This window comes from Synechococcus sp. O70.2 (assembly GCF_047462135.1).
Lineage (GTDB): Bacteria > Cyanobacteriota > Cyanobacteriia > Thermostichales > Thermostichaceae > Thermostichus.
On the sequence record NZ_JANSIS010000007.1, the window covers coordinates 1 to 112254 of the forward strand.

A 112254-nucleotide genomic window follows, 5' to 3' on the forward strand; every position below is an offset into this window, starting at 1 on the left:
TGGGCGGACGTGCTCAACCGTGCCAACCTGGGGATGGAAGTGATGCACGAGCGGAATGCGCACAACTTCCCGCTGGACTTGGCGGCGGTGGAGGTAGCACCGGCTGTGCGGGGCTAGTGCTTCCCCAGGTTTCCTGACTCTACTTCCCCTGGCCCCAGCGCCAGGGGTTTTTTTGGTTGCCGCAATTCTCCTGGCGGCTAGAAAGACCGCGACGTTTTCCCCTTTGGCCTTTTAAAGTTAAAGTTGGGCCGTTGTATCTGCAGGTAACAGATGGCAATTATTTCTTCTCGAGAACGAAGCCCAGAGTCGCCTCTTGACGCAAGCGAAGCAGGAAGGGGGCTGCTGCAGCCCCAGGCTCAGGCTGGCGAAGCCCAGGAAGACTCCTTGCGCCCGCGCACCCTAGCTGAGTACATCGGCCAGACGGAGCTCAAGGAAGTGCTCTCGATTGCCATTGCAGCCGCCCGCGCCCGCGGGGAGCCTCTGGATCACCTCTTGTTCTACGGGCCCCCTGGCCTGGGCAAAACCACCGTGGCGGCAGTGCTGGCAGCGGAGATGGGATCCCGCTTCTACATGACCACGGCTCCAGCGCTGGAGAGCCCCCGCGACATTGCTGGCTACTTGGTGCGTCTCAAGCGGGGCGACGTGCTGTTTATCGACGAGATCCACCGCCTGCCTAAGGTTACGGAGGAATTGCTCTATCCGGCAATGGAAGATTTTCGCCTCGATATCACCATTGGCAAAGGCCGCTCTGCCCGCATTACCTCCATACCCCTGGAGCGCTTTACTCTCATCGGAGCCACTACCCGCATTGGCGCTCTAACCTCGCCGCTGCGGGATCGCTTTGGTCAGGTGCAGCGGCTGCGCTTCTACGAGCCTCACGAGCTGGCGGAAATTGTGTTGCGCAGCGCCCGCCTCTTGAACACCTCCATTGATCGGGAGGGAGCCGAGGAGATCGCTCGCCGCTCTCGAGGCACGCCTCGCATAGCCAACCGCCTTCTCAAGCGAGTGCGCGATTATGCCCAGGTGCGGGGCAATGGCCACATCAGCCGCGAGGTTGCCATTGCTGCTTTGGAGTTGTTCCAGGTGGATCCCATGGGTTTGGACTGGACGGATCGCAAGTTGCTAACCCTACTGGTGGAGCAGTTTGGGGGAGGGCCGGTGGGCCTGGAGACAATGGCGGCCATAACCGGCGAGGATCCCCAGACCATCGAGGAGGTGTACGAGCCCTATCTCCTGCAGATTGGCTATCTGCAGCGCACACCCCGCGGGCGGGTAGTTACCCCTGCAGCACTGCGACACTTGGGCTACGCCGCCTAGCCCTCTCCCAAGAGCAAAAAGGAGCTAGCTGCGATCGTTTTTCCCCACCGGCCTAAAACTAGGTACCACCAACTCTTTGTTTTGCTTGGTGAGGCGGCCATACAGCTCTTGGGTGTTGGGAAAGTTGGCTGCCGGCAGGGTGGGGAAGCGGCGGTAGGGCACCGTGTCCTCGCCAAAGAGATCCCGGTACTCCTGGGTGTTGAGCAGGGCGCGCACGAAGGCCTTTAACCCCTGGGTAGCCAAGATCTGGTTGTATTTGCGGATCTCCTGCTGGTTTAGGGGTGCGCGGCCTAGGAAGTGCTTGGTGCCCAGCTCGATGACCTTGGTGTTGGGGTAGGGGGCATAGAACTCAGCGCGGTACAGTTCGGAGCACCCCAGCGCCTCGATAAACTCCTTGACGGTGATCTCGCCATTGCGCAGCTTAGACTCGGCAGAGCTAAGCTCGGCGCTGATGTTGTAGATGTCCATGTCGCGCTCGAAGATCTGCCGGTAAGCAGCGCGGATGAGGTTGTTGACCTCGGCTTTGTTGGCCAAGCTGGTGAGCTTGAAGACAGGGATCTCCTGACGAATCCTAGGCACCCCTTGCTGGACGCGCCGCTGGATTTCCAGCTCGCCGGAGGGCTTGTCCTGAGGCTGGCCCAGCTTGACGAAGAGGGGGATATCGTCGTCGGTGCGGATGGGCCGGGTAACCACGGCCATGTCGCTGGATCCAGGGCGCATCCGCCGCTGCGCTAGGCCAGCAGGGGTGAGGTAGCGCTCGTAGGGCACGATATCTTCCCCAAAGACCTGCTGGTACTCCTCACTGTCGAGGATGGCGTCTACCACGGCGTAGAAGCCCTGCTTGGAGGCAATGTCGAACAGGCGGTTCATCTCCTGCCGCCCGTAGGTGGGCCGGCCCAGCAGCTTGCGGTGGATGAACTCGATGGCTTTGCAGACGTAGAGGCTAGACCAGTATTTGTTGCGGAAGAGATCCGACTTGGCCAACTGGCGGACAAACTCTCTGACGCTGATTTCTCCGGATTCCAGCTTGATTTCCCAGCGGGTTAGCCGTTGGCCGGCGTAGGGCACATAGCCATACACCTGCTGGTAGCAGGCGCGGATGACCGCTTGCGTCGAGACTTCGCTGCCAACAATCCCAGCCCGTACCCCTAGCCGCCGGCTGCGATCCCCAGGGGTCTGGGTAAGCTTGAAGACTTTGGGGCCAAGGCTGCCGGGATCCCCGACCGCCTTGGGGTTGGTGCGAGCGTTGGTAAGAGCAAAGCCGCGCCGGATGAGGATGCGCTTGACATCCTTGTTGAAGGGGGCCGGGCTGGCGTTGAGGGAGCGGCTCTCTTTGGGGAAGATGGCGCCAAACTGGATCTCCAGGGGGTCGTTGCCGACACCATAGGGGTGCTGATCCGGCAGGGGACGGTTGTAGCGGGCGAAGAGGGTGATAAATTGTGGCACCTTGCGGCGAGGAGCCGCGTAGTTGTAAAGGTCGAACTTGGGCCCCCAGTTGGCGCTGGTCTGGGCTTCCACCCCCAGCTTGCGCAGGTAGGGCACCGTCTCCTCGCCAAAGTAGTCGCTGTACTCGCGGCTGTCGACCAGGGCGTCCACCAAACCTGCCAAGCCCTTGCTGGAGACGATGGCAAAGTAGGTCTGCACCTCCTCGCGGGTCTCTGGGGCCCGCCCCAGGAAGTGGCGGAAGGCCAGCTCCACCACACGGCTGTTGATGTAGGGCTCGTAGAACTGTTTGCGGTAGAGGTCTGATTTGCCTAGGCGGCGGATGAACTCCCTCATGGAGATCTCGCCGTTTTTTACCTTGGACTCCAGGTCGGCCAGCTTGAGTCCATAGGCGCGGCGGATATCCCGCTCAAACACCTGCCGGTAGGCAGCCTTGATCACTTCCTCCTTCTCGGCGTTGGAGAGCCCCGGCTTCATGGCAAAGACGGGCACTTTTTCTGCCGCCAAGCTGTAGACCTGAGGCAGTTGGAGTCCCTGCAGAGGCAGGCCGTCGGCGGTGCTAGCATTGCGCTGCCGCAGCTTGTCGGAGGGGGCAGGGGCAATGAACTCGCTCAACAAGACGTCAAAATACTGGTTGATGATGGCCACCGCCTCAGCATCTCTGCGGAAGTAGCTGGCCGAGGCCCGCTTCATCTCCTGGAGGGCAACGATGGTGGCTTCGGCGGAGCAGGCATTTTCGATAATCTCCCGCAGGCCACGGGTGTTAACCACAAGGATATTGGGATCCCCGGCCACAAGGGCGTAGGTGACGTAGCGCAAGAACCAGCTTAGATCCCGCAGCGACTTGCGCATGTTGGCAGCCCCGTAGCGGGCGATACTGATGGGGCGGAAGTTGGGCGGGATCTCGACGCCACTGGCGCTGAAGAGGTCGCGGATGGCCTCGATAAAGCCCCCCGTGGATTCCACGTAGAAGGCCGTGCCCAGCTTGAAGGCCTCTTTCTCATCCTGCGTGGCTTCTGGCCGCTCCAGATAGGCCATGGGGGAGCCGCCGGTGAAGATGCGGTTGGCGGCCCGACTGACAATGATTTCAGAATTGGCCGCAAGAACCTCGGCAATCTCCAGCCGTTTTAGGCCAGTGGAGAAAAAGTCCTCGAGGCGATCCAGCTCAGTGCGCGACAGGTAGCGATCCTGCTGTTCCGCCTGGGAGATGGTCGATAGGGGCAGAGTTTGGTAAAGACGCGGACTGGAGAGGACGGCGCCGCCGGATGCGTTGATACCCATCGATTCTTAAACTCCGCTTATCGATTACCGAAAAGTTTCCAACCAAAACCACGAGCCCTGCTCCACCCCCCTCTTGCCGTCGAGGAAGTAGGGACGCCGGACCCCTGAGGGAGAAGCCAAGCCTAGAATACTAGGGGGATGCGCCCGGAGTGGGGAGGTTGTTGCAGTTTGTAACACTCCTGCTCAGCTCCCTTCTCAGCAAAAGCCATGGCCTCTACCCCTCTTGCCCAAGACCCTCTCCAGAGCCATTGGGAGCAGGGAGCATATGAATCGGTTGCCCAAGAGCTGTTGCAGCAGTTGGAGCAGGGATCCCAGCATCCCCTGCTGTGCTGGTGGCTGGGAGCCGCCTACCTGCTCCTGGGGCGAGAGCTGGAAGCCCAGCTTACCTGGCAGGAAGGGGTGGCGCTGCTAATGGGAAAAGGCCTGAGCGAGCCAGAAGCTAGCCGCTGCTGGGCAAAAGGGCTGCAGGAGCTGGCGGAGGGGCTGTGGGAAAGAGGCCACTGGCCGCAGGCGGCAGCCTTGTATCGGCAACTGGTGGAGGGCTCCCTTCCCGCCGACCTAGAACCTGTGCAGGCGCTGGCCGCCCATCGCCTTGGCCGAGTCCAGGAGCGCCGTCGGCTGTGGCTAGAAGCAGCAGAGTGGTTTGAGCAGGCTTGCCGCCGGGATCCAACAGCCACGGAAAGCTTTTGGCGCTGGGGCCTGGCCCTGCTCAAGTTGGGCCGGCTGCGGGAGGCGCTCTCCCCTCTCCAGGAGGCAGCGAGGCTAAGGCCAGACTGGGGGGATCCCTGGGTGCAAATGGGCCTAGCTTGGCTGGATCTGGGGGAGCTGGAGCAGGCGGTGGTCTGCTTTCAGGAGGCAGCGGCGCGGGGCACCCAGACAGCGGAGCTCTACAGCTACTGGGCGGAGGCCCAGGTGCGGCGGGACGACCCCCAGGCAGCTTGGGAGAAGTTCCAGCAGGCGCTGGCTGCCGAGCGGCAGTGGCTGCAGGCTTGGTGTGAAGGCAGCGGCAGAGACAGCTCCCTGCGGCTGGAGCTGGAGCAAGCCCTCCAGGGATCCCCGGGCAAGTTTTGGCAAGAGCGGTATCGCCTCTGGCGGCAGCGCTGGATCCCCGCAGAGGCAGCTCCCCCTTCCCCGGCCTGCCAGAGCCCATCGCCTAGGGCCGGCGACTCCCTGCCCGTGCCCAGCCAGGGCTACCTCACCACCCGGCAGTGGCACCAGGCCACGGGCGAGGGCAGCTACCAGGTGTTGGATCCAGAAGGGGTTCTCTACCTGCAAGCCCCGCCGACGGCTGACCCTGCCCTTGGGCAAAAGCTGCGCTCACAGCGGATCCCCTTGGCCGAGACCTTTGTGGCCCAGATCCCGCAGGGATCCGTGCACGTGGGCCACTATCCCCGCCACCTCTACGCCAGCTTTGCCAGCGCCGTGCTTACGCGTAGGAGGGAGTTGCTGGCCGATGTCTCCCCCGGCTTGCCACCGCCGGAGTTTCTCGACTGGGACTGGAAGTCGGAGCACCTGGAACACCACCCCATTTGGGACTTGCCTCACCTGCCGCCGCCAATTCCGCTGGAGGGCTCTGCTGCCCTCTTGCCCCTGGGGGCAGTCAACTACTTCCATTGGATGGTGGACATCCTGCCCGCCCTCGAGCTCCTACGCCGCGCCGGCTTCCTCGAAAAAGACCTTCCCATCTTGCTCCACGGCTACCAGGGCAAGCCCTTCCAAGTGCAGAGCTTAGCTGCCCTGGGGATCCCCGCAGAACGCCTTCTAAGCTTCGAGCAGGTGGGGGGCTCCCATCTGCAAGCGCAGAACCTCATTGTGCCCTCGCTGGCTGGGCCGGTGGGGTGTCTAACCCCCAGGGGCTGGAAGGTGCTGCAGCAACTGGTTCCTCTGGGGCAGGCGGCGGATCCCTTGTTGCCGAGGCGGGTTTACATTAGCCGTCGTGCTGCACGCTGGCGACGGGTCATCAACGAGGCGGAGGTGCTGGAGGCCTTGCGCCCCTGGGGCTTTGTGCCTGTGCAACTGGAAGTCCTTTCCCTAGCCGAACAGATAGCCTTGATGCAAAAAGCAGAGGCAGTCATGGGGATCCACGGGGCGGGCCTGACCAACCTTGCCTTTTGTCAGCCTGGCACGGTTGCCATCGAGATCTTCCCTAGCAATGCCGTGCTCCCCTACTTCTGGAGCCTTGCCCAGGTGGTGGGGCTAAACTACTTTCCCCTAGTGGCCCCAACCTGCGACCCCGCCCTGGTGGCCCTGCTGGCTAGTCCAGAGCTGGATCGGGAGGATGCCTGGGTGCCGGTTCCGGCTCTACTTGCCTTGCTAGAGCAAACAGGGCTGCAGTAATGGGATCGGAGGGACTCGAACCCTCACGTTCTTGAGGAACAACGGATTTTAAGTCCGTAGCGTCTACCATTCCGCCACGATCCCTGGAGTAGCCGTACTACTCTACCAAAGGGTTTGCTGTGGGGGACTAGGAGGCTTCTATAGGGAGAGTATGGCATGCCAGCTTCTGGCAGACAGCCTGGCGCAGGAAATGAGCTAAGGCCGCCACGCAGTCTTGATCCTCAAAAAGCAAGTCGCGCCGCTCTTGGATTTGCTGAGCGATTTGCTGCCGAAATTGGGGATCCGTTCCCAGTTGTACGGCCAGCTCTTCGTAGCGCTGGAGGTCTGGGGCAATTAAAAGCTCAAGGCCCATTCTTTTGAGGATGGCGTAGGTGTGGCGGCCCCGCAGGAACCGGCCAGGGCAGGTGACCACCGGCAAGCCGGCAGCAATGGCTTCCAGGGTGGTGATCCCGCCCGACCAGCCGTAGGAGTCCAGCATGACGTCAGCGCAGCGATTGAGATCCAGGTAGTCTTGGTGGTCCAAGGCGGGCAGGATTCGACAGTGGTCTTCCACCGCAAGACCATAGCTGGAAAAGATGGAGGCAAGCCGCTGCCAGAAGCGCTGACCAATGGCGGCATTGGGCAAGGCCAAGAAGACAAATTGGGCCCTGGGCACTTGCCGAGCAATAGCTGGAAAAAGGTAGTCGTATTGCGGCAGGTACTTGCCCAAATACTGGCAGGTGAGATAGACAACGGCCTCTTGAGGCAGACCAAAGTCCTCGCGGTAACGTCTCTGGGGAGGCAAAACGGGCTTTTCAAAACAGGTACCCAGGCGGGGCAGTCGAACCAAGGTTTCGCTGTAGTGGGCCTGCCCATCTTCAGGCTCCATGAGGTCGCTGGAGAGAAAGTAGTCAATGGTCGACAGTCCCGAAGTAACGGGATGAGCCCAGGTGGAGCATTGGACGGGGGCTAGCCGCAGGGACGCCAGCTGCAACATAAGAGGAGAAAGGCCAATTTCCAGGTACACCAAAACATCCAGCTGATCCTGCAAAATTTGGCGGGCAGCCTCTTCAAAGCCGGTGGGAATGTGGCGGAAGACATCGGCATACTGACGGTATTGCTCCGTCAGGAAATCAACTCTGGGATCCAAGTGGTAGGCAAAGACCTGGAAAGGCTGCTTGGAGCTGGCCTTTAAGTACTTCACCCACCCCAAAGAAAGGCGGCTGTAGGAGCAAGCGCGCATGGAGGCCGAGACAAACCCAACGCGAATGGGATCCCCTGGCCGGGCTTGCCGGGGAAGATACTCCCAATCGGGGTAGCAGGCTTTCACAATGCGCTGCACCAACTGAGCGTATTTCTTCTGCAGCTCCAAGTCGTCGTAGCCCTGGTACTGCAGAAGGTGAGGCGTTCCCCAGCTTGAGCCTAAAAATGCAAGCCGCCGCTGCTCTGGGGTGTCTAGGGGCGTCTCCTGAATGAGGCGATCCAGGTGCTCTACAAAGCGCAAGCGAAAGCGGTGCAGCTCCTGTTCATCCTGATAGATAGCCGGCAGATAGAGGTGGTAAAGCCAGCGGGCTTGCACCAAGTTAGGATCCAAAGTCCATGCCTTTTCCAGGTGATCCAGAGCCGCGCTGTGTTCCCCTTGCTCGCGATGGGCTATCCCCAGATAAAAATGCACCTCAGCCCAAGGGATCCCTGCTAGTGGATCTGGATTTTCTAACAACGATCCCAGCAAGGAGATTGCCTCTTCGTGGCGGCCTAGGTTAACAAGAATCTTGCCCGCTTGAAAGGCAGAAAGGTAAGCCTTGGGGTTGAGGCTCAGGCTCTGCCGATAGCAAGATAGAGCCTTCTCCAGTTGCCCCAAAGACTCATAGACAACGCCCAGGTTGTGATGATAAAGGGCTACGCGGGGATTGAGCTCAATGGCCTCGGCAATCAAAGCAGCCGCCCATTCCCCCTCCCCCTTGGCCTGGGCCACCGTCCCCAGCAGGTGCAGGGCATCGGGTTGATCGGGAAACTCCGCCAGAATTTGGGAGTAAATGGCTTCCGCTGTTCGCAAGTCGCCAGCCTGCTGGGCCTGGATCCCGGCCAGCAGCTTATCCTTGGGGGCGAGATCCGACATTGAAACAAGGGAAGCTGGAGAGTTTTCCTCACTATAGGCCCTCCAGCTCCGATTAGAACCCCCCTCGCCGCCTTCCTCTCCCTAGGTCTCATGTTGCCAAAAGCACATAAAAACGGTATCAACGCTTCTGCGAGCGCCTCGCCAAAACCCGCAAAAGCCGATTTTTTCGTTGACCCGCTCGATGCCTTGCGCCACAAGGCTTTCAGGCCTCTCACCCCCCCTCTGCAAGGCCTTTTTTTGCCCTCTTCGACCGACCCCCTCGCAAATAGGTCTTGCATTCCTTGCCCCGCTTGGGTTTAATAGGGGTAGAGTTCCCCCTTCGGGGGGATCCCTAGAAATTGGAAACTACGCCGCCGACTTGAAGGTTGGCGTCTTCGTATTCCAGTTCCCCCTTCGGGGGGATCCCTAGAAATTGGAAACTGCCATAGCCAGGTAAACCCAGACGTACCAAAGTTGTTCCCCCTTCGGGGGGATCCCTAGAAATTGGAAACTCCGCACCTGTGAAGTCCAGCTCGCTAATGACTTCTGCAAGTTCCCCCTTTGTGGGGATCCCTAGAAATTGGAAACTCGACTTCTGCCCCCTCCAACTCGGGTGGGCAGTTGACGATGGGGAGTTCCCCCTTTGTGGGGATCCCTAGAAATTGGAAACATCGAGATGGCGTTGCCGGCGCCGCTCCGCGGTCAGCCAAGTGTTCCCCCTTTGTGGGGATCCCTAGAAATTGGAAACTATGAGAGGTCAGACGGGGGATAGTTATCAAATATTGCAGCCAGCAGTTCCCCCTTTGTGGGGATCCCTAGAAATTGGAAATAGGGTTTCACCAACCTACCGATGCTTGCGGCTACTTGAGTTCCCCCTTTGTGGGGATCCCTAGAAATTGGAAACCGTAGTAGATCGCGGATCTGGGTGAGAATGGTCAAGTTCCCCCTTTGTGGGGATCCCTAGAAATTGGAAACACGACTACCCTTCGGAGTTACAGTGGCATTTCCTCATCTAGTTCCCCCTTTGTGGGGATCCCTAGAAATTGGAAACAGGTTATCGACTATTCGTCGTATTCATCTACCAGAATGACAAACTGTTCCCCCTTTGTGGGGATCCCTAGAAATTGGAAACGTTGCCGTTATGGGTACTCCACGGTCCCAACATTTTAATGTGTTCCCCCTTTGTGGGGATCCCTAGAAATTGGAAACTTGATTCAGTTGGTGTAGCTGATCGGGAGACAACTTCAGTGTTCCCCCTTTGTGGGGATCCCTAGAAATTGGAAACTTGGTAACCAACCCGTGGACTATACCAAGCTTAGCCGCTAACGAGTTCCCCCTTTGTGGGGATCCCTAGAAATTGGAAACCCGCAGAGCCTCCAACCGCAGCCATTCGCGTGCAGCTTGTAGGTTCCCCCTTTGTGGGGATCCCTAGAAATTGGAAACGTATTTGACCAACTCTTCAAGCGTTGCATGGATGAAGTTTCCCCTTTGTGGGGATCCCTAGAAATTGGAAACATCACCTCGGGCTGGTACTGCCCCGCTCGGTACATTACCGATAGGTTCCCCCTTTGTGGGGATCCCTAGAAATTGGAAACGACCTCCGAAACAACACATCACTGGGCAAAGCCCAGCATGAAAGTTCCCCCTTCGTGGGGATCCCTAGAAATTGGAAACAACCGCCAGGTGCTCCCAAACTTCACGCGCCTGTGCAGCAGCCACAATCGGGCAGTGCTGTACGCGCTAGAAGACTTCGGGCTCAAGTATGACGCCGTCCAGGCCCACAACCCTATCGAAAGCAGCATCAAAGCTTAGGCGGAGGATTGGGCCTCCCAGCGGTCAAAGATCTGCAGCAGCAACTGCACCCCATCGGTCAAGGCAGCCGGACCGGGCTGCAGAATCACCTCTGACGGCAGCTCGTAGACGTGTCCGCTCCAGACCGCCGGGATAGTCTCCCACCCAGGGCGGCTGTGAAGCCGCTCAGGCTTGAACCTCTTGCCACACCAGGACACCAGGATGATGTCTGGAGCGCGCCGCACGACCTCTGCCGGTTCAGCTATAATCCGGCGCCGTGCATCGGGATAGGCACTGAATTCGGAAAAGATGTCTTCAGCTCCACACAAACGAATGAGTTCGCTGATCCAGCCGATGCCTGTAATCAAGGGGTTATCCCACTCCTCGAAGTAGACCCGTGGACGGCGGCGCCGTTGCTGTCCACGCTGCATAGCTCGGTGCAATCCCTCCCGCAAGGAGCGCACATATGCCCGTGCCTGAGCAGCTCGCCCTACCAGTGCCCCAAGGCGCAGGATCATGGAGAGGATCCCCTTAACCGTGCGCTGGTTGAAGCAGACAACCTCCACCCCCTGGCGAATGAGCTCAGCGCAAATGTTTGCCTGCAGATCCGACCATGCAAGCACAACATCGGGCTGCAGCGCCAAAATCCGTTCGATGTTGGCATCCAAGAGGGTGGACACCTTCGGCTTCTTCCGCGCCTCCGGCGGACGCACCGTAAATCCAGAAATGCCGACGACGAGATCCCCAGCCCCCAAGGCGTAGAGCGTCTCTGCCGTCTCCTCCGTCAAGCACACGATGCGCTCTGGCAATCGCGGTCGCGGAACATGTCTGCCAATCATCGGGATTTCTTCGAGCGAGTCTACGAACTGGTTTGCCAAATGGGCGCTCTAGGCTGCCCGCTTCGATGCCTCACCCCGACGCTCATGCAAGAGCTCTTGCAGTGGGAAGGGGTTCAATGCAAGACGACTGCGGGGGGTTCCTAGAAATTGGAGACAGCTTTAGGAGAAGTCCGCCGCTACCCGGTGGGCGCAGGCAAACCCAGAGAAAGCGACAGCGTTGAGTCCCTGGCCGGGGAAGGTGCTATCCCCCACGCAGTAGAGGTTGGGGATGGCCGTGCGGTTGAAGGGCATACCCAAGAGGCCGCAGGGAGTGCCGCGAGGGATAGGGCCGTAGGTACCATTAACGCGGCCTAAGAAGCGGCGGTGGGTGCGGGGCGTGCCCACTTCCTGAAGTTCAATGTGGGATCCCAGCTCTGGCCAGAGGGCCTCCAGGCGGCGGATAAGGCGCTGGGCTGCCGCTTGTTTTTGCTGCCGGTACTGCTCTGGGCTCAAGCCCTGCCAAGTCTGCATCCAACTGGGGGTAAAGGCGTGGACAATGTGGCGGCCTGGTGGGGCCAGCTCCGGATCCAAAAGGGTGGGGATGGAGACGAAGATCGTGCCCTGCTCCGCCTCCATGGCTTGCCAGTCTTCGAGAAGAATGTGGTGGCAGTAGCGCTCACCGGCCAGGGCCTCGGCCCGCACCCCCAAGTGCAGGCTCAAGAAACTGGGGGACTGTTGATAACGGCTTTGCCAGCGCCGCTCCGCTGCCGGAAAGGGTCCTGGCCAGAGGCGGCCAAAGGTATCCCAGCGGGTGGCATTGGAGATGATCTTGCGCGCAAAGAGCTTTTCCCCCGTGGAGAGCTCGACGCCCACGGCCCGGCCCCGTTCTGCCAAAATCCGCCGCACCGACGCTCGGTAGCGGATTTGCCCCCCGCAGGTCTCTAGCCCCTGGGCCAGCTTTTGAGCAATCTGCCCCACCCCTCCCTTGGGGTAGTTGACGCCACCGTAGTGGCGGTCGCAGAACACCATGCCAGCGTTGATCATGGGCGTGCGCTCCGCCGGCACCACCGACCAGCAGTAGCACTCCATATCCACAAAGCGCAGCAGCGCCGGATGGCGGAGGTAGCGCCGCGCCACCTGGCCCACATTCACCGGCAAGTAGCGGGCCAAAGTCAGGCAGGCGCGCGGGTGGCCGACAAAAGAGCGCCAGAGATAGCTCCACTCCTCCAAAGAGAGGAGCTCCAGGGCGTTAAGGCTGTTGAAGATAGGCCAGAAGCTGTCGTAGAAACGGCGGATGCTGCCCGCTTCCTGAGGGAAATAGCTAGCTAGCTCCTGCAAAAACTCCTCGTAGTTCCGGTGTACGCGCGGGCTGAGCCCCTGGGGCAGGTGGTAGGCAATCTGCACGGGGTCGGGGATGGACTCCAGAGTTTGGCCCACAGCAGCCAGGGCACGGGTGAGCAGGTTGGTGGTGCCTTGAGTGCCCAGGCCAAAGATCATGGAAGCCCCGACATCAAAGCGATAGATCCCGTTGCCGTTGGGATCTGGGCGCTCGAAGTAGCCAGCGCTGCCACCGGGGATGAGGTATTTTTCCAAAACCAACACCCGGTAGCCCTTGGCCGCCAACTGGGTAGCTGCCACCAGGCCACCAATCCCAGCGCCAATGACAATGACATCCCAAACAGAAGGGGGGGAAGCGGGAGGTGCCGCAGCTTGAGGTCGAGAAAACAGCGTCTGGGTCAAGGGATCCCTCTAGCGCAACGCCAGTATCCTCAACCTACCAAAGCTTCAGGCAGCATCCGCCATCCAATCCCAGCCGTTTGCAGCGACTTAGATCAGATCTTCCAGGCCGCGGCTGCCGACGTAGCGGCTGTAGGCGTAGACTAGCCCCAGGCTCAGGCCAGTAACCAGAAAGCTAAGGGCCGCTCCAAAGGGGTAGTCCAGGCTCGCGCCAAACTGCATCTGAATGACATTGCCAATCAAGAGCGTCTTGCTGCCCCCCAGCAAGTCGGGCACCACGAACATGCCCAGGGCCGGGATCCCAACCAAAATCAGCCCCGCTGCCAGCCCCGGCAGCGTCTGGGGAAAGAGCACCCATAGGAAAACCTGCCAGCCGTTGGCGTAGAGATCCCGTGCTGCCTCGGCCAGGCGCCAGTCGATGCGCTCCACGGCTGTGTAGAGAGGCAAGACCATGTAGGGCAAGAACGTGTAGATCATGCCCAGATACACCGCCAGCCAACTGGGGTAGAGAGCCGTCTGGGGCGGAATCCAGCCCAGCCAGGCCGCTAGCCGCGCTGGCCACCCCTCCGGGGCCAACACCACCATCCAGGCGTAGGTGCGGATCACCAAGTTGGTCCAGAAGGGCACCACCACCAGCGTCAGCAACAGATCCCGCTGTCGGGGCGGGTGGGCGGCGATAAAAAAGGCCAGGGGATAGGCCAGGAGCACACAGAAGAAGGTGGTAACTGCCGCCACCAGCAGGCTGCGGCCCAGGATCTGCCAGTAGATGGGCGTCCACCCTAGGGGACCGTAGCCAAGAGCGCGCAGGTAGTTGGCCAGCGTCAAGGGCAGGCCCACCTGGCCAAACTCGCCGCGGCTGAGAAAGCTACAGGCCAAGAGCAGCAGCCCCGGCAGCACCAAAAACGTGACCACCCACAGCACCCCCGGCCCGGCAAAGATCAGGCTGTGCAGCAGCTCCTGCCAGGGCGTGAGCAATTCCCCGGCGCGCACTTGGGCAGGCTTCTCCAAGCGCTTCAGCATGGGGGACCCTCCCGCCGGGGATCCGGCCGCAGGCGCACCAAGTTTTTAGGAGGAAGATGGGCCACTAGGGCCTCCCCGATGGCAAAATCCTGGTCTTCGATGTCGGCGTTGAGGGTGAGGGCCTTGAGCTGCTGGCCGCTAGCTGTGCGCAGGAGGTACTGGTTTTCTGCCCCCGTGTAGATGAGGTTTTCCACCCGCACGGGCACTTGGTTGGGCAGCAGATCCCAGCCGCTCCGAGAAAGCCGAATCTTTTCCGGCCGAATGGCCAACTGCACTGGCTCCAGGGTGGGTTGGATCCCAGGCACCTTGAGCTTGCCCAGGGGCGTCTCGACGCAGTCGGTGCCGCAGGCGATCCCTTCGATGAGGTTGCTGGCCCCCAAAAAGTCCGCCACAAAGGCCGTTGCCGGGCGCTCATACACCTCGTCAATGGGGCCCACTTGCTCAATGCGCCCAGCCCGCATCACCGCCACTCGGTCGCTGGTCACCAAGGCTTCCTCTTGGTCGTGGGTCACGAAAATGAACGTCATGCCCAAGCGGCGCTGCAACTCGCACAACTGCACCTGCAGCTGCTTGCGCAATTTGGCATCCAAAGCCGAGAGCGGCTCGTCTAATAGCAGCACCTCTGGCTCGTTGACCAGGGCGCGGGCTAGGGCCACCCGCTGCTGCTGCCCGCCGGAGAGCTCCTGGGGCTTGCGCTTAGCCAGATCCCCAATCTCTACCAACTCCAAAGCGGCGGCCACCCGCTTGCGCAGCGCTTCCCCTCGCACTCCCCGCATGCGCAGGCCAAAGGCGACGTTCTCTTCCACGGTCATAAAGGGAAAGAGGGCATAGCTCTGGAACACGGTGTTGACGTTGCGCTTGTGGGCAGGCAGATGGCCCACCGGCTGCCCCCGGATCACCACCTCTCCGCCATCGGCAACCTCCAGGCCAGCGATGATGCGCAGCAGGGTGGTCTTGCCGCAGCCGGAAGGGCCCAAAAGGCCAAAAAACTCCCCCCGCCGAATCTGCAAGTCGATGCCATCGAGGGCCACAACATCGCCAAAGCGCTTGCGGATTCCCCTGAGTTCGACACTCCATGGACCAGCCTGGGAGAGGTCAGCAACGACACCGGCCATTGCGGTTAACAGCCCTGCTCGATTCTTAACCCAGTATGCAAGTTGGCGGCGCCAGGGGGATGGGGAGGCCGGCACCCTACCGCCATTCTGCCTCTGGTGTTTCTTCCCCTGAGGGCTCCTGGGCTGCCCAGACCCAATCCGTGAGATTTTGGTCGGGGATCCCTTGCCCCATCAGCCCGTGGCAGCGGGCGCAAAACAGGCAAGCAGCACAGCGCTCGCCATAGGGTAGGGGAGGGAAGTCCTGGGCCTCCAGTTGCCGCAGGCGGTTCAGGGTAGCTTTGAGGTGGGCCAGATCCCGCTGGTAGGCAGCAGCGCTGTAGCGCCACTGAAAAGGCCGCTGAGGGTGTTGCACATACCAAAGGGTCAGTTGCACCTGCTCCGGCTCAAAAGGGCCTTCCAGGGGCAGTTGGTGGGCCAACCCACACACGAGCAGCGGGTAGAGGCGCACCTGCCAGTCCTGGGCCAACTGTTCGTCGGGCGGGCGCTGCCGCTCCGTCTTCCAATCGACAATGTGCAGGGATCCCGGGGCAATCACCAGCCGATCTAAGCGGGCAGTGAGGTTAAACCCCTCAATCCGCTGCCAGAGGGGCAATTCCGTCAACACCCGCCCCTGCGGTTGGGCATGGGGACTGGCCAAGAACACCTGCCACCACTGGCGTACTGTTTCGTCTAGGGCCGACAGGCGCGGCTCCACCTGCTGCCCGCGGCTAGACCACTCCACCAGGCGGTGAAACTGCCGTCCCCGCTGCTGCTCCACTTCGTGCTCAAAGGCATCGGCGGCAGGCCAAATCAGTCGCTCCAGGTACACGTAGCAGAACAAGCGGGGGCAGTAGTCGAATAGCGACAGGGCCGAGGCCGAGAGGTTGACCTCGTCAAGACTCCACCTCAGCGGGGAAGGAGCAGCGAACATGGCTCAAGGAGAAGCATTATGGCCATTCTATTGGACTGCTAGGGGGTCGGCTGCCAGGAAAAGAGTGGCCTCTGGATCCCCAAGGGGGGCTAGACAAAGCGATAAAATTAAACTCAGGCTCACGCTAGAGGTCTTGGTTTTTTGCCGCTAGTGGCCGAGCGTCTGCAAACTGTCTTACTTAAGCGAGGAAAACGCCGTGGAGCTAGCTGAGATCGAGGAGTTAATGAGCAAAGCGGTGCAGGCCACCCAGCGTTCCTTTAGCACGGTGCGCACGGGGCGAGCCAACGCCAGCCTACTGGATCGGGTTCAGGTGGAGTACTACGGCGTTCCCACTCCCCTGAAGGCGCTAGCCAGCATTACCACTCCAGATGCCAGCACTCTCCTGATCCAGCCTTTTGATCCCTCGACCCTGGCAGCAATTGAGCGGGCCATCCTCGCCTCCGACCTGGGCCTGACGCCCAGCAACGACGGCAAGGTCATCCGCCTCACCCTCCCCCCCCTGACGGAAGAGCGGCGCAAAGAGCTAACCAAACAGGTGGCCAAGCTGGCAGAGGAGGGGCGGGTTTCCATTCGCAACATCCGCCGCGACGCCATTGACGCCGTGCGCAAGCAGGAGAAAAACGGCGAGATCTCCGAAGACGAGTCCAAGAGTCGGCAAGAAGAGATCCAAAAGTTGACCGACCGCTACATCAAAAAGATTGATGAGCTGCTGGCGGAAAAAGAAAAGGAGCTGACCACAATCTAAACGCCCCTTTCCATTACTTTTTTGGGCCTAGGCCAGCAAGGCGCTGCTGCCAGCATGGATCTCATCCTGTGTCACCAGTCGGCGGACTTCGACACCTTGGGAGCGGCGGTAGGCGCAGCACGGCTGTATCCAGGCGCCCGCATTGCCCTAGCTGGTGGATCCCTGCCGGGAGTGCAGGAGTTCTTGGCCCTCTACCGGGACGAGTTCCCCCTCATTGAGCTGCGCTCGGTGGATCCCCGACAGGTTCAGCGCTGGATCTTGGTGGATTGTTACGATCCGGATCGCCTCGGTAAGGCTGCGGCCTGGCTGAGCGTTCCTGGGGCGAAGATTGAGATTTTCGACCACCACCTGCCTGCCACCTCGCTGGAGGAGGTATGGCCGCAGCAGCAGGTCAGCGCTCACATTGAAGCCGTGGGCTCCACCTGTACCCTCCTCGTGGAGCGGCTGCAGGCGGCCGGGATCCGCCTCAGTCCATTTGAGCGGCTGGCCCTGGCCTTGGGCATTCACATGGACACGGGATCTCTGACGTTCCCGGAGACCACTGCCCGCGACGGTGCTGCCCTCACCTGGCTGTTGCAGCAGGGGGTGAACCTGGTGCTGTTGCGGCGCTTTTTGGGGGACGGCCTCACCCCGCCGATGCAGGAGCTGCTTGGCCAGGGGCTTGCCCAGATCCAGGTAGAGACGGTGGGGGAGTACCGCTTGGGAACATGGCTGCTGGATCTGCCGGAGTTTGTGCCTGGCCTGGCCGGCCTGGTGATGCGGCTGATGGAGCTGACGGGGGTGGACGTGCTGCTCTTGGTGGCGCGGCAGGGGGAGCGGCTCAGCCTCATTGGGCGGGCGCGGCAGGAGTTTGCCCAACTGGGCCAGGTGATGGCCCGCTACGGCGGCGGCGGCCACGACTGCGCGGCGGCAGCCACGCTGAAAGCTTCCCCGGGCCGGCCCTTGCCCGATCCAGCCCAGGTGCTGGCCGACCTCAGGCAGGCGGTTAAGGAGCGGATCCCGCCGCCGGTGACCGCTAAGGATCTGATGTCCTCGCCGGTGCGCACCATCCGACCGGAGGTGACCATCCAAGAGGCCCAGCGGGTGCTGCTGCGCTATGGCCACTCCGGCCTGGTGGTGGTGGATGCCCAGGGCTGCCTGGTGGGGGTGATCTCGCGGCGGGACATTGACATTGCCCTGCACCACGGCTTTGGCCATGCCCCCGTTAAGGGCTACATGACCACGGAGGTCAAGACCCTCTCCCCCGATACTCCGCTGGCGGAGATCCAGCGGCTGATGGTGCAGTGGGACATTGGCCGTCTGCCCGTGCTCCAGGATGGCCAGTTGGTGGGCATCGTTACCCGCACCGACGTGTTGCGGCACCTGCACGAGCTGCCGGCTCTCTCGCCCCGGTTGGCCGCTCCTGAGCTTTCCTGCCCCCTGGATCTCTCCTTTCCGGCCCTGTCGCCGCAGCACCGCCGCTTGCTGGAGGTGGCGGCCCGCCTTGCCGACGAAAAGGGTCTGCGGCTGTATCTGGTGGGGGGAGCGGTGCGGGATCTGCTGCTGCACCAGTGGGGTCGGCAGCCTCCCTCTTGCCTGGAACGGCTGGACCTGGACTTGGTGGTGGATGGGCCTTACCCCTCAACCTCCCCCGGGACGGATCCGCCAGGCTGGGGGTTGATCCTGGGGAAAGCCCTCAAGCAGCACTTCCCGGAGGCACGCTTGGAGATCCACGGCAAGTTCCAAACCGCCGCCCTGATCTGGCCAGGGGGCTTCTGTGTGGATATTGCCAGCGCCCGCACGGAGTTTTACCCCTACCCCGCTTCGCCCCCTGAGGTGGCCATGGGATCCATCCACCAGGATCTCTACCGACGAGACTTTTCCATCAATGCTTTGGCCCTGCGCCTCAACGGCCCCCAGCGGGGTCAGTTGCTGGATTTTTTCGGGGGGCAAGCCGATTTGCAAAAGGGGATCATCCGCGCCTTGCACCCCAACAGCTTCATCGAGGATCCCACCCGCATCTACCGGGCAGTGCGCTTTGCCGTGCACCTGGGCTTTAGGCTAGACCCGGCGACGGAAGAGTGGATCCGCGCCGCGGTAGCTAGCGGCCTTCACGACGCTGTCGGCGGGGAGCGCCTCAAGCAGGAGCTGGCCTACATCCTCCGCTCCCGCGACTGGCCCTTGGCCTTTGAGCGGCTCTCGACGTGGGGAGCCCTACGCTGCATTCATCCCAATTTAACCTGGGAGCCCTCCCTGTACCGGCGGCTACAGCGGGTGGGCCGCTGGGCGTCTCACTTCCGCCGCCGCTACCCTGAGCTGGGATCCCAGGAGATCTGGCAACTGCGCCTGGAAGCCCTGCTTCTGGCGCTGCCCCAGGCGCCCCAGGTGGCCAGCCAGCTCCACCTCACCCAGGCAGGCATCGAACGCCTCCGCCATTTCCCCTCCTACCAAGCCCTGCTGGCGCAACTGGAGAGCGGATCCCTCTCCCCGGCTCAGGTGGTGCAGCTACTGCAGAAGCTGCGCATCCCGGCGCTAATCCTGTTGGCTGGGCTTGCCAACAAGCCAGCGCGGCGGCTGATCTGGCGCTACCTGCAGGAGTGGCACTGGGTAAAGCCGCCTCTCAACGGCCACGATCTGCGTCGCCTGGGCTATAGGCCAGGCCCTCTGTTTCAGGAGATTCTGGATGGCCTGCGCTACCTTACCCTCAATGGCAAGCTCTCCACCCGCGCTGAGGCAGAAGCCTGGCTACGGGAACACTACCCTCTCAATCCCAAAGCCTCCAGAGAAGGGCCAGCCCCACCCCTAGACCGCTCCACACTCCCAAAACCTGTCGCAGCAACTGCAAACTTTCCCGCACCACCTGGGGGCTCAAGGGGCGAGCCGGGATCCCCAACTTCGGCTTAACCTTGGGGACGCCGCGGTAGAAGTTGGTGCCTCCCAACTGAATCTGCAGCCGCCAGGCAAAGGCCGCCTCGCTCCAGCCCGAATTGGGGCTGGGGTCTGCCTGACCGTCGCGGCGACAGCGCTGCCAAAACTCCCAGGGATCCCCGCCGAGCAGCGCCAGCGTCAGTACCGTCAGCCGGCAGGGTAGCCAGGTCAGGACGTCCTCGCAGCGGGCTGGCACTGTGCCCAGGTAGGTAAAGGGGGCATGGCGATAGCCCACCATGGAGTCCAGCGTGCTGCTGGCCTTGTAGGCCAAAGCTAGCGGCGCTCCCCCCAGAAAGGCGTAGAACAAAGGGGCCGTTGCCCCGTCAGGGGTATTCTCTGCCACGGTCTCGATCACCGCCCGCAAAATCTCTGGCTCCGTCAGGTGCTCCGTATCCCGGCCTACGTAGCGGCTAAGGCGTTGGCGGGCTTGGGGCAGATCCCCCTTTTCCAGAGAATCCAACACTTCCAAGGCGGCAAAGCGCAGGCTGCGCCCCCCTAGGCAACTGGCCATCAGTATGCTCTGCATCAGGATCCCTGCCCAGGGGTGAAGAGCCTGGGCGATGGCAATCAGACTCCAGCCCGCCGCGTAGGAGCCCGCCACCAACGCCAAGGTGAGCATTGCCCCGCCCCAGCGCTGGGCTGAGGGAGTTAGGCAGTGCTGGAGGATATAGCCTTGGCCCCAGGCAATCACCGCCCCCATGACCCGCACTGGGTGAGGCCACCCCCAGGGATCTGCCAGCAGGTAGTCCAGGGCCAAAGCCATCGCCAGCACCAGCGGGGCCGTTGGCTGAGCGGGGAAAAACAGCCAAGCTTCAGACCACAAACTTTCCCTCCTGGCTTTGGGCTGCCTGCCAACTGCGGGCGTCAAAATACAAATCTTCCAGAGTCGTTTCCTCCAACACCTGCCGCACTCGCTGGGCAATCCGTGCCCAGAGGGCCGCCGTTACCCAGTCCGCTCCCGCGCCGGCGCTTTCTTGAGGAGCTCTTGCCCCCTCCGAGCTGTTGGTGCGGAGATCCAAGGACTCCCCCACCGCCGCCAAAATGGCGCTAATGGGGATTCGCCGCGGCGGCCGTGCCAGCCGATAGCCCCCCTGCGCCCCTCGCTGGGAGCAGACCAAGCCAGCTTGGCGTAGCTCTATCAGCAGCTTTTCCAAGTAGGGGGCCGGGATCTGCTGTCGCTCGGCAATCGCCCGCACCGACGCCCTCTGGCCCTTGCTAAGCATCGCCAGATCCAGCAAAGCCTTGATGCTGTAGGTGGCTCGCGTCGTCAGGCGCACCGGCAGTCTCTTCTCCCTTTTCCCCTCGATCCTGTCACAGGCAGCTAGCCTGGAGATCTCAGGATCCCCTTAGCCTTAAGGCTTGGCCATGGAGCGCCCTGGCGCCGTCCTTTACTTAGTGGCCACTCCCATTGGCAACCGCGAAGATATCACCCTGCGGGCCCTGCGAGTTTTGCAGGAGGTGGACTGGGTGGCGGCGGAAGACACCCGCCACTCCGGCCAGCTGCTTAGCCACTTTCAAATCTCCGCTCGCCTCATGAGCTACCACGAGCACAATGCAAGCCGGCGGATCCCGCAAATCCTCAAGTACCTGGCAGCAGGGCAGTCAGTGGCCCTCATCAGCGATGCCGGCACACCTGCTCTTTCCGATCCAGGCCAGGAGCTGGTGCGCGCCTGTATCCAAGCTGGGATACCGGTGATCCCGGTACCTGGCCCTGTGGCGGCGGTGGCTGCGTTGACAGCTTCGGGCTTGCCCACCGACCGATTTGTCTTCGAGGGCTTTTTGCCCCTCAAGCCCCGTCAGCGCCAAGCACGCCTGCAGCAACTGGCCCAGGAAGAGCGCACCATCGTCCTCTACGAAGCCCCCCACCGCCTGCAGCGGACTTTGCAGGATCTCCTCGTGCACTGCGGCCCTCAGCGGCAGATCGTGCTGGCCCGCGAGCTCACCAAATGGCACGAGTCCTTTTGGCGGGGATCCCTGGCCGCTGCTCTGGAGCACTGCCTAGCCCAGCCGCCGCGGGGAGAATTTACCCTGGTTTTGGAGGGACGGCCTTGCTCAGAAAAAGCCGAGGAGCTCTCCCCTTCCGAAGCAGAAGTGCGCCAGGAGCTGGCTCGCCTGCTGGCTAAGGGCCTGTCCCGCTCCGCTGCCAGCCGGCAACTGGCCCAGCGTCTGCAGGGATCCCCCCTCTGGACGCGGCGCCGCCTTTACCAGCTCTCCTTGCAGTTGGAGCCCCTTCCCAGCGGGGATCCTGACGACGAGGCGGAATCCCTGGGGTAGGGGACTACCTGGACTTGAGCTTCTCGGCCTTCTCGATGGCCTCCTCGATGGTGCCCACCAGGTAGAAGGCCTGCTCCGGCAGATGGTCCAGCTCTCCCGAGAGGATGCGCTGGAAGCCCTTGATGGTATCCTCCAACTTCACGTACTTGCCAGGCGAGCCGGTGAACACTTCCGCCACGAAGAAGGGCTGCGACAGGAAGCGCTCGATGCGGCGGGCACGGGCCACCACCAGCTTGTCTTCTTCAGAGAGCTCGTCCAGGCCCAAAATGGCGATGATGTCTTGCAGCTCCTTGTAGCGCTGCAGCGTCTGCTTCACGGCCCGGGCGGTGTTGTAGTGCTCTTCCCCCACAATGTCTGCCTGCAGGATGGTGGACGAAGACTCCAGGGGATCCACTGCTGGGTAGATGCCCTTGGCCGCCAAGCTGCGCGACAGCACCACGGTCGAATCCAGGTGGGCAAACGTCGTCGCCGGTGCCGGATCGGTCAGGTCGTCGGCAGGTACATACACTGCCTGCACGGAAGTGATGGATCCCTGCTTGGTGGAAGTAATCCGCTCCTGCAGGTTGCCCATTTCCGTGGCCAAGGTGGGCTGGTAGCCCACCGCCGAGGGCATGCGGCCTAGGAGCGCCGACACTTCCGAGCCGGCCTGCACAAAGCGGAAGATGTTGTCGATAAACAACAGGACGTCTTGCTTGTTGACGTCGCGGAAGTACTCGGCCATCGTCAGGGCGGTGAGGCCTACCCGCATGCGGGCACCTGGCGGCTCGTTCATCTGGCCGTAGACCAGCGCCACCTTACTCAGCACCCCAGACTCCTTCATTTCGTTGTAGAGGTCGTTCCCCTCGCGGGTGCGCTCTCCCACCCCAGCAAACACCGACAGGCCGGAGTGCTCCTCGGCAATGTTGTGGATGAGCTCCTGGATCAGCACCGTCTTGCCTACGCCGGCACCCCCAAACAGACCCACCTTGCCGCCCTTTTTGAAGGGAGCCAGCAGGTCGATTACCTTAATGCCAGTTTCAAAGGGCTCCGGCTTGACCGTCAGCTCCACCAGGGGCGGGGCACTGCGGTGGATGGGGGCGAACTCCTTAGCTTGTACCGGCCCCTTCTGATCCACCGGCTCTCCCAGCACGTTGAAGATGCGGCCCAGGGTGGCCTCGCCCACTGGCACGGTAATTGGGGCGCCTGTATCCACCACCGGCATACCCCGCACCAGCCCATCGGTGGAGGACATGGCCACGGCCCGCACGCGGTTATCCCCCAAAAGCTGCTGGACTTCGCAGGTAACTTTGACCTTCAAGCCACTTTCGGTTGTGGCCTCCACCTTGAGGGCATTGTAGATTTGAGGGAGTTTGCCGCTGGGAAACTCGACATCGACAACTGGTCCAATGACTTGGGTAATGTAGCCAACGTTAGCTGCAGTGGCAGTAACCATGGTTGAGGTTTAGCTCCTTGTTTGCTCAGGTGTCAAAACGTCAGCGGATCCCGGTAGGGAAAGCCAGGGGCGGCTTTGTTGTAGGACTTGGTTTCACTGCTAGGATCAGCCTACCACTCTATAACCAAAGTTTGGCCCCGCGGCTCTTGCCCACCCGCTGGCAAACTGGCTCAGTACTCAAAGGTCATGGATAGAAAGCGCGAGGGAGAAAAGCCGAAAGGGCTGGGCTTTGGGGAAGAAACGGGATTTCGAAAAGCCTCTGCTGCCTGCTGAAAATGCTGCAGCGCTTGTTCAATTTCCTGAAGCCGTGCCTGAATTTGCTCTTGCCGTTCCTGGAGAAACTCCAGTTCCTGATTAAGCCGCTGCTTTTCCGCTGAGAGCTGCTGCATCTCGGCATAGAGGGCAGATTCAGCTTTGCGGCGAGGGATCGAGCGCAACTTGGGCCGAGGTCGGGAGCGGGGCAGGCGGGGCAAGCTCATCTAAGAGGTCTCGAGGGCATGTGCTTATCCTAGCGCGGTTTTGAAAAGAAGGAGAAGCTGTGTTCTTGGCAGCAACTGTCTCCCCCAGTAGGATCCGACTTGTCTAGTGGAGGAAGGGCAATGGTTGAGAGTGCAACAGAACTGCTGCAGCGCTACGGCAAGGGCGAGCGCGATTTCAGCAACAGCCAACTGCCAGGAGCTGACTTGGCTGGCGCGGATCTAGCCGGGATTGATCTGGGGGGAGCCCTCCTCCAGCAGGCCAAGCTAGCTGGTGCTAACCTGGAGCGGGCCTACCTCAGCGGCGCCGATCTCAGCCAAGCTGACCTCCAGGGATCCAACCTGCGCCTAGCCAACCTGGAGAAAGCCAAGTTGCCGGGAGCCCAACTTCAAAAAGCCAACTTGCGCGGCGCTAACCTCAGCCAAGCCGACCTCAGTGGCGCCGACCTCAGCCAGGCCGATCTAGCGGGGGCCAACCTCAGCGATGCCAACCTCAAAGGGGCCAAGCTCAGCGGCTGCAAACTCAAACTGGCCAACCTGCGCGGAGCCTGCTACGACGCCGCCACCCAACTGGAAGTAGCTACTGAGGAACTGGGCATGGTTTTTGCCTAGTCCTCCTGCGGCTCCAACTCCAAAATCTCCTCGATCTCAGCGTCCGTGTAGCCCACTGCCCGCAACTTCTCCGCCACTACCTCAATTTCCTGGGCTGCCAAATTGTGCTGGCGCACCCGCTCCCAAAGATTGGCCGCAGTCTGGAGCAACAAGCGACGGCTTTCTACCTCGAACAGTTCAAAAGCCGTTGCCAGCTCGATAGCCTGCAACACCTCCTCAGCGCTGTCAATGGGCTGATCCAGGGACTGTTCCTCCAGCTCCACCAGCAGCTGGCGCAGCCGCTCTAGGCCATCCCCAAGGGCAGACATCCTCTTGGCTCCCTCTCCCCTCCCCTGCTGCCTAAGTACCCACCCTAGCAGGCTTGTCTCTCCCAACGAAAGGGATGCGACCCATCCTGTTCCAGCTAGGGCTATCCTGAGTAGAGTAACCCTAGACCAGCAAGCGCTAGGATTATTGCACAGCTAGCAAAGGGATCCCGGCGCTCGACAGCCCAGCAAGGAGATGCACGAGTATGGCCCCAGCAAACGTTTCCCTCCCAGCCAATGCCAGCGACACGACCCTAGACTACAGCAGCCCCGCGTATCGGCAGGCCTACTCTCGCATCAACGGCATTGTCATTGAAGGTGAACAGGAAGCCCACGACAATTACCTCCGCTTGGCCGAAATGTTGCCGGCAGCAGCAGAGGAGCTGCGCAAGCTGGCCAAGATGGAACTGCGCCACATGAAGGGCTTCCAAGCCTGCGGCAAGAACCTGAAGGTAGAACCGGACAGGGAGTTTGCCCGTGCCTTCTTTGCCCCCTTGCGGGACAATTTCCAAAAAGCGGCAGTAGCTGCAGACCTGGTGACTTGCTTGGTCATTCAGTCGCTAATCATCGAGTGCTTTGCCATTGCCGCCTACAACATCTACATCCCGGTTGCCGATGAGTTTGCCCGCAAGATTACCGAAGGGGTAGTTCAGGACGAGTATCTCCACCTCAACTTTGGGGAGCGCTGGCTGGGCGAGCACTTTGCCGAGGTCAAAACCCAAATTGAAACGGCCAACGCCCAAAACCTGCCCCTGGTCTGGAAGATGCTGCAGCAGGTGAATGAAGACATAGAAGCTATCTACATGGATCGCGAGGCCATTGTGGAAGACTTCCTCATTGCCTATGGCGAAGCGCTGGCCAACATTGGCTTTAACACGCGCGAGGTGATGCGCTTGTCAGCCCAGGGGCTGCGGGCTGCCTAACCTCCTCCCGCTTGTTGGGGATTCCTGGCTGAGCTGCAGCACTTCCTATCCTCCTTGAGGGGATCCGGAGAGGATCCGCAAGCTACGTGAGTGAGCCTCTATGTTTGGCCTGATTGGGCACTTGACCAGCCTGGCCCATGCAAAGCAAGTGGCAGACAAGCTGGGGTATGCCGAATATGCAGAAAGTGACCTGGACTTTTGGTGCATGGCTCCACCTCAGGTGGTGGACGAGATTGTAGTTACCAGCATCACTGGCCAGAAAATTTATGGTCAGTACGTCGAATCCTGTTTCCTGCCGGAAATGCTGGCCAGCGGTCGGGTCAAAACCGCCTGTCGCAAGGTTTTAAACGCGATGGCTTTAGCCCAGCGGCGAGGCCTTGATATCACTGCCCTGGGCGGGTTTAGTAGCATTATCTTTGAGAATTTTCGCCTCGAAACCCTCAAGCGGGTGCGCAACGTCGACCTGGAGATCCGACGCTTCACCACTGGCAACACCCACACCGCTTACATCATTTGTCAACAATTACAGGCGGCAGCCCAGCGCTACGCTATGGACTTGGCCGCTGCCACCGTTGCCGTGGTGGGAGCTACCGGCGATATTGGCAGTGCCGTTTGCCAGTGGCTGGTGAACCGCACTTCAGTGGCCAAGCTGTTGCTTATAGCCCGCGAGCGGCGACGCCTAGAAGAGCTGCAGGCCAAGCTTAAAAAAGGAGAGATCTGTTCCCTGGAAGAGGCCTTGCCCCGTGCCGATTTCATCGTCTGGGTGGCCAGCCTGAGCCAGGGGGTAACCCTTGATCCACAGGTGTTGCCGGATCCCTGCGTCATCATCGACGGTGGCTATCCAAAAAACATTGCCTCCCAGTTGCAGCGCAAGGGGCTATATGTCATCGACGGCGGCATGGTGGAGCACTCGCTGGATATTGAGTGGACTATCATGCAGTTCTTGAATGTGGCCAACCCTGCCCGTCACCTCTTTGCCTGCTTTGCCGAGTCAATGCTGCTGGAGTTTGAGGGCCTGCACACCAATTTCAGTTGGGGCCGCAACCTGATTACCCTGGAGAAACTAGATCTCATCGGGGAATTGTCTCGTAAGCACGGCTTCCGTCCCCTCATGCCGGCAGCTTAGGTTCAAAGACAGCTGCGGGAGCGCTTCTATACCAGGAGAAGGTAAACTCCCCCGCCGGTTAGAGGTTGGCAAACCAACCACCCTCCTGCGCCGGTTTACGGAAGCTCCAAGCAAGGCAATTATCTTGGCTGCGTTGCAGCCCACATCCGCTCTGAAAGACTCATACAACCCCGGACAAAAGCAGACTTGTGCTCCAGGTTGAGGCTTTCTTCCTGCTTCCGTGACATATAGCTAGCAGCAGAGTTCACCTCCACTACCCCACTAGAGGGATCTCCCCAGGCATCACTTCCCGTCGAGCTGACGGTAGCTGCTCCTTGCTCTGGTTCGAGCACACAGGCTCAAGACAGAGCCAACTTTAGCCTAGGCAAAAGGCCTACCAGAGGAAATGTACCTGCCAGCCTAGCTAATCCACGTGAAGGCAGAAGGTGCGTTGGCGAGGTTGCCCATTGTGCCACAAAGCGGCATTTTTGACTGCCTCTTGCCTGGATGGCTATTTTCTCCCAGCCCCCTCCCAGGAAGAGAAGGGAGTTAGCTGACGGGGCAGCAACTGCTACTAGCACTGGATCTAGCAGCAGCTGTAGGGGGTGTTTTACTGCCACCAGCTTGCCAGTGCTGGGTCCGATCCCCAAACCCCCGCAAGCGCGGCTTACTCTTCTTCCTCCTCCTCCGGCTCGTCGACAGGGGTGGAGTCGTCGATGAGTTGGTCGTCCTCCAGGACCACGCGGCGTGGCACCGTCGGCAGCACGGCTGGAGGTTCTTCCTCCTCAGGAGGCTCCGGCTCTGGAGCCATCTCCTGGTAGGTGCTAAAGCCTGTGCCTGCCGGGATCAGGCGGCCAATGATGACGTTCTCCTTCAGACCCCGCAGCCAGTCGGATCTGCCCTCGATGGCTGCCTCGGTGAGCACCCGCGTGGTTTCCTGGAAGCTAGCTGCCGAGATGAAGCTGTCGGTATTCAAGCTGGCCTTGGTGATCCCCAGGAGGACAGGTGTGTACTTGGCCGGCGCCCCGCCACTGACGGCTAGGGAGGCATTCTCTTGCTGGATCTGCCGCAGCTCTACCAGCTCACCCGGCAGCAAGACGGTGTCACCGCTGTCGTCCACCCGCACCTTGGAGGTCATCTGGCGTACCACAATCTCAATGTGCTTGTCCGCAATCTCCACCCCCTGCGAGCGGTAGACATTCTGGACCTCGTTGACGAGGAAGCGCTGCACCTCCCGTAGGGCTAGCCGCGCCGCTTGGTCATCTCCCAGGGTCTGGCGGTAGTACTCGAAGTAGATCTCCAAAAGATCATGGGGGTTGGCAGGGCCGTCAGTCAGGGGATCCCCTACCCCCACCGACTGGCCGTCCACCACCACCAAGCTCTGCCCTGGCAGCACGGCATAGGAAGTAACCGTGCCATCGGCTTCAATGACCTTGAGATCCGGCTCTTCTCCCTGCCAGCTTAGCTGCACGGTGCCGGGTCGCTTGGCCAAGACACACATTTCCTTGGGTTTGCGAGCCTCCAGCAGCTCCTCCACCCGCGGCAGCCCCTGGATGATGTCGCCGGTCTTGGCCCGCTCGAAGATTAGAATGGCTAGGGCATCCCCCCGCTGAACCAGATCTCCATCTCGCACCTGGAGGATGGCACCTGCCGAAACCAGGTAGGGCCGCGCCCGCCGCAGCACCAGGTGATCCTTTGCAATTTGCATCACTTGTCCCGACTCGGGAGCAGGGATCCCCGGCGCCAGTTCTTCTCCAGCTCGCACCAGCGCTCCCACCTCGACGCTGGCTGGCCCGTTTAAGGGCACCGTCAGCAGATCGTCGTCGGTAATCACCAGCACCCGCCGCACCACCTCGGTGCCCTCGCGGATCCCTTGCACAATCCCAGCTTTTTTGGCCTGGATCTCGGTGCGGGCGATAACCCCCCCTCTGCCGACGGTGTCTCCTTGGTTAACCAACAGCCGGGTGTGGGTACTCCCCTGAGTTAGATCTGCCTCTACATCGCGGCGCAGCAGCAAGGTTTCCAGAATCACCAGTTGCAGGCGGCGGATACTGGGATCCTTCTCATCCTGGATGAGCTCAATATCGGCCTTGAGCTGCGGCGCGTCAGTATCGATCTCCAGCACCAGTTGCGTGCGCAGCAATTCCACCGGGCCCACCGACTTAACCCGCTCCCCATCCTTGAAGGGAACCCGCTGGACAGCCCGCAGGCGAATGGAGCGACCGGACTCGCTCGTAGACTCCTGGGTGGGCACCACCGGTCGGTCGGGGATTTCATACTCATACACCGGGCGCAGCAGGATGCCGGGTCCTTCGGGAGTTTCCACCTGCTCCAGATAGACCAGTCGGTCAGGGACAATGCTGCTGAGCAGCTTTTGACCCGGCTGGATGAAGGTGCCGGTGGGGATTTCCAGATCAGCGGGATCCTCCACCAGATGCAGGGATCCAGGCTTGATGACGATCTCCCGGAGGATGTCGTTTTTCTGGATAACCTCGACAACACCGGCATTTTGGCAGAAGATGTCCTTCACTACCTCGGTGCCGGCTTCCACGTACTGGCCATCTTCCACATTGAGGAGGGAGATGTCCTTGTTCACCTCATGGGTCTCCTCCGGGATCCACAGCAGGGTGCCGCCGCGGATGACTTCGTAGCCCTGCTTTGCTCTGCCCCGCCGGGCTACCTCAACGCCAGCAAACTTGGCCAAGCCTCCCGTGTGGCTGCGGAAGTGGTTGTCGATGAGCTCCGCCACCACCTCGTCGTTGCCTACCTTGGTACCTGGTGTAGCCTTGAGAACAAAAGTCTGGCCGCTGGGCGTGTCCAGCAAAAATTGCTCCCGGCCTTGGTGAGATTCCACCCGCACCCGCGCCTCGTGGAGCACCACCGCCGCATTGATGATCTCCACCTCCCGTCCGCCTTTGATGTCGCTGCGCTCTGGCAGGCGCACGATGCCACCGTGCTCGGTGACCAGCGAGGTTTCGGCAATGACATCCCCCGGCTGCACCCGATCCCCGTTCTTTACCACTGGCTCAGCGCCGGGAGGCAGGTTGTACACCTGGCCAGACAGGACCCAGATCAGCCCTTGCCGCTGGGCAGTAGAGGTGGTGTTGCCCTGGCGGTCGGCTTTCTCCTCGATGAGCAGGTCGGTAAAGCGAATTTCCCCTGCCAGATCGGCCACCACTTCCTTCTGGGCTTTCTCGGTGCTCTTGCGCACCGCTTTGGCTACAGCCACTTCCGCAATTAACTGATCCCGCTGCACCAGGGCCCCATCTCGCACCAGCAGGGTGGATCCCTGGGTCAGGTCGAAGACTTCCCGCTGTCCCTCTGGCCCTTCCAGAACGATTTGGTTGTTGACCTCCACCTGGAGGGCATCGTCGCCGTGGCGGGTGCGGAAGGGGCGAGTGCGCAGGTTTTTCGGGAAGCGCACTACCCCGGCAAAGGGGGCGCGGATTTGGCGAGCCACCTCCCCTGTAAACACCCCTCCCGTGTGGAAGGTGCGCATGGTCAACTGCGTGCCCGGCTCTCCAATCGATTGGGCGGCAATGATCCCAACCGCCTCCCCCAGATCCACCAGCCGAGAGTGGGCCAGGCTCCAGCCGTAGCACATGCGGCACACCGAGCGGTTGGCTTCACAGGTAAGGGGAGAACGCACCATTACCTGCTGGATGCCCGCCTCCACAATGGTTTTGGCCAAGTCGTGATCTACCTCTTGGTTGCGGCGGGCCAGGATCTCCTGGGTTTGCGGATGCACTACATCTTGGGCCAGCACCCGCCCTACCAGGCGCTCCTCCAGCGGCACAACGACTTTATCGCCATCCATCAAGGCCTGGAGCGGGATCCCTTGATCCGTGCCGCAGTCGGCCTCTCGCACAATCACGTCCTGGCAGACATCCACCAAGCGGCGGGTGAGGTAGCCGGAGTCGGCAGTCCGCAGCGCCGTGTCCACCAAGCCCTTGCGCGCGCCGTAGGAGGAGATGATGTATTCGGTCACGGTTAAGCCCTCGCGGAAATTGGCCTTGATGGGCAGGTCGATGATCTCCCCCTGCGGATTGGCCATCAGGCCGCGCATGCCCACCAACTGCCGCACTTGCGAGACGTTCCCCCTTGCCCCCGAGTGGGCCATCATGTAGACGGAGTTGAGGGGATCGTTCTGGCGGAAGTTGTTGAGCATTTCCTCCTTAATTTGCTCATTGACTTGGTTCCAAGTGTCGATGACCTTTTGGTAGCGCTCCACCTCGGTAATCTCGCCGCGGATAAAGCGCTCTGTGGCCGCCTCGATCTCCGCCTCTGCCTGGGCCAAGAGCTGCCGCTTGCTGGGCGGAATGCGCAGGTCTTCAATGCTGATGGAGACGGCAGCTTGGGTGGCGTACCTGAAGCCCAATGTCTTCAGGGCATCCGCCATCTGCGCTGTGCGGGCAGTGCCGTAGCGGGCAAAAGCCCAGGCAATGAGGTTGTGCAGCTCTTTCTTGCCGATTTGATAGTTGCGAAAGGGAATAGGAGGCGGCGAGGTCTCGGCCTTAGAGCTAGAGGCAGGCTGCCACCGCAGGCTGGGGGAAATTTGTCCTTTTTCGCTCATGGCTATGCCAACAGAATGTCCTGCACCGTCTTGTTGAAGATGATCCGGCCTGGCGTAGTGCGAATGTATTGACTGATAACGTTGCCCTCTTGATCCTCGCGGATGCGGCGGTAGTTGGTGATCTTGAGGCGGGTACCGCCTGGCTCCTCGACAATCTGGGGCTCTGACTCTTTTTCTCCTTTGCCCAACTCCATCGGGCCGCTGTAGCGCACCCAGATTTTGCTGTGCAGGCCAATGATGCCGCGGTCGTAGGCAACAAGAGCATCCTCCAGGCTAGCAAAATAGCGGTCGTTAACCTCGGGTGCCTCGGGGTTGTCCACCGTCAGGTAGTAGCAGCCCAAAACCATGTCTTGGGTAGGGGTAATGATGGGGGCACCCGTGGCTGGGGAGAGGATGTTGTTGGTGGCCAACATCAGCAGGCGCGCTTCCGCCTGGGCTTCCAAGGACAAAGGCACATGGACAGCCATCTGGTCGCCGTCAAAGTCAGCGTTAAAGGCGGGGCAGACCAAGGGATGGAGCTGAATTGCCCTCCCCTCCACCAGAACCGGCTCAAAGGCTTGGATCCCGAGGCGGTGCAACGTGGGAGCGCGGTTGAGCAAAACTGGGTGGCCGTCGATGACCTCCTCCAGCACGTCCCAAACCTGCGGGTCATTGCTTTGGATGAGCTTTTTGGCGGCTTTGATGTTGTTGACGATATTTCGCTTGATCAACTTATGGATGACGAAGGGCTGGAACAGCTCAATGGCCATCTCTTTGGGCAAGCCGCACTGGTGCATGCGCAGGTTGGGCCCCACCACAATCACCGAGCGCCCTGAATAGTCCACCCGCTTGCCCAGCAGGTTTTGCCGGAAACGGCCCTGTTTGCCCTCAATGATGTCCGACAGGGACTTGAGGGGACGATTGTTGGCTCCCACCACCATGCGCCCGCGCCGCCCATTGTCAATGAGGGCATCTACCGCCTCCTGCAGCATGCGCTTTTCGTTGCGCACAATGATCTCCGGCGCCATGATCTCCTGCAGGCGCGCCAGGCGGTTGTTGCGATTAATCACGCGGCGATAGAGGTCGTTGAGGTCACTGGTGGCAAAACGGCCCCCATCCAACTGCACCATCGGGCGCAGATCGGGGGGGATGACCGGCAGCACCCGCAGCACCATCCACTCAGGCCGAGCTCCCGTGGCAATGAAGTTGTTGATGACCCGCAGCCGCTTGATCAGGCGGGCTCGCTTTTGGCCGCGGGCACTGGCGATTTCCTCGCGCAACTTCTCCGCCTCTTTTTCTAGGTCAATGTCTTTGAGCAGGCGTTCGATGGCCTCGGCCCCAATCATGGCCCAGTTTTCCGGCAGCTGCAGGTTGGATCCCTCCTCGTACATCTGATCTTCGATCTCAAGGTATTGATCCTCCGTCAGCAGCTGCTTGTAGGAGAGGTTGGGGGCATTGCCCGGATCCACCACGACGTAGGCGTTAAAGTACACCACCTGCTCCACGTCGCGCAGCGGCATGTCCAGCAGGGTGGCAATGTAGCTAGGGATCCCTTTCAGATACCAAACGTGGGTAACCGGGGCAGCCAGCTTGATGTAGCCCATGCGATAGCGGCGCACCCGCGACTCCGTCACTTCCACCCCACAGCGTTCGCAGACAATGCCGCGGTGTCGCACGCGCTTGTACTTGCCACAGTGGCACTCCCAGTCCTTAACCGGCCCGAAGATGCGCTCACAGAAGAGACCATCCATCTCCGGCTTGAGGGTGCGGTAGTTGATGGTCTCTGGCTTGGTAACCTCTCCCACGACTTGGCCGTTGGGCAGGGTGCGCTGGCACCACTCCATAATCCGCTGGGGAGAGGCCAACCCAATCTTGATGTAGTCAAAGCGCTGCTCTGGTCTGGCCATAGCCATTTCTCCTGACTTGCTGCCTTAGCACCTAGATAGGAAGGAGAGAGGGATCCTCCCCCCTTTCCTCCCTTAGCTGAAACCTGCCTGGCGCCACCTAAAAATCGTCCTCGTCTTCTTCCTCGTCCCGGCTGCGGCTAGCTACGAAGCCTTCCCTGGCTGCTGGGGAGAGATCCTCAGCCGTAATTGACTGGTAAGTGGGCCGAGAAGGGACATGGCGGGTCGAGACATCGGCCATTAGGTCTACCTCCACATGGTGGGGCTGGCCTTTGCTGTCCACCTCCACCTTGTACACGGAGACGTCCAGGCACAGGGACTGCAGCTCCCGCACCAACACCTTGAAAGATTCCGGCGTGCCCGGCCGAGGAATGGGCTTGCCCTTGACGATGGCGTTGAGGGCCTCGTTGCGCCCCACCATGTCGTCCGACTTGACAGTCAGCAGTTCCTGCAAGATGTAGGCCGCCCCAAACGCCTCCAAAGCCCACACCTCCATCTCCCCAAAGCGCTGGCCACCCTGCTGGGCTTTACCCCCCAGCGGTTGCTGGGTTACCAGCGAGTAGGGGCCGGTGGAGCGGGCGTGGATCTTGTCGTCCACCAAGTGCACGAGCTTCAGCATGTAGGCCCGGCCCACCGTAACCGGCTGGTCGAAGGGCTCGCCCGTGCGGCCATCAAACACCTGCACCTTGCCGCAGTATTTGCCCTCAGGGTTGAAGATCCAGTCCTTGCCGGTCTTCTCGCGCGCCTCCCGCAACTTGGCTTCCACGGTCAGTCGGGAAGCCTCCAGGCCGTGCATTTCATCGAAGGGCATTAGCTTAAAGCGCACCCCCAAGTGCTCCGCGGCCCAGCCCAGCAGGCACTCGTACACTTGGCCCACGTTCATGCGGGAGGGCACTCCCAGGGGGTTGAGCACCACGTCCACCGGCGTGCCATCGGGCAGATAGGGCATGTCCTCAACCGGCAAAATGCGGGAGATGATGCCTTTGTTGCCGTGGCGGCCAGCAATCTTATCTCCCACCTGGATTTTGCGCTTGAGGGCAATGTAAACTCGCACCACCATGTTGGCCCCCGGCGGCAGCTCATCCCCCTGCTCGCGGGTAAAGATGCGCACATCCACCACCCGCCCGCGCTCACCGTTGGGCACGCGCAGGGAGTTGTCCCGCACATCGCGAGCTTTCTCCCCGAAAATGGCCCGCAGCAGCCGCTCTTCCGGAGGCTGATCCGACTCCCCTTTGGGCGTAACCTTGCCCACCAGAATGTCGCCGGCTTCCACCCAAGCCCCAATGCGCACGATGCCGTTTTCGTCCAGGTTGCGCAGGGCATCTTCCCCCACGTTGGGGATCTCGCGGGTAATCTCCTCTGGCCCCAGCTTGGTCTGCCGGGCCTCAATTTCGTATTTCTCGATGTGCACGGAGGTGAAGACATCATCGTAGACCAGCCGCTCGCTGATCAAGATGGCGTCTTCGTAGTTGTAGCCCTCCCAGGGCATGTAGGCCACCAGCACGTTCTGGCCTAAGGCCAGCTCGCCGCCCTCGGTTGCTGGACCGTCAGCCAGCACCTGGCCGGCCACTACCCGATCCCCCGCGTAGACCAGAGGACGCTGGTTGAGGCAGGTGTCTTGGTTGGAGCGCTGATATTTTTGCAGGCGGTAGACAATGGGATCTCCCCCATCCTCGGGCCGCACCACGATTTCATCGGCGGAAACATAGGTCACCACCCCGTTGGTGCGCGACACCACCACCATGCCGGAGTCCCGCGCCGCCTGGGCTTCCAGGCCTGTGCCCACGTAGGGCCGCTCTGGCTTGAGCAGGGGCACCGCCTGGCGCTGCATGTTGGCTCCCATCAAGGCGCGGTTGGCGTCGTCATGCTCCAGGAAGGGGATCAACGAGGTGGCCACCGAGATCACCTGCACCGGCGACACCTGTACGTAGTGCACCTCACTGGGGTGAGCAGTGGTGAATTCTTGGCGGTAGCGCACGGGCACCACCTCGGCAGTGATGCGGCCTTCGGCGTCCACCGGCACGTCCCCTGGCGCCACGCGGTACTCGTCCTCTTCGTCGGCGGTGAGGTAGACCATCCCCAGGTCTTTGCGCACCACGCCATTCTCGACGCGGTAGTAGGGGCTTTCGATAAAGCCGTATTGGTTGACGCGGGCGTGGGTAGCAAGAGACCCAATCAACCCGGCGTTGGGTCCTTCGGGGGTTTCGATGGGACAGATGCGCCCGTAGTGGCTGGGGTGGATGTCCCGCACGGCAAAGCCAGCCCGCTCCCGCGTCAGGCCCCCAGGGCCCAGAGCCGACAGCCGCCGCTTGTGGGTCAGCTCTGCCAGGGGGTTGGTCTGATCCAAGAACTGGGAGAGCTGGCTGGAGCCGAAGAACTCCTTAATAGCTGCCACTAGGGGCTTGGGGTTAACCAGCGAGGCAGGGGTAAGGTTTTCCGACTCGGAAACCGTCATGCGCTCGCGAATAATCCGCTCCAGGCGGTTGAGGCCCACCCGCACCTGGTTTTGCAGCAGCTCGCCCACCGAGCGCACCCGCCGATTGCCCAGGTGGTCAATGTCATCCACCTGGCCAATGTCGTATTCCAAGTTGATGAGGTAGTCGATAACGGCCAGAATGTCGGTAACGGTAAGCACCCGAACATTTTCGGGCACCGTCAGGTTGAGCTTCTTGTTGAGCTTGTAGCGCCCTACCCGCCCCAGGTCGTAGCGCTTGGGATCAAAAAAGCGCGACTCTAGCAGTTGCTGGCCGCCAGAGACCGTAGGAGGCTCCCCGGGCCGCAGCTTGCGGTAGAGCTCCATCAGCGCCTCTTCTTCGCTGTAGTGCCCCTCCTCTTCCATGGTCCTTTGGAAAAATTCGGGGTGGCGCAGGCTGTCGTAGATCTCCGAGTCACTCAGGCCCAAAGCTTTGAGCAAAACTGCTGCCGAGAGCTTGCGGGTTTTGTCGATGCGCACCCACACCAGCCCCTTTTTGTCCGTCTCAAACTTCACCCAGGCACCACGGTTGGGAATGAGGCTAGCGCTATAGGTGCGGCGGCCACTTTTGTCCAGCTCCGCCTTGTAGTAAACGCCGGGGCTGCGCACAATCTGGTTGACGATCACCCGCTCCGCGCCGTTGATGATGAAGGTGCCTCGATCCGTCATCAAGGGCAGCTCGCCCATGAAGACGTCCATGTCTTTGATTTCGCCCGTCTCCTTGTTGATTAAGCGCGTCGGCACCCGGATTTGGGCTTGATAGGTGGCATCCCGCCGCTTGGCCTCCTCTGGGTCATAGCGCGGCTTGTTGATCTTGTACCCCTTGGAGGGATCCCCAGGCCGGTAGTCTGGCAGAAAGTGCAGCTCCAGCTTGCCGGTGTAATCGACGATGGGAGAAAAACTCAGGAGCTCCTCTTCAAACCCTTCCCGTAAAAACCAGAGGAAACTTTCCCGCTGAATCTCTACCAGGTCAGGTAAGGTAAGAACAGGGGAGGGAACAGCTAACGAGCTCATGCGTTGCTTAGCAGGGCTTGCGCTGCAGTCAGGCCTCCAATTATAGAAGCCCCGCCAACGATCGTCAACGAACTTTACAAGGGTTGGCGGCAACTCCTGCCTTTAGCCTGGGAGCTAGCAAGCTCTGCTTCCTCTCCAACCTGCCTTAAGGATTGTTCACATCCATTCACACTCGGGCGGATTATTCTAAGCTTAAGCCATTGACCGCCAGTCGAGTGCTGCTTAGATAGGGATGGCGGGGAAAAAGAAGCATCGAGCCCCGGAGAAGGGCGTTTAGCTGCCGCAGCGAGCGGTCTGCGTTGCCTTTGCCGGGTCTGCTGCTGAGGCATCCCTCGCTGCCTCCATGAGCCGGTCAATGGCCGGAGCCAAGCAACTTTTTACAAGGAGGGTTTTGTGAGTAAGGGTTTGCCCAGCCAAGAAAATCAAAACGCTGGCCTGTCAACCCAGTTGCGGGAGGGCACCAAGCAGTCCCACACCATGGCCGAGAATATGACCTTTATCAAATGTTTCCTCAAGGGAGTGGTTGATAGGCGTACCTACAGCCGCTACGTGGGCAATTTCTACTTTGTCTACAGTGCGCTGGAAGAGGGGTTTGCGCGGTTGCGAGAGCACCCGATAGTGGGTCAGCTCTACTACCCCGAATTGTGGCGCAAGGCCAGCCTAGAGAAAGATTTGAACTATTTCATCGGTCCCCATTGGCCCTCTGTGGTCAAGCCCTCTCCCGCTTGCCAAGTCTATGTCAACCGCATTCAAGAAGTGGTGGAAAAAGATCCGGTTCTGCTGATTGCCCACGCCTACACCCGCTACATTGGCGACCTGTCGGGCGGCCAGATCCTGAAAAACATTGCCCGCCGGGCCCTGCGCCTGCCACCGGGGGAAGGCACCGCCTTCTATGACTTTGAACAGATCCCGCACGAGGGCAAGTTTAAGCAGCGCTACCGCGCTCAACTGGATGCGCTGGGGCTGGACCAGGCTACTATCGAGCGCATTGTGGCAGAAGCCAACTACGCCTTCAAGCTCAACATGGACTTGTTTAGAGAGCTGGAGGGCAACTGGCTGCTGTCCATGGCACGCCTAGCCTGGAACTCGCTCCTGGGTCAGTTTCAGCGCAAGCCTGCCCCCTCAGAGGCGGCTGCCCCCAGCTCGTAAGCTAGGGCTATTTCCAAAGTTTCGCCCCTCTCTCCCAGGGAGGGGGGCTGGGGGTGAGGGCTAGTTGCACCCCAGGGTGTCGCGGGTGGCCCGGCCGGTAACCGGGTTAACGCCGCTAGCCCGCTCGCAGAGGATGGCGAGGGCATCCTTGCGGATTAGAGCATTGGTAAAATCTGCTCCCTCGATCTCGACCCCTTCCACCCGCACCAGCCACATCATGCTGTCTTGCAGTTGGGCTTCCCGCAGATCAGCACCCTGCAAATTGGCCATGTCCAGGGTGGCGCCGCGCAGATCCGCCCCGCGTAGGTTAGCTTTGCTGAGGTTGGCCCCGAAAAAATTGGCTCCTGCCGCCTTCACGTGGCTGAGATTGCTCTGTCGCAGGTTGGCTTTGAGAAATTTCCAGCCGCTCAGGTCTTGTCCGGCAAAGTCTGCCCCCTGCAGCTCCCGCTTGCTGTAGTCTTCCGCCCAGGCCGGGGATCCCAGCAGGAATAACCCCAAGGCCAGCAGAGGGAGAACCGCCAGCACGGCCCGTAAACAGCGGGCCCACCTAGGCCCTCTTTTCTCCGTCGAAGCTGGACCTGTAGCGGACACTGCAGTGGACATGGTGGATCTCTCCCTTCTAGGGCCTTATATCCTATCCTACTGGCTGCGGATCTGGGCTAACTTGGGCTCCTATAGGTCGGCCTCAACTGTCCATGTCCACAACCGAGGTGTTCAATGCCCAGGAGATGGCTAGGCAAATGGCGGCTTTGGCGGCCGCTATTGGCAGGGATCACCCCCACCTGGACAGGCTGGTGTTGATCGGCATCCGCACCCGCGGGGTGCCTTTGGCCTACCGGCTCCGGGATGGCATAGCCGAGCTGTTTGGGATACCGCCCCAGGTAGGGGAGTTGGACATCACCTTCTTCCGCGACGACCTGGGCTCTGGCCGGCTGCGCACTCCTGATCGCAGTGAAATGCCCCGGGATCTCACTGGCCAAGAGGTGGTGCTGGTGGACGACGTTATCTTTCACGGCCGCACTGTTCGGGCGGCTTTGGAGGCCCTGAACCACTTTGGGCGCCCAGAACGGGTGCGCTTGGCCGTGCTGATTGACCGCGGCCATCGGCACTTCCCCATTCAGCCGGATTACTGCGGCCATAGGCTGACCACAACCCCCGAGCAAATGGTCAAGGTGCACCTGCGCGAAACCGACGGCGAGGAGCGGGTGCTGCTGATCAACCCTGATCCTGAGTGAGCTCTCCAGAGTGCGCTAGGGTGGGGATATCGGCTCAAGGTTTTGCGATGTCCCAGTTGCCGGAAAGCCGCCGCTATGCGGTTTTGGGCAGTGGCGCCGTGGGAGGATTCTACGGGGCCAAGCTACAGCAGGCCGGCTTTGAGGTGCATTTCCTGCTCCATAGCGACTACGAGCAGGTGCGCCAAAACGGCTTGTGGGTGGAATCCTGCTGGGGAGACTTTCACCTGCCCCAGGTCAATGCCTACGCCTCCGTGGAGGCAATGCCCCCTTGTGAGGGAGTAATCGTGGCCCTGAAAGCCACCCAAAATCACCTTCTGCCCCGGCTGCTGCCGCCTGTGCTGGCTGAAAAGGGCGTGGTGATCCTGCTGCAAAACGGCTTGGGCGCAGAGCCGGAGATTGCCAACTGCGTCGGCCCTGAGCGCGTCGTGGGTGGCCTCTGTTTCATCAGCTCCAATAAAGTTGGCCCTGGCCACATCCGCCACCTCGACTATGGCTCGGTACTGCTGGCCGAATATGGCCCTGGCTATGCCCCCCAGGGGATCACGCCCCGTCTGCAACAGCTCCAGGCCGATTTTCAAAGGTCTGGGATCCCTACCTCCCTCTCGCCGGATCTGATGGAAGCCCGCTGGCAGAAGTTGGTCTGGAACATTCCCTTCAATGGCCTCTCGGTTGTTTTCAATGCCGACACCCAGCAGATGATCCGGGATCCGGAAGCCCGCGCCCTGGCAGAAGCCCTGATGCAAGAGGTGGTGGAGGGAGCTGCGGCCTGTGGTCGCCGGCTTCCCCCTTCCCTAATTCCCGAGATGCTGGCTAACACCGAGAAGATGGTCCCCTACCGCACCAGCATGAAGATCGACTACGAGCGCAAGCGTCCCCTGGAGCTGGAGGCTATTTTTGCCAACCCTCTCCGCTATGCCCAGCAGGCTGGAGTCCAAATGCCGCGGGTGGAGATGCTCTACCGGCAGTTGCAGGTGTTGGATCGTCTCAATCGAGGGATCCCTGCCTTTTCCCCCACTTGCGGCTAGACTCAGCCCCAGGGGAGGGCTGAGCTCTTTATGCCCTGGGGATCCACCCACGATCGCCTCATCCTCTGGACAGCTCCCGGCATTACCTTGGCAGCGGCTTTGCTGGGCAACAGTGCCGCTGTGGCTTTGGCGGTGGGGTCGGCCTATCTCTTCAGCGGCCTGATGTTTTCCGGGGATCTGGACACTGACTCTCGCCAGTATCGCCGCTGGCTGTTCCTGCGCTGGATTTGGCTTCCCTACCGCCGCTGGCTGCGGCACCGCTCCTTCTGGTCCCACGGGCCGCTGGTGGGCACTGCTCTGCGGCTGCTCTACCTGGGCTTGTGGGTGACAGGGGTAGGCCTGACCGCCGCCTGGCTGGGATCCCACCTGGGCTGGTGGCCGTGGCAGCCGGGGATCTGGCGGGACAACCTCTGGCAGTGGCTGCAAGCCCACGCCGAGACCCTGGGGTGGGTGGGCCTAGGGCTGGAGCTGGGATCTGTCAACCACAGCCTTAGCGATTGCCTGGTCTCCTGCTGGCGCCGTTGGCGCAAAAGATGGCAGGGGGAGGCCAAAAAAGGAGAGCCAGTTTCCCTCAGATCCCGCAAAAAAGCTGCTAGGAGGGGATCTCGGCAGCCGTTGAGGAGCTCATCTCCGCTAAGCTGATCGGGGCAGAAGCCTTTTGGATGGCCCTTGGTGCAGCCGCTGCGTAGCTATCGCCGTCTCTTTCCCTTCATTCGGCCCCATCTGTGGATGTTGCTGCTGGGGCTAGTCTGTACCCTTGGCTTTGTCCTCACCATGCCTGCCCTTGCCTACTTGATCGAGTGGGTGGCTCGCTCCATTGGCGCTGGGGATCTCAGGCAACTGCGGACGTTGGCCTTGATTGGGGTGGTGTTCTTCTTAGTGCGTGGCGCCTTCCAGTACGGCCAGGACACCCTCATGGCCAGGGCCTCCCTGCAGATGGTGTTGGAGCTGCGGCAGCGAGTCTACGCCCACTTGCAGGGATTGGACGTGGACTATTTTTCCGGGAGCCGCACGGGTGACCTTGTCTATCGCCTCACCAGCGACCTGGATCGGGTGGGGGAGGTGGTACAGCGGTTTTTCCACCGCTTTATCCCCAGCGTGCTCACCATCCTAGCCGTGGTGGCCTACTTGTTCTACCTCAACGGCATCCTCACCCTAACCACCCTGGTGATTGCTCCCCTGATGGGCGCCCTGATCAGCTGGTTTGGAGAGCGGCTGCTGCAGCGCTCCCGCCGCAACCAGGAGAGCATGGCCGACCTGTCTTCTCTGTTAACGGAAGTCTTTGCCGCCGTCAGCCTCACCCGCGCCTTTGCTGCCGAGGACTACGAGATCCGCCGCTTCAGCGCCCTGGCCGAAAGCAACCGCCTGGCTCGCTTTCAAACCGAACAGGTCAAAGCCATCCAAGACCCGGTGGTGGGCTTTCTCTACGCCATGAGCGTCCTGGGGGTATTCTGGGTAGGGGGCTGGCAGATTAGCGAGGGCAACCTGACCGGCAGCCAGTTCCTCGGCTTCATTGCGGGGGTGGCTCTGCTCATCGATCCCATCGTCCACATCACCAATAACTACAGCGACCTAAAGCAAGGGGAGGCTTCCGTGGAGCGGATCTTTGAGCTCCTAGATACCCGACCCCGCGTGCGCGAGCTGCCTGGCGCCCGCCCCCTGCCGCCGATTCAGGGCTGGGTGGAGTTCGATCGGGTCTCCTTTGCCTACAAGCCGGGCCAGCCGGTGCTTAAAGACATCAGCTTTCAGGTAGCTCCCGGCGAGATTGTTGCTCTAGTGGGATCCTCCGGGGCCGGCAAGTCGACTTTGGTGAATTTGATCCCTCGCTTCTACGATCCGCAGCAGGGGTGTATTCGCATCGACGGCATCGATATCCGCACCGTCACCCTCAAAAGTTTGCGTCGCCAAATTGGCATCGTCCCCCAGGAGATTACCCTCTTTTCCGGCACCATTGCCAGCAACATCGCCTATGGCCAGGAGCCCTTTGACCTGGAGGCAGTGCGCCAGGCGGCCCGGGTGGCCAATATTGATAGCTTCATTGAGAGCCTGCCTGAGGGCTACGCCACCCGAATCGGCGAGCGTGGGATCACCCTCTCCGGCGGTCAGCGGCAGCGGCTAGCTATTGCCCGCGCCGTGCTGCTCAACCCCAAGATTCTCATCCTGGACGAGGCGACCTCCGCTTTGGATAACGAGTCAGAGGCCTTGGTGCAGGAGGCCCTGCAGCGGCTCATGCAGCGCTGTACCGTTTTTGTTATTGCCCACCGCCTCTCCACGGTGCGCAGCGCCCATCGCGTTTTTGTCCTCGAAGAGGGGCAACTTCTAGAGCAGGGCAACCCCCGCGAGCTCCTGGTTAAAGGAGGACGCTACGCCCAGCTCCACTGGCGCCAGTTTCAGTAGCTCCTAGAGCCCCCACCGCTGGCGGAAAGGGCAATAGAACTCTGGGTCTTGGGGTGCACCCCCCGCAACTCCACAGATGGCTGCGGCAAACTCCACTGCCCGCTGCAGCAGTACTGCTTCTGGCCACCTTCGCAGCAGGCCTAGGATGGCCACAGCGCTAAACCCATCCCCTGCCCCTACTGTATCCACCAGCCGTAGCGCTGGCACCGCCTCCGCCCGATACACCCTCTCAGCCGTAAACAAGAACGCCCCTGCCGCCCCCAAAGTTAGGAACAAGCCCTTGAGGCCCAACTGCGCCCGCAAGAGCTGCCCCTGCTCCACCACCTCCCCGCCAGGGATCCCTTCCAGCTGAACCACTTGCTCTAGCTCCGCCTGGTTGAGCTTCAGCCAAGTGCAGGTGCGCAGCATCTCCCGAATGGGGCCTGGGTGCCACCAGGGATCCCGCAAGTTGAGGTCCAAAAACACCGGACAGCCTAAAGCCAGGATGGCCTCCTGGAAATGGCGGTGGGCTGACTCTTGCCGTGCGGCCAGACTACCCCGGTAGAGGAGGCTGGGCTGGAAGGCCCTAAGGACAGCCGGATCCAGCTCGATGAAGTCATAGGCCTGCTCCGGCAGGATGGCAAAGGTTGGGATTCCCTCTCTGTCGAGGGTGACCTGGACTTGACCGGTGGGGTGAGCTGGATCCCACTGCAGCCCCTCTAGACGTAGCCCCTGCCGCCGCAGCGCCCTCAACACCTGTTCTGCTGCCTCATCCTGGCCAATGCGGCTAATCAAGAGGGGATCCAACCCCAGTCCCTTGAGGTTCCAGGCCACATTCAAAGCGGCTCCCCCCAGCACCACCCTGTCAGGGAAGCAATCCAGAAGAACCTCTCCCAAGATCAGCGGCGGGCCAAGCGGCGCTTCGAGAAGAGCCATCCTGGTTTCTAGAACGCGGGAACGCCGTGCCGCTCCAGGATTTGCTGATAGGTGTTACTGCGGAACCAGCGCTCGATCTCTCGGGCTCGCAGCACCGGCAACGGATGGGTACGGCCAAGGGTTTGGAGTTGCTTGAGCTCCAGTTGCCAGAGATCGCTATCCAGCTCCTCGTAGGTGCGGGCTTGTTCCAGAAAGGCATCCACGTTGAGCTTGGCGGCCAACTGCGGCGAGCCGCCGCACAGCTTCATCAGCACTGAGATTACGGTTCTGGCGTCCTGGGTAACCAGCAGCGCTGCCCGGTCGCAAGTAAACTCAGCACAGCGCAGCCAGTGCAGCAGTTGATCCTGGAGGGCCCGGTAGAACAGGCCGCCAAAGGGAAGCAAGCTGGTGGAGAGCATGAGAAGGTTGGCCATCGTCAGATAGACGCCGTGGTTGCATTTGAGATGACCCAGTTCATGGGCAATGACAGCTTGCAGTTCCTTTGGCTCCAGCAAATCCAGCAGGGAGCTGTGCAAGACAATGAAAGGCTTTTTCCCCTGCATGGCAAAAGTGTAGGCGTTGGGCACAGGGTTTTGCCGCACATAGAGCTGGGGCACCTCCAGATCCAAAATGCGGCAGGCTTGAACCAAAAGCTGGTAAACTTCCGGCAACTGCTGCTCGTTGATTTGGATGCTGGAGGCAATGTTATCCAAGTAGAACATCTCACCCGCCGTGGAGCCAAGCAAGTTTTGAATCAGCAGGCCTAGGCCCGGCAGTTGCTGCAGAGAGCGGGTGGCTTGCAGATCCACTGGATGGCGAAACTCGTCGGCCCGCAGGCCCAAGAGGATGCGAGGCTCGCTGGAAGCAGTTGGCATAGAGGGCGTGGAAGACATACGAGGCTGCAGGAAAACGGTAAGCTTGAGAGGCAAAAAGCAGTAGCGACGCTCCTCCCATTCTGCCTCAACCAAGGGTAGGGGGTAAGGCGGAGCAAGCTATCATGGCTGAGGACAAAGGTGGGAGAAAACCGCGTGGAGGCAAAATCGATCTTGGTGGCGGTTGCCCTGATCCTCTCTTTGGCAAGCTTCTACTTTGGCACCCGCAACGGCTTCTACGACACTGACAAGTATCATGGCAACGGCTCTGCTCACTAGGCGCAAGCACACCGCCCCTCAAGAGGCTGGCAGGGCCGGGGAGGCCTGCGTGCAGCGGTACCTGGAAGAGCAAGGCTGGCAGATCCTGGCCCGGCGGTGGCGCTGCCAGTGGGGGGAGGTAGATCTGGTGGCCTACAAGGCAGGGCTGCTGGTTTTTGTGGAAGTTAAAACCCGCCGCGGCCAGGGCTGGGATCAGGGCGGACTTTTGGCAGTTGGGACCCGGAAACAGCAGCGCTTGATCCAAGCTGCCCAAGCCTTCCTGAGCCAGCATCCCCAGGTAGCGGAAGCAGCCTGCCGCTTCGATGTGGCCCTCGTGGAATATCGGCCTGGTGGTGGCTACGCTTTGGCCGACTATCGGCAGGGAGCTTTTGAGGTGGAGCGGTAGCGCCGCTCATCCAGCCAAGTTTGTAAAATTACGGCCGCCGACTGCTGATCGATTAAACCCTTCTGGGCTTTGGCGGGTATCCCTGCCTGGCGCAGATCCCACTCCGCCTGCACGGTGCTTAGGTACTCGTTAACCGTCTCTATGGGTAAATCCACAGCCGCCTGGAGAGCCCGCACAAAGCGCTGCACCTTGCGGGCTTGGGATCCCACCGAGCCATCGGCCAAAAGAGGGATCCCAACCACCACCACAGTGGCCTGGCGGCGGCGAATCCACGCCTGCACTTGGGCGATATCTTCTGCAAGGGAACGGCGCTGGATCACCCCCAGGCCAGTGGCCAACAGCCCCAGCCCATCGGAGCCGGCGACACCAATGCGGCGATCGCCCACATCCAGCCCCAGCGCCGAAAAGGGCTCCCTTGTGGGAGAATAGTTCAGGCTTGTCGACATGCGGGTCTCCATCTTGGCGACATTGGAACGGCCTCTCCCTGTCTGGAGTCCTCGTTGGGAGTCTTCTCATGAGCAGTGCTACTCTGTCTCTACCTAAGCATGAAGTCAAGGATCTGAGCCTTGCTCCCTTGGGCAAGCAGCGGATTCAGTGGGCGGCGCGGGAGATGCCGGTGCTGGCCCAGATTCGGGAGCGCTTTGCCCAAGAAAAGCCCTTGGCTGGCCTGCGTCTAGTAGCCTGCTGTCATGTCACCACCGAAACTGCCAATCTGGCCTTGACTCTGCAGGCGGGTGGAGCCGAGAGCGTCCTCATTGCCAGCAACCCTCTTTCCACCCAAGACGATGTGGCCGCTAGCCTGGTGGCCGACTACGGCATTTCAGTCTTCGCCATCAAGGGGGAGGATGTGGAAACCTACCGCCGCCATGTCCAGATTGCCCTGGATCACCGCCCCAACCTCATCATCGACGACGGCGGCGATGTAACGGCGGAGCTGGTGCAGCGTCGGCAGGAGCAGCTCTCCGAGCTCATCGGCACCACGGAGGAGACCACCACCGGTTTGGTGCGCCTGCGGGCCATGCTGAAGGCGGGGGTGCTCAGCTTCCCGGTGATGACCGTTAACGACGCTGCAACCAAACACCTGTTTGACAACCGCTACGGCACTGGCCAATCCACCCTAGACGGGGTTCTGCGCTGTACCAACCTTCTCCTGGCCGGGAAGACGGTGGTCGTGGCCGGCTATGGCTGGTGCGGCAGGGGAGTGGCGATGCGAGCCCGAGGCATGGGATCCCAGGTCATCGTGACCGAGGTCAACCCGGTGCGGGCCCTGGAAGCGGTCATGGACGGCTTTCGCGTTCTGCCCATGGCCGAGGCTGCCCCCCTGGGGGATCTGTTCATCACAGTCACGGGCAACAAGCATGTCCTCCGCGGCGAGCACTTCGACGCCATGAAGGATGGGGCAATGGTCTGCAACGCCGGCCACTTCGATATCGAGATTGACCTAGGGGCCCTGCAGGAGCGAGCCGTTTCCCGGCAGACAGTACGCCCCTTCGTGGAAGAGTACCGTCTTCAATCGGGCAAATCGGTATTCGTGCTGGGAGAGGGCCGGCTCATCAACCTAGCTGCTGCCGAAGGCCACCCGGCTAGCGTTATGGACATGAGCTTTGCTAACCAAGCGCTGGCCTGCGAGTACCTGGTGAAAAACCGGGGTCGGCTGGCTCCAGGGCTGCACCCCATCCCCCCTGAGGTGGACGAGGCCATTGCCCGCCTTAAGCTCAAGGCCATGGGGGTCCAGATCGACAGCCTCACCCCGGAGCAGATTGAGTATGGCAACACCTGGACTGTAGGAACCTAAAGGACACGCTGCTGCTAGTGGACTCTTGCCCAGCTTCCCAACTTGAAATGCAGGGGTGCTTCTGATAAGCTCTGGGCGGGGTTCTCCCTAGCTGCACGTTGGAAGGAGAGGGGGATGGCAGCGCGGGTAGGCATCAATGGTTTTGGCCGCATTGGACGCTTGGTGCTGCGGGCAGCTTGGGGTTGGCCGGAGCTGGAGTTTGCCCACATCAACGAGATCAAGGGCGGGCCTGCTGCCGCAGCTCACTTGCTTAAGTTCGACTCGGTGCAGGGCCGCTGGAACCTCGACATCGAGGGATCCGACCAGAAGTTGCGCATCCAGGACAAAATCCTGACCTTTAGCGAGTGCAAATCTCCTGGCGAAGTGCCCTGGGCTGAGTTGGGGATCGACCTGGTGCTGGAGTGTTCAGGGAAGTTTGTGAAAGCCGCAGAGCTGGAGGCCTACTTCAAGGCCGGGGTGCGCAAGGTCATTGTGGCTGCCCCTGTCCAGGACAAAGAGGCCCTCAACATTGTCATGGGCGTCAACGACCACCTCTACGACCCGTCCCGCCACCACCTGCTCACCGCCGCCTCCTGCACCACCAACTGCTTGGCCCCCTTGGTGAAAGTCATCCACGAGGGGATCGGCATCCTGCACGGGGTGATCACCACCGTCCACGCTGTTACCAACACTCAAACGCTGGTGGATGCTCCCCACAAGGATCTGCGGCGAGCCCGCTCGGCTTTGCTCTCCTTGGTGCCCACCACCACCGGTTCTGCCACAGCCATTGGCCTTATCTACCCCGAGTTAAATGGCAAGCTCAACGGCATTGCGGTGCGCGTGCCCCTGCTGAATGCCTCTTTGACCGACGCCGTGTTTGAGGTGAGGCGGCCTACCACCGTGGAAGAGGTTAATCGTCTTTTAAAAACGGCAGCCGAGGGCGAACTCAAGGGCATCCTAGGCTATGAGGAGTTGCCCTTGGTTTCCGTGGATTTCAAGGGAGATCCCCGCTCCAGCATTGTGGATGCCCTCTCAACCCTGGTGGTGGACGGCACCCAGGTAAAGGTTCTGGCCTGGTACGACAACGAATGGGGCTACGCCAACCGCATGGCGGAATTGGCCCGCAAGGTGGCCCTTAGTCTGTAAGTCCTTTGGAGACCTGCCCATGACTGCTGCCTCAAGCGCCCAAGCTGCTGCTGTGCGCAACTACGCTCTGGTAACCGCTGCCTACTGGGGTTTTACCATCACCGACGGCGCCATCCGCATGTTGGTGCTGCTCCACTTCCACAAGTTGGGCTTCACCCCGATTCAGATTGCCATGCTGTTCCTCTTCTACGAGATCTTCGGGGTGATCACCAACTTCCTGGGCGGCTGGATTGGATCCCTCTTTGGCCTGCGGCTGACCCTCTACGGCGGCATTGCCATTCAGATCTTTGGCCTGGTGATGCTGGGGGTGATCAACCTGCAGTGGCCGGTCTGGGGCCAGGTGGCCTATGTGATGACGGCCCAAGCCCTAGCCGGGATCGCCAAAGATCTCACCAAGATGAGCTCCAAGAGCGCCGTCCGCCTGGTGGTGCCCAGGGAGGCTGAATCCCGCCTCTTCCGCTGGGTGGCCATGCTGACGGGATCCAAAAACGCCCTCAAGGGGGTGGGGTTCTTTGTGGGAGCGGCCCTGCTGCAGATCTTCACCGAGATCTACGGCGATCCCATGGGCTTCCGCATGGCCAACTTCGTGCAGGCGGGGGCGCTGGCGTTGATCTTCTGTTCGGGGGCGCTGCTGCCAGCAGACATGGGCAAGGTTAAGGCGAAGATCCCCTTCAAACGCCTGTTTTCCAAAAGCCGCGAGATCAACCTTCTCTCAGCAGCCCGCTTTTTCCTGTTCGGGTCGCGGGATGTGTGGTTTGTGGTGGCCCTGCCCGTGTTTCTCTACGACAGCCTGGGCTGGACCTTCATGCAGGTGGGCAGCTACATGGCCATCTGGGTCATCGGCTATGGGATCATCCAGTTTCTGGCGCCGCAGCTGTTGGGAGGGGGTCGCCCGGGCCGCGCGCCCAAGGCCCGCACTCTCCAAATCTGGACGTTTACCTTGACCGCAGTGCCGGCCATCATTGCCACCGCCTTCATGGCCGACCTTCCGCCGGAGTGGGTGGTCACTGGCGGCCTCATCCTCTTTGGGATTGTTTTTGCCTTTAACTCGGCGGTGCACTCTTATCTAGTGCTGGCCTACACCGAAGACGACGAGGTGGCCCTCAATGTGGGCTTCTACTACATGGCCAATTCTGGCGGGCGGCTGCTGGGAACGGTAACTTCGGGGCTTGTCTTCCAGTTCTACGGTTTGGAGGGCTGCCTCTGGTTTTCCACCCTGTTGATTTTGATGGCGGGGCTGTTTTCGCTGAAATTGCCGGATCCCACCAAAACCCCTGTGGAGTGGGTGGTCAAGCCTGGCGACTGAGTGTCACTCCAGCAGGACCAGGTTATCCCGATGGACAGCGGTATCGACTCCCTCGTAGCCCAAGATGTAGGGGATTTCAGCAGTTTTCTTGCCTTTGATCCGCCGCAGTTCCTCGGCGCTGTAGTTGACTAGGCCCCGCCCCACCTCTCGCCCGCTGGGATCGCACAGGCGCACGGCAGCCCCCGCCTCAAAGTCGCCAGAAACGTCGGTAATCCCCGCTGGCAGCAGCGAGCGCCCCTGCTCACAGATTGCCCGCACGGCTCCCTCATCCAAGGTCAGGGATCCCTCGGGGATAAGGCCGTAGGCAATCCACCGCTTGCGGGCGCTAACCGGCTGAGGAGCGGGCTCAAAGCGGGTGCCAATGGGCTCGCCGGCTAAGATGGCTGGGATCTGGTCGGGCCGTTTGCCGTTGGTGATCACGACCGTCACGCCGGCAGCGGTGGCGATTTGAGCCGCAGCGAGCTTGGTTGCCATGCCGCCGGTGCCCCAGCCACTGTTGCCGTGGGCTTCCGCCTTCACCCGCAAAGGCATGCCGTGCTCCACCCGCTCGATGGGCTCGGCGGAGGGATCGCGGTGGGGATCAGCGGAGTAGAGCCTGTCCACATCGGTGAGGAGGATCAGCCACTTGGCCTGCACCATGCTCGCCACCAGGGCAGAGAGGGAGTCGTTGTCGCCAAACTTCAGCTCCTCCACCGCCACCGTGTCGTTTTCGTTGACGATGGGGATAACCCCCATCTGCAGCAGTTGGGTGAAGGTGCGATTGGCATTGACGTAGCGGCTGCGCTCCACGAAGTCGCCTCGGGTGAGCAGCACCTGGGCAATGGGTTGGTTGAGAGCAGAGAAGAGATCGTCGTAGAGGCGAATCAGCCGTCCCTGACCCACCGCCGCCACCGCCTGCTTTTCCGCAATTGCCGTCGGCCGTTGGCGCAAGCCCAGGCGGGCACAGCCTATCCCCACCGCCCCGGAGGAGACCAGGATTACCGCATAGCCCTGGTTGCGCAGCCGCGTCAGCACCTCCACCAGGGGCCCCAACACGGAAAGGCGCAGGGAGCCCGTCTGCGGATCCGTCAAGCTGGAGGTGCCGATTTTGACGACAATGGTTCCCTCTGTAGCTGCCATATCGCTAAATCGCTAACCCTCCCACCCCACGGCAACCTAGGGCCTGGCTTGCCCGCGGGGTCGCTCCGAGGGAGAATATTATAAGTTTGCCTCCCGCTCTCTTTCTTTGCCTGTGAATCCTGTCCGCACCTTTTCGGCCACCAAAGCGGCTTTTTTGAGCGCCTACCCTCGCCCTATTCACCCTGCCTATCGCCGGGTGGTGGAAGAGTTGCTGGTGGAGCTGCACCTGGCCACGGTCAACAGCGCCTTTGTCTACGATCCCTTTTTTGCCCTGGGGCTGGTTACCCTCTACAACGGGCTGATGGAGACTTACCCTTCTCCTGAGCAGCGCGAGGTCCTCTTCAACGCCCTCTGTAAGGCTCTCCACCTCAAGCCGGAGGTGGTGCGCAGGAATGCCCGTGACCTGCTGGAGCTCCTGCGCAGCGGGGATCCCCAGCAGCGCTACAACCTGCTCTGCCTCAAACCAGAGGCGGAAGATGTGGGGGGGCTAAAGGCCATCTTGCAGCGCATGACCCAGCCTCCCTATGCCTACAGCCGAGTTTTGGCCGTTGGCCTCTACACGGCCTACGAGGCAGTAGCTGCCTCCCTCTATAAGGATCCCGAAGAGCGCAGCCGCCGCTTTCTGGAGGAGGTGATTAGGAAGCTGCCTTTCTCGCCAGAGAGGGTGAAAAAAGACCTGGAGCTCTACCGCAGCAGCTTGGACCGCCTGAAGCAGGCGCGCGCTGCTCTCGAGGAGATGGTAAAAGCGGCCCGGCGTCAACAGGAACGTCGCCAGTCGGCGGCTTCCCTGCCTGGCAGCTCCACTGCCGATCCCCCAAGATCCAGCAGCTAGGCCAAGTAAGCAATCCAACTCTCGACTACCTCTGGCGAACCATACCAGCATCGCGCGCCGCGGCCCGAGTGGTAGCAATTGGGAAGGGTGAGGTTGATAGCTCCCGGCAGATGGGCTGCCTCGATGGGAGTGATGCCATCTCCCCAGAGTTCTCCCTGGCCGGCAGTGAGCCGGTAGCTGTTGTAGGCTAGCCAGCTGAGGTAGTGCTCTCGCCGCCACAGGGATCCCCAGCCCACGCGCCGTCCTTGGATGGCCTTGCCAGCCACGCACACGTACTTGACCTGAGGCCAGAAGGCGCCTGGGTAGTGGGTGTTCACAAAGTCCAGGTTGCGCCTTGTCCAGCGCTCCCGGCTGGTGTGAGGGGATCCCAGGCTAATCAGGGTGGCCACGTGATCCCGCCCCTGCCAGACCTGACCTCCGTAGGGCACCGATCCCAGGTAGATGCGAGCAATCCAGCCGCCAGCGGAGTGGGCCACCAAGTTCACCTGCTCAGCTCCAAACTCGGCCTGGGTACGTCGGACAGTGGCCTGGAGAGCCCGCAAGATAGGCGTGACCGGCCTTCCTCCCAGGGTGGGCAGCCAACTGGCTACCCGCAGCGGTACCACTCGCGCTGGATAGCCACGCTTCTCCAGCTCCCGGCGCAAAGGCTCGTACTCCGAGGCGCCCGCCAGATAACCCGGCAAGATCACTGTGGGCAGGGGAGCCATGGGCTAGCGCGGGTACCAAAACATGCCCTTGATCCCCTCAGGGTCGGCCGTAAAGCCAAGCCGCTCGTAGAAGCTGACCACTTCCCGGTCGGCAAAGAGGGTGATGTTGCTGATGTCCTGAGCGCGCAGCTCCTGAATGACCTTTTCCATCAGCCGCCTGCCCAGCCCTCGGCCCTGAAACTCAGGATGGACCACTACATCCCAAATGGTGGCGTTGAAGGCATGGTCCGAGGTGGCGCGGGCAAAGCCAATGAGACGTCGGTAGCTGCCCCGCTGCTGCCACATCGAGACCACCAAAAAACTGTGCTGCAGAGCTTTCCTAACTTTGTGGATGGGGCGACGCGACCACCCTACTGCATCGCAAAGCTCTTCCAGCTCGTACACATCTACGTTGGGATCCAGGCTAAAGACAATAGTCTCCCCCCCCACCGCCACCGTCTCCTGGCGAGGGGCAGGTGTAGCCGTTTGCGTTGACGCTTTGGCGGTGGCAGCCCCTGCTGACCCAAACAGGCCTTTCCAAAAACCCATGAGTGGAGTAAAAGCCCACCTCTGTGAGCATGTCCCCAGTATAGCCAGGATTGGCAGCAGAAACGGCCAGTCTGCCCAGGTGCTTCCCTGTCGGCCTGGAGAAGATTTCGAGGGAGACTTATAATTCAGGCTGGCCGGCGAGAACGTTTTATGGCTACCCCTGGCACTGGCACCCTCGTCAATGCCCTCGCCATCCTCTTGGGCAGCGGCCTTGGCTGGGCACTAGGCCGTCGTTTGCCGGAGCGCATCAGCCAAACCCTGCTCCAAGCTATGGGCTTGCTGGTGTTAGTTCTGGGGATGCAAATGGCCCTTACCCTCAGCAGCGCCGCCCAGGCAGTCACGGTCTTGCTGGCCTTGATCGGGGGAGCTTGGCTGGGGGAATGGAGCGATCTCGAGGCTACCTTTGAGCGGCTGGGACAAGCCCTAGAAAAGCAGGTAAGCCGCTGGCTAGGCCCTAGCCCCATTGCTTGCGCCTTCGTGGCCCCCAGCATTCTCTTTTTGGTTGGGCCCATGACGCTGCTGGGATCCATCCAGGATGGCTTGGGGGATCCCTCGCTGCTCCTGGTCAAAGCTGCGCTGGATGGCATAGCCACCCTGGCTTTTACCGCCAGCCTGGGCTGGGGTACACTGTTTTCCGCCCTGCCGGTGCTCCTGGTTCAGGGAGGAGTGGCCTTGCTAGCCCGACAACTGCAGCCCCTGCTGCGCCCAGAGCTGCTTGCGGCCTTGGAGGCCACCGGTGGGATCCTCATCCTAGGTATTGGCATTAACCTGCTTGGCCTAGCGCGCCTTCGGGTGGCCAACCTGTTGCCGGCTTTGCTGATTGTGGAGCTGCTGGTGGGATTCTTCCCGCTGTGGGATCTTGACCTCTAGTCTGTCCAGAGCAAGGAGCAACTCCCCTCAGCTTGGCGGCAAGTGACGCTGGGAGATCCCGCTAGTGGGGTAGGAGAAGCCTCTATGGCCACCTTCCTCCGCGACTGGAGCTACCGCTTTCCCTGGCTTTACCGCAGCATTAGCCGCGCGGCGGCCCTGGCAGTGGGGGGATATGCTCGGCTGCGGCGCTTGCCCCTGCAAGGGATCCCCATCCAACCTCAGGATCGGGTGTTGGATCTCTGCTGTGGGCCGGCGGAAGTGACACCGCTTCTGGCCGAGCTATGTCAACATGTGGTCGGCGTGGATGCCTCACCCAAAGCCCTAGCAGCAGCCCGCCAGCGCCTACCCAACGTTGAATTTGTGGAAGCCTTTGCCCAGGATCTGCCCTTTCCCGCCGACAACTTTGACTGGGTACACACCAGCTTGGCCCTGCACGAGTTGACCTTCCCCGACCTCGAACAAGCGCTGCGCGAAGTCTGGCGGGTGCTCAAGCCAGGGGGAAGGCTTTTACTTCTCGATTTGCACGCGCCCCACCAGCCCCTACTTTGGCCTGGACTGGCCCTGTTTCTAGCCCTGTTTGAGACCGAGACTGCCTGGCACTTCCTCAAGCTGGACTTGCCCCAGTACCTGCAGCACCAGGGCTGGCAGGCCGTCCGGCAAACCCTGCACGCTGGAGGAGCCCTGCAGGTCATCCAGGCGCAAAAGCCTGTTGCTTGATTTGATAGAGCAGTTAACCCTGGTGCCAGAAGGGAGTGCCCAGAACAGGCGTGCTGGGCTGGGGTGTTTCCTGCGGAGCCATTGCCCCCGCTAGATAAGCTTGGCGGCCTGCACGCACCGCTGCCGCGAAAGCCTCGGCCATCGCCACCGGATCCCGGGCTAGGGCCACTGCTGTATTGAGCAGGACCCCATCGAAGCCCCACTCCATGACCTGGCAAGCGTGGGAGGGCAAGCCTAGGCCGGCATCCACAATTAGCGGCGCCTCGATCCGCTCCCGCAGCAGACGCAGGTTGTAGGGGTTGAGGGGGCCTTTGCCCGTGCCGATGGGAGCGGCCCAGGGCATGACCACCTCACAACCGGCATCCAAGAGCCGCTGGCAGAGCACTAGGTCGTCGGTGCTATACGGCAAGACCTTAAACCCCCGCCGAACCAGCTCGGCAGCGGCAACGGGCAGTTGCACCGGATCCGGCTGCAGGGTGTAGTCATCGCCAATCAGCTCCAGCTTGATCCAGTCGGTGCCAAACACCTCTCGGGCCATCTCCGCCGTCGTGACCACCTCCTGCACGCTGTGGCAGCCGGCGGTGTTGGGCAAAAGTGGGATCCCCAGCTTCTGCAGTAGGGCCCAAAACCCCTGAGAGGCCTCTGGCCCTAGGGCACCCTGGCGCCGTAGGGAAACCGTCAACAGACAGGGCTGCGCCCGCGCCACCGCCTGTTCCAAAATAGCCGGCGAAGGGTAGCGGGCTGTCCCCAGCATCAGCCGGCTGGGCAGAGCCTGGCCGTAGAGCACCAAGGGATCCTCATCGGCCTGGATTGAAGGGGAAAGCTCAAGAAGAGTGGACATCGCTGGGACAGAGTTTAGGACAAAGAGGAAGGCACCTATGCCCTAGCCCCCGGCAGCCGGCACAAGGATCTCGACCTGGTCGCCCTCTTGCAGACGGGTTTGCTCGTAGCGGGCGCGCGGCACAAACTCCAGGTTAACCGCCACTGCAAAGGGGCCACAGACCTCCACCTGGGCGATGGCCTCGGCCAAAGTTGCGCCCTCTGGCAAATCGTAAGGCTTCTGGTTGATCAAGACCCGCATGGCGACAGAGACTCCTGGGGAAACGAGGCAGCCTGCACCTGAAAGGGGATCCCCAGCTGCTGGGCTAGGCGGCAACTGCCGTGGTGAAGGTACTCCAGGACGGCGTCGTGAAGGGCCGGAGCAATGAGAAAACCGTGGCGATAGAGGCCGTTAATCTGCAACAGGCGTGGGGACGGCTCCACCACTGCCGGCAAGTTGTCTGCTAGGGTGGGACGGCATTGGCTGCCTAATTCTAGGATACGCGCTTCGGCAAAGGCAGGGTGAACCGTGTAGGCGGCGCTGAGCAACTCCAAAGCCGAGCGGACGCTCACGGGCGAGCGATCCTCGGATTCAATTTCAGTGGCTCCCACCACGAATAGGTGCCCTGGCTTAGGAGCAATGTAGATGGGATAGCGAGGGTGTAATAGCCGCGTTGGGCGCCGCAGCGAAACTTCTGGAGCGTACAAACGCACCACCTCCCCCCGCACTCCCCGCAGCGGTTTCTGCCCGCCCCATTCTTTTTGGGCTCCCAGACCACGGCAGTCCAAAACCCAGCCGCCGGTCTGCTGCTGCCAGGCCCGCGCTCGCTCGAGATCCCAAGAGGATCCCCACTCCACCTCCACCCCGTGCTGCCGCAGCTTGGCCAGCGTAGCCGACAGCAGTTGGCGGTTGTCTAGTTGACCCTCCTGGGGAAGATAGAGACCCTGGCTAAATCGGCCGGCCAGCGAGGGCTCCAGTTCAGCCAGGGCCTGGGCATCGAGCGGCTGGGGGCGGGGAAGATGGGGGAGGCGTTCTCTCACCGCGGCCAGCAAGTTGGAGAAGCGCTTGGCTTCCCCAGCATCTTGACGGTGCCAGAGGATCAAGGTGCCCTCCTGCTGAAAGAAAACGGGCTCTGGCAGGCTGGCTAGCAGGGCGGGCCAGCGGGAGAGGGCGTAGTACCCCTGGGCCACCACGCTGGCTTCGGTGATGACCGACTCAGCCAAAGGAGCGAGCATGGCCGCGGCAAAATGGGCGGCGCTGCTTTCTGGGGCGGTGGCCGGGGCTGCTTCCACCAGGTGCACCCGATGGCCGTCTTCGAGCAGGCTGGCAGCCAACAGGCGCCCCATGAGGCCGGCCCCGAGGATGAGGACGGGATCCGGCTGGGCCGTCCGGGGCGTGGGCGAGGGCTTGGTCTGAGGAGAGCCGCTGGGAAGGGTCATTGGCGGTCAGTGGAGTCAGAAGCTGCAGGTAGGACTCCGCAGCAGGCCAGCAGCCTGGGCCTACCTAGTAAAGATCCCGCAGGACATCCACGAAGTGATAAGGGGGCAAGGGAGGACTCCAGTCCAATTGCCAGTGGGGGTGCTCCGCCAGCCAGGTTTGGGTGAGCTGGGCGGCAACTTCCCATTCGGCGGGAGTGAGTAAAAAGTATAGCCGCAGCACTTCTCCTGACTGGGGATCCCCCCTCTGCACAGGCCAGTTAGGGGGCCAGAGCTGCTGCAGCACGGCTAGCTCCCGCTGTTGTTGCTCCTGGGCCTGGCGCTGTTGCAGGTAGGCCTGCTTGCGGGCTAGCAGGTAGGCCGTTCCACTGGGGGCGGGCGGGGGATCCCCAGGAAGCGGGGTGTGAACCCTGCCTTTGAGGCAATACTCGGCTCTTTTCCCGAGAGCAGCTAGCGCCTGTTCGTACTCCGCCTGCTGGGTTAACAAGTGGGCTCCCAGCTTTTCGGCCGAGAGAAAACATGTGCCAAAGCGAAGAGGCAGAAGGGGTGTCTGGGCAAACAGCCGGCAGATCACCTCGTCATGGCGCAGAGCCGAACGCAGGAGTACCTCGTCCGAAGCTTGGAGTGCCGCTGGGTTGGGTAGGGGCTCAATAGCGGCGGCAATGCGGCCCCCCGGCGGGGAGAACACCTGCAGTGGCCGCTGGATGCCAGGGGTTTGCTGGATGAATTGGCAAAGGGATGCCCCCGGCGTTGGCAAAAACGCATAGGCGTAAAGGATCCCTGCCGGCGGCTCTGGCTGAGCTGACCACGGCATGGTTCAATCCAGGCTGGGCTTTTCTTCTCAGCTTAAAGCCGCAGGAGCCAGGACGTTCGCTTGCCAAGCCTCACGCCACCCCTGCTGCCGCTAGGCTAGAGAGGGGGTTCAAGAATCAGCACACGTAAGTATGACTAGTGGCCCAGACTTCCAGTCTTTGGAAACCTTTCAAAAAGAAGAAATTGAACGCTTGCGGGATCTGCTCCCCGCTTCCTTCCGAGCTTGGATCAAAGTGGTTCCTCACTCGGGGGGCGAGAGGCTGCTGGTTTCTCGCCGCCAGGCTCCCTGGCAGCCCCAGGGCACCATTGCCATTGACTTTCGCCGGTGGCAAGGGATCCCGCAGCCGCACCGAGATCTCCTGTTTTTGCGGGAGGTGGGCTGGCTTAGCCATCGCAACTGGCTGCAGCCAGGGTTTTACCAATCGCTGGCGCTGTTTGGGGGCATTACCACCCTGGTGGAGCTCTCTCTGCAACACCCCTTTTCTGCTCTTCTAGCGGGGGGCATTACGGCCCTCTCCGTTCGACAGATCTGGCAAAGCCTCCATCGCGAGAGCGCCCCTTTCGATGCCGATGAATTTGCCCTGCGCCGCGCCCAGTTCCGCGGCTATACCCGTCAGGAGGCAGCCCGACACTTGGCAGAGGCCCTGGAACAAACCCTGAAGCTGGATCCCTCTGACATCCTGACGGCGCTGCGGCTGCAGCGGCTGAGAACCATCGCCCGCAACCTCACTCCCTCACCGGGGAGCTCCTGAGGTCAGGTGCACCTGGGTGATGGCTACCCGACCGGAGAAGCAGACATCGGTGTCGGTTTGGGGATCCCGAGCGCGCTCTGCGTAGCGCCCCTGGTAGCGGAACCACAGCAACTCCAAGCCTTCTCCCTCTGCTTCCACGGCGTAATCGAGCGGCAGCGGCTGCGTGCAGAGGGGACAGTAAACTCGCTCCGGCAAAGGGGATCCAGGCGGCAGGTGGGGCAAGTTCACGTTCCAAAAGGCGCCTCTAGGTAAGGGTTGCTCCATCAGCTCTGCCAAGATCTCCCGCGTCCACCGCTGCGCTTGCTCCCAATCGATGGGTTGGCTTCCTGCCCGATACTGGGAGATGGCAATTCCCCGGATCCCCCGCAGCGCCGCTTCCCGCACCGCTGCCACCGTGCCGGACAGGTACACATCCGTTCCCAGATTCCCTCCCTCGTTGATGCCAGAAAGCACCCAATCCACGGAAGGGGCAAGCTTAAACAAGGCCACCCGCACACAGTCGGCAGGGGATCCCTCTACAGCAAAGGTGCGCGTGCCACGGGCCCAGGCGCGGAAGGGCCGCCCCGTCGTCACTTGGTGGCTACAGCCGGAAATCGGCTGGTGAGGGGCCACAATCCAGCAGTTTTCCTCGGCAACGAGAGCGCTGAGGGCTAGCCTGAGGTGCGCCAGCCCTGCCGCCTCGATGCCATCGTCGTTGGTTAGCAATACCTTCATCTAAATTCCTCTGCCGGCAGCTCCTTGGGTTAGCCTAATCGCAAGTCCCTGTTGCAGATGGGTTTGAGGTCAAGGGCAAGGCGGAGCCCGTCTCTCTTTATAAGGCAGATCCCCGGCGTTCTCTTCCCCCAGTTGAGGCTTGGCAAGACTCAATGGCGTGGAACTCTGCACCGCTAGCAGGCGTCTACGGGGCTAGGTGTTCTAGACTCTTTTTTGGCAAGTCTCCTCTCCCCCTATGCCTTCTTCCCCTTCCGAAAAACCTGACCGGCAGAGCGTGATTTGGCTGGTGGCTGCTGCAGGGCTGACGGTCTTGCTCTGGCAGTTTCCCTGGGGCAATTACCTCCTCTATCCCTTTACCCTGTTGGCCACCTGGTTTCATGAGATGGGCCACGGGCTGACGGCGCTGCTGTTGGGGGGAGAGTTTCATCGTCTGGAGATCTATCCTGATGGCTCGGGGCTAGCTATCTACAGTGGCGAGCTGTTTTTAGGACGGGTGGGGCGGGCTTTGGTGGCCGCCGCTGGGCCGATGGGTCCGCCGCTGGCTGGGGCTCTGTTCATCCTCGCTTCCCGCCGCCGCAGCACAGCTTGGCTGGGGTTGGTGTTTTTGGGATCCCTGCTGTTGCTCTCGACGCTGCTCTGGGTGCGTTCTCCCTTTGGCCTCTTGCTCCTCCCCGCCATGGGTTTGGGCATCCTGGCGGTAGCTTGCTGGGCTTCCCCTTGGTTGCGGGGCTTTGTCCTGCAATTTCTGGGGGTGCAGGCCTGTGTGAGCACCTATCACCAGGTTGACTATCTCTTTATGGAGGGTGCTGTCATCAACGGGCGGCTGATCCTCTCCGACTCCAGCCAGATAGCCCAAAGCTTATTTTTGCCCTACTGGTTCTGGGGAGGGGTGATGGCGGTGTTTTCTTTGGCTGTGCTGATAAGCAGCTTGCAACTGGCCTTCCGCGACTAGCCAAAAGGGGCAAAGCCGCAATTTTGGCAGTGATTGCTATCACCCAAAAATCCGTTGCCCATCACTGCCCGGCCGCAAAAGCCGCCGCTACAGTAAGGGGCGTGAGGAGTGTGGGAGCGGACAATGTGGAGAGATGTCATTGGTCTGGCTTTGGCGGCCATGCTGCTATCTGTGAGCAAAACGTTGGCAGATACTCTGGGCCAAGACCCAGCCCTGGGCCAGATCCAGCCAGCCAGCCCTGCTGCTAGCCTGTCCCGCTAGAGGGGGTGCCCAAGCCGTTGTTGCGTTGCCATTTTGTGCAACACTCATCCTAAGAGTTGTTGAAGACACCGTCCGACGGGTGGGAGCAGTAGGCTTGGGATCCCCGATGCGCATAGCTCTGTTTACAGAGACGTTCTTGCCCAAGGTGGATGGCATTGTTACCCGGCTTTGCCATACAGTGCGCCACCTAACGGCCCGCGGCAACTCGGTGCTGATTGTTGCCCCTCAGGGAGCACCCAGGCGGTTTGCGCGGGCACGGGTTTACGGGATCCCCGGCTTCCCCTTGCCTTTGTACCCAGAGTTGAAGCTGGCTGCTCCCGGCCCGGCCATTGGCAGGCTGCTTAGCCGTTTTCGACCGGATGTCATCCACGTGGTCAACCCAGCGGTTTTGGGTCTGGGGGGCCTCTACTACAGTCAGACCATGAGGATCCCCCTGGTGGCCTCCTACCACACCCATTTGCCAAAGTACCTGAAGCACTATGGGCTGGGCTTTCTGGAGGGGGTTTTGTGGAGCCTCCTCAGGCTGGGGCACAATCTGGCGCGGCTCAACCTCTGTACCTCGACGGCCATGATGCAGGAGCTCACTGCCCACGGCATCGAGCGAGTTCACCTGTGGCAGCGAGGAGTGGATACGGAGCTCTTCCATCCCCAGGCCGCCAGTCCAGAGATGCGGGCCCGCCTCAGCGCAGGGCAGCCCGAGCGGCCGCTGTTGCTCTACGTGGGTCGGCTCTCCGCAGAAAAAGAGGTGGGGCGGATCCGGGTGCTCCTGGAGCAGATCCCGCAGGCGCGTCTGGCTATTGTCGGGGATGGACCGGAGCGGCGATCCCTGGAACAGCATTTTGCCGGCTATGACGTGGTGTTTACGGGCTACTTGCAGGGGCAAGAGCTGGCGGCGGCCTTTGCTTCTGCCGATCTATTTGTGTTTCCCTCCCGCACCGAGACGTTGGGGCTGGTTTTGTTAGAGGCCATGGCTGCCGGCTGTCCGGTGATCGCCCCCCGCTGCGGCGGCATTACCGATGTGGTGGACAGCGGCCGCAACGGCTTTCTCTTCGATCCCGACTCCGACAGTGACTTTGTTCAGGCCACACGGCAACTGCTGGAGAGGGCCGACCAGCGTCAACTTTTCCGGCAACAGGCCCGCCAGGAGGCCGAGCGCTGGAGCTGGTCCGCAGCCACGCAGCAGCTAGAGGAGTACTACCGCGCTGTCATCGCTGAGGCAGGACGTAGTCGGTAGAAATGACGTTCCAAAACACCTGGGCCAGGTCAGGCAGAGAGTGGCCGATCCCCTTCAATGGCCCGCACTTGCTCGACAAAGAACTCTTCTAGGGACTGCCGTTGCCAATGCACATCGGTTACCACCGCCCCCGCCTGGTTTAGGAGATTGAGCAGCTCCGGCAGGGATCCGCTCCATTCTCCCGACCAATGGGATCCTTGGATGGAGAAGTGCTCAAGGCAGTCGCGGAACTGCTCTACGGCGCCGCCGTGCCCTTGCACGCGGTAGCTCTTGCTCTGGCCCAGCAGCTCGTCCAATGTTCCCTGCTGCACCAACTTGCCGCCGACCATGAGGCCAATGCGGTTGCAGATCACCTCCACATCCCCCAGGATGTGGCTGTTGAAGAATACCGTTTTGCCCTGCTGCTTGAGAGACAGGATGATCTCCCGCATCTGGTAGCGGCCCATGGGATCCAGACCCGACATCGGCTCATCCAGAAACACCAGCTCCGGGTCGTTGATCAGGGCTTGGGCCATGCCCGTGCGCTGCAGCATGCCCTTGGAGTAGGTGCGCATTGGCTTCTTGCGGGCCGTATCTATAGAAAGCCCCACCAGCTCCAGCAGTTGCGGGATCCGCTCCTTGAGGAGGCTGTCCGAGAGGCGAAACACCTTGCCAGCAAAATGGAGAAACTCCCAAGCGGTCAGGTAGTCGTAAAAATAGGGGTTCTCCGGCAGATAGCCCACCCGCTGCTTGATGGAGCGATCCCCCAGGGGTTTGCCTAAGAGCATGCCCCTGCCGCTGGTGGGCTCGACAATGCCCAGCAGACACTTGATCGTGGTGGTTTTGCCAGCTCCGTTGGGCCCTAGTAGCCCAAAGGTTTCACCGCGGGCCACGGTTAGCGAAAAATCCTTAAGAGGGGTGACCACCTTGGTTAGCCAAAAGCCGGTGCGGTAGGTTTTGCTCAGGCCGGCAACGGCAATGGCTGGCTCGGGCTGGGCGACAGCCGCTCCTGGGGAGGTGACAACCGTCTCGCTCATCGGGAAAAGCTGGAGTTGAGAAAAAGGCTAGCCCGCTATCCAGTTTACGCTCTACTCCCGCCTCGGCTGCAGTTTCCCTTAGAAAGGCGTCTTGACCTTCTTGGGTTGTTTAACCTTCAGCTCGCGAATCCGTTTCAACATCCTCTGGAAGTAGTCTGCGAGGAAGTCCTCGAGGGAGGTCAGGGAAGCCAGTTCAATGCCTAGGGCTTCGCACACCGGTGTCATGTCAGCGTGCATCGGCTCTCCGGCGGCAATCACCTCCACAAACGCCAGCCGGTCGGCAATGTTCCAGCTCCACTGAAAGAACTGAGCTACCTTGCGCGCTCCCCGCAACAGGCCCAGGGGTATGGTCCTGACCTTGGCCTTTTTGCCAGAAAGCTGCTCGCACAGGGCAATGACCTCTTGGGAAGTCCAAGCCTTGGGCCCCACCAAGGGAAAGATCTGTCGCTTGGCTGCTTCGAGGCTGAGGGCCCGCACCGCAAACCGGGCTGCGTCTAGGGTGTCGAGGTAGGCCGTGGGAACGCTCTCGCTGGTTACCCAAACGATTTGCTCTTCCAAAATGGGGATGGCGTACTGGCCAATCAGCCCCTGCATGAAGCCCGCCAGGCGAAAAATGGTGTAGGGCATCTGGGATCCGACCAGATACTTCTCAATGTGGTGCTTAAAGTTCATCAGGGGCACATTGGGGTATTCGTGCTGAGCGCCCATGATGGAGAAAAAGATAAAGTGCCCCACTTGGGCGGCCCGAGCGGCGTTGATTAAAGCGACCTTGCCATCCCAATCCACCTGGCGGGTGGTGAGCGTGTCGGTTGGTCGTACGCTGGCACAGTCAATCACCGCCTCAACACCCTCCATGGCCTCTCGGAGCGTGCTTGGCTGCAGCAGGTTCCCCACTTTGAGGTGGGCCCCCCATTCGCTTAGGAAAGCAGCCTTAGCCGGGTTTCGCACCAGACAGGTGACCTGATGGCCCTCCTCAATAGCCCGCCGCACTACCTGACGGCCCAGGGTTCCCGTTGCCCCGACAACCAGCACGTTCATAAAGTTATCATTTCTTAACCTTGGCCTTAGTTTATCAGACTGAGATAGCTCCCAACACACCCCCTCAAGGCCTACGGCCCGCTAGCGCGAACGGTCTGGGAGCAGACCCAAAAAGGGGGATCCCTGCTTGCTTGCCAAGGCCTACGGCCCGCTAACGCGATTGGCCTACGGCCCGCTAACGCGATTGGCCTACGGCCCGCTAACGCGATTGGCCTACGGCCCGCTAACGCGATCAGCTCAGCCATTGGCTGCCGAGGAGCCGGCTAGCTCGTTCATGCGTTGTGCCAAGGCAAAGTCCAGCTCCGTAATGCCCCCGGCGTCGTGGGTGGTGAGATCCACCCGCACACGGTTGTACACATTGGTCCATTCGGGATGGTGGCCCATGCTCTCAGCCACCAAGGCCACACTGCTCATCCAGCCAAAGGCTTCGACAAAGGAGCGAAACTGAAATTGGCGGTGCAGCTTTCCCTCCCGCAAGGACCAGCCCGGCAGGCTTTCCAGCTTGGCTTGGATCTCTGCTTCGCTCAGCTTGACAGGTCTGGACATGGGCGTTCCCCCCAATCGTTGCCACCGCTTTCATCAAAAAGAGAGCTGAGAACAAGGCCTGGCTTACTTACAAAACTTCATAACCTTCTGGATCAGCTGTGCTGGCGCCGCCGAGGGGCTTATACAGCCAGTAGCCTTGCACGCTAAAGTGGGCCTGCTTGTAAAAGTTGAGGGCAGCCTGGTTGTGGCGATAAACCTGCAGGGTGATGGCTGCCAACTGCTGCTGGGATCCCCAGCGTTCCACCTGTTGCATCAAGGCCCTGCCCAGCCCTCGCCGGCGGTGAGCAGGATCCACCCAGAGCAAGAAGACGTAGGCTACCCGCCGATAGGTGGCTTGATCGGTGGAGATGCCGGCCCAAACACCGCCCACTGGCTCCCCTGTCTCTTCTTTCAAGATCCACCAGCAGGGGGTACGCGGGGGGTCAAAGAGGCGATCTAGCGTCTTCTCCAGGTGATCCCAGTGCTTCTGCTCGGGGAAAGATTCCTGCAAAGTGGCCTGCAGTCCCCGCCGCACCCAGGGTCGATCCCAGGCAGAGCCAATGCGCCAACGGTAGCCGGCAGGCAAAGGGATCCCAGTTTCAGACATAGGCAGGCATCCAGCAACCAGAAAGAGCTACAGGAGGGGCTTCCTCTATCGGTGCAGGCTGGGCCATATCTTGGGGTAGAAACGAGCGGATGCTCACCACCACCAGAGTAAACAGGAATACCAGTAGGATCAGGGCGGGAAGGACGTACTGCCGCAAGAGATCCATAGGCTGAGGGTGCTAGACTACAGACTATTTTGCAGCGCCTGGCCCCTGTCTTTCAGGACCCAATTCCCCCAGCCTACTTTGCAAGACTGGCGCGCCTGCAGAAGAAGCGATCCCCTATCCTCGCACCTGCAACAGCTCGCGGCGATGGCTGGGTAGTCGCCAGCACATCTCCAGCCAGCTCTTCAGCTCCTCCGGTTGGCTGGCAAGGCTCATTTCCACCAACAAAATGGCAGCTCGATCGCTAGCTCCTCTGGCTCCCAGCTGAATAAGGGCGGACAGGCTGTCTTCCCGCCAGTAGACGGATACCCCCTGCTGGATTAGAGCCTGGGCTGCCAGCGCGATACAGGAGGTTGGCACCTGGATCTCTCGCCGCTCGTAATCGAGAGGAGGCAGCATGAACGGCAACCCAAATCTTTATCATGTTTTAATCTTCTTCTCTTTTCGCCGGCTTATCCTGAGTCTTTGCAAACTGTGAAGTGAGCTTTTGCGAACTTTTCGAGATTCAGGGACATCAGCGCTCCCGCTTTCTCGCCCTTCTGCAACTTGCCCGAGGCTAGGAAAGCCGGGCAGAAAGCTTAAAAGATGGCGAAAGCTCCTGCCTCCCTCTGAAGGCGGTGGCAACAATACTGGCAAGGGTAGGAGGGAGGTAGCTGCCGATGGAGAGGTGGTCAAGGCAGGTAAGCCGCTGGCTGCCCCAGCTTACTCTGGCAGGCGTGGTGTTGATCCTGATGGCAGCGGGCAGGCCGCTGCGCTTGGTGGGCAACGGCGAGAACATGGTGCTGTTTACCTGGGGAGGGGGGGTGAGCCCGACGCCCCTACAGCCAGGCCTGCACTGGGTACCGCCCTTTGTCTCGCGCACGGTTACCTTCGATGTGAAAACCCAAGCTCTGACCTGGAGGGACGAGGATCCTGACGCCTACGCGCCGCGGCTGCTGGCCCTTTCTCAGGATGGACAGCTGATTGCCGCTGAGGCAACACTGCAATTTCGCATTGTGGACGCTCCCAAGGTTTATACCCAACTGGGGGAGAACTACCTCGATCGCATCGCTCCCATTGTCCGCTCGGTCATCCTCAACGAGACCAGCGGCTTTTCCGCCCAGGCTTTGTATTCCACCGAGCGCCCAGTGCTCCAGGGGCAAATCCGGGAACGGGTGGCCCTTTTGCTCAAGGAATATGGCATCGAGGTTTTGGACTTTCTGCTGCGAGACATAGACTTCGACCCCGATTTTGTAGCGGCTATCGAAGCAAAGACCATCGCCGAAAACGAACTGGTGAAAAAACAATATGAGATCGAGCAGGCGCGTCAGGAGGCCCGCGCCATCATTTCTCAAGCCGAGGCAGAAGCCGGTCAACTGCAAGCCAAAGCCGAGGCCCTCACCCGAAATCCCCAGTACCTGGAGGTAGTGAAGGCTGCCGTGCTGGGATCCCGCCTAGAGACGCTGGTTACTAAGTAGCCGTGCCGTCAGCCCCAATCTGGGAACAGGAGCAACTGCCGTGTATCCGACAGAGGAAGTGCCCCCGCGCCAGAGGCGTTGGTTAGCTGGAGCAGCAATCGCTCTCCTAGCGGCCCTGGGAATGGTTCGCGCCTGCCTGTACGTCACCCTGCCTGGCCACGCCACCGTGGTGTTCAATACCTTTTCCGGGTTGCAAAAGGGGCGGGTGGAGCTGCCGGGGGTGATGTTCCGGATCCCGGGGATCGAGACGCCGATTACCTACACCGTGCTCACCCGCGTTTGGGAGTTTACCAACGACCCCAACTCCCCCAATGCCATCAGCAACGCTATTGCAGTTAACACTGCCGATGGGCAAGCCTTTACCGTCGACGTGGCTATTGCCCTCCGGCCCAACATCGCCACCCTGGACGAGCTGCACGCCACCATCGGCGAGAACTATCTTTCAACAGTGGTGGTGCCGTTGGTGCGCTCCAAAATCCGCGATATCTCCGCCTCTTTCGAGTCTGAGGATTTTTACCGCAAAAGCCAGCGCATGGCCATCGAGCAGCAGGCCCTGGACTTGATCCGCCAAGAGATGCCCACCGTCAACCGCAACGGCCAGACCTTGCCCTTGATAGAGGTAGAAGGCCTCTTCCTAGGCCATGCCGATTTCCCCCAGGCCCTGCGGGACTCCATTGAGCGCAAACAGGTGGCCTCGATTACTGCGCAGACGGCAGCGGTGCGGGCGCAGATCCAAGAAAAAGAAACGGAGCGGTTGTTGATCTTGGCGGCGGCAAACCAGCGGGCCATTGAGCTGAAAGGGAAGGCGGCAGCGAAAAACGCCCAACTAGCGGATCTGCTGTTTTACGAGAAGCTGCAAGAGCGCATCCAAAACCCGACCGACTCCCTTCCCCCCTTGCGCATCATCCGCGTTGAGGGGGAGGCCACTGTGTTCCTCAATGTGGATCCTCACCAGGCAGCTCTGCAACAGGCGCAGTAGTCAAGCTTGGCCCCTTCGTCGGAGCTGCCAGGGCAGGTTGGGGCAATCGGCAGCTTGCTTTGCCTTGGCCACCACAATCACCCCCGCCACAGGGATCCCGGCAGCAGCCAAAGCCTGGTGCGCTGCCTCTACCGTAGAGCCGGTGGTGTAGATGTCATCCAGCAGCAACACCGGCGTAGCCGGAGGGCACTTGAGGGCAAAGGCTCCAGCTAGATTTTGCCGACGCTGCTGGGGGTTAAGCTCGTGTTGGGGCGCCGTGGCCCGCACCCGCACCAGGGCAGTGGGCAGGTGGCGAAGACCCGTGCGCTCGCAGAAAGCCTGGCTGATCAAGGCTGCCTGATTGTAGCCCCGCTGTTGCAGCCGCTCCGCATGGAGCGGAATGGGCACCACTGTATAGTCCTGACGAAGCAGGTCAGAACGCCGCTGCCGGCTCTCCAGCCAGCGGGATCCCAGCCATTCCCCCAAGACCGCGCCAATCTGCCGCTGTCCCTGGTATTTCAGGGAATAGAGGGCTCTCCGCAGCGCTCCCCGGTGGATCCCCCAAGCATAAAGCGGCCAGGGCGAGGTGGTGACCGGCCAGGAGTCGAGCCGCTCCGCCTGCAATTGCCTCTGGCAGTCTTGACAAAACACTCCCCTAGCTGGCCGCTGGCAGAGCGGGCAAGGAAGTGCAATCCACCAATCCAGCCAGCCCATAGCTGCTGCAAGGTGCTCCTGTCGGTTTCAGTCTAGAAGAGGAGCTGGAGACCCGACGGTTGACGGCGGGATCCCTGCTTGCTAGGATTAGGTACTGCCAAATAAAGACTAGCCGTCCTGGCCAACCCATGCCCACCATTCAACAGCTAATTCGCAAAGAGCGAAGCATTGCTGTCCGCAAGAGCAAGTCACCCGCTCTGAAAGGGTGTCCGCAGCGGCGGGGAGTTTGCACGCGAGTGTACACAACAACGCCCAAAAAGCCCAACTCAGCCCTGCGGAAGGTGGCACGGGTTCGGCTGACCTCTGGCTTTGAGATTACAGCTTACATTCCCGGCATTGGCCATAACCTGCAAGAGCACTCCGTGGTTCTAGTGCGCGGCGGACGGGTAAAAGACTTACCTGGCGTGCGCTACCACATCATTCGCGGCACCCTTGACGCTGCAGGAGTCAAAGACCGCAAGCAAGGCCGCTCCAAGTATGGCGCAAAACGACCCAAGCCTGGTCAAGCGCCAGCCGCTACAGGCAAGAAGAAATAGTCTTCTTCCGAGACCAGTTTCCTATCCTGCATTACCCCTCTCTAGACAGTCCCACTATGTCTCGCCGTAGCCGTGCCCCTCGTCGTGAAGTGCCCCCCGATCCCAAATACGGGAGCCGTTTGGTGACCATGCTCATGCGCAAGATAATGATGAGGGGCAAGGCGTCTCTAGCTGCCAGGATTCTCTACGAGGCTCTTGACCTTGTGAGGGAGCGCACTGGCCAGGAGCCGCTGGCCGTTCTGGAAAATGCCGTGCGCAACGTCACCCCTCTGGTGGAGGTCAAAGCGCGGCGCGTGGGTGGGGCCACCTATCAAGTACCCGTGGAGGTGAGGCCAGAGCGAGGTACCTCGCTGGCGCTGCGTTGGCTAGTCACCTTTGCCCGCACTCGCTCAGGCCGTACTATGTCAGCCAAGTTGGCCAACGAGATCATCGATGCAGCCAACGAAACCGGCGGTGCCATCCGTCGGCGAGAGGAAGTCCATCGTATGGCTGAGGCCAACAAAGCATTTGCTCACTACCGCTACTGAGCTTGTCTGGCCAAGTAAGGAGGCAGTGGTTGCTATCCCTCTCCATAGCCTAGGAGAGGCGTAGGATCTGGAGAAAAGTCGGCAAAAGAGATTAAAATTGTAAAGGTTTTTTAGTTTGCCTAGGTCGCAGGGCGACGAGGATTGGGAGGTTAACGTGGCGCGCACAGTTCCCCTAGAGCGAGTCCGCAATATCGGCATCGCAGCTCACATCGATGCCGGCAAGACCACGACGACGGAGCGGATTCTTTTTTATTCGGGCCTGGTGCATAAGATGGGCGAGGTTCACGAGGGAACCACGGTAACCGACTGGATGGAACAGGAACGGGAACGGGGTATCACCATCACGGCTGCAGCCATCACCACCCGCTGGACAAAGCGGGATCCGGAAAACCCCTCCCAGCCTCTTGCCGGTGCGCCAGAGTACACCATCAACATCATCGATACACCCGGCCACGTGGACTTCACCATTGAGGTGGAGCGCTCCATGCGGGTGCTGGACGGCGTGATTGCTGTCTTTGACTCCGTAGCAGGCGTGCAGCCGCAGTCAGAGACGGTCTGGCGCCAAGCTAATCGCTACAACGTGCCCCGCATTGCTTTTGTTAACAAAATGGATCGCATGGGGGCCAATTTCCTCAAGGTTTGCAACCAGATCCGGGAGCGCCTTAAAGCCAATGCCGTTCCCATTCAATTGCCTGTTGGGGCAGAGGAAGAATTCCGCGGCATCGTTGATCTGGTGCGCAGGCGGGCCTACATCTACATGGATGAGCTTGGCAAGGACATTCGCTCCGAGCCGATCCCAGAGGAAATGAAGGATCTGGCAGCGGAGTACCGGGCCAAGCTGGTGGAAGCGGTGGCTGAAGTCGATGAAACCCTGATGGAAAAGTATTTTGCCGAGGAGGACTTGAGCGAAGCAGATTTAATACTAGGTCTGCGCAAGGGCACCATCAGCGGTCAAATTGTGCCGATGCTCTGTGGCTCTGCCTTTAAGAACAAGGGCATCCAGATGCTTCTGGATGCAGTGGTGGATTACCTCCCCTCTCCCATCGACATTCCAGCCATCAAGGGCATACTGCCGGATGGCACAGAGGTGTCACGCAAGGCCAGCGACGAGGAGCCTTTCTCCGCCCTTGCCTTTAAGCTGATGAGCGACAAGTATGGAGATCTCACCTTTATTCGCGTCTACTCCGGCGTTCTGACCAAGGGCACTTACGTGCTCAACTCTACCAAAAACAAGAAAGAGCGCATCTCGCGACTGGTGGTGCTCAAGGCAGATGAGCGTCTGGATGTAGATGAGCTGCGGGCAGGGGATCTGGGAGCGGTGCTGGGCCTGAAGGACACCACCACCGGCGACACCCTCTGCGACGAAAATGCTCCGGTGATCCTAGAATCCCTCTACATCCCCGAGCCGGTCATCTCCGTGGCCATTGAGCCCAAAACCAAGGCGGATGTTGACAAGCTCTCGAGGGCGCTGCAGGCCCTGGCCAAGGAAGATCCCACCTTCCGCGTCTCGGTGGATCCAGAAACCAACCAAACCATTATCTCCGGCATGGGCGAGCTCCACCTGGAGATTCTGGTAGACCGAATGCTGCGGGAGTTCAACGTGGAGGCCAACGTCGGCAACCCGCAGGTGGCCTACCGCGAAACCATCCGCAAGGCCGTCAGCCGTGTGGAAGGGAAGTTTATCCGCCAAACCGGTGGCCGCGGCCAGTATGGCCACGTGGTGATTGATTTGGAGCCGGCAGAGCCAGGTACAGGCTTCGAGTTTATCTCAAAAATTGTGGGTGGGGCCATTCCTAAGGAATACATTCCACCGGCTGAGCAAGGGATCCGCGAAGCCTGCGAGTCCGGTGTATTGGCTGGCTATCCGCTGATTGATATCCGCGTCACCCTGGTGGACGGCTCCTTCCACGAGGTGGACTCTAGCGAGATGGCCTTTAAGATTGCCGGTTCACTGGCTCTCAAGGAAGCCGCTCGCAGAGCCAACCCCGTACTCTTGGAGCCCGTGATGAGGGTGGAGGTGGAAGTGCCCGAAGCCTTTGTCGGGGATGTCATTGGGGATATCAACGCCCGCCGCGGCCAGCTGGAGGGGATGACTACGGAAGGTGGCACTTCCAAGGTCACCGCCAAGGTTCCCTTGGCAGAGATGTTTGGCTATGCCACCGACATCCGCTCCAGGACGCAAGGGCGGGGTATCTTTACGATGGAGTTTAGCCACTACGAGGAAGTTCCTCGCAATATCGCGGAAGCCATCATTGCCAAAAGCAAAGGAAACGTAGCTAACTGAAAAAGGAAGTGAGGATTCATGGCACGCCCTAAGTTCGAACGCACCAAACCCCACGTTAATGTTGGCACCATTGGCCACGTGGACCATGGTAAGACGACGTTGACCGCCGCCATTACCATGGCCTTGGCTGCCCTCGGCCAAGCGACGCCCAAGCGCTACGACGAGATTGACGCAGCGCCAGAGGAGAGAGCCCGCGGTATCACCATCAACACGGCCCACGTGGAGTACCAGACAGAGAAGCGTCACTACGCCCACGTGGACTGCCCTGGCCACGCTGACTACGTAAAAAACATGATCACAGGGGCAGCCCAGATGGACGGGGCCATCTTGGTGGTGTCGGCGGCAGATGGACCCATGCCGCAGACGCGGGAGCACATCCTGCTGGCCCGCCAGGTGGGAGTGCCCAACATCGTCGTCTTCCTCAACAAGGTAGATATGGTGGACGACGAGGAGCTGCTGGAGCTGGTAGAGCTGGAGGTGCGGGAGCTCCTCTCCAAGTACGATTTCCCCGGCGACGAAATCCCAATTGTCAGGGGATCGGCTCTTAAGGCTTTGGAGAAGATGCAAGCCAACCCCAAAACCCAGCGGGGTGAGGATCCCTGGGTGGACAAGATCCATGAGTTGATGGATGCGGTCGACTCCTACATCCCGACGCCAGTGCGGGAGGTGGACAAGCCCTTCCTGATGGCAATAGAAGATGTCTTCTCGATTACAGGTCGTGGCACGGTAGCAACCGGCCGAATTGAGCGCGGCCGCATCAAGGTGGGGGATACGGTAGAGATCGTGGGGCTGCGCGAGACCCGCTCCACCACGGTGACGGGTCTGGAGATGTTCCAGAAGACGCTGGACGAGGGGATTGCAGGCGACAACGTCGGCGTTTTGCTGCGGGGTATTCAGAAAAACGAAGTGGAGCGGGGCATGGTCCTAGCCCAGCCCAAAACCATCACCCCCCACACCCAGTTCGAGTCGGAGGTTTATGTCCTCACCAAAGAAGAGGGGGGCCGCCACACACCCTTCTTTGCGGGCTATCGTCCCCAGTTCTACGTGCGTACCACCGACGTCACGGGCACCATTTCCTCCTTTACGGCTGACGATGGCTCGAAGCCGGAGATGGTGATGCCGGGCGACCGCGTTAGGATGACGGTGGAGCTCATCCGACCCATTGCCATTGAGCAGGGGATGCGCTTTGCCATCCGCGAAGGCGGTCGGACGGTTGGAGCTGGGGTAGTCTCCAAGATCCTGAAGTAAGCTACTGGCTCGCAGCAGGGATTGGGCGCTGGTTACTCCAGAGGACTCGATCCCTGTTGCCTTTTAAGTACACCCTACTCTCTCTTCAAGTATGGCTACTTTAACCCAACAAAAAATTCGCATCCGCTTGCAGGCCTACGACCATCGGCTGCTGGATACTTCCTGCGCCAAAATTGTGGATACAGCCCGCCGAACAGAGGCAGTGCCAGTGGGGCCAATTCCGCTGCCGACGCGGCGGCGCCTCTACTGTGTGCTGCGTTCCCCTCATATAGACAAGGACTCGCGGGAACATTTTGAAATCCGCACCCACCGGCGCATTATCGATATCTATTCCCCCTCCTCCAAGACTATCGATGCTTTGATGAAGCTAGATCTGCCGGCAGGGGTAGACATTGAGGTGAAGTTGTGATGGCCTGGGCGGGGATCTCTAGCGCTCCAAGGTAAGGGGGCAGGCGGTGGCGACGGCAGTCGAGCAAGAAGGACAAAATTCTGAGCCCATCCCCGTCTTAGTGGTAGGAGCCCTGGGCAGGATGGGGCGGGAGGTGGTGCGAGCAGTGGCCCAAACCCCCGACATGAGGTTGGTGGGGGCAGTGGCTCGTTCGCACCTAGGCGTAGATATTGGCGAGGTGTTAGGGCTAGGAGCGTTGGGAGTGGCCATCAGCGACGACCTGGCAGGGCAGCTGTTGCGGCTGTCGCAGCAGAGTACCCGAGGCGTCATGGTGGACTTCACCCATCCTAGCTCTGTGTACGAAAACGTCCGCTCGGCAATTGCTTTTGGGGTGCGGCCAGTGGTGGGGACAACCGGCCTAACGCCGGAGCAACTGGAGCGGCTGCGGGATCTGGCGGACAAGGCTGGCGTGGGCTGCCTCATTGCGCCTAACTTTGCCATTGGCATGATCCTGCTGCAGCAGCTGGCGCTGCAGGCGGCTCAATATTTCGATCACGTGGAGATCGTCGAGCTGCACCACAACCGCAAGGCCGATGCCCCCAGTGGCACGGCTCTGCAGACGGCCCAGCGGCTGGGACAACTGGGCAAGGCGTTCAACCCCCCCGAGGTGGAAGAAAGGGAGCTGATCCCCGGCTCGCGGGGTGGGATCCCTGGCCCCAACATCCCCATCCACAGCGTTCGCCTGCCGGGGTTGGTCGCCCACCAGGAAGTAATCTTCGGCGGCATGGGGCAGACGCTCACCCTAAGGCACGACATCACCGACCGCGTGGCCTTTATGCCGGGGGTGATCCTGGGCATCCGCAAGGTGTTGCAGCTTAAGGGATTGGTCTACGGGCTGGAGCAGGTGTTGAGCTAGTTGCTAAGAGGTGGGATCCCGGCCTCGTCAAGGATGCGGGGGATGAGATGTTCGGTCTTGACGGCCATCAGGTGCACGCCGTTGCAGATCTGGCGGGCCTGGCGCACTTGTTCGGCGGCAATGCGAATCCCTTCTTCCAGGGGGTCGGGAGCCTTGGCCAGCCGCTGGATGATGGCCTCCGGGATCTGCACCCCTGGCAAGTTGCGGTTGATGAACAGGGCGTTTTTGGCAGACTTGAGCAGAAAGATACCGGCCAGGATGGGCTTGCCGGCAGGGCGCCCCAGCTTGTCCATGAAGCGCTCCAGTTGGTCGAAGTCGGTCACCATCTGGCTCTGGAAAAACTGGGCCCCGTGCTCCAGCTTGCGGTAGAAGCGCCGCTCCAGGCCCGAAAAGCTAGGGGATTGTGGCTCTACCACTGCCCCCGGAAACAGGCAGGTGCCGCCGTCAGGAAGGGGTTTGCCGTTGCAGTCAAGGCCGCTGTTGAGGCGCTGGATAAGCTGCAGCAAGCGCACCGACTCCAGGTCAAAGACGGCTCGAGCATCGGGGCAATCCCCGACGTGGATGGGATCCCCCGTCAGGGCTAAAACATTGCGCAGTCCAAGAGCCGAAGCTCCTAGCAGATCCCCCTGGAGAGCCACGCGGTTGCGATCCCGGCAGGCCAGTTGCAGGATGGGCTCAATGCCCGCTTGATGCAGCAGCAGCGAGGCGGCCAAGGGGCTCATGCGGGCAACAGCCCGGTTGGAGTCAGTTATGTTGATGGCGTGCACCCGCTGTTTGAGCTGCTGGGCCAAAGCCAGCATAGCAGTGGTGTCGGATCCCTTGGGTGGGGTGATCTCGGCGGTGAGCAGAAACTCTCCCCGCTGAATGGCTTGAGCAAAGCGCGATGGCGGTGAGCAAGTCAAGGCCACAGTTTTAAGAAGAGAAAGCAGTAAGAAGAGAAAGCAGTGCGCTGGCCTATTATCGATCGTTTGAGAGAGTTTTTCTAGCTAAGGCATTGCTTTTTCTTTAGAGCAGGGGTAAAAGCTGGGGGCTGTAAGGACTCCGTCCCGCTGGCGCGAACATAGCCCTACAGTTGGCAAGCCACCCGCGAGCCTCTAGCGGGCTGGTTTACAGAAGCCCCCAAAAGCGCAGTCTCATTTCTTCCCAGCCACAATGCCCGCACCCTAACCTCTTCCTGCGCTGCTGGATAGGCAGATCCTTGGAGCAGGCTTGACTAGTGTATCTGGGATTCACCAGCACTACGCCAACCTCTTCTTGGGATGGCTCAGGCGTGATTCGAACACGCGACCCAGGGCTTATGAGTCCCCTGCTCTACCGCTGAGCTACTGAGCCAGGGAGGTGCTTAGCCTAGAATAGCATCTCTGCATTGAAACTGCTCCCTAAAAATTGCTCTCCCCGGCTATCTGTGTCAACTCCTTCTCCCCAGGGATCCCTACGGCGATTTTGGCTAGCCCTGCTGCTACAGGTGGGCCTGGTTGCACTGGTACCAGCCCGCAAAGCCCTGACCCTCGCCACCGGCACCACAATCTATCTACAAATAGCTCCTGTGGATCCCTACGACCTTCTGCGAGGTCGGTACATAGCTTTGAGCTACACGCTTGCCCAGTCTCCTGAGCTGGAAAAGTTGCCGGGCTGGTCACCTGAGCTCAGTAAGCCAGGGCTACTCTACCTGCGCTTGGCCCCTCCCAATGGGGATCCTGCTCGACCCTGGCAGGCCATCGGCATCAGCCGCGACCGGCCCAGGGAGCTGCGACCTAAAGAGGTTGTCCTACAAGGGTGGTTTGATGGTGGGCAGCTTAGGTTTGGGATCGAAGAGTTTTTCATTTCGGAAGCGCTGGGAGATGTTTTGGAACTAGAGATCCGCCGCCACCCAGAAACCCTGCGAGCAGAGGTGAAGGTGGATCGCTGGGGCCAAGCAGCGCTGGTGGGCCTTTGGGTAGGAGAACAGCGGTACTAAGAGAAGAGTAAAGCTGGTCTTGCTCTGCCGCCCTTCTAGCCCTCTTTCTTTTTCCGAGAGCGAGTTGCGCTTGTTTTCTTGGCCCTGGCAGATGCTGTGGATTTTTTAGACGACTTCTTCTGGCTAGGAGGTGGCGCTGTAGGAGCTAGAAAAAATACTTCTTTCAGGGCCTCCAACTTTTTGCCTCGTGTAATTTTGCACCCCAGCTTGGTTATGGGGGTTAAGTCCTGCCACCAGCTCCTATCTGCCTCCGCAATTCGCGCGGCTGCAATGGTTACATCAACTCCCTTGAGCGGAGTGCCAGGTTGCTCGGCCAGGTATCTCAACGCGGCCAAGATAGTTTCTCTCGGGGCCTCTGTCAGATTCACCTTTGGGACAATTTCTCTGGTGAGGATTTGGGCCTGCTTAACCTGCTCTGGATCAGGATCGACAACAATGCACCAGAGCCTCTCCAGCCCTGCCTCTCGAGCAACTGCATAGACAAAATGGTTACCAATGGCCTTGTACTGATAGTTGCCAGCCTCGGCCACCAGCAGAGGAACCCAGTTGTGTCCTCCTGTCGCCCTTAGCTGATCTGCGGCTGCTGTAACAAGGAAGGAGGGAGCAGAAAACCCGTCGGCGGGCGTAATGCTCTCAAGGGGTAAGTTAACCAACCTACCTAGATCTGAAAACTCACTCATCGATAAAGTACTCACGGGCAAGACTCTGGTAGCATTCTAAAACTCTCCTGCGCTTAAAGACGGCAGGGACTCCTTCAAAGGCTGCAGTTTTTATCACTGCATATTCAGGTATTCTGAAAATGTATTTGTCCTCATTACCTTTCTTAGGTTTTGGCCGGAAATATGGAAGTAGGTTCATGCTTCTCTCTTGGCTGACAATTTCGTCTATCTCATCATGTGCTCGTTTAATAGTGTTTTCGCTTCCTGAGGAGGGGACGCCATTGAAAAAGATAGGCAAAGTCCTGGGGCCACCATCCTGTCGTGACCTAGCAGTTTCTGGAATAAACTGGGTGATTACTCTAGCAGCATTATTCAGGGAAGACAGATCGTCGGGGCGGGTAGGTATCAAAATAACATCGGCAGCAAAAACACCACTCTGGCTAAAGTAAAGCCATTGAGTTGGGCAGTCGATTAGGATGTAATCATACTCATTGCGAAGAGGGGCAATGAGATCGCGAAGGCGCCGAGTTCCCTTTGGGATATATGCTACTGCCCGGCTATCAGTCAACGTCTCTAGTTCAGGGTCTCTTGGGATAATGTCGAAGATGGGAAGGGTACTCTGCTTGCCTTTGAGTCTGTCAAAGATTTCGAAGATGGAAAATATAATCCGTTTACCCTCGAGTCTATATGTTTGGACAATGGCATGGACGTCTATTTTGGGATCCTTTAAACATTGCGTCAGTGTAATTTTTCCAGGAGTGACTCCCAAACTTCCTGTCAGATCACCCTGAGAATCAAAGTCAACAACTAAGACCTTTTTTCCCTTGGTTGCTAGTGCTGCCGCAAGGTTAATGACCGTCGTTGTTTTGCCTACGCCCCCTTTATTGTTATACACGCATACAGTCAGAGCGCGCTCATAGTTTTCTATCTTGTCTCGCAAGTTACGCACTATGCTCTCAATGTTATCTGAGCTAATATCAAGGTTTGCTGTAGCGGGGTGAACGACTTTTCCGTGCTTCCTCCAAAGCTGGATGTTATTTGCATTGGTGATAATTCCCCATTTTGCAGATTTGCAGTTCTTGGCAAGCAAGTAACTTTCTATCTGATAAACTGCATCTCTATAGTAAGATCCTTCTCTGAGATTAACTGCTCTAGATTTTGCCTCCAAAAGCAAGTAGGGATTCTTCGGGGATCTCAAGAAAATATCTTCAGGATCTCCGTTCTTTCTTGCTGCGAGATCGACCTGGCCGCAACCTGTCTCGAATTCTTCTCTAATTTCCAACTCGTCAAAGCCAAGCGCCTGCAGGAGAGGAACAGCAAAGCGTTGGACAACAATTCGCTCTACCCTCTCGGTGGGAGATATACTCTCAAGCTTCTCTCGGAGATAGCTAGCCTCAGTCATAGGAAAAAATAAGGTGGACAATGCTAACCAAGCTAAAAGCTTGCCCTTAGCCTAGCAATTGCTTTGCCCTCTCTGCCAGCGCCTGGGCTGTCAGGCTGTTGTAGTCCATGAGTTCCGTAGGGGTGGCGGTGGTTTCGCCGCGTTTCCAGGCAAAGATGTCGCGCGGGCCAGTGTAGCGCAGCAATAGGGGCTCCAACATCAGGCTGGATCCGCCGGTTACGCCAATGAGGGCCTCGCCAGCAAACCAGGCAGCAAACTCCTGGTCAGACATGAACTCCCCATCAGCTTGGGCACAGGTGGACCAGGCCACGTCGCCGGGGCGATAGAGGCGGCGGGGGTTGACCACAGAGACAATTTTGCTGCCGATCCCCTGGGCCTTGAGCTGTTCAGCGGCGGCAAAGACGGGCAGGAGGATCATATCTCCCACCACGGCAAAGACCACGGTGCGGGAGCCAGGTAGTTCCTGCAGCACAGTGCAACCCTGCTCCACTGCTTGGCGGGCTTGTTCTAGGGTGGTGCGGATGGGCAAGGGGGTTTTGCTGGCAAAGATCGGGATCCCTTTGTTGAAGGTCGATAAGGCCCACTCGTAGGCAGCTTGGGCGCAGTTGGCGTCGGGGGGAAAGAGGGGGAAAATGTTGCCGTTGCGCATCATGGCCGCTAGGTAGGCCTCAATTTCCGGCCGCTGGTGGGTCCAGCCGTTGCGTCCCTGCTCCAACGCTCCAGCCGTGAAGAGAGCAATAGCGGAAGGGGTGGGGCGGCGCAGCTCCGCCATCGCCTGGGTTACCGTCTGCCAGATGGGCAAGCCGTTGACGGCAAAGGCTTCGTAGGAGCACCAGAGGGAGCGCCCGCCAAAGAGTGCCAGGCCCCCTGTCAAGCCAGCGCAGGCATCTTCGCTCAGGGGTTCGTAGACCCGCCCTTGGGGCTGTTGGTTGTAGAGAGGATCCACTGTGGGGTGGATGACTTTCAGGCCCTGGTTGACATTGGCAAGACCAGAGGCCTCGTTGCCATCGGCATTGGCTACCAGAAAGTCAGGGTCTTTCTGCCCCACCTGCACCACCAAGGCGCCGATGGCAGTGGTGGAGACTTGCTTATCGCCGAGGGGGAACTCGGTTAAGTTCAGGGATCCCAGCGGCGGCAAGGGCCGGACGGACTCCGTGACAACTACCTTGGCGGCTGGTCCACCGGCTGCCCGCTCGCAGTTTTGGCGCACCAAAGCCCAAGCGGCTGGGTGGAGGGCCCGTGCCTGCAGAGCGGCCACGATGTCGGGGTGATCCAAGGTGTGGTGGGCATAGAGGTTGTGGGATTTGGATCCCTTGGCGTGCACGCCTGCTCCTTTGAGTTGTTTGAGGATGAAAACCGTCAGATGTCCGCTCAGCGCTGACTGGATGGCCCGCTCCATCTCGGTCAGTACCCTCTGGGCAAAGGCCAGACGGGCTTCCAGAGAAAATTGGGTGCTATCCACATAGGGGCCGGGCTGCTGGGCATCGTCGAAGTCTTTGGCGTCGACTAGCACTACTTCCTCAAAGCCATTGCCCCGCCAGTACTCGACCATCTGAGCGTTGGTGAAGGTCGAGATCATGCTGTGGTGCTCTTGGCTATAGCCGTTCCAGACCAGCACCGGCAGGAAGTTGGTGCGCTGCGGGAAGGCGGTGTGAAAGTGGATCATGGAGCTCATCACGTAGGGCTCCCCCAAGCCCCCATCGCCGATGGTGACGGGGAAGAGCCGATCCGGGTAGAGCAAGGCTGCGGCCATGGCAAAATGCTGCCCCTGCCCGAGGGGCCCTGCTGGCGCTAGCAGGCCGGGGATGTAGCCAGAGAGGTGACCCAGCAGCCCTTCCCGTTCCCGAAAGCGAGCCTGCAAGTCGGAGACAGTGTGGATGCCCATCTCCGCCAGCGATCCATCCAAGAACATGGCGGCATAGAAGCCGGGCGCGTGGTGGCCCACCTCGGTAGGGATGTTCTTTTGGCCCAGGTACACCAAAGCGGCATAGGCTTCCGCTTGGCTGGCAAATCCGCCCGGGTGGCCCGAGGCTTTGCTGGCGGTCATCTGCAGGGTGAGGTAGCGCAGCGCATCGGCATAGAGCAAGGTCTGGTAGGCGGCCATACGGCTGCCGGGATCCCGCAGCTTGCCTGTGGCAGCATCCACTGCAGGTTCCTGGCCCAGGCGGTCGAATTCCGGCCAGGGATCGCCAAAGTAGCGGATCCCTTGGCAGAAGGCGGGAATTGGGGCAGTTGTCATCGGCCAAGCCTCACTCTTGTCAGGTCAATCCTCACTTTAAACCGGATAAAGCTTTTCGGAGGTTTTAAGCCGAACTCTTCTAGCCGCCACTCTCCCTTGCGCCTCTGGCTTGGGCAGGCAAAAGGTTGCGCGGTCTATCTTCCTCATCGACGACAGAGACTGGGGCAGAGATGGGCTGCTCTTGCTGTTGCCTACAACATCTAGTGTCTCAAACTCCTTGGCTGCTTACTTTTCCACAATATGTAGATCAAAGACGGCAGATGCTCAACCAGTTTGCTTGACCTTATATCGTGGAGACATCTTGAAAGCGAAGACCCATGTCCCTTTTGGAAAAGCTGTGATACATTCAAGGGAGGCCAGAGCGGGATCTTTAAGGAGCCTGCAGCCCTTGGCAAAGAAAGGGAGAGTTCATCCTGTGGTAGCTTGAGTTTCGCAAAGTCTTTGGATTTTCTTTGCCCTAATTGAGGATTCAACACAACTTCCCGACCCACCTATTTGTGCCTCAAGACTAGCTGCCCTATGACCGAGAGTCGTCCTTGTGCCCCCTGCATTGTCGACAGCGGAATTTTGGTTAACAAGCGGGATATTTACCGTCTTTTGGCGGATTTGGGGCGGGTTCGCTACTTCGATATCGTCGAAGGTCAGGTGCAAAGGCAGGGGGAGGGCTATGTGATGGAGGTATTTCAGGATGCAACGGCGGCCACCTTGGTGGCCAATCGCAGCCTCTACCTAAACCTAAACAGCTTCGACTACGCCTGCTTGCGGGATCCCTCCCCCGCTGAGGTGGCAGAGGTGGGCACGGAACGGCCTAGCGTGGTGATCGATCTGGTGCAGGAGCACCGCATCTTGCGTTTGGTTCCCCTGTCGGATCCGCTGTCGGATCCCGCGCAACTGTGGGCAGATACTCGCGCGCTGCGGGCGGCAATGGCGGACGCCTTGGCAGCAAGCTGGAGCCTAGAAGAGGAGGACGGATCTTTCGAGCCCGATTGAAGGGGGGGATCCTCGCGCAGCGTTTCGGCAGGCTGGAGAGAAAAGGGCGCCGGAGCCTGCTGGGCTTCAGTCAGGAAGCTGGCGAAGCGGCCCTCAGGAGTTCCGGCGACTGGCGCACCGTCTCGAAGAAGTAGTGGACATTGGCCTCAGGGGTGGCAGGGTGAACCCCATGGCCCAGGTTCATGATGTGCCCCCGCGAGCCCGCCTTCCGAATCACCTCCAGGGTGCGCTGGCGGATCAACTCCCGCGATCCCAGCAAGACCATCGGATCGAGGTTGCCCTGGACAGCCAGGGATCCCAGACGGGCCCTGGCTTCTGCCATGTCACTCATCCAGTCAAGGCTGAACACGTCGATACCAGCTTTACCCACCCGCTCTAGCAAGCCGGCGCTGCCGTTGATGTAGAGGATCAGCGGCACTTGGGGATACCGAGCCTTGACCTGATCCACAATCTGCTTTTGGTAGGGCAAAGCCCAGGTCTCGTAATCGCTGGGGCTGAGCTGGCCAGCCCACGTATCAAACAACTGCACCGCTTGGGCACCGCTCTCAATTTGGTAGATCACGTAGCGGGCAATGCTATCGGCCAGCTTGCCCAGAAGCTGGTGCAAGAGCTGCGGCTGGGTGAAAGCCAAACTCTTGATGTAGGCATAGTCTTTGGAGCTGCGCCCCTCGACAGCGTAACAGGCCAAAGTCCAAGGTGAGCCAACAAAGCCCAGCAGGGTCGCCTTCCCTTCCACCTCACGGCGCAAGGTCGTAAGAATGGTTTTGATGAAGGGCAAGCTTTCTTCTGGCTCTAACAGTCGGATTTGCTCAATCTGGGCTTGGGAGCGAATTGGCGGGTCGATAATCGGCCCCTGGTTCTCCACCAGCTCAAAGGTAATGCCCATGCCCTCGAGAGGAGTGAGGATGTCGCTGAACAGAATCACGGCGTCGGGGGCAAAGGCGCGAAAGGGTTGCAAGGAGATCTCGATGGCTAGCTCCGGGATCTCGCAGCGCTGCTTGAAGGTGTACCTGCTCTGCAACTCGCGGTAGGCCGCCATGTAGCGGCCCGCCTGGCGCATCATCCAAACTGGGGGGCGATCCACCACTTCCCCGCGGGCTGCCCGTAGCAGGCGGTTGCCATCGCCATCGGGAGGAGGAGAAGCGCTGAGGTAGGCAGGTGAGTGGGACATGAAAAACTCAGCCAGTGAAGACCCTTAGTGCATCCTGACATCGAGATGACAAACGGCGCAAGCTTGCACTCCAAAGATCCCAGTACTTGCAATCCTCGCCATAAGCCAAAGCAAGCCTTGGCAGGAGGGATCCGGAGCTCGGGCGAACATGCGATAATGTCAGCCTGTGGGCCTTGTTGTAGAGCTGCCCGCTAGGGATCCTCTGGGGCTGAGTTGAGAGGAAAACCAGCTTGGTTGCCCAAACTTTCGACCTAGAAACCTACCTAAGCCAGCGGCAGCAACAGGTGGAGGAAGCCCTCTCTGCCGCGGTTAGGCCTGCTTATCCAGAACGCCTCTATGAGGCAATGCGCTATAGCCTCCTGGCAGGGGGGAAGCGCCTCAGGCCCATCCTCTGTCTAGCAGCCTGTGAGTTGGCCGGCGGCTCGGTGGAGCAGGCCATGCCTACGGCCTGTGCGCTGGAGATGATCCACACCATGTCGTTGATCCACGACGATCTGCCGGCCATGGACAACGATGATTTTCGCCGCGGCAAGCCCACCAATCATAAGGTGTTTGGTGAGGATATCGCCATTTTGGCAGGCGATGCCCTGCTGGCCTACGCTTTTGAGTATATCGCCAGCCAAACGCGGGGGGTGCCGCCGCAGCGGATCCTGGAGGTGATTGCCCGCATTGGCCATGCGGCTGCGGCAACTGGCTTGGTGGGAGGCCAGGTGGTGGATCTGGAGTCGGAGGGCAAGGCCATTTCCCTGGAAACCCTGGAGTACATCCACCGCCACAAAACCGGCGCCCTGCTAGAGGCCTCAGTGGTCTCAGGAGCGATCCTGGCCGGGGCCGATGAGGAGCTGCTGGGGCGGTTGAGCCACTATGCCCAGGATATTGGCCTAGCCTTCCAGATTGTCGACGATATTTTGGATGTCACTGCCACTAGCGAACAGTTGGGCAAAACAGCAGGCAAAGATCAAGTGGTTGCCAAAGCCACATACCCTAGCCTGCTGGGTCTAGAGGCCTCTCGGGAGAAGGCCGAAGAGCTGATCCAATCGGCTAAGCAGGCGCTGCGCCCCTATGGATCCCAGGCTGAGCCCCTGTTGGCCCTGGCAGATTTCATCGCCCGCCGCCAGCATTAACCTGCCCCCCTTGGAGGCCTTGCTCCCCCCTTCCTCTGCCGGAGAGCCCTATGCTGCAACAGTTGATGGCTAACCATGTTCTCTGGGTTGCCCTGCTGGCCAGTGGGTTAGCCCAGGCCATCAAGCTCATCCTGGCCTATGTGCGCTCGGGCAAGCTCAACCTGCGGGTCTTGCTGGAGATGGGGGGGATGCCCAGCTCCCATGCGGCCCTGGTGACTGCTTTGGCCGTGGGCGTGGGGTTAGAGGAAGGTTGGGATAGCCTCCTGTTTGCAGCAACGGTGGTCTTTGCCCTGGTGGTGATGTATGATGCTGCCGGGATCCGCCAGGCTGCTGGCAAGCAGGCGCAGGTGTTGAACCGCCTCCTAGAAGAATGGTTGGAAGAGAAAGGCGCCGATCGCTTCCAGGAGCCCTACCTGCGAGAGCTGCTGGGCCATACGCCCATCCAGGTGCTCGCCGGGGCAGCCCTAGGGGCGGCCTGTATTACCCTCTCGTTTGCTTTGGGCATTAGCTAAAGCTTGAGGCATCCTGGAGCAGCCGCATCAGGGATAACCATGGCCTCCAATTCCCAACCTCGTCCCCTCCAACGCTGCCCGGCCTGTGGTAAGCCCATCCCAGCCTACCGGTACAAGTCTCCCTACTGTGACTACTGCGGTTGGCGAGCTGGGGCAAAGCCGATCCCTCGAGAAGGCGGATCTGGGGGCAAGAGAGTTGGAGCCCGGGGGAGTATTCAGAGCCTCAACCTACCCCCCCTGCTGCGGCCACTGCTGAACTTCAACTTTTACCTCTATCTGGGCTGGGGGATCAGCCCTCTGTTTCCCCTGGTGGTGGATCGGCCGCTGCTGGCCGAGTCCAGCTATCTGCTGCTGATCCCACTTCTATTGAGCTGGGGGCTGCTCTACCTGGCAGTGCGGGATCGGCCGCTACCCCAGGATCTGCGGCTGCCGCGTCTATTGCTGGATGTGGCATTTGTCCTGCTGCCTTTCTTTCAAAGAATTAACGTCTCCAAAGCCCCTAACCGACCCTACTGGAATGCCCTGCTCATCTGGGTCATCGGGATCCTACTGCTTGCTGCGGTGTGGCTGTGGAGCTTTAGCCTGCTTCTGACGGCATTGACACTGCTGTTGACCAGCTTCTGCACGCTGCTGTTCTAGCTACGTCCCGTGGGCATAGCGCTTCATCATCGATTAGCTCACAAGCCCAGAATACAACAAATGCTTGGCATAACCACACGTATTTTGGCCAAAGTCCAGGGCCGTTCGCGCTAACTTTGCCCCGGGAAATTACTAGTGGTACTTTCACAAGGTCTCGCCAAGGCTTTCTCAGGGAAGCTTGTCCAGTTTGCCCTTCCCCTTGCAAAGAGGGGGCAATTAGGATGAAGGGGGATCCCGTTGGGAGGAATCTCAGTCAAATGGCAGGTGAGGTTGCTGCGCCATGAAACCGACTTGGCAAACGGATGGAGAGACTTGGTTTCTTCTGCCTCCCCAACCCCGCGCCGTAATCCACTTTCTAGGCGGAGCGTTTGTGGGATCTGCGCCGCAGTTTTTCTACAGCCGTCTGTTGGAAGAATTGGCCCGCATGGGCATGGCCGTTGTAGCCACTGCCTACGCCACCGACCTCGATCACGCCCAAATAGCCTTCAAGGCAGCACGATCTCTCCATAGAAGCCTGCAGAGCAAAGGCTTGATGGACTTACCCCTCTTTGGCTTGGGCCACAGCCTTGGAGGTAAGCTGCAGATCCTCTCCTGCCTAGCCCTCCCTTCTTTGGGATCCCAGCGGCGCGGCAATATTTTTTTGGCCTACAGCAATGCCGGGTTGGAGCGGGCGCTGCCGCTGTTGCAGGTGTTGGTGCAAGCGTGGCCTCAACAGCAACTCAGCGATCTGTGGCGGATGTGGATGGGATCCTCGTCACCGCCGGTAAACCTGTGGTTGGAGTTTGAGCCCTCTCCGGCAGAGACCAATCGCCTCATTGAGGAGCGGTATCCGGTGAGAAACAACCTGCTTGTAGAGTTTCAGCAGGATGATATTGACGATATTCCACTGCTCTATCAGCAGCTTTCTCGCAAGTACGGGGAGCACACCGAATGGCAGCGCCTAGAGGGGGATCACCTAACTCCTCTGGGCTTTAGCTATCCTTTCCTGGTTGGGCAAGAGTTTAGCCCTGTCGACGCTCTTGCACAGCTTCTCTACCAAAACTTGCTTGCCCCCAACTACCTCCTGATCCAGCGCATCAAAGCCTGGTTGTCAGCCCAACTGGCCTAGTCGAGCCAGCTGAGATCCGAGAGGAGATCTTGGGCATAGGAGGAAGAAGAGTGGGCTTGCAGGTAAAGCAACAGGCGTAGGATGTCGCTCATCAGGAAGTAACAGGTCAAGAGGCCACCAGCAGCCGTAGCCACTAAGGTTCCCGCTAGCATGCGCGAGAACTCCTGCCGCTGGAAAGCCTGCTCCATCAGGCGCAGCGCCCAAAATCCCAGCAAGACAACAATAGCAAGGATGATCGACATATCGTAATCTATGCTGTAACTTAGTGTAACATCGCTGCTGCTTACCTACCATGGGCAGGAGGCCAAGGGGTCCAAAGCCTCAGGAAGAAGCTAACCCTGCCTCAGCGGCCAGAGGGAAGGGAGCCAGCTTCCCGCTAATTAGCCAGTTGTCTCCCAAGGTCTGCAGTTGCGGCTCCAGCAGTTGCCAGCTCTGGTTGACCTCAGGGATCCCTTCCCCTTCTACGGGAGTTGGTGCGTTGGCCCCTCCCAGGATCTTGGGAGCGATGAAGGCGGCCACCTTCTGAATGGCCCCATCCTTGAGGGCTGCCCAGGCCAGGGTGCCGCCGCATTCCCAGAGGGCGCTTAGACAGCCTCGCTCAAAGAGAACCTGCGCTGCTCGAGCCGGGGTTACTCGATCCAGGTGCAGCAGCTCCACCCCTTGCTTGGCCAGGGCTCCCCAGAGGGGATGGGCCTCAGTGGCTTCGGTAATCACCAAAGTTGGCGCCTCCTCCACTTGCCACAGGTGGGCCACTGGGGGGAGGTTAAGGGAGCGGCTGAGAACCACCCGCAGAGGCTGGGATCCCTGAAAATCCGGCAGGCGGCAGGTGAGGCGGGGGTTGTCGTGCCAAACGGTTTGGGAGCCAACGATCACGGCGTCGTGCCAGGCCCGCTGGCGGTAAACCCACTCTCGTGCCAAGGGGTTGCTAATCCACTGGCTGTGGCCAGTGGTGGCCGCGCTCTTGCCGTCTAGGGTCATGGCGTATTTGAGCAGGCCAAAACACTGCTTTCGCACAATGGCAAAGGCAAAGCCCTCGTTGAGCTCTTGGCAGTCCTGCTCCAGCACCCCCACTGTCACCTCGACTCCTGCCTCCTGCAGGCGACGGATCCCTTTGCCGGCTACCAGCGGATTGGGATCCTGCATCCCCACCACCACCCGCCGGATCCCAGCCGCCAGAATGGCCTCAGTACAAGGGGGGGTGCGCCCATAGTGGTTGCAGGGCTCGAGGTTAACGTAGAGGGTGGCGCCCTTGGCCAGGGATCCCGCCTGCTGCAGAGCCAAGACCTCGGCGTGGGGCTGGCCGGCTCCTAGATGAACACCTTCCCCCACCACCTGATCCCCCCGGACAATGACGCAGGCTACCCGCGGGTTAGGGGAGGGGCGCTGTGGTGTCGAGCGGGCCAAGGAGAGGCAGCGTTCCATCCACTGCCGGTCGGCGTCCAGGTTCATGGGAGGCGCTTTCGGGGAGCACTTTAGCAGGCGGTGTTTTGGATCCTAGCTGCTTCTTGGCAGGGAGCCGGCTGCGGCACGGCTTTGGTAAGCTGGTTACGGCTTTGGCGGCAGGGATCCCATGGACAGCCTTCAACTTTGGCAGCGCTACTGCGATTGGCTCTACTACCATCCCGAGCTGGAAATTTTTGTGGATATCAGCCGCATCCGTTTTACCCCTGCCCAAGTGGAGGCGCTGCGGCCTCTCTTTGCCCGGGCTTTTGCTGAAATGCAGGCCTTAGAAGCCGGGGCCATCGCCAACCCGGACGAAGGTCGCCAGGTGGGCCACTATTGGCTGCGGGCGCCGGAGCTGGCTCCCACTGCCGAAATCCGGCAGGCAATTCAAGACTGCGTTGAACAGGTGGAGAGCTTTGCCAAAAAGATCCACGGCGGCGTGATCCCGGCAAGTGGAGGAGGGCGTTTCACCGAGCTGCTCTGGATTGGCATTGGCGGCTCGGCCCTGGGGCCGCAATTTGTGGCGGAGGCCTTGGCTCCGCTGCAGCCGCCCTTGAACATCCACTTCATCGACAATACGGATCCCGACGGGTTTGATCGGGTGCTGGGACGGCTAGCAGGCAAACTGGGACAGACCCTGGTGGTTGTCGCCTCCAAATCCGGTAGCACGCCCGAGTCGCGCAACGGCTTGGTGGAGGTGGCGCTGGCTTACCAGAAGGCCGGGATCCCCTTTGCCAGCCAGGCAGTAGCCGTTACCGGTCCCGGCAGCCAATTGGAGCAGCAGGCGCAGCGGGAAGGGTGGCTGGCGGTCTTCCCCATCTTCGACTGGGTGGGGGGGCGCACGTCAGAAACTTCGGCAGTAGGCCTGTTGCCGGCAGCGTTGCAGGGGATCGACATCCGGGCTTTGCTGGCCGGGGCCGCCACCATGGACGAGGCCACCCGCGTACCCCAGCTGGAGCGCAACCCCGCTGCCCTCTTGGCCATGGCTTGGTACATCGTCGGCGAGGGGCGGGGGCGCAAGGATATGGTGGTTTTACCCTACAAAGACCGCCTGGCCCTGTTTAGCCGCTACCTGCAGCAGTTGGTGATGGAGTCCCTAGGCAAGTCCCACGACCTGCAGGGCAACCTGGTGGAGCAGGGCCTAACCGTCTACGGCCACAAGGGCACCACCGATCAGCACGCCTACGTGCAGCAGTTGCGGGAGGGCTTGAACAACTTCTTCGTCACCTTCATCGAGGTGCTCCAGGATCGCGAGCCCGGGATCCCTTCCCCCTTCGTAGAGCCACTGGTAACCAGCGGCGACTACCTGGATGGCCTACTGCAGGGCACCCGCCAGGCCCTCTACGAAAACGGGCGCGACTCCATCACGGTGACGCTGCCGCGGGTGGATGCCCGCTCCGTGGGGGCCCTGATTGCCCTCTACGAACGCGCAGTGGGCCTCTACGCCTCCTTGATCCAGGTCAACGCCTATCACCAGCCGGGGGTGGAAGCCGGCAAGAAAGCGGCTAGCGCCGTCCTGCAGCTCCAGCGTCAGGTGCTGGAGGTGATGCAAGAGCAAAAAGGATCCCTGACCCTAACTCAGTTGGCAGAAAAACTGGGCTGCCCGGAGCGCATCGAAACGCTGTACTGGATTGTGCGGCATCTACACGCCAATGGCCGCGGTCTGGTGCTTGTGGGGGATCCTGGCCGACCCTTGGAGCTGAGCATCCAGCCGCGTCTGGCCTGAGGGTTTAGAAGAGGCAGCCTGAAGAAAGATCTGTATCTCACCTTAAACCCCTCCTGGGCAGCCGGTCTGTCTGCCTAGAATCAAGCAAAAGCCCACTGCAGGAGGAGACGATGGATCAACCTGCTGCCGTCCTGCCTTTGCAAGCCCCAAAAGACGTCTCCCTGGAGGAAATCGAGCAGGAGCTAAACAAAATCTGGTCCTCCAAGGAAGAGAGCGTTGCCGCCCGGGCCGCCACCTTTACCCTGGTGGTGTATGAGTCGCTAGACGATGCCCTGCTGCTGCCTTCCCCCACCGTCGAGGCCATTGCTAGCCAAAACCCCTGCCGCGTCATTGACCTGCGGGCCAAACGGGAGGGAGCCACAGACGACACCCTCGAGGCCCAGGTAGCTGCCTACTGTCCGGTGACGCGCGAACAGCGCAGCTCGCTAGTGTGTTGCGAATACATCACCCTGAAGGCACCGGAATCGGCTCTTGTGCGGGCTTGCAGCACCGTCGCCTCGCTGTTGATCCCCAACTTGCCCACCTTCCTGTGGTGGCAAGGCAACCTGGACTTGAACAGCTTGCTGTTTCAGAAGTTGGTGGCTCTAAGCAGCCGCGTCATCGTCGACTCCCGGGGCTTTGTCAATCCCGAGGAAGACTTGCAGGAGATGAATCTTCTCGTCAGCGAGGGACACCACTGCGGGGATCTCAACTGGCGCCGGCTGCTGCCCTGGCAGGAACTCACTGCCCAAGCCTTCGACCCGCCAGAGCGGCGGGAGTCTTTGTACTGGATAGATCAGGTAACCATTGACTACAAAGCCGGCAACCCCTGCCAGGCCCTCCTTTTCCTGAGCTGGCTGGCCAGCCGTCTGGGGTGGACGCCCACCGAGCGAGCGCAGAGCCGGGAACAGGACTATGAGATTGACCTCATCCGCTTCCAAACTCAAGCTGGAGGTGAGGTGAAGGCAGAGTTGGCCGCCGTACCCCTGGTCTCGGAGACTAGCCAGCCGGGGGACCTCATTGGGCTGCGCCTCACCTCGAGCAACCAGGAAGCCAACGCCTGCACCGTGCTTTGTTCGGAAACCACCGGCTGCATGCGCATGGAAGCCAGGGGAGGTGCCCAGAGATGCGTGGTTCGCCAGGTGGCACCCCTGGAGCAGGATTCCTTGGAAACGCTGCTGGCTGCCGAGTTGCAGCGGCCTGGCCCTGACTATCTTTACGAAGAAACCCTAGGCGTGGCGGCCCAGATCCTCAAGTTGAGCAAAAGCGCAGCAACGGGGTAGAGTCTTGAGCCTGCTTGAAGAAAATCGGTCTTGGGGAGACGGACCCGTTTTATGTTCAAGCTCTACCCAACACACCGCTTGGCCAACGAAAGCCTTGGCTGCTCAGGACGTCCCAAGAGACCTGCTCAAGAAATCCGGGCCGGCTGTTAGCGCAGGCCTAGGACAAAGGCCAGCACACTGTGGCCCACTAGTGCTTCCACTGCGATGCTAATGGCAAACCCCAGCATGGCCAGCCGCCCGTTCCAGCGCTCAGCTTGCTCCGTCCAGCCAATTTCCCATGCCGGTGGAGCTTCGCCCTCTTGCCCATACTGCGGCACATAGGGTGGACGAACAGCACCCTCCCAGCCTGCAGGGCGCTTGGAGTTAAAGAACGCTATCGAACCCAGGGCAACGGCAGCCACTAGGCCAGTTACCATCACAGCGATGTAGGGGAGGAAGGGGTTGTCAAGCATTGCTGTCTAGTGTCGAAGTGCTAAGCCAACAAGCTGGCTGGAGAAGAACTGGGATCCTAGCGGCCCGCCACCGCTTTCTCCAGCTTGCCTTGCCAGAGCTACCGCAGTCCCAGCCACTGGGCGAGGGTGCTGGCGAAAACACTGTGGCCCACTAGCGCCTCGGTGGCGATGCTGATGACAAAACCCACCATAGCCAGGCGGCCATTCCAGCGCTCCGCCTGCTCCGTCCAGCCCGGGATCCAGTCGTTGGTGGTGTCGTAGTACTTAGCTACGGAAGCAGAATCCAGGCGAGAAGGGATCCGGGGAGAGGGTTGCATGGTTAATACCTCATAACCTTTCTCAAAGAAAATTAACACCAAATTACAGTTTGTGACAACTCTCTTCTGCCGGCAAGGGAGAGTTTTCGGGGTGGATCCTAGAGCGATGCCATACTGAGGGAGGTAGGCTTCTGCGCAGACTATGGCGGTATCCCCTCTTTCTTCCCCCAAGCTGGGCCAGGCTTTTGATGCCGCTGCCGACCTAGCTGCCCAGGTGCGGCCGGATTTTCCAATCCTGCAGCGCCAAATCAACGGCCAGCCGCTCATCTACTTCGACAATGCGGCTACTTCCCAGAAGCCGCTGGCGGTTTTGCAGGCCATGGATCTCTACTATCGGCACAGCAACGCCAACGTGCACCGGGGGGTGCATACCCTGGGCAACGAAGCCACTGAGGCCTATGAGGGGGCGCGGGAGAAGATTGCCCGCTTTGTCAATGCGCCCTCCCCGCAGGAGATCATCTACACCCGCAACGCCAGCGAGGCCATTAACCTAGTGGCCTACAGTTGGGGCATGAGCACCCTACAGCGGGGAGACGAGATCATCCTGTCGGTGATGGAGCACCACAGCAATTTGATCCCGTGGCAATTCGTGGCTCAGAAGACGGGGGCCTGCCTTAGGTTTATCCAGATCACGCCCGAAGGCGAGCTGGATCTGGAGCACTACCGCTCTCTGCTGGGCAATCGCACCCGCCTAGTGGCGGTAGCTCACGTCTCCAACATGCTGGGATCCATCAACCCGGTTCGGGAGGTGATTGAGTTAGCCCATCGCTACGGGGCTAGGGTGTTGCTGGATGCCTGCCAGAGTGTGCCCCACATGCCCGTGGACGTGCAGGCCCTGGATTGCGATTGGCTGGCCTTTTCTGGGCACAAGATGTGCGGCCCCACTGGGATTGGGGTGCTCTACGGCAAGCGGGAGCTGCTGCGGGCCATGCCGCCCTTTTTGGGTGGGGGCGAGATGATTGCTGAGGTGTACTGGGATCACGCCACCTACGCCGATATCCCCCACAAGTTTGAGGCGGGCACGCCGGCCATTGCCCAAGCGGTGGGTTTGGGGGCAGCCGTAGACTACTTGAGCCAGATTGGGCTAGAGCGCGTGCATGCCCATGAGCAAAAGTTAACCGCTCGCCTCCTGGAGGGGCTCCAGCGCATTCCAGGCCTGAAGATCTATGGCCCCAAGGATCCGGCGCGCCGGGCAGGACTGGTCAGCTTTTCAGCGGAGGGCATCCACCCCCACGACCTGTCTACGCTGCTGGATGAGCAGGGGATCGCCATCCGGGCTGGCCACCACTGCACCCAGCCGCTGCACCGCCACTTGCAGGTGCAATCGACAGCGCGGGCCAGCGTCTACCTCTACAACACCCTGGCCGAGGTGGATCGCTTCCTCGAGGTGCTGGCGGAGGCAGTGGCGTTTTTCAGGGAGGCCTTGGGCTAGATGCTCTACCGCCGCTTTGGGCGCACCCAGCAGCTTATGTCGGCTTTTTCCCTGGGCAGCATGCGGCTGGTCAACGTGCCGCCGGAGCAGGCCCAGGCCACGGTGGCAGCGGCGCTGGAGGCAGGGATCAACCACCTGGAAACAGCGCAGGCCTACGGCCATGCAGAGGTGCTCTTGGGGGAGATCCTGCAGAAGCTGGCAGTGCCGCGGCAGCGCCTGATCCTGACCACCAAGCTTACGCCCGGCGAGAGGCTGCGGGAACGACTAGAGGGATCCCTGCGGCGGCTGCAGGTGGAGTATCTGGATCAGTTTGCCTTCCATGGCATCAACCTGCCCGAACACCTGGAGTGGGTACTGCGGGAAGGGTTGCCGCTGCTCAGGCAGGCGCAGCAGGAGGGGCTGGTGCGCTACATCGGCTTTTCCACCCATGGATCCCTGGAGCTAATCCTAGAGGCCATCCAGACCGGCCAGTTTGACTTTGTTAATTTGCACTACCACTTTTTCCAGCAGCGCAATGCACCGGCCCTAGAGGCGGCGGCCCAGCAGGATATGGGGGTGTTCATCATCTCCCCCGCCGACAAGGGGGGAATGCTCTACCGCCCACCCCAGCGCCTGCAGGAGAGCTGTGCGCCCTTTAGCCCCTTGGAGTTTGCCTACCGCTTTTTGCTGGCGGATCCCCGCATCCACACCCTCAGCCTAGGCATCACCCATCCTGACGAGTTACAAACAGCCCTGGTGGCCCTGCAGGATCCGGAGCGCTGGTGGACGGAGGGCCTAGCGGTGCAGGAGCGGCTGCGCCAAGCAGAAGAGGAGCGCCTGGGGTCCAGCCGCTGTGCCCAGTGCTATGCCTGCCTACCCTGTCCAGAAGGGATCCACATCCCAGAGGTGCTGCGGCTGCGCAACTTGGCCATTGCCCACGAGATGACGGAGTTTGCCCAGTATCGCTACAACATGTTTGGCCAGGCAGGGCACTGGTTCCCGGGAGTACCTGCTGACCGCTGCACCGAGTGCGGCGACTGTCTGCCTCGCTGTCCCGAGCACCTGCCGATCCCAGACTTGTTGGCTGAAACCCACCGCCTTTTGCACCGCTCTCCCATTCGGCGGCTGTGGGAGTGAAGAAAATGGGCCACCTGCTGTCTGACCCCGGAAACTTGCCCCAGAGCCTCTCTGCCTCATTCTAAGATGGGGTCTGGTTCTTTCGAGGATCCCGGTGCATGTTGTTGGAGCTTACCCCAGAAGAGTGCGAGTCGGTGATCCCGCTAGTGCCTACGCGGCTCCAGTACGCCGCTTACTGGAGCGATGCCCTCAACAGCGTAGGCCGGATCATTACGGCGATTTTGGTGGGCGTAGCGCTGCTGGTGCTGTCTCGCGCTTTTGGCGAGGGATCCTTCCTGGGGGCAGTCTCCTTTCTGGCAGGGTTTCTCTCGTTGCTCTACCCCTTCCTGTGGGGGCCCCTCTACACCATCTCCCGCCGGCAGATGGCTTTTCGCGAGATCCCTTACGGAGGGCTCTTCTTTGGCCAGGTCTTGAGTACCCGCCGCTACGAGGTGGTGGTGGAAGAGCGGAAAAAGCTGGATGAGGACGGGGAGCTCTACATCGAGGAGGTGCGAGAGCGCCAGTTTGAGATGGAAATTGGCGATGAAACGGGGGTTACTTACCGCGTGCGGGCTAGGGATGATCCCCGCTACCGGCGAATTGTTAAGAAACAATCGGTGTTGGCGTTGGTGAAAGCCTATTCGCGCGATCTGCGGCGCCGGCCGACTTTGAGCGAAGTCTACGTGGTCAAGCTAGGGGAATGGGTGGGGGATGTTTCCTATTTGGATCGGGAGGCGTTTCTGCAGTTGGCCGATGAGCTGTTGGCGCTCGAGCTAGGCCCGGAGGCAAAAGCCTAAGCGATGTCGGAAGCTGGAATCACCCGCGCGGCTTGGATCGTGGCGGCCTTGGTGGCTTCGGCAGCTCTGGGGCCGTGGCTAGCTCTGCCTTTGGCTGGGATGGTGGCCTTGGGGATTGTCGAACAGGTGGCCTTTGGGGGGCGGCTGTCGGGGTTGCTGGGCGCGCTCCTGGATTGGGCTTCTCCAGCCTATCGGCAGCGGGTCATCCGCCACGAGGCGGGACACATTTTGGTGGCTCACCTGCTGGGGATCCCCTTGCGCGGCTACGTGCTCAGCCCTTGGCAAGCCTTTCGACGGGGGATCCCGGGCTACGGCGGAGTGGAGCTGGATCCGGCCCCCATGCACACCTGGGAAGCCCAGGGGGGCCTCTCCTGGGCAGATCTGGAGCGCTACGGCCTGTTTTGGATGGCAGGGGCTGCCGCAGAGTCTCTGCACTATGGCCAAGTGGTGGGAGATGAGGAGGATAGGCAACAGTTGGCTAAGCTCCTGTCAGGGATCCGGGCTGCCCCGCCTTTGGCCTCTGCTGCTCAAGTGAGGGTTCAAATGAACCGCTTCTTGCGCCAGAGCCGGGCATTGTTGCAAGCCCACCCTGAAGCCTATGCCGTTGCCGTCCAGCACCTGGAGCGGGGCTCCCCCCTGCAAGACTGCCTAGCTGCTATAGCAGCCAGCTTGGAAGAGCGCCGCCAGCAAGCTCCTCCGCCCTCTTTTGGAACCGCTTGCTGATACACTCGAAATCGGGATTCCCCTTTGGGATCGTTGTGTCGCTTAGGGAGGATCTAGCTTGCGTCCCATCCTCATCGCGGGCAACTGGAAAATGCACAAAACCCAGGTGGAGGCCCGCCAGTTTCTCCGCGAGTTTGGCCCAGCCCTGCAAGCGTCGTCTTCAGGGGTGATGCCGCAGCGGCAGATCATCCTGTGCGTGCCCTTTACAGACCTGGCCGTGGTGGCAGAAGAAACGCGGGGATCCGGCATAGCTGTGGGAGCGCAAAACCTGCATTGGGAGGATCAAGGGGCGTTTACGGGAGAGATCTCCGGCCCCATGCTGGTAGAGCTGGGGGTGCGCTACGTTATCGTTGGCCACAGCGAGCGACGGCAGTACTTTGGCGAAACGGATGAAACCGTCAACCGGCGCTTGGCGGCGGCCCAGCGGCATGGGCTCACCCCTATCCTCTGTGTGGGGGAAAGCTTGCAGCAGCGGGAACAGGGGCTAACCGAGTCTTGGATTGTGGGACAGTTGGATCGCGCCTTGACAGGGATCAATCTGCAAAACCTTGTGATTGCCTACGAGCCCATCTGGGCCATTGGCACGGGAAAAACCTGTGCAGCCGCTGAGGCCAACCGCGTCATTGGCCTTATTCGCCAGCATCTGGGCGCTGACCATCTACCCATCCTCTACGGTGGCTCGGTCAAAGCCAGCAATATCGACGAGCTGATGGCCCAGCCGCAGATTGATGGCGTACTGGTGGGGGGTGCTAGCCTCGATCCCCAAGAGTTTGCCCGCATTGTCAACTTCCAGGCCCTGAGTCCTGCGGCAGCGGCTCCCTAGGCTCCTCAGCGAGATTGCCCCCATAGCAGAGCCACGGGGAAAGACTTGAGGACGGCCCCCACGGGCAAGCTGTCGCCACCAGGGATCTCTTCCTGGGTTAAGCCATTCACCCAGTCCAGCCGCTTCCAGCGCGGCAGTTGAATTTCCGTATCTTTCCAAACCGATTCCCCCAGGGGATCTTGGGTTTCGTCAATTAAGGAAGTTAAAAAACGGGGCGCCACCACCAGCACGACTTGTTTATCGTGCTGACGGGCAAAGGCTATGACGTGGTTGGCATAGGAGCCGCTCACCTGTAGAGGAATATAACTGCCTTCCAGAAACAGCTGCGGCTGTTCCTGACGGGCCTTGAGCACCAGGTGGATAAGAAACAGCTTAATGCGGCCATCGTGGCGGTGGAGCAGAAGATCTTGGATAAGTTGCAGGGGATCCTGCTTGATTCGCCGCTGGATTTCTTCGAGGTAAGCTAGGCGACGGGAAAAGTCCACGGGTCGGCGATTGTCGGGATCCACCATGCTGAGATCCCACAGCTCCGTGCCCTGATAGATATCCGGGATCCCAGGGCTGGTGAGCTTCAGCAGAGTTTGAGAGAGAGAGTTAAAGATGCCAAAGTGGGCAATTTTGCGCTGAAAGGGTAGGAAAGACTTCAAGAAGGGGCTTGAGGGCTGCAGGATTTGATCGATGAAAGCAAGGGTAGCTTCTTCGTATTCGGTGTCGGGGCGAAGCCAGGCAGTATGGACTTTAGCTTCCCGAACTGCTTTGATGGCGTAGTCTTTAACTCGCTGGACAAAGGTCGGAACTTCCTCTGGTTGAAAAGGATAGGAGCCGATCAAAGTCTGATAGAGAAAATACTCGTCGTTGCGATCTGGCAGCTCCGAACGCTTGGCTTGCTTGCGGTAAACTTTATAGCCAACATTGAGCTCGTGCCAGAGGTTAATATGTCTCTCCCACTCGGCGGGTATTTCGGAGAGTACGTTCAGGCGGGCCCGCACATCCTCGCCGCGCTTGGTGTCGTGGGTGGAAGAGGCATTTAGGGTCAAAGGCCACTGGGCTGCTCGTTCTTGGTTAAAGCGATGGAACTCCTGGATAGAAATGCCAAAACGACACAGATCGCTGCCTACCTCGTTTAGGGATAGCAGCCTATTGTAAACGTAGAAGGCCGTGTCCTCTACCCCTTTGGCCATGAGAGGGCCGGCCAACTGTTGCAGCCTCATGGCAAAGTAGATTTGCTCGTTCTTCTCCTCCTCCGAGATGTTTTCGGGGAACTCAAGACAGAGAAAGCGCTGTAGGAAATTCAGCTCGTTGACTAAGATGGGCAGGTTCTCCTTAGCTTTCTCTACAGCTTGGCGGATAGCCTGCTGACCTTCTGGGCTGAGAACCCCTTCATGGATGTAGACTCGGTAAACTGGGAAACACACCAAAACCTCTGCCAGAGCTCGGCGCAAGCTGTAGAGAGTAAAGTCGTTGGCATAGCGGTGATGGCTGGTAATTCGCTTAAGCAAAAAGGCAAGGTTGTCCATGTCCCCCGCTAGGTTGCGCTCAATGATTAGGCGTTTTTTGTCTTCGATTACCTGTTCGGGAGACTGCCTTAGATCGGTAAAGTTTTGGTATAGCCTTTCAAACGCCTCCTCGTTCTCAGAGCAGCAAAAGAGGCCGTTCAGCTTAGCCAGGAAGTCATAACCTGTTGTGCCCTGTACCGGCCACTGAGGAGGCAGCTTCTCGTCAGGCCCCAGTATTTTTTCTACAACGATGTAGAGATCTGGACAGCGCTCACGGAGGCGATGGAGATATTCCTCCGGGTTAAATAGGCCATCAATATGGTCAATGCGCAAGCCCGTAAAGCGCCCTTGCTCTGCAAGCTTAAAGATGAGCTGGTGCGTTTTGCGAAAGACCTCCCGGTCTTCTACCCGCAGCGAGATCAAGTCATTGATGGTAAAGAAGCGACGGTAGTTGATCTCTTCAGCACCTACCTTCCAGAAGGAAAGGCGGAAGTTTTGCCGGGCCAAGAGACTGTCCAGCAAGTCAAAGCTTGAGGGATCTCCTGGCTTGCCATTAAAGATGGCAATGTTCTCATCAAAAAAGCTTTGAATATGCGGGCTGGAGGTATAAAGCTCCCACAGAGAGTGCTTAGCAAAATTGATTTGGTCAGTACGCTCTAGGAGGTCTTCTTTGCTAGGAATGAACTTGAGGCTGAAGAGAATTCCCAGTAGCTTGACGTAGTCAGGATGGCTGCGTCCTAGTTTTCGCCTCAGCTTGCCTAAGTTGTAAGTAAAAACATCGGCGTAGGTGTCGATATTGAGAGGAAACCTCAAGTTGAAGTAGTTAATGCTAAGGCCATCGGCATCGTAACGAAGCTGGATTTGTCCGGACTCTAAGCATTTGTTATAGAAATCCCCTAGAAAGGGTGCTAAAATTCTGCCCTTGATGCCAAGGTAGGAGTGATCCCAGTCAACATCGAAGTAATCGATAAAGTCTGAGTTGGGGCCGCTTTCCAGAACATCCATTAGCATTCGATTTTGGCCGTCATAGGCCATGTGATTGGGAACAATGTCTTGGATCCAGCCAATTCCCTGCTGGTGGAGAGTTTCCCATAGAACTTCAAATTTTTCGATTCCTCCCAGTTCGCAGTTGATCTGGGTGGGATCCACCACGTCGTAGCCGTGGGTACTGCCTTTGCGAGCCTGAAAGATGGGAGAGGCGTACAGATCGCTAACACCCAGCAACTTTAGGTAGGGGACGATTTGCCGTGCTGCCTCGAAGTCAAAACCGGCGTGAAACTGGATGCGATAGGTGCAAGTCGGGATCCGCATGGTGACCTCTAACTAGAAAGGGTTTTTCCAGGTTGACATACTCCCTACAGCTGCAGCTGGCTTCTAGGCAGCAGCTAGCAGAGCCTTGGAGCTGCCAATGAGTCCCGAGCTTGTCTCTAAGCCGTCATGGCCTTCTGACGGTAGCATGCTGTCCCATTTTCAGGCTCTACCCGACACAACCTCAGCCAGCGCTGTTTGCAGCTGCAAGGCCAATTGGGAGGGGAGGCTATCTTGCCTCCAAAACAGAGCTGCTGGTGAGCGGCAATGGGGATTTCCTGCCAGCCCTCAAGTAGAGGTGGCCGCCTACCAGCCAAATCACTCCGAGCTCCTTCGCCTAGCAGTACACTTGGCAGGGGGCTGGGATCTGAACCTCTGAGGTTCCGACCAGGTGCTAACGATCCCCGCCCCATCTCCTCAACTTACCAACCCCGACTGGAGAGAGACCGATGTCCACCCACTTGACGCCGCGGTTTGCCGAGGCCATGCGCTACGCCTACCGATGGCACGCTGCTCAAACTCGCAAGGGAACCAGGATCCCTTACCTCAGCCACCTGTTGGCCGTAGCCTCCATTGCCCTAGAGTACGGTGCCGATGAGGATGAGGCCATTGCTGCTTTGCTCCACGACAGCCTGGAAGATGGCCCCCGCTATAGCGGCGAGCCACGGGCCCAGATTGAACAGCAACTGCGGGAGCGCTTTGGAGAACGAGTGCTGCAGATCATCTTAGGGTGTACGGATACTGAAAGCGATAGCTCCCGGGGCGAGCCCAAAGAAAACTGGAAGGAGCGGAAAACGGCCTACCTGAAGCATTTGGAAACCGCAGACGCTTCGGTTCTGCTGGTGGCTGCCGCTGACAAGCTGCACAACGCCCGCTGCCTCCTACGGGACTTTCGCCAGCTAGGGGATCAGCTTTGGGAGCGCTTCTCCGGCGGTAAGGAGGGATCCCTATGGTACTACCGCTCGCTGGCGGAGATCCTGGGACGACGGCTACCTTCGGGGTTAGCTGCGGAGCTCCAGGAAGTGGTGGCCGAGTTGCAACGGACAGCCGAGCCGAATCCGGCGCTTGACAGGGAGGAGGGGGGCTGAAGAAAATGCTGAGGGCAGTCCTATAGGTCACCCGTCTATGGTTCTTGCGGTCGGTACCCCTGCTCCTGGCTTTAATACCGTCGACGCCCACGGCAACCCGGTTTCCCTAGCCGATTTTGCTGGGAAAACGGTGATTCTTTACTTTTACCCCAAAGATGACACCCCTGGCTGCACCAAAGAGGCCTGCGGCTTCCGTGACGCCTACGCGGACTATCAGAGCAAAGACTTGGTGGTGCTGGGGGTAAGCATGGACGACCAAGCTTCCCACAAGAAGTTTGCCGAAAAGTACAACTTGCCCTTCCCTCTCTTGGTGGATAGCGACGGCGCAATTGCCCGCGCCTACGATGTGGACGGAGGCGGCTATGCCAAGCGAGTAACCTACGTCATTGATGGCGAGGGCAAAATTGCTAAGGTCTACCAAAACATTAATACGGAAACTCACGCCCGCGATATCTTGGCGGACTTGGGCCCGTGAGGAGGCTGAACCTGAGGGCTTGCCTCCCAGCCTTTGGGTATGAACGACGACATTCCAGTTGCGCGTCGCTACCCTCCCCCTCCAGCAAAAGCGCAAGGCTCCTCAGGTCCCTGGAGGCTGGGCTTAAGGCTAGGTCTAGCCTTGCTTACGCTGCTGCTCTCAACGGTGTGGGCAGTGGGCGGGTTGCCAGGATCAAAGGAAAGAAGAGAACCCCTGGCGCAAAATCTCTCTGTTTCTCAGCAAGGAGAGGGCAGGCCCTCTCTGCTGGGCCACTATGCCTATGCTGAAGCTCCGCCAGAGACCCTCCAGGTAGTGGGCTATTACCACGGGCGCGAGGTGCGCCTGCGCCACGCCGCTGCCGAGAGCTACCGGCGAATGAGCGCAGCGGCTCTAGCCGACGGGATCCGCCTTGTCCCCATCTCTGGGTTTCGCTCGATAGCAGAGCAGGAGGCTTTGTTTTTTCAAGTAGCCCAAGCGCGGGCTCTGCGGCCAGGAGAACGGGCTGCAGTCAGCGCTCCCCCGGGATATAGCGAGCATCACACCGGCTACGCTATCGACATTGGGGATGCCCAGTTTCCGCAGTGGGATCTCCAGGAGGCTTTTGAAAAGACTCCTGCCTTCCGCTGGCTGGAGAAGAACGCTGCTCGTTTTGGCTTTGAGCTGTCCTTTCCCCGCAGCAACCCCCAAGGAGTAAGCTACGAGCCCTGGCACTGGCGCTTTGTGGGCGACCGCCACAGCCTAGAGACCTTCTACAAGCGCTAGGCGACTCCTCTCTTCGTTTGGTAGAGGAGCTGGGGGAATGTTCAAGAAGCGGATGACGCGATTCGAACGCGCGACCTTCTCGTTGGCAACGAGAAGCTCTACCACTGAGCTACATCCGCACTAGCTAGTAGTGTATCGTGACAAACTTTGCCGCTGTCTGTCAAGGGGGGAAGTGGGCGGCATTTTGTTCCAGAATGGGAGCAGTTCATCTTTCTTTGCAGTTGCGTCAGCCCCTAGCGGGGCCTAGGAAATCGCGATGCGGGTAGCCATTATTGGAGCAGGGTTGGCCGGCTTGGCAACGGGGGTTTACTTGGCTGAGGCGGGCCATGAAGTGCAGATCTACGAGGCGCGGCCCTTTGCCGGCGGCAAGGTGGGATCCTGGCAGGATGCCGAGGGCAACCACATTGAGATGGGATTGCACGTTTTTTTCTGCAACTACAGCAACCTGTTTGCCCTGATGAAAAAGGTGGGGGCCTACGAGAATCTGCTGCCCAAGCAGCACGTCCACACTTTTGTCAACCGCGGCGGGCGGGTGGCCAGCCTCGATTTTCGCTTTCCCCTAGGAGCGCCCTTCAATGGCCTCAAAGCTTTTTTTACCACCAACCAGCTCTCCTGGGCCGATAAACTGCGCAACGCCTTGGCGCTAGGCACTAGCCCCTTGATTCGCGGCCTGCTGGACTACGAAGGGGCAATGCAACAGATTCGCGCTTTGGATCGGGTAAGCTTTGCCGAGTGGTTCCGCCAGCACGGCGGGTCTGAGGGTAGCCTGAAGCGGATGTGGAACCCCATTGCCTATGCCCTGGGCTTCATCGACACGGAGCAGATTTCTGCTCGCTGCATGCTGACCATCTTTCAGATGTTTGCCAGCAAAACAGACGCCTCTAAGCTCAATTTCCTCAAGGGATCCCCGGACAATTACCTTACCCAACCCATCGTCCGCTACCTGCAAGCCCGCGGCGGTCAGGTTCATACCCGGCGGGGGGTTAGCCGCATTGAAGTCAGCGACTCCCCCCCCTACGCGGTAACCGGCCTGGTTTTGGCCAACGGCGAGCGCGTGGAGGCGGATGTGTATGTATGTGCAACGGCGGTAGAAGGGGCAAAACGCCTGATCCCCCAGGTGTGGCGGCAATGGCCCCAGTTCGACAACCTCTACAAGCTGGACTCGGTGCCGGTTGCCACGGTGCAGTTGCGCTTCGACGGCTGGGTGACGGAGCTCAACCCCCAGGGCCGGGCCAAACGCGCCGCCGACTATCCCCAGCCGCTTGGCATTGACAACCTCCTCTACACTGCCGATGCCGATTTCTCCTGCTTTGCCGATCTCGCCCTCACCAGCCCTGCTGACTACTACAAACCCGGCCAGGGATCCCTGCTGCAATGCGTGCTTACGCCCGGGGATCCCTTTATCTCCATGTCCAACGAGGCCATTGCCCAGCACGTGTTGCACCAAGTGCATGAGCTCTTTCCCTCCTCGCGGCAACTGAACCTGACCTGGTACAGCGTGGTCAAGCTGGCCCACTCCCTCTACCGCGAGGCGCCAGGCATGGAGCCCTATCGGCCGCAGCAGAAAACTCCCGTGCCCAACTTCTTCCTTGCCGGCAGCTACACCGCCCAGGACTACATCGACAGCATGGAAGGAGCCACCCTCTCTGGCCAGTTGGCTGCCCAGGCCATCCTGGCCGCCTGCCGGGATCCCCAGCCGTCGCCGCCAGCCTAGCGGGCCTTCGCTGCCCAGCAGAACAGCGGCAAAGGGAGGCTCTCCCTGCCTCTGGCTCAGCCAGTTGGCTCTGGCAAGCCGGATCCTTTTCCCCTACCATCTAGGCTGGGAAAATGGGTTGGGGACAGCTATGCAGGCGGTAATTCTGGCAGGGGGGCAGGGAACTCGCTTACGGCCTTTGACCCTATGGCAGCCAAAGCCGTTGCTGCCCTTGTTGGAGGTACCTTTTTTACACTGGCTCATTGGCCGCTGCCGTCGAGCTGGCTTGACGGACATCCTGTTGAGCGTTGGGTACTTGGGCAGGCAAATCGAGGCTGCCCTAGGAGATGGCGCTGCCTGGGGGGTAAAGCTTCGCTACATCGTCGAGGAAACACCGCTGGATACGGCAGGGGCTTTGGTGTTGGCCCAGCCCTATTTCAACGGGGATCCCTTGGTGGTCTTCAACGCCGATATCCTCACCGATCTGGATCTGGCGGCATTGATGCGCTGCCATTTGCAGAGCGGGGCTGTTGCCACCCTTACCCTTGCCCGCGTTGAGGACATCACCGCCTACGGCCTGGTGGAAGTGGGGGAAGGCGGCCGGATCCAATCCTTTCGGGAAAAGCCCACCCCTGCCGAAGCCCTCACCCTGACCACCAACACCATCAACGCCGGCACCTATGTCCTCGATCCAGCCATCTTCAAGGACTACCCCAGCGGGGATCCCCTCAGCTTTGAGCGGCGCGTCTTCCCCGACCTGCTCCAGCAAGGGCAGCGGCTGCAAGCCTACCTGCACACGGGCTACTGGCGAGATCTGGGCACGCCGGCCAGCTACTACCAGGGTCAACTGGATATTCTCCTAGGCCGGATGAGGGATTTTCCGCTCGAGGATGTGGAAGAACGGGCGCCCGGGATCTGGGTTCACAAGACGGCTGAGGTCCACCCTGCTGCCCAACTGCACGCCCCTTGCTACATCGGCGCCTATACCCGCCTGGGGCCCCAAGCCCAGATCCCTGCTGGCACTATCCTGGGCAGCTACAGTTGGGTCAATGGCCCCCTGCAGCCAGGGGCTTACGGGCCAGGCCTCCTCGTGGTTTAATGTAGCGGATAGCAAGCAAAGTAGCGCCCTTGTTCTCTCGTTTTGGGGAGCACATAGGCATCCAGCTATGGCGGAATACAGGCCTGGGCTAGAGGGCGTTCCGGCCACGCGATCCAACATTAGCTTTGTCGACGGCCAGGCAGGGATCCTGGAATACCGCGGCATCCCCATTGAGGAGCTAGCGGCCCACAGTACCTTTCTGGAGACAGCTTATTTGCTGATTTTTGGCAAGCTGCCCACCCAGTCGGAGCTGGACAACTTTGATCAGGCTGTCCGCAGCCATCGGCGGGTCAAGTACCGTATCCGCGACATGATTAAGTCGTTTCCCGACTCGGGCCACCCGATGGATGCCCTACAGACCTGTGTCGCCAGCCTGGGCATGTTCTACCCGGTGCAGGAGGCAGATCCCGACTACGTCTTTGTCACGGTTACCCGCCTGCTGGCCAAGCTGCCGACGATGGTGGCCATGTTTCACCAGATGCGGCAGGGCAACGATCCCATTCCCCCTGACGACAGCCTGGATCATGCCGCCAATTTCCTCTACATGCTCTCGGGCAAAAAGCCAGATCCCTGGCTAGCTCGCGTTTTCGATACCTGTCTCATCCTGCACGCCGAGCACACGGTTAACGCTTCAACCTTTGCCCTTTTGGTGAGCGCCTCGACCCTGGCTAGCCCCTACAGCAGCCTGGCCACAGCGGTGGGCACCCTTTCGGGGTTGCTGCACGGCGGGGCCAACCAAGAGGTAATGAAGCTGTTGCGGCAGATTGGCTCAGTGGAGAACGTCCGCCCGTTTATTGAAGAAAAGCTGGCTAGAAAAGAGCGGATTATGGGCATGGGGCACCGCGTCTACAAAGTGAAGGATCCGCGGGCCATCATCCTGCAAAAGCTTGCCGAGGAGCTGTTCGAGCGCCACGGCCACGATAAGTACTACGACATTGCCCTGGAGGTAGAGCGGGTGTGTGCAGAGCTGCTGGGACCTAAGGGCATCTACCCCAACGTGGACTTCTACTCAGGCTTGGTCTACGCCAAGCTGGGGATCCCAGAGGATTTGTTTACACCGGTGTTTGCCATTGCCCGGGTAGCCGGTTGGCTGGCCCATTGGCGGGAGCAGTTGGCGGATAATCGCCTCTTTCGCCCCACCCAGGTCTACACCGGCAAGCGCCAGCAGCGCTACATCCCCATTTCGGAGCGGAGCTAAGGTTAACCCCCTTGGACAGGGTGCGAAGATCCCCTGGCTTGCGTCGGGCTGGCTTTGGCCAAGGTCCCTTGCCCCTGCGGGACCCGAGGTCCTCCAGATCCACCTTGAGGATCCAAGGGCATAGGTGCCAAGCCCGACAAGGGTGCCGGGGTTGCGATCCCCAAAAGTTGGGGGTGTAGACTACGCAACCAATTGGCCAGCGGTGGTTCCTAGAAACTGGCAAAGCTAGAGGGCCGCCAACTGGGGCACACCCACCAGTTTCTCGCTCAGCTCCCAGAGCAACTTGGCTTTGGCCTCATCCTTTGCTTCGTCAGAAACCTCCTGGTTAAAGGGCCTGGCATGCTTCCGTTGCCGGTTGCCCCAGCTCCAGTAGAATCCCGACTGGCGAAATTCGGGATCGGCCACCACCTGCGCCACCCGCTCGCCGGCCAGCTCCTGGGAGACATAGCCACCGGTGATGTATTTTTGAAACCAGGGGAAAAGCTTTTGGAACAAGGGATAGTGATGGCGGAAGAGGCCGCTTTCCGCCACACAGCCGGGGTAAAGGGAGAGAAAGGTGATGCCGGTGCTCTCGTGGAAGCGGCGGTGCAGCTCCCGCATGGTGATGATGTTGCAAACTTTGCTGTCTTTGTAGGCCTTGACGGGATCGAACTTGCCGCCGTCGGCCATGCTGATGGGTTCCTTAAAGCCCTGGGCAAAGCCCCGCAGATCCCCCAGGTGAGGTTGGGGTGGGATCTTGCCTCCCAGCTCTTTGGGGTTGTGGGTAACCGTTCCTAAGATTACCAGCCGCCGATCCGGGTAAGGGGAGCGCTTGAGATCCTCCAGCATCAGGTGGCAGAGGAGGAAATGTCCTAGGTGGTTGGTGGCCATGGTTAGCTCATAGCCCTCGGGGCTGCGCAGGGGCTGCTTGAGCAGGGGCATGTAGATGGCGGCGTTGCACACCAGGGCATCCAGAGAACGGCCCGACTGACGGAACTGCTCGACAAACTGCCGAACACTGGCCAGGCTGGCCAGATCAATTGGCATCAGGCTGTAGCTCCCCTCTGGGATCCCCACCTGCTGGGCCATCCGCCGGCCCTTGTCCAGATCCCGACAGGCCATTACCACGTGCCAGCCCCGCTTGGCCAAAGCCAAGGAGGCATACAGGCCAACGCCTGAGGAAGCACCAGTAATCACGACGGTGGGTTGCATTTGTCCTTCCATATCCAACTCCTAGACGGTTTCCTGAGGGGGGATCCCTCAGATCCCTGCAGGATCCATCTTGGAGTGGAAAGGGGTCTAGACAAGGAATTGATAAGGTTTGCGACGCTTTTCCGGGCCATTTCCTTCATTTTTAGATACAAGCTTGGCCTTGCCAGCTCAGGTAGATCCAGGTGGCCAAAGCCGCACCGCTGTTGCGAACGAGGACTAAAGAAGGTCGCTAGGGCTTCCCAGCACCATGTGCGACCTCGCCAGCGCACCTTCTGCCTTGACGTGGGTTAGCTAAGCTCGTAGGCGAGCAGGTACGTTTCTTCGGGTAGGCATTTTACCTAGGCTAAAGTTGGCTCCGCCTTTGGCCTGTGTGATCGCTCAAGAGCAAGGAGCAACTACCGTCAGCTCGACGGGAAGTGACGCCTGTGGAGATCCCTCTAGTGGGGTAGTGGAGGTGAACTCTGCTGCTAGCTATGGGTCGTGGAAGCAGGAAGAAAGCCTCAACCTGGAGCACAAGTCCGCTTTTGTCCGGGGTTGTAGAAGTCTTTCAGAGCGGATCAAAGGCAAAGGTAATCTGCACAGCCCCCGTGGAATCCACCTCAACCTTGCGCAGGACTTCCCGCAGGTAGGCGCGGCGCTCGCTTTCGCTGAGATCCTGCCAGAAGGGCGGGAGGGAGAGGGTTTGGACGGTCTGGGTGAGGTTGGCAGGGGGGAGCTGCTCTAGCTTTTGGGCCAAGCGGGCTGTCTCTGCTCGCAGCTGGTAGCAGCGCTGGGCTAGCGAGGGCTCGTCCAGCAGGCCGGCTTGTCGCAGCTCTTCCAGTTGCCGCAGCCGCTCGGCGTTGGCCTGGAGTTGGGCCTGGAGCTGTTGGCGAGTTTGGGCTAGAGCCTGCCGATCCAGCGTCTGGAGCCGTTGGGGCAACTGCTCACAGACCTGTCGAATTACCTCCTGCTGGACTTCAGCGTAGCGGAGGCTATAGCGGCAGGTTTGGCAGCGCAGGTAGAGGTAAGAAGAGCCGTTCCTTTTGCCCTTGCTGGGGGTTGTTTGCACAATGCGTAGCAGGCTGCCACAGGCCCGGCAGTGGACGAGTCCGGCCAAGGCGCGGGAGGCGCTGGCGCTGCGGCGCGGGATCCCTCTGTTGCGTTTCAGCCAGCGATCGATCTGGGCGGCTTCGGTGCGGCTGAGGAGAGCTGGGTGAGTATCGCGCAGAACAGTACCGTCGGCGTAGGCCAGATCCCCCCGGTAGACCGGGTTGAGCAGCCAGTTGCGCCCGGTGGCTACTGAGATGCGCTTGTGGTGCTTCTCCGCAATGAAGCGCACCGCCTGGCGCAGAGATCCGTAGAGGAGAAAGTGCCGGAAAAAATCCTGAACAATGGGGGCCTGGCGGCAATCGGGGATATAGCGACCCCCTTCGCGGCGGTAGCCAAAGGGAGGCGGCCCGGGGGGAGGCTTGCCTGCCAGACGGCTTTGAGCCTGGCTTTGACGGCGACGGCGGCTTTGCAGGTGATGGGGAACCTCGGCCAGCAACGGGATCCACTCGCCAGCAGTGCTAGGGGTTTGTAGGCCATCTGCCCTGACCAGGCTAAGGCGGACCCCAGCCTGTTGGATTTGCAGCAGCCGCCCGTGCACCTCATCCAGCTGATCCCCCAAATCCGACAGGCGCACCAGCAGCACCTGCTGCACCGAGCCACTGGCCACGCCCTGCAGCAGCTCCTCCAGGTAGGTACGGGATCCCCAGTCGTGCCAGAGAGGATCAGCCCCGTGGGCTTTTAGCCAAGCCAGCTCCTCTTCTGGCCAAGGAGCATAGGCCGGCGTGTAGAGGTAGCCGCAGACGCCCATGGACAAATCTCCTGCCACCGCCGCTGCCCTCCTGCTCGGCTGCCCCCCCGCGATCCCAGGTGAAGGCCGCGACGGCCAGGCCAGCGCGCCTCAGGCCGCCTGCCCTATTCCGCTGCTGTTGCCGCATATTCCAGCTCTTCTTCTGCCACCCTCAAGGGTGCCTCCTCGACCTGTTCCGCCTGTCCTTGCTTGGCAGCCCGCAGTTGCTCGCGGTACTTGGCTGCCATTTCCTCGGCTTTCTCGTAAACCAGCTTGGGATCCCGCAGCATATCGCCGGGATTGGGCTCCAGCTGCTTAGTTGATAGCGAGATCCGGCCCCGCTCCGCGTCTAGGTCGATGATCATCACCTTCACTTCGTCGTTGACGTTAAAGACGCTGTGGGGTGTGTCGACGTGCTCGTGGGAGATCTCGGAAATGTGCAGCAAGCCGGAAACGCCGCCAATGTCAATGAAAGCACCGTAGGGCTTGATGCCGCGCACCGTGCCAACCACCACCTCGCCCACCTCTAGCTTGTTCATCTTCCGCTCCACTAAAGCCCGGCGATGGCTCAACACCAAGCGGTTGCGGTCTTCGTCCACCTCGAGAAACTTCAAGGGCAGCTCCTCGCCCACTAGCTCTTCCTTGGGCTTGCGGGTGCTGATGTGGGAGCCGGGGATAAAACCGCGCAGCCCCTCGATGCGCACCAGGGCGCCCCCGCGGTTGGTGGCAAAAATGGTGGCCCGCACCGTGGCATCCTCTTTTTGGAGCTGGCGCACCCGTTCCCACGCCCGCATGTACTCAATGCGGCGGATGGAGAGGGTCAGCTGGCCCTCCTCGTTCTCTTCAGTGAGGATGAAGAACTCGCGCGTCTCTCCGGGCTGGAGTACCTCGTGGGGATCTTCCACCCGGCTGATAGACATCTCCTGCAGCGGCAAGAAGGCAGCGGTTTTGGCCCCAATGTCGATTAACGCGCCACCCGGTTCCACCGAAAATACTGTGCCGGTTACAATTTCGCCGGGGCTGAAGCGATAGTCGTACTTGTCCAGGAGAGCGGCAAAGTCCTCGGTGGTAAAACCCACGTCGGCAGCAGCGGTAACTCGAGTCATAGGGGCTTACTAGCAGAGCAGTTGCGCAAGTTCAAACCACAGCCAGACCTAGACTAGGAGAAGGCATGGGCATGCCTCCACCTTCACACCCAAAAGGGTAGGTCCTGGAAATACTATCCTAGCTCAAGGAAGAAGCTTTTGTAGCAAATTTCCTCGCCCTCCTGCCAAGCTAGTAAGAAAGTGGCCCAGGGAGCGTTGGGAGAAAGGCAGTTGCATTTCATTGACCAGGTGGAGATTGAGGTGCAGGGGGGAAATGGGGGGGATGGCATTGTGGCCTTCCGCCGCGAGAAGTACGTGCCTGCCGGCGGACCCTCGGGCGGCAATGGGGGGCGGGGCGGCTCGGTGATCCTAGTGGCAGATCCGGGGCTGCAGACTTTGCTGGACTTTCGCTTCCAGCCAGTCATCAAAGCCGAAAACGGCTCAAAAGGAGGACCCAACCAGCGCACGGGGGCCAGCGGGGCGGATCGGCTGGTGCGGGTGCCCTGTGGCACGATGGTGTTCAACGCGGAAACGGGCGAGCTCCTTGGAGATCTGGTGCAGCCAGGGGATCAGCTGCTGGTGGCCCGGGGCGGCAAAGGGGGCTTGGGCAACGCCCACTTCTTGAGCAACCACGATCGCGCCCCCCGCCGTTTTACTAGGGGCCAGCCGGGGGAGCGGGTGCGGCTGCGCCTGGAGCTGAAGCTCATTGCTGAAGTGGGGATCGTCGGCCTGCCCAACGCCGGCAAGTCAACCTTGATTTCCGTGATCTCCTCCGCCCGGCCTAAGATTGCGGATTACCCCTTCACCACGCTACAGCCCAATTTGGGGGTGGTGCCCCATCCCTCGGGCGATGGGGTGGTGTTTGCCGATATTCCCGGCCTCATTGAGGGAGCCCACCGAGGGGTGGGACTGGGGCATGACTTTTTGCGCCATGTGGAGCGCACGCGGCTGCTGATTCATTTGGTGGACGGCACGGTGGCCGATCCTGTCAGGGCTTACCAAGTTGTGCAGCAGGAGTTGCGCGCCTACGGCCACGGGCTCATCGACAAGCCGCAGATTGTGGTTTTAAACAAAATCGACGCCCTCGAGCCGCAGGAGGTTGTCGAGCGCACCCAGCGGCTTGCAACCGCCGTCGGCGCTCCAGTCTTGGCCATCTCGGCAGTGGCCAGGCAGGGTTTGGATGCTCTCCTGCAGCGAGTGTGGCAGAGTCTGGGCCGGGATCCAGAGCCCCCTCGACCTGGGGGCAAGATCCAGCTAGCAGCGCCTCAAGAGAAGCCTAGAATAGGAGTGCCCCCGCTTCCCCCAAGCCCAGAGATGAGTGGCTATGTACGTCTCCGAGGAGGATCTGCCACCCGACTTGCGCCAGATTAAGCGGGCCGTTGAGCAGGCGACGCAGGCAAGGGCAGGATCCTGTCTGGAGCTGGCAATGCTGCTGCGCCTGTTGGAGGATCTGCACCGCACCATTTTGGAGGGAGCCTTCCAAGAAGCTTTGCCCAACACCCGGCAAGAGCTCTATCAAGTACTTCAAGAACTAGAGGAGGCAGGTGACTGGCCCTACCTGCCGCGTTTGCACATCCAGGCGCTGATGCAGCAGCTCAAAGACTGGCCGCAGAGCTCCCTGTCGGTGCCGCCCACCCCTCGTCCTGTGGTGGAGGTCTCGGAAAGCCGTTCTGAGTCTTGACGTTTTCTGATGGCCGAATACTTCAAGCTCCATCCCCAACACCCCCAGCCTCGCTCCATCCAGCGCATTGCAGCCGCGCTCCGCGAGGGGGCGGTCATGCTTTATCCCACCGACACGGTCTATGCCATCGGCTGCGATGTCACTCACAAGCAGGCAGTGGAGCGGGTGCGGCACATCAAGCGGCTTTCTAACGACAAGCCTCTTACCTTTCTGTGCCCTTCGCTTTCCCAGATTGCTCAGTATGCCCAGGTGAGCGATCCCGCCTATCGGCTGATGCGGCGGCTGATCCCTGGCCCGTTTACGTTTTTGCTGCCAGCCACCAAGCTGGTGCCTCGGTTGGTGATGGATCCCAAGCGAAAGACCACTGGCATCCGCGTGCCCGATTCGGCCATCTGTCAGGCGCTGTTGGCCGAGTTGGGTAACCCCATCGTCTCCACCTCTGCCAAGCTGGGCAGGGATCCCATCGGCTCGTTGGAGGTGGGCTTTGATCCGGCAGCGGATTGGGAGGAAGGGGGAATCTTTACCGCCGAGGAAATGCGCCAGTTGGAGAAGCAAGTGGATCTGATAGTGGATGACGAGGCTCCCTATCGGGCCCAGGTCTCGACCGTCATCGATCTCACAGGGCCGGAGCCGCTGCTGGTGCGGGCCGGGCTGGGCTACAAGCAGGTGGCGGATCTGCAGTGGGCAAAAGAGCCGGGCAATTGAGGCACAGACCCTGGGTTTTCCGCCTAGCTGCTTGCTCCTAGAATAGGGTCGTCCTGCCGGTGTGGTCCCATGCCTGAAACCTTAGCTGAAAAAAAGTCGGCGCTGTTGCAGCTTTTGGAGACGACCGACCGGGGCCGCAGGGTTTCCCCTAGCCAAAAAAACCAGATTCTGGCTCACATTGCCGCCCTAGAAGTCCTCAACCCTACCCCTAACCCCCTAGCAGCTCCTGAACGGTTGGAGGGGACTTGGCTGAACCTGTTCACCACTAGCGCCGCTTTGTTGCGGCTGGCCCCTTTGCCCCTTTTGACCACCGGCGAGATCTATCAGTGCATTCGAGCCCAGAAGGGCCAAGTCTTTAACGTGGCCGAAATCCAGGGATCCGGCTGGCTGCCGCGGGGGATCTTGGCGGTGGCAGCCCGCTTCTATCCGGCATCGGAACGGCGGGTCAAGGTGCTGTTCGAGCGGCTGCTTGTGGGACTCCAGGCGTTGATGAGCTACGAGATCGAGAGTTTTCTCTATCTGCTCGAACGGGATCCCGACCGGCTCCCGGTTATCAAGATTGACCTGGGTTGTCGCAAGCCAACGGGCTGGCTGGATATCACCTATTTGGACGAGGATCTGCGGATTGGCCGTGGCAGCCAAGGGAGTCTCTTCGTGCTCAGGCGGGTGGGCGAAAGTAGCTAGCTGGAGACGCACTACCCCACAGCTAAAGCCGGGGGTCTTCACCTCGCGTTTTCTCGATGAGAGCGAAGCTGATCTCACAGAGGGTCTCCAGGGCCCGGTAGGACGCTTGCAACGCCTGCAACTTCTCTTGGGACTGTTCCAGTTGCCGGGCCCATTCCTCTTGTTGAGAGTGCAGCTTTTGGTTTTCCCATTTTGTGCACTGTAGAAGGCGCTCGAGTTGCTGCTGCCGCTGCTGGAGCTGGGCTTGCTCTGCTTTTGCCTGCTGTAGTTGGATCCCTTGGCGTTCCAATTCTGCCTCCAGGGCAGCAACTTGGGATTGCAGCTGGCGCAGCGCTTGCTCTGGGCTAGGCTTGGGTCGTAGTCGCGGCTGGCCGCCGTGATCGGCAGGATCGAACGGAGATAGAGCTTCTAGCAGCGCTTCTCGGAAGCTGCCCCAAGAGGTCGACTGCAACGCCAGCCGGGCCAGCCACCAAACCCCATAGGCAGCCCCTAGCCCGGCCACTAGGCCAGGAATCCCAGCCAAGGAGAGGGAAACCTTGGGCAGGGTCGGCAGGATCTGATCCAGCAGAGCCACCACCCCGGCGAAGACGAGGAGCCCGCTCCCTGCAGCAGCAGCACCGGAGATCCAAAAGGAGCGGACAAGCTTCGCCATCTGGTAGGCCAAGACACTAGCCCTGAGGGACTCATATAACGCCTGCCACCCCCCAGTTTATCTCGTCGCTCTTGCTAGGGCACCTGCCAAGCTCGTTGGTGATAGCTCTCCAAGGAGGCCCAGGGATCCGCTGCCCCTGCGGGGGCATGGTGGTGTTCAGAGTGATGGTGGTGAGGACCGTGCCCATGGGAGTGATGGTCATGGTCGTGGGGATGAGGATGGGAATGTCCTGCTCCCAGCTCTGCGCTCACCACCAGGCGAAACTTGCAGAGGTGGCAGTTCACTGGA

Annotated in this window: 103 protein-coding genes, 3 tRNA genes, 2 pseudogenes and 1 CRISPR repeat array (1 of these 109 only partly in view); of the genes and pseudogenes, 56 read left to right on the forward strand and 52 right to left on the reverse strand. The window is 60.3% G+C overall.

Going from position 1 to position 112254, the window contains the following annotated elements; all coding sequences use genetic code 11:
• Nucleotides 1-117 (forward strand): annotated as a pseudogene (locus tag NW812_RS08670) (photosystem II q(b) protein); the annotation flags it as partial.
• 153 nt (nt 118-270) lie between these two features.
• Entirely contained in the window at nt 271-1317 is a 1047-nt protein-coding gene (gene ruvB, locus NW812_RS08675; protein ID WP_414395929.1) for a Holliday junction branch migration DNA helicase RuvB, read from the forward strand.
• A 24-nt stretch (nt 1318-1341) separates the two neighbouring features.
• Here the strand turns inward: ruvB and NW812_RS08680 are convergent, their stop codons facing one another.
• On the reverse strand, nt 1342-4041 hold the full coding sequence (locus NW812_RS08680) for a phycobilisome rod-core linker polypeptide (protein WP_414395931.1): 2700 nt from the start codon (nt 4039-4041) through the stop codon (nt 1342-1344).
• A gap of 207 nt (nt 4042-4248) precedes the next feature.
• Here NW812_RS08680 and NW812_RS08685 point away from each other — a divergent pair, with 207 nt between their 5' ends.
• The gene (locus NW812_RS08685) at nt 4249-6378 is read left to right on the forward strand and encodes a glycosyltransferase 61 family protein (RefSeq protein ID WP_414395933.1); all 2130 of its coding nucleotides are present in this window, start codon (nt 4249-4251) and stop codon (nt 6376-6378) included.
• Here the strand turns inward: NW812_RS08685 and NW812_RS08690 are convergent.
• The 7 genes from NW812_RS08690 to NW812_RS08720 all read right to left on the reverse strand — a co-directional run bounded on the left by NW812_RS08690 (nt 6379) and on the right by NW812_RS08720 (nt 15846).
• Nucleotides 6379-6462 (reverse strand) — tRNA-Leu (locus NW812_RS08690).
• 43 nt (nt 6463-6505) lie between these two features.
• Nucleotides 6506-8476 (reverse strand): tetratricopeptide repeat protein, encoded by a 1971-nt coding sequence (locus NW812_RS08695; RefSeq protein ID WP_414395935.1) that lies wholly within the window; start codon nt 8474-8476, stop codon nt 6506-6508.
• 310 nt (nt 8477-8786) lie between these two features.
• Nucleotides 8787-10129: direct repeats of the CRISPR family, unit length 36 nt; unit sequence GTTCCCCCTTTGTGGGGATCCCTAGAAATTGGAAAC.
• Between the two features lie 134 nt (nt 10130-10263).
• On the reverse strand, nt 10264-11085 hold the full coding sequence (locus NW812_RS08700) for a cobalamin-binding protein (RefSeq protein ID WP_414395937.1): 822 nt from the start codon (nt 11083-11085) through the stop codon (nt 10264-10266).
• A gap of 159 nt (nt 11086-11244) precedes the next feature.
• Nucleotides 11245-12792: a carotenoid isomerase gene (gene crtH, locus NW812_RS08705; RefSeq protein ID WP_414396106.1), complete on the reverse strand. Its 1548-nt coding sequence runs from the start codon at nt 12790-12792 to the stop codon at nt 11245-11247.
• 99 nt (nt 12793-12891) lie between these two features.
• A complete protein-coding gene (locus NW812_RS08710; protein WP_414395939.1) occupies nt 12892-13821 on the reverse strand; it encodes an ABC transporter permease in 930 nt (309 codons plus the stop codon).
• Nucleotides 13815-14936, reverse strand: a complete 1122-nt coding sequence (locus NW812_RS08715) for an ABC transporter ATP-binding protein (protein WP_414348007.1) — start codon at nt 14934-14936, stop codon at nt 13815-13817. Before NW812_RS08715 ends, NW812_RS08710 begins: the two co-directional genes overlap by 7 nt.
• A 76-nt stretch (nt 14937-15012) precedes the next feature.
• Nucleotides 15013-15846, reverse strand: coding sequence for a PD-(D/E)XK nuclease family protein (locus NW812_RS08720; protein WP_414348010.1), 834 nt, complete (start codon nt 15844-15846; stop codon nt 15013-15015).
• Between the two features lie 196 nt (nt 15847-16042).
• On the opposite strand from NW812_RS08720, the gene frr reads away from it, so the two are divergent.
• On the forward strand, nt 16043-16591 hold the full coding sequence (gene frr / locus NW812_RS08725; RefSeq protein ID WP_414348012.1) for a ribosome recycling factor: 549 nt from the start codon (nt 16043-16045) through the stop codon (nt 16589-16591).
• A gap of 54 nt (nt 16592-16645) precedes the next feature.
• Nucleotides 16646-19360 (forward strand): annotated as a pseudogene (locus NW812_RS08730) (CBS domain-containing protein); the annotation flags it as partial.
• Here the strand turns inward: NW812_RS08730 and cbiB are convergent.
• Nucleotides 19335-20261 carry an adenosylcobinamide-phosphate synthase CbiB gene (cbiB, locus tag NW812_RS08735; RefSeq protein ID WP_414396108.1) on the reverse strand — a complete coding sequence of 309 codons (927 nt, stop codon included), beginning with the start codon at nt 20259-20261 and terminating at the stop codon, nt 19335-19337. The pseudogene NW812_RS08730 and the gene cbiB overlap by 26 nt on opposite strands.
• Before the next feature lie 49 nt (nt 20262-20310).
• Nucleotides 20311-20775, reverse strand: coding sequence for an RrF2 family transcriptional regulator (locus NW812_RS08740; protein ID WP_414395941.1), 465 nt, complete (start codon nt 20773-20775; stop codon nt 20311-20313).
• A gap of 88 nt (nt 20776-20863) precedes the next feature.
• Here NW812_RS08740 and rsmI point away from each other — a divergent pair, with 88 nt between their 5' ends.
• The gene (rsmI, locus tag NW812_RS08745; RefSeq protein ID WP_414395943.1) at nt 20864-21772 is read left to right on the forward strand and encodes a 16S rRNA (cytidine(1402)-2'-O)-methyltransferase; all 909 of its coding nucleotides are present in this window, start codon (nt 20864-20866) and stop codon (nt 21770-21772) included.
• A 4-nt stretch (nt 21773-21776) separates the two neighbouring features.
• Here rsmI and atpD read toward each other — a convergent pair whose 3' ends face one another.
• Together atpD and NW812_RS08755 are read right to left on the reverse strand one after the other, a co-directional pair.
• Nucleotides 21777-23204 (reverse strand): F0F1 ATP synthase subunit beta, encoded by a 1428-nt coding sequence (atpD, locus tag NW812_RS08750; protein ID WP_414395945.1) that lies wholly within the window; start codon nt 23202-23204, stop codon nt 21777-21779.
• 170 nt (nt 23205-23374) lie between these two features.
• Nucleotides 23375-23683 (reverse strand): gas vesicle protein GvpV, encoded by a 309-nt coding sequence (locus tag NW812_RS08755; RefSeq protein WP_414395947.1) that lies wholly within the window; start codon nt 23681-23683, stop codon nt 23375-23377.
• Between the two features lie 120 nt (nt 23684-23803).
• Here NW812_RS08755 and NW812_RS08760 point away from each other — a divergent pair, with 120 nt between their 5' ends.
• Nucleotides 23804-24292: a pentapeptide repeat-containing protein gene (locus tag NW812_RS08760; protein ID WP_414395949.1), complete on the forward strand. Its 489-nt coding sequence runs from the start codon at nt 23804-23806 to the stop codon at nt 24290-24292.
• On the opposite strand, the gene NW812_RS08765 is transcribed toward NW812_RS08760, so the two are convergent.
• Nucleotides 24289-24600 carry a hypothetical protein gene (locus NW812_RS08765; RefSeq protein WP_414395950.1) on the reverse strand — a complete coding sequence of 104 codons (312 nt, stop codon included), beginning with the start codon at nt 24598-24600 and terminating at the stop codon, nt 24289-24291. The two genes, NW812_RS08760 and NW812_RS08765, sit on opposite strands and share 4 nt — an antisense overlap.
• Before the next feature lie 203 nt (nt 24601-24803).
• Here NW812_RS08765 and NW812_RS08770 point away from each other — a divergent pair, with 203 nt between their 5' ends.
• Complete coding sequence (locus NW812_RS08770) at nt 24804-25520, forward strand: aldehyde oxygenase (deformylating) (RefSeq protein WP_414395952.1); 717 nt, start codon at nt 24804-24806, stop codon at nt 25518-25520.
• Between the two features lie 100 nt (nt 25521-25620).
• Entirely contained in the window at nt 25621-26646 is a 1026-nt protein-coding gene (locus NW812_RS08775) for a long-chain acyl-[acyl-carrier-protein] reductase (RefSeq protein ID WP_414395955.1), read from the forward strand.
• 646 nt (nt 26647-27292) lie between these two features.
• Here the strand turns inward: NW812_RS08775 and NW812_RS08780 are convergent.
• The 3 genes from NW812_RS08780 to rpoB form a co-directional block, all read right to left on the reverse strand.
• Nucleotides 27293-31198, reverse strand: coding sequence for a DNA-directed RNA polymerase subunit beta' (locus NW812_RS08780; RefSeq protein ID WP_414395957.1), 3906 nt, complete (start codon nt 31196-31198; stop codon nt 27293-27295).
• Between the two features lie 2 nt (nt 31199-31200).
• Nucleotides 31201-33084, reverse strand: coding sequence for a DNA-directed RNA polymerase subunit gamma (locus tag NW812_RS08785; RefSeq protein ID WP_414395959.1), 1884 nt, complete (start codon nt 33082-33084; stop codon nt 31201-31203).
• 97 nt (nt 33085-33181) lie between these two features.
• Nucleotides 33182-36568, reverse strand: coding sequence for a DNA-directed RNA polymerase subunit beta (gene rpoB / locus NW812_RS08790; RefSeq protein ID WP_414395961.1), 3387 nt, complete (start codon nt 36566-36568; stop codon nt 33182-33184).
• A gap of 435 nt (nt 36569-37003) precedes the next feature.
• On the opposite strand from rpoB, the gene NW812_RS08795 reads away from it, so the two are divergent.
• The gene (locus tag NW812_RS08795) at nt 37004-37717 is read left to right on the forward strand and encodes a heme oxygenase (biliverdin-producing) (protein ID WP_414396110.1); all 714 of its coding nucleotides are present in this window, start codon (nt 37004-37006) and stop codon (nt 37715-37717) included.
• A 60-nt stretch (nt 37718-37777) separates the two neighbouring features.
• On the opposite strand, the gene NW812_RS08800 is transcribed toward NW812_RS08795, so the two are convergent.
• Nucleotides 37778-38242 carry a pentapeptide repeat-containing protein gene (locus NW812_RS08800; RefSeq protein WP_414395962.1) on the reverse strand — a complete coding sequence of 155 codons (465 nt, stop codon included), beginning with the start codon at nt 38240-38242 and terminating at the stop codon, nt 37778-37780.
• A 170-nt stretch (nt 38243-38412) separates the two neighbouring features.
• On the opposite strand from NW812_RS08800, the gene pyrR reads away from it, so the two are divergent.
• From pyrR to NW812_RS08820, 4 genes are read left to right on the forward strand one after another with little or no spacing between them, the layout of a single operon-like run.
• Complete coding sequence (pyrR, locus tag NW812_RS08805) at nt 38413-38952, forward strand: bifunctional pyr operon transcriptional regulator/uracil phosphoribosyltransferase PyrR (RefSeq protein WP_414395964.1); 540 nt, start codon at nt 38413-38415, stop codon at nt 38950-38952.
• Between the two features lie 47 nt (nt 38953-38999).
• Nucleotides 39000-39977, forward strand: coding sequence for a putative 2-dehydropantoate 2-reductase (locus tag NW812_RS08810; protein WP_414395966.1), 978 nt, complete (start codon nt 39000-39002; stop codon nt 39975-39977).
• Nucleotides 39978-40007: 30 nt separating this feature from the next.
• Complete coding sequence (locus NW812_RS08815) at nt 40008-40619, forward strand: metal-binding protein (RefSeq protein WP_414395967.1); 612 nt, start codon at nt 40008-40010, stop codon at nt 40617-40619.
• A gap of 30 nt (nt 40620-40649) precedes the next feature.
• The gene (locus tag NW812_RS08820; protein ID WP_414396112.1) at nt 40650-42374 is read left to right on the forward strand and encodes an ABC transporter ATP-binding protein; all 1725 of its coding nucleotides are present in this window, start codon (nt 40650-40652) and stop codon (nt 42372-42374) included.
• Nucleotides 42375-42377: 3 nt separating this feature from the next.
• Here NW812_RS08820 and NW812_RS08825 read toward each other — a convergent pair whose 3' ends face one another.
• Together NW812_RS08825 and NW812_RS08830 are read right to left on the reverse strand one after the other, a co-directional pair.
• Nucleotides 42378-43289: a PfkB family carbohydrate kinase gene (locus NW812_RS08825; RefSeq protein WP_414395969.1), complete on the reverse strand. Its 912-nt coding sequence runs from the start codon at nt 43287-43289 to the stop codon at nt 42378-42380.
• A gap of 8 nt (nt 43290-43297) precedes the next feature.
• Nucleotides 43298-44143 (reverse strand): M48 family metallopeptidase, encoded by an 846-nt coding sequence (locus NW812_RS08830; RefSeq protein WP_414395971.1) that lies wholly within the window; start codon nt 44141-44143, stop codon nt 43298-43300.
• A gap of 153 nt (nt 44144-44296) precedes the next feature.
• On the opposite strand from NW812_RS08830, the gene NW812_RS08835 reads away from it, so the two are divergent.
• Together NW812_RS08835 and NW812_RS08840 are read left to right on the forward strand one after the other, a co-directional pair.
• A complete protein-coding gene (locus NW812_RS08835) occupies nt 44297-44419 on the forward strand; it encodes a hypothetical protein (RefSeq protein WP_414396121.1) in 123 nt (40 codons plus the stop codon).
• Nucleotides 44397-44804: a YraN family protein gene (locus NW812_RS08840; protein WP_414395973.1), complete on the forward strand. Its 408-nt coding sequence runs from the start codon at nt 44397-44399 to the stop codon at nt 44802-44804. Before NW812_RS08835 ends, NW812_RS08840 begins: the two co-directional genes overlap by 23 nt.
• Here the strand turns inward: NW812_RS08840 and ruvX are convergent.
• Entirely contained in the window at nt 44771-45250 is a 480-nt protein-coding gene (gene ruvX, locus NW812_RS08845; RefSeq protein ID WP_414395974.1) for a Holliday junction resolvase RuvX, read from the reverse strand. The two genes, NW812_RS08840 and ruvX, sit on opposite strands and share 34 nt — an antisense overlap.
• A 68-nt stretch (nt 45251-45318) precedes the next feature.
• Between ruvX and ahcY the strand changes: the two genes are divergently transcribed.
• From ahcY to arsJ, 3 genes are all read left to right on the forward strand, one after another.
• Nucleotides 45319-46599 (forward strand): adenosylhomocysteinase, encoded by a 1281-nt coding sequence (gene ahcY / locus NW812_RS08850; RefSeq protein ID WP_414395976.1) that lies wholly within the window; start codon nt 45319-45321, stop codon nt 46597-46599.
• 114 nt (nt 46600-46713) lie between these two features.
• Nucleotides 46714-47724 (forward strand): ArsJ-associated glyceraldehyde-3-phosphate dehydrogenase, encoded by a 1011-nt coding sequence (locus NW812_RS08855; protein ID WP_414395978.1) that lies wholly within the window; start codon nt 46714-46716, stop codon nt 47722-47724.
• A gap of 19 nt (nt 47725-47743) precedes the next feature.
• Nucleotides 47744-49030, forward strand: coding sequence for an organoarsenical effux MFS transporter ArsJ (gene arsJ, locus NW812_RS08860; RefSeq protein WP_414395979.1), 1287 nt, complete (start codon nt 47744-47746; stop codon nt 49028-49030).
• A gap of 3 nt (nt 49031-49033) precedes the next feature.
• On the opposite strand, the gene proB is transcribed toward arsJ, so the two are convergent.
• A complete protein-coding gene (proB, locus tag NW812_RS08865) occupies nt 49034-50149 on the reverse strand; it encodes a glutamate 5-kinase (protein ID WP_414395981.1) in 1116 nt (371 codons plus the stop codon).
• A 112-nt stretch (nt 50150-50261) separates the two neighbouring features.
• Between proB and psb29 the strand changes: the two genes are divergently transcribed.
• Nucleotides 50262-50981 carry a photosystem II biogenesis protein Psp29 gene (gene psb29 / locus NW812_RS08870; protein ID WP_414395983.1) on the forward strand — a complete coding sequence of 240 codons (720 nt, stop codon included), beginning with the start codon at nt 50262-50264 and terminating at the stop codon, nt 50979-50981.
• Here psb29 and NW812_RS08875 read toward each other — a convergent pair.
• Both NW812_RS08875 and NW812_RS08880 read right to left on the reverse strand, forming a co-directional pair.
• Nucleotides 50978-51688 carry an esterase/lipase family protein gene (locus NW812_RS08875; RefSeq protein ID WP_414395985.1) on the reverse strand — a complete coding sequence of 237 codons (711 nt, stop codon included), beginning with the start codon at nt 51686-51688 and terminating at the stop codon, nt 50978-50980. The genes psb29 and NW812_RS08875 overlap by 4 nt on opposite strands.
• A gap of 3 nt (nt 51689-51691) precedes the next feature.
• The gene (locus NW812_RS08880) at nt 51692-52216 is read right to left on the reverse strand and encodes a GNAT family N-acetyltransferase (protein ID WP_414395987.1); all 525 of its coding nucleotides are present in this window, start codon (nt 52214-52216) and stop codon (nt 51692-51694) included.
• A 150-nt stretch (nt 52217-52366) separates the two neighbouring features.
• On the opposite strand from NW812_RS08880, the gene NW812_RS08885 reads away from it, so the two are divergent.
• The gene (locus tag NW812_RS08885; protein ID WP_414395989.1) at nt 52367-53086 is read left to right on the forward strand and encodes a DUF554 domain-containing protein; all 720 of its coding nucleotides are present in this window, start codon (nt 52367-52369) and stop codon (nt 53084-53086) included.
• Between the two features lie 84 nt (nt 53087-53170).
• On the forward strand, nt 53171-53803 hold the full coding sequence (locus NW812_RS08890) for a class I SAM-dependent methyltransferase (RefSeq protein WP_414395991.1): 633 nt from the start codon (nt 53171-53173) through the stop codon (nt 53801-53803).
• Nucleotides 53804-53816: 13 nt separating this feature from the next.
• On the opposite strand, the gene NW812_RS08895 is transcribed toward NW812_RS08890, so the two are convergent.
• From NW812_RS08895 to NW812_RS08910, 4 genes are all read right to left on the reverse strand, one after another.
• Nucleotides 53817-54644 (reverse strand): thiazole synthase, encoded by an 828-nt coding sequence (locus tag NW812_RS08895; RefSeq protein ID WP_414395993.1) that lies wholly within the window; start codon nt 54642-54644, stop codon nt 53817-53819.
• A 42-nt stretch (nt 54645-54686) separates the two neighbouring features.
• Nucleotides 54687-54884, reverse strand: a complete 198-nt coding sequence (gene thiS / locus NW812_RS08900) for a sulfur carrier protein ThiS (RefSeq protein ID WP_414395995.1) — start codon at nt 54882-54884, stop codon at nt 54687-54689.
• Nucleotides 54872-56062 (reverse strand): FAD-dependent oxidoreductase, encoded by a 1191-nt coding sequence (locus NW812_RS08905; protein ID WP_414395996.1) that lies wholly within the window; start codon nt 56060-56062, stop codon nt 54872-54874. Before NW812_RS08905 ends, thiS begins: the two co-directional genes overlap by 13 nt.
• A 64-nt stretch (nt 56063-56126) precedes the next feature.
• Nucleotides 56127-56873, reverse strand: coding sequence for a GvpL/GvpF family gas vesicle protein (locus tag NW812_RS08910; RefSeq protein WP_414395998.1), 747 nt, complete (start codon nt 56871-56873; stop codon nt 56127-56129).
• A gap of 130 nt (nt 56874-57003) precedes the next feature.
• Here NW812_RS08910 and NW812_RS08915 point away from each other — a divergent pair, with 130 nt between their 5' ends.
• Nucleotides 57004-57624, forward strand: coding sequence for a DUF3318 domain-containing protein (locus NW812_RS08915; protein ID WP_414396000.1), 621 nt, complete (start codon nt 57004-57006; stop codon nt 57622-57624).
• Here NW812_RS08915 and surE read toward each other — a convergent pair.
• Entirely contained in the window at nt 57607-58338 is a 732-nt protein-coding gene (gene surE / locus NW812_RS08920) for a 5'/3'-nucleotidase SurE (protein ID WP_414396002.1), read from the reverse strand. The two genes, NW812_RS08915 and surE, sit on opposite strands and share 18 nt — an antisense overlap.
• A 235-nt stretch (nt 58339-58573) precedes the next feature.
• On the opposite strand from surE, the gene NW812_RS08925 reads away from it, so the two are divergent.
• Together NW812_RS08925 and NW812_RS08930 are read left to right on the forward strand one after the other, a co-directional pair.
• Nucleotides 58574-59290, forward strand: a complete 717-nt coding sequence (locus tag NW812_RS08925) for a M50 family metallopeptidase (RefSeq protein WP_414396004.1) — start codon at nt 58574-58576, stop codon at nt 59288-59290.
• 367 nt (nt 59291-59657) lie between these two features.
• On the forward strand, nt 59658-60785 hold the full coding sequence (locus tag NW812_RS08930) for a glycosyltransferase family 4 protein (RefSeq protein ID WP_414396006.1): 1128 nt from the start codon (nt 59658-59660) through the stop codon (nt 60783-60785).
• 29 nt (nt 60786-60814) lie between these two features.
• On the opposite strand, the gene NW812_RS08935 is transcribed toward NW812_RS08930, so the two are convergent.
• From NW812_RS08935 to NW812_RS08960, 6 genes are all read right to left on the reverse strand, one after another.
• On the reverse strand, nt 60815-61801 hold the full coding sequence (locus NW812_RS08935) for an ABC transporter ATP-binding protein (protein WP_414396008.1): 987 nt from the start codon (nt 61799-61801) through the stop codon (nt 60815-60817).
• Between the two features lie 78 nt (nt 61802-61879).
• Nucleotides 61880-62839: an NAD(P)H-binding protein gene (locus NW812_RS08940; protein WP_414396010.1), complete on the reverse strand. Its 960-nt coding sequence runs from the start codon at nt 62837-62839 to the stop codon at nt 61880-61882.
• A 237-nt stretch (nt 62840-63076) separates the two neighbouring features.
• The gene (locus NW812_RS08945) at nt 63077-63385 is read right to left on the reverse strand and encodes a 4a-hydroxytetrahydrobiopterin dehydratase (RefSeq protein WP_414396012.1); all 309 of its coding nucleotides are present in this window, start codon (nt 63383-63385) and stop codon (nt 63077-63079) included.
• Nucleotides 63386-63452: 67 nt separating this feature from the next.
• Nucleotides 63453-63971, reverse strand: a complete 519-nt coding sequence (locus tag NW812_RS08950) for a GNAT family N-acetyltransferase (protein WP_414396013.1) — start codon at nt 63969-63971, stop codon at nt 63453-63455.
• Nucleotides 63964-64137: a hypothetical protein gene (locus NW812_RS08955; RefSeq protein WP_414396014.1), complete on the reverse strand. Its 174-nt coding sequence runs from the start codon at nt 64135-64137 to the stop codon at nt 63964-63966. The genes NW812_RS08950 and NW812_RS08955 overlap by 8 nt, the downstream gene beginning before the upstream one ends.
• A 114-nt stretch (nt 64138-64251) precedes the next feature.
• The gene (locus NW812_RS08960; RefSeq protein ID WP_414396015.1) at nt 64252-64533 is read right to left on the reverse strand and encodes a hypothetical protein; all 282 of its coding nucleotides are present in this window, start codon (nt 64531-64533) and stop codon (nt 64252-64254) included.
• A 260-nt stretch (nt 64534-64793) separates the two neighbouring features.
• Here NW812_RS08960 and NW812_RS08965 point away from each other — a divergent pair, with 260 nt between their 5' ends.
• Nucleotides 64794-65591, forward strand: a complete 798-nt coding sequence (locus tag NW812_RS08965; RefSeq protein WP_414396016.1) for a prohibitin family protein — start codon at nt 64794-64796, stop codon at nt 65589-65591.
• Nucleotides 65592-65631: 40 nt separating this feature from the next.
• Nucleotides 65632-66570, forward strand: coding sequence for a prohibitin family protein (locus tag NW812_RS08970; RefSeq protein WP_414396017.1), 939 nt, complete (start codon nt 65632-65634; stop codon nt 66568-66570).
• Here NW812_RS08970 and NW812_RS08975 read toward each other — a convergent pair whose 3' ends face one another.
• Nucleotides 66571-67200, reverse strand: a complete 630-nt coding sequence (locus NW812_RS08975) for a ComF family protein (protein ID WP_414396018.1) — start codon at nt 67198-67200, stop codon at nt 66571-66573.
• Nucleotides 67201-67391: 191 nt separating this feature from the next.
• Between NW812_RS08975 and rpsL the strand changes: the two genes are divergently transcribed.
• The 6 genes from rpsL (at nt 67392) to dapB (ending at nt 73162) form a co-directional block, all read left to right on the forward strand.
• Nucleotides 67392-67799, forward strand: a complete 408-nt coding sequence (gene rpsL / locus NW812_RS08980; RefSeq protein ID WP_414396020.1) for a 30S ribosomal protein S12 — start codon at nt 67392-67394, stop codon at nt 67797-67799.
• A gap of 56 nt (nt 67800-67855) precedes the next feature.
• On the forward strand, nt 67856-68326 hold the full coding sequence (gene rpsG / locus NW812_RS08985; protein WP_414396021.1) for a 30S ribosomal protein S7: 471 nt from the start codon (nt 67856-67858) through the stop codon (nt 68324-68326).
• A gap of 154 nt (nt 68327-68480) precedes the next feature.
• Nucleotides 68481-70610 carry an elongation factor G gene (gene fusA, locus NW812_RS08990; RefSeq protein WP_414396022.1) on the forward strand — a complete coding sequence of 710 codons (2130 nt, stop codon included), beginning with the start codon at nt 68481-68483 and terminating at the stop codon, nt 70608-70610.
• A gap of 18 nt (nt 70611-70628) precedes the next feature.
• Complete coding sequence (tuf, locus tag NW812_RS08995; RefSeq protein ID WP_414396024.1) at nt 70629-71858, forward strand: elongation factor Tu; 1230 nt, start codon at nt 70629-70631, stop codon at nt 71856-71858.
• A gap of 91 nt (nt 71859-71949) precedes the next feature.
• A complete protein-coding gene (gene rpsJ / locus NW812_RS09000) occupies nt 71950-72267 on the forward strand; it encodes a 30S ribosomal protein S10 (protein WP_414396025.1) in 318 nt (105 codons plus the stop codon).
• 121 nt (nt 72268-72388) lie between these two features.
• Complete coding sequence (gene dapB, locus NW812_RS09005) at nt 72389-73162, forward strand: 4-hydroxy-tetrahydrodipicolinate reductase (RefSeq protein WP_414396114.1); 774 nt, start codon at nt 72389-72391, stop codon at nt 73160-73162.
• Here dapB and NW812_RS09010 read toward each other — a convergent pair.
• Both NW812_RS09010 and NW812_RS09015 read right to left on the reverse strand, forming a co-directional pair.
• Nucleotides 73159-74070, reverse strand: coding sequence for a methylenetetrahydrofolate reductase (locus NW812_RS09010; protein ID WP_414396027.1), 912 nt, complete (start codon nt 74068-74070; stop codon nt 73159-73161). The two genes, dapB and NW812_RS09010, sit on opposite strands and share 4 nt — an antisense overlap.
• A 352-nt stretch (nt 74071-74422) precedes the next feature.
• A tRNA-Met gene (locus tag NW812_RS09015) sits at nt 74423-74494 on the reverse strand.
• A gap of 73 nt (nt 74495-74567) precedes the next feature.
• On the opposite strand from NW812_RS09015, the gene NW812_RS09020 reads away from it, so the two are divergent.
• Nucleotides 74568-75119, forward strand: a complete 552-nt coding sequence (locus NW812_RS09020) for a GDYXXLXY domain-containing protein (RefSeq protein WP_414396029.1) — start codon at nt 74568-74570, stop codon at nt 75117-75119.
• Between the two features lie 35 nt (nt 75120-75154).
• On the opposite strand, the gene NW812_RS09025 is transcribed toward NW812_RS09020, so the two are convergent.
• The 3 genes from NW812_RS09025 to NW812_RS09035 are packed head-to-tail and all read right to left on the reverse strand — an operon-like array spanning nt 75155 to nt 79419.
• Nucleotides 75155-75814, reverse strand: coding sequence for a Rho termination factor (locus NW812_RS09025; protein WP_414396031.1), 660 nt, complete (start codon nt 75812-75814; stop codon nt 75155-75157).
• The gene (locus tag NW812_RS09030) at nt 75792-77180 is read right to left on the reverse strand and encodes an AAA family ATPase (RefSeq protein WP_414396033.1); all 1389 of its coding nucleotides are present in this window, start codon (nt 77178-77180) and stop codon (nt 75792-75794) included. Before NW812_RS09030 ends, NW812_RS09025 begins: the two co-directional genes overlap by 23 nt.
• Nucleotides 77181-77226: 46 nt before the next feature.
• Entirely contained in the window at nt 77227-79419 is a 2193-nt protein-coding gene (locus NW812_RS09035) for a phosphoketolase (protein WP_414396035.1), read from the reverse strand.
• Nucleotides 79420-79938: 519 nt separating this feature from the next.
• On the opposite strand from NW812_RS09035, the gene NW812_RS09040 reads away from it, so the two are divergent.
• Nucleotides 79939-80409, forward strand: coding sequence for a hypothetical protein (locus NW812_RS09040; protein ID WP_414396037.1), 471 nt, complete (start codon nt 79939-79941; stop codon nt 80407-80409).
• A 70-nt stretch (nt 80410-80479) separates the two neighbouring features.
• Here NW812_RS09040 and hemE read toward each other — a convergent pair whose 3' ends face one another.
• Complete coding sequence (gene hemE / locus NW812_RS09045) at nt 80480-81580, reverse strand: uroporphyrinogen decarboxylase (RefSeq protein ID WP_414396038.1); 1101 nt, start codon at nt 81578-81580, stop codon at nt 80480-80482.
• 230 nt (nt 81581-81810) lie between these two features.
• On the opposite strand from hemE, the gene crtE reads away from it, so the two are divergent.
• The 4 genes from crtE (at nt 81811) to NW812_RS09065 (ending at nt 84963) form a co-directional block, all read left to right on the forward strand.
• The gene (gene crtE, locus NW812_RS09050; RefSeq protein ID WP_414396040.1) at nt 81811-82704 is read left to right on the forward strand and encodes a geranylgeranyl diphosphate synthase CrtE; all 894 of its coding nucleotides are present in this window, start codon (nt 81811-81813) and stop codon (nt 82702-82704) included.
• Nucleotides 82705-82754: 50 nt separating this feature from the next.
• Entirely contained in the window at nt 82755-83216 is a 462-nt protein-coding gene (locus NW812_RS09055) for a divergent PAP2 family protein (RefSeq protein WP_414396042.1), read from the forward strand.
• A 39-nt stretch (nt 83217-83255) separates the two neighbouring features.
• Nucleotides 83256-83855, forward strand: a complete 600-nt coding sequence (locus NW812_RS09060) for a hypothetical protein (RefSeq protein ID WP_414396043.1) — start codon at nt 83256-83258, stop codon at nt 83853-83855.
• A 280-nt stretch (nt 83856-84135) separates the two neighbouring features.
• Entirely contained in the window at nt 84136-84963 is an 828-nt protein-coding gene (locus NW812_RS09065; protein WP_414396045.1) for a DUF1350 family protein, read from the forward strand.
• Here the strand turns inward: NW812_RS09065 and NW812_RS09070 are convergent.
• Entirely contained in the window at nt 84960-85205 is a 246-nt protein-coding gene (locus NW812_RS09070) for a hypothetical protein (RefSeq protein ID WP_414396047.1), read from the reverse strand. The genes NW812_RS09065 and NW812_RS09070 overlap by 4 nt on opposite strands.
• A 79-nt stretch (nt 85206-85284) precedes the next feature.
• Nucleotides 85285-86406 (reverse strand): bifunctional diaminohydroxyphosphoribosylaminopyrimidine deaminase/5-amino-6-(5-phosphoribosylamino)uracil reductase RibD, encoded by a 1122-nt coding sequence (gene ribD, locus NW812_RS09075; protein ID WP_414396116.1) that lies wholly within the window; start codon nt 86404-86406, stop codon nt 85285-85287.
• A gap of 127 nt (nt 86407-86533) precedes the next feature.
• On the opposite strand from ribD, the gene NW812_RS09080 reads away from it, so the two are divergent.
• Nucleotides 86534-88132, forward strand: a complete 1599-nt coding sequence (locus NW812_RS09080; protein WP_414396049.1) for a glucose-6-phosphate isomerase — start codon at nt 86534-86536, stop codon at nt 88130-88132.
• A gap of 110 nt (nt 88133-88242) precedes the next feature.
• Entirely contained in the window at nt 88243-89394 is a 1152-nt protein-coding gene (locus tag NW812_RS09085; protein WP_414396050.1) for a glucose-6-phosphate dehydrogenase assembly protein OpcA, read from the forward strand.
• 146 nt (nt 89395-89540) lie between these two features.
• Here the strand turns inward: NW812_RS09085 and psb35 are convergent, their stop codons facing one another.
• Both psb35 and NW812_RS09095 read right to left on the reverse strand, forming a co-directional pair.
• Nucleotides 89541-89846, reverse strand: coding sequence for a photosystem II assembly protein Psb35 (psb35, locus tag NW812_RS09090; protein ID WP_414396052.1), 306 nt, complete (start codon nt 89844-89846; stop codon nt 89541-89543).
• A gap of 98 nt (nt 89847-89944) precedes the next feature.
• Nucleotides 89945-90163 carry a chlorophyll a/b-binding protein gene (locus NW812_RS09095; RefSeq protein ID WP_414396054.1) on the reverse strand — a complete coding sequence of 73 codons (219 nt, stop codon included), beginning with the start codon at nt 90161-90163 and terminating at the stop codon, nt 89945-89947.
• 142 nt (nt 90164-90305) lie between these two features.
• Between NW812_RS09095 and NW812_RS09100 the strand changes: the two genes are divergently transcribed.
• The 5 genes from NW812_RS09100 to tpiA all read left to right on the forward strand — a co-directional run bounded on the left by NW812_RS09100 (nt 90306) and on the right by tpiA (nt 95033).
• Entirely contained in the window at nt 90306-91595 is a 1290-nt protein-coding gene (locus NW812_RS09100; RefSeq protein ID WP_414396056.1) for a cysteine desulfurase, read from the forward strand.
• Nucleotides 91596-92711, forward strand: coding sequence for an aldo/keto reductase (locus NW812_RS09105; protein WP_414396058.1), 1116 nt, complete (start codon nt 91596-91598; stop codon nt 92709-92711).
• Between the two features lie 98 nt (nt 92712-92809).
• Complete coding sequence (locus NW812_RS09110; RefSeq protein WP_414396060.1) at nt 92810-93487, forward strand: hypothetical protein; 678 nt, start codon at nt 92810-92812, stop codon at nt 93485-93487.
• A gap of 3 nt (nt 93488-93490) precedes the next feature.
• Nucleotides 93491-94210, forward strand: a complete 720-nt coding sequence (locus NW812_RS09115) for a hypothetical protein (RefSeq protein ID WP_414396062.1) — start codon at nt 93491-93493, stop codon at nt 94208-94210.
• A 58-nt stretch (nt 94211-94268) separates the two neighbouring features.
• Entirely contained in the window at nt 94269-95033 is a 765-nt protein-coding gene (gene tpiA / locus NW812_RS09120) for a triose-phosphate isomerase (protein WP_414396063.1), read from the forward strand.
• Nucleotides 95034-95038: 5 nt separating this feature from the next.
• Here tpiA and treY read toward each other — a convergent pair whose 3' ends face one another.
• The gene (gene treY / locus NW812_RS09125) at nt 95039-97840 is read right to left on the reverse strand and encodes a malto-oligosyltrehalose synthase (protein ID WP_414396065.1); all 2802 of its coding nucleotides are present in this window, start codon (nt 97838-97840) and stop codon (nt 95039-95041) included.
• A 446-nt stretch (nt 97841-98286) separates the two neighbouring features.
• Here treY and NW812_RS09130 point away from each other — a divergent pair, with 446 nt between their 5' ends.
• The 3 genes from NW812_RS09130 (at nt 98287) to NW812_RS09140 (ending at nt 100162) form a co-directional block, all read left to right on the forward strand.
• Nucleotides 98287-98925 carry an HD domain-containing protein gene (locus NW812_RS09130; protein WP_414396067.1) on the forward strand — a complete coding sequence of 213 codons (639 nt, stop codon included), beginning with the start codon at nt 98287-98289 and terminating at the stop codon, nt 98923-98925.
• 37 nt (nt 98926-98962) lie between these two features.
• Nucleotides 98963-99400 (forward strand): peroxiredoxin, encoded by a 438-nt coding sequence (locus NW812_RS09135; RefSeq protein ID WP_414396069.1) that lies wholly within the window; start codon nt 98963-98965, stop codon nt 99398-99400.
• Nucleotides 99401-99574: 174 nt separating this feature from the next.
• The gene (locus NW812_RS09140) at nt 99575-100162 is read left to right on the forward strand and encodes a D-alanyl-D-alanine carboxypeptidase family protein (protein ID WP_414396117.1); all 588 of its coding nucleotides are present in this window, start codon (nt 99575-99577) and stop codon (nt 100160-100162) included.
• A 47-nt stretch (nt 100163-100209) separates the two neighbouring features.
• Here the strand turns inward: NW812_RS09140 and NW812_RS09145 are convergent.
• A tRNA-Gly gene (locus NW812_RS09145) sits at nt 100210-100281 on the reverse strand.
• A gap of 137 nt (nt 100282-100418) precedes the next feature.
• On the opposite strand from NW812_RS09145, the gene zds reads away from it, so the two are divergent.
• The 3 genes from zds to NW812_RS09160 all read left to right on the forward strand — a co-directional run bounded on the left by zds (nt 100419) and on the right by NW812_RS09160 (nt 104152).
• Nucleotides 100419-101876 carry a 9,9'-di-cis-zeta-carotene desaturase gene (zds, locus tag NW812_RS09150; RefSeq protein WP_414396071.1) on the forward strand — a complete coding sequence of 486 codons (1458 nt, stop codon included), beginning with the start codon at nt 100419-100421 and terminating at the stop codon, nt 101874-101876.
• 130 nt (nt 101877-102006) lie between these two features.
• Nucleotides 102007-102954, forward strand: a complete 948-nt coding sequence (locus tag NW812_RS09155) for a sugar phosphate nucleotidyltransferase (protein ID WP_414396073.1) — start codon at nt 102007-102009, stop codon at nt 102952-102954.
• Nucleotides 102955-103021: 67 nt separating this feature from the next.
• Nucleotides 103022-104152, forward strand: coding sequence for a citrate synthase (locus tag NW812_RS09160; protein ID WP_414396075.1), 1131 nt, complete (start codon nt 103022-103024; stop codon nt 104150-104152).
• A gap of 225 nt (nt 104153-104377) precedes the next feature.
• Here NW812_RS09160 and NW812_RS09165 read toward each other — a convergent pair whose 3' ends face one another.
• The 3 genes from NW812_RS09165 to NW812_RS09175 form a co-directional block, all read right to left on the reverse strand.
• Nucleotides 104378-105355: a protochlorophyllide reductase gene (locus tag NW812_RS09165; protein ID WP_414396077.1), complete on the reverse strand. Its 978-nt coding sequence runs from the start codon at nt 105353-105355 to the stop codon at nt 104378-104380.
• A 535-nt stretch (nt 105356-105890) separates the two neighbouring features.
• Nucleotides 105891-107198, reverse strand: a complete 1308-nt coding sequence (locus tag NW812_RS09170; protein WP_414396079.1) for a recombinase family protein — start codon at nt 107196-107198, stop codon at nt 105891-105893.
• Nucleotides 107199-107284: 86 nt separating this feature from the next.
• Nucleotides 107285-108265: a 30S ribosomal protein S1 gene (locus tag NW812_RS09175; protein ID WP_414396080.1), complete on the reverse strand. Its 981-nt coding sequence runs from the start codon at nt 108263-108265 to the stop codon at nt 107285-107287.
• Nucleotides 108266-108475: 210 nt separating this feature from the next.
• Here NW812_RS09175 and obgE point away from each other — a divergent pair, with 210 nt between their 5' ends.
• The 4 genes from obgE to NW812_RS09195 all read left to right on the forward strand — a co-directional run bounded on the left by obgE (nt 108476) and on the right by NW812_RS09195 (nt 111314).
• On the forward strand, nt 108476-109615 hold the full coding sequence (gene obgE, locus NW812_RS09180; RefSeq protein ID WP_414396118.1) for a GTPase ObgE: 1140 nt from the start codon (nt 108476-108478) through the stop codon (nt 109613-109615).
• A complete protein-coding gene (locus tag NW812_RS09185) occupies nt 109569-109925 on the forward strand; it encodes a hypothetical protein (protein ID WP_414396082.1) in 357 nt (118 codons plus the stop codon). The genes obgE and NW812_RS09185 overlap by 47 nt, the downstream gene beginning before the upstream one ends.
• A gap of 9 nt (nt 109926-109934) precedes the next feature.
• Complete coding sequence (locus tag NW812_RS09190) at nt 109935-110630, forward strand: L-threonylcarbamoyladenylate synthase (RefSeq protein WP_414396083.1); 696 nt, start codon at nt 109935-109937, stop codon at nt 110628-110630.
• A gap of 69 nt (nt 110631-110699) precedes the next feature.
• The gene (locus NW812_RS09195; RefSeq protein ID WP_414396084.1) at nt 110700-111314 is read left to right on the forward strand and encodes a PAP/fibrillin family protein; all 615 of its coding nucleotides are present in this window, start codon (nt 110700-110702) and stop codon (nt 111312-111314) included.
• Between the two features lie 22 nt (nt 111315-111336).
• Here the strand turns inward: NW812_RS09195 and NW812_RS09200 are convergent, their stop codons facing one another.
• Both NW812_RS09200 and NW812_RS09205 read right to left on the reverse strand, forming a co-directional pair.
• The gene (locus NW812_RS09200; protein ID WP_414396086.1) at nt 111337-111966 is read right to left on the reverse strand and encodes a hypothetical protein; all 630 of its coding nucleotides are present in this window, start codon (nt 111964-111966) and stop codon (nt 111337-111339) included.
• 74 nt (nt 111967-112040) lie between these two features.
• Nucleotides 112041-112254, reverse strand: the 3' end of a protein-coding gene (locus tag NW812_RS09205) for a sirohydrochlorin chelatase (protein WP_414396087.1). Its footprint extends 815 nt past the window's final position; only the last 214 of its 1029 coding nucleotides appear in the window; its start codon lies beyond the right edge, outside the window — the gene reads right to left on this strand; the stop codon is at nt 112041-112043.

Coding starts and splice junctions, on each gene's coding strand:
- ruvB (WP_414395929.1), top strand. CDS start 271: ATGGCAATTATTTCTTCTCGAGAACGAAGCCCAGAGTCGCCTCTTGAC.
- NW812_RS08680 (WP_414395931.1), bottom strand. CDS start 4,041: ATGGGTATCAACGCATCCGGCGGCGCCGTCCTCTCCAGTCCGCGTCTT.
- NW812_RS08685 (WP_414395933.1), top strand. CDS start 4,249: ATGGCCTCTACCCCTCTTGCCCAAGACCCTCTCCAGAGCCATTGGGAG.
- NW812_RS08695 (WP_414395935.1), bottom strand. CDS start 8,476: ATGTCGGATCTCGCCCCCAAGGATAAGCTGCTGGCCGGGATCCAGGCC.
- NW812_RS08700 (WP_414395937.1), bottom strand. CDS start 11,085: ATGATTGGCAGACATGTTCCGCGACCGCGATTGCCAGAGCGCATCGTG.
- NW812_RS08710 (WP_414395939.1), bottom strand. CDS start 13,821: ATGCTGAAGCGCTTGGAGAAGCCTGCCCAAGTGCGCGCCGGGGAATTG.
- NW812_RS08715 (WP_414348007.1), bottom strand. CDS start 14,936: ATGGCCGGTGTCGTTGCTGACCTCTCCCAGGCTGGTCCATGGAGTGTC.
- NW812_RS08720 (WP_414348010.1), bottom strand. CDS start 15,846: ATGTTCGCTGCTCCTTCCCCGCTGAGGTGGAGTCTTGACGAGGTCAAC.
- cbiB (WP_414396108.1), bottom strand. CDS start 20,261: ATGGCTTTGGCCCTGGACTACCTGCTGGCAGATCCCTGGGGGTGGCCT.
- rsmI (WP_414395943.1), top strand. CDS start 20,864: ATGGAGCGCCCTGGCGCCGTCCTTTACTTAGTGGCCACTCCCATTGGC.
- atpD (WP_414395945.1), bottom strand. CDS start 23,204: ATGGTTACTGCCACTGCAGCTAACGTTGGCTACATTACCCAAGTCATT.
- NW812_RS08755 (WP_414395947.1), bottom strand. CDS start 23,683: ATGAGCTTGCCCCGCCTGCCCCGCTCCCGACCTCGGCCCAAGTTGCGC.
- NW812_RS08760 (WP_414395949.1), top strand. CDS start 23,804: ATGGTTGAGAGTGCAACAGAACTGCTGCAGCGCTACGGCAAGGGCGAG.
- NW812_RS08765 (WP_414395950.1), bottom strand. CDS start 24,600: ATGTCTGCCCTTGGGGATGGCCTAGAGCGGCTGCGCCAGCTGCTGGTG.
- NW812_RS08770 (WP_414395952.1), top strand. CDS start 24,804: ATGGCCCCAGCAAACGTTTCCCTCCCAGCCAATGCCAGCGACACGACC.
- NW812_RS08775 (WP_414395955.1), top strand. CDS start 25,621: ATGTTTGGCCTGATTGGGCACTTGACCAGCCTGGCCCATGCAAAGCAA.
- NW812_RS08780 (WP_414395957.1), bottom strand. CDS start 31,198: ATGAGCGAAAAAGGACAAATTTCCCCCAGCCTGCGGTGGCAGCCTGCC.
- NW812_RS08785 (WP_414395959.1), bottom strand. CDS start 33,084: ATGGCCAGACCAGAGCAGCGCTTTGACTACATCAAGATTGGGTTGGCC.
- rpoB (WP_414395961.1), bottom strand. CDS start 36,568: ATGAGCTCGTTAGCTGTTCCCTCCCCTGTTCTTACCTTACCTGACCTG.
- pyrR (WP_414395964.1), top strand. CDS start 38,413: ATGTCCACAACCGAGGTGTTCAATGCCCAGGAGATGGCTAGGCAAATG.
- NW812_RS08810 (WP_414395966.1), top strand. CDS start 39,000: ATGTCCCAGTTGCCGGAAAGCCGCCGCTATGCGGTTTTGGGCAGTGGC.
- NW812_RS08815 (WP_414395967.1), top strand. CDS start 40,008: ATGCCCTGGGGATCCACCCACGATCGCCTCATCCTCTGGACAGCTCCC.
- NW812_RS08825 (WP_414395969.1), bottom strand. CDS start 43,289: ATGGCTCTTCTCGAAGCGCCGCTTGGCCCGCCGCTGATCTTGGGAGAG.
- NW812_RS08830 (WP_414395971.1), bottom strand. CDS start 44,143: ATGCCAACTGCTTCCAGCGAGCCTCGCATCCTCTTGGGCCTGCGGGCC.
- NW812_RS08840 (WP_414395973.1), top strand. CDS start 44,397: ATGGCAACGGCTCTGCTCACTAGGCGCAAGCACACCGCCCCTCAAGAG.
- ruvX (WP_414395974.1), bottom strand. CDS start 45,250: ATGTCGACAAGCCTGAACTATTCTCCCACAAGGGAGCCCTTTTCGGCG.
- ahcY (WP_414395976.1), top strand. CDS start 45,319: ATGAGCAGTGCTACTCTGTCTCTACCTAAGCATGAAGTCAAGGATCTG.
- NW812_RS08855 (WP_414395978.1), top strand. CDS start 46,714: ATGGCAGCGCGGGTAGGCATCAATGGTTTTGGCCGCATTGGACGCTTG.
- arsJ (WP_414395979.1), top strand. CDS start 47,744: ATGACTGCTGCCTCAAGCGCCCAAGCTGCTGCTGTGCGCAACTACGCT.
- proB (WP_414395981.1), bottom strand. CDS start 50,149: ATGGCAGCTACAGAGGGAACCATTGTCGTCAAAATCGGCACCTCCAGC.
- NW812_RS08875 (WP_414395985.1), bottom strand. CDS start 51,688: ATGGCTCCCCTGCCCACAGTGATCTTGCCGGGTTATCTGGCGGGCGCC.
- NW812_RS08880 (WP_414395987.1), bottom strand. CDS start 52,216: ATGGGTTTTTGGAAAGGCCTGTTTGGGTCAGCAGGGGCTGCCACCGCC.
- NW812_RS08885 (WP_414395989.1), top strand. CDS start 52,367: ATGGCTACCCCTGGCACTGGCACCCTCGTCAATGCCCTCGCCATCCTC.
- NW812_RS08890 (WP_414395991.1), top strand. CDS start 53,171: ATGGCCACCTTCCTCCGCGACTGGAGCTACCGCTTTCCCTGGCTTTAC.
- NW812_RS08895 (WP_414395993.1), bottom strand. CDS start 54,644: ATGTCCACTCTTCTTGAGCTTTCCCCTTCAATCCAGGCCGATGAGGAT.
- thiS (WP_414395995.1), bottom strand. CDS start 54,884: ATGCGGGTCTTGATCAACCAGAAGCCTTACGATTTGCCAGAGGGCGCA.
- NW812_RS08905 (WP_414395996.1), bottom strand. CDS start 56,062: ATGACCCTTCCCAGCGGCTCTCCTCAGACCAAGCCCTCGCCCACGCCC.
- NW812_RS08910 (WP_414395998.1), bottom strand. CDS start 56,873: ATGCCGTGGTCAGCTCAGCCAGAGCCGCCGGCAGGGATCCTTTACGCC.
- NW812_RS08915 (WP_414396000.1), top strand. CDS start 57,004: ATGACTAGTGGCCCAGACTTCCAGTCTTTGGAAACCTTTCAAAAAGAA.
- surE (WP_414396002.1), bottom strand. CDS start 58,338: ATGAAGGTATTGCTAACCAACGACGATGGCATCGAGGCGGCAGGGCTG.
- NW812_RS08925 (WP_414396004.1), top strand. CDS start 58,574: ATGCCTTCTTCCCCTTCCGAAAAACCTGACCGGCAGAGCGTGATTTGG.
- NW812_RS08930 (WP_414396006.1), top strand. CDS start 59,658: ATGCGCATAGCTCTGTTTACAGAGACGTTCTTGCCCAAGGTGGATGGC.
- NW812_RS08935 (WP_414396008.1), bottom strand. CDS start 61,801: ATGAGCGAGACGGTTGTCACCTCCCCAGGAGCGGCTGTCGCCCAGCCC.
- NW812_RS08940 (WP_414396010.1), bottom strand. CDS start 62,839: ATGAACGTGCTGGTTGTCGGGGCAACGGGAACCCTGGGCCGTCAGGTA.
- NW812_RS08945 (WP_414396012.1), bottom strand. CDS start 63,385: ATGTCCAGACCTGTCAAGCTGAGCGAAGCAGAGATCCAAGCCAAGCTG.
- NW812_RS08950 (WP_414396013.1), bottom strand. CDS start 63,971: ATGTCTGAAACTGGGATCCCTTTGCCTGCCGGCTACCGTTGGCGCATT.
- NW812_RS08955 (WP_414396014.1), bottom strand. CDS start 64,137: ATGGATCTCTTGCGGCAGTACGTCCTTCCCGCCCTGATCCTACTGGTA.
- NW812_RS08960 (WP_414396015.1), bottom strand. CDS start 64,533: ATGCTGCCTCCTCTCGATTACGAGCGGCGAGAGATCCAGGTGCCAACC.
- NW812_RS08965 (WP_414396016.1), top strand. CDS start 64,794: ATGGAGAGGTGGTCAAGGCAGGTAAGCCGCTGGCTGCCCCAGCTTACT.
- rpsL (WP_414396020.1), top strand. CDS start 67,392: ATGCCCACCATTCAACAGCTAATTCGCAAAGAGCGAAGCATTGCTGTC.
- rpsG (WP_414396021.1), top strand. CDS start 67,856: ATGTCTCGCCGTAGCCGTGCCCCTCGTCGTGAAGTGCCCCCCGATCCC.
- tuf (WP_414396024.1), top strand. CDS start 70,629: ATGGCACGCCCTAAGTTCGAACGCACCAAACCCCACGTTAATGTTGGC.
- rpsJ (WP_414396025.1), top strand. CDS start 71,950: ATGGCTACTTTAACCCAACAAAAAATTCGCATCCGCTTGCAGGCCTAC.
- dapB (WP_414396114.1), top strand. CDS start 72,389: ATGGGGCGGGAGGTGGTGCGAGCAGTGGCCCAAACCCCCGACATGAGG.
- NW812_RS09030 (WP_414396033.1), bottom strand. CDS start 77,180: ATGACTGAGGCTAGCTATCTCCGAGAGAAGCTTGAGAGTATATCTCCC.
- NW812_RS09035 (WP_414396035.1), bottom strand. CDS start 79,419: ATGACAACTGCCCCAATTCCCGCCTTCTGCCAAGGGATCCGCTACTTT.
- NW812_RS09040 (WP_414396037.1), top strand. CDS start 79,939: ATGACCGAGAGTCGTCCTTGTGCCCCCTGCATTGTCGACAGCGGAATT.
- hemE (WP_414396038.1), bottom strand. CDS start 81,580: ATGTCCCACTCACCTGCCTACCTCAGCGCTTCTCCTCCTCCCGATGGC.
- NW812_RS09055 (WP_414396042.1), top strand. CDS start 82,755: ATGCTGCAACAGTTGATGGCTAACCATGTTCTCTGGGTTGCCCTGCTG.
- NW812_RS09060 (WP_414396043.1), top strand. CDS start 83,256: ATGGCCTCCAATTCCCAACCTCGTCCCCTCCAACGCTGCCCGGCCTGT.
- NW812_RS09065 (WP_414396045.1), top strand. CDS start 84,136: ATGAAACCGACTTGGCAAACGGATGGAGAGACTTGGTTTCTTCTGCCT.
- NW812_RS09070 (WP_414396047.1), bottom strand. CDS start 85,205: ATGTCGATCATCCTTGCTATTGTTGTCTTGCTGGGATTTTGGGCGCTG.
- NW812_RS09080 (WP_414396049.1), top strand. CDS start 86,534: ATGGACAGCCTTCAACTTTGGCAGCGCTACTGCGATTGGCTCTACTAC.
- NW812_RS09085 (WP_414396050.1), top strand. CDS start 88,243: ATGGATCAACCTGCTGCCGTCCTGCCTTTGCAAGCCCCAAAAGACGTC.
- psb35 (WP_414396052.1), bottom strand. CDS start 89,846: ATGCTTGACAACCCCTTCCTCCCCTACATCGCTGTGATGGTAACTGGC.
- NW812_RS09095 (WP_414396054.1), bottom strand. CDS start 90,163: ATGCAACCCTCTCCCCGGATCCCTTCTCGCCTGGATTCTGCTTCCGTA.
- NW812_RS09100 (WP_414396056.1), top strand. CDS start 90,306: ATGGCGGTATCCCCTCTTTCTTCCCCCAAGCTGGGCCAGGCTTTTGAT.
- NW812_RS09105 (WP_414396058.1), top strand. CDS start 91,596: ATGCTCTACCGCCGCTTTGGGCGCACCCAGCAGCTTATGTCGGCTTTT.
- NW812_RS09110 (WP_414396060.1), top strand. CDS start 92,810: ATGTTGTTGGAGCTTACCCCAGAAGAGTGCGAGTCGGTGATCCCGCTA.
- NW812_RS09115 (WP_414396062.1), top strand. CDS start 93,491: ATGTCGGAAGCTGGAATCACCCGCGCGGCTTGGATCGTGGCGGCCTTG.
- treY (WP_414396065.1), bottom strand. CDS start 97,840: ATGCGGATCCCGACTTGCACCTATCGCATCCAGTTTCACGCCGGTTTT.
- NW812_RS09130 (WP_414396067.1), top strand. CDS start 98,287: ATGTCCACCCACTTGACGCCGCGGTTTGCCGAGGCCATGCGCTACGCC.
- NW812_RS09135 (WP_414396069.1), top strand. CDS start 98,963: ATGGTTCTTGCGGTCGGTACCCCTGCTCCTGGCTTTAATACCGTCGAC.
- zds (WP_414396071.1), top strand. CDS start 100,419: ATGCGGGTAGCCATTATTGGAGCAGGGTTGGCCGGCTTGGCAACGGGG.
- NW812_RS09155 (WP_414396073.1), top strand. CDS start 102,007: ATGCAGGCGGTAATTCTGGCAGGGGGGCAGGGAACTCGCTTACGGCCT.
- NW812_RS09160 (WP_414396075.1), top strand. CDS start 103,022: ATGGCGGAATACAGGCCTGGGCTAGAGGGCGTTCCGGCCACGCGATCC.
- NW812_RS09165 (WP_414396077.1), bottom strand. CDS start 105,355: ATGGAAGGACAAATGCAACCCACCGTCGTGATTACTGGTGCTTCCTCA.
- NW812_RS09175 (WP_414396080.1), bottom strand. CDS start 108,265: ATGACTCGAGTTACCGCTGCTGCCGACGTGGGTTTTACCACCGAGGAC.
- NW812_RS09185 (WP_414396082.1), top strand. CDS start 109,569: ATGTACGTCTCCGAGGAGGATCTGCCACCCGACTTGCGCCAGATTAAG.
- NW812_RS09190 (WP_414396083.1), top strand. CDS start 109,935: ATGGCCGAATACTTCAAGCTCCATCCCCAACACCCCCAGCCTCGCTCC.
- NW812_RS09195 (WP_414396084.1), top strand. CDS start 110,700: ATGCCTGAAACCTTAGCTGAAAAAAAGTCGGCGCTGTTGCAGCTTTTG.
- NW812_RS09200 (WP_414396086.1), bottom strand. CDS start 111,966: ATGGCGAAGCTTGTCCGCTCCTTTTGGATCTCCGGTGCTGCTGCTGCA.